This window comes from Leifsonia sp. NPDC102414 (assembly GCF_044765685.1).
Classification (GTDB): Bacteria; Actinomycetota; Actinomycetes; order Actinomycetales; family Microbacteriaceae; genus Leifsonia.
In genome coordinates, this window is record NZ_JBIWKN010000003.1 from 460,828 (window position 1) to 563,885 (window position 103,058).

101 protein-coding genes, 1 tRNA gene and 2 pseudogenes (1 of these 104 running past the window's edge) are annotated in these 103,058 nt (G+C 68.7%); 72 read left to right on the plus strand and 32 right to left on the minus strand.

Annotation, left to right across the window (positions count from 1 at the left end; translation table 11 throughout):
- A protein-coding gene (locus ACIRCZ_RS14850) for an HAD family phosphatase (protein ID WP_055890998.1) crosses the window boundary here: on the minus strand, window positions 1–5 show its 5' end (the start). 613 nt of this gene lie to the left of the window's left edge; 5 of the gene's 618 nt are visible here — the first part of the coding sequence; its start codon is at window positions 3–5; the stop codon falls past the left edge of the window.
- 39 nt (window positions 6–44) lie between these two features.
- Here ACIRCZ_RS14850 and ACIRCZ_RS14855 point away from each other — a divergent pair, with 39 nt between their 5' ends.
- Window positions 45–950, plus strand: coding sequence for an NAD(P)H-hydrate dehydratase (locus ACIRCZ_RS14855; RefSeq protein WP_402854416.1), 906 nt, complete (start codon window positions 45–47; stop codon window positions 948–950).
- A 4-nt stretch (window positions 951–954) separates the two neighbouring features.
- On the opposite strand, the gene ACIRCZ_RS14860 is transcribed toward ACIRCZ_RS14855, so the two are convergent.
- A complete protein-coding gene (locus ACIRCZ_RS14860) occupies window positions 955–1,653 on the minus strand; it encodes a YceI family protein (RefSeq protein WP_402854570.1) in 699 nt (232 codons plus the stop codon).
- A gap of 130 nt (window positions 1,654–1,783) precedes the next feature.
- Between ACIRCZ_RS14860 and ACIRCZ_RS14865 the strand changes: the two genes are divergently transcribed.
- Genes ACIRCZ_RS14865 through ACIRCZ_RS14880 form a run of 4 tightly spaced genes read left to right on the plus strand, consistent with a single transcriptional unit; the run spans window position 1,784 to window position 5,038 of the window.
- Window positions 1,784–3,112, plus strand: coding sequence for a hypothetical protein (locus tag ACIRCZ_RS14865; protein ID WP_402854418.1), 1,329 nt, complete (start codon window positions 1,784–1,786; stop codon window positions 3,110–3,112).
- A 39-nt stretch (window positions 3,113–3,151) separates the two neighbouring features.
- Entirely contained in the window at window positions 3,152–3,460 is a 309-nt protein-coding gene (locus ACIRCZ_RS14870) for an MTH1187 family thiamine-binding protein (protein WP_402854420.1), read from the plus strand.
- A 4-nt stretch (window positions 3,461–3,464) separates the two neighbouring features.
- Entirely contained in the window at window positions 3,465–3,710 is a 246-nt protein-coding gene (locus tag ACIRCZ_RS14875) for a hypothetical protein (RefSeq protein ID WP_402854422.1), read from the plus strand.
- 38 nt (window positions 3,711–3,748) lie between these two features.
- Window positions 3,749–5,038 carry an MFS transporter gene (locus ACIRCZ_RS14880; RefSeq protein ID WP_402854424.1) on the plus strand — a complete coding sequence of 430 codons (1,290 nt, stop codon included), beginning with the start codon at window positions 3,749–3,751 and terminating at the stop codon, window positions 5,036–5,038.
- A 255-nt stretch (window positions 5,039–5,293) separates the two neighbouring features.
- On the opposite strand, the gene ACIRCZ_RS14885 is transcribed toward ACIRCZ_RS14880, so the two are convergent.
- Genes ACIRCZ_RS14885 through ACIRCZ_RS14910 form a run of 6 tightly spaced genes read right to left on the minus strand, consistent with a single transcriptional unit; the run spans window position 5,294 to window position 11,114 of the window.
- Window positions 5,294–5,947: a response regulator transcription factor gene (locus ACIRCZ_RS14885; protein WP_085369978.1), complete on the minus strand. Its 654-nt coding sequence runs from the start codon at window positions 5,945–5,947 to the stop codon at window positions 5,294–5,296.
- A gap of 43 nt (window positions 5,948–5,990) precedes the next feature.
- The gene (locus ACIRCZ_RS14890) at window positions 5,991–7,196 is read right to left on the minus strand and encodes a hypothetical protein (protein WP_055891013.1); all 1,206 of its coding nucleotides are present in this window, start codon (window positions 7,194–7,196) and stop codon (window positions 5,991–5,993) included.
- Window positions 7,193–8,359, minus strand: coding sequence for a sensor histidine kinase (locus tag ACIRCZ_RS14895; protein ID WP_402854427.1), 1,167 nt, complete (start codon window positions 8,357–8,359; stop codon window positions 7,193–7,195). The genes ACIRCZ_RS14890 and ACIRCZ_RS14895 overlap by 4 nt, the downstream gene beginning before the upstream one ends.
- Window positions 8,360–8,374: 15 nt before the next feature.
- Window positions 8,375–9,580 carry a homoserine O-acetyltransferase gene (locus ACIRCZ_RS14900; RefSeq protein ID WP_402854429.1) on the minus strand — a complete coding sequence of 402 codons (1,206 nt, stop codon included), beginning with the start codon at window positions 9,578–9,580 and terminating at the stop codon, window positions 8,375–8,377.
- A 48-nt stretch (window positions 9,581–9,628) separates the two neighbouring features.
- Window positions 9,629–10,333 carry a potassium channel family protein gene (locus ACIRCZ_RS14905; RefSeq protein WP_055891022.1) on the minus strand — a complete coding sequence of 235 codons (705 nt, stop codon included), beginning with the start codon at window positions 10,331–10,333 and terminating at the stop codon, window positions 9,629–9,631.
- Window position 10,334: 1 nt separating this feature from the next.
- Window positions 10,335–11,114: an SDR family oxidoreductase gene (locus ACIRCZ_RS14910; protein WP_402854432.1), complete on the minus strand. Its 780-nt coding sequence runs from the start codon at window positions 11,112–11,114 to the stop codon at window positions 10,335–10,337.
- Between the two features lie 123 nt (window positions 11,115–11,237).
- On the opposite strand from ACIRCZ_RS14910, the gene ACIRCZ_RS14915 reads away from it, so the two are divergent.
- A complete protein-coding gene (locus ACIRCZ_RS14915; RefSeq protein ID WP_055891026.1) occupies window positions 11,238–12,560 on the plus strand; it encodes a bifunctional o-acetylhomoserine/o-acetylserine sulfhydrylase in 1,323 nt (440 codons plus the stop codon).
- Window positions 12,561–12,648: 88 nt separating this feature from the next.
- On the opposite strand, the gene ACIRCZ_RS14920 is transcribed toward ACIRCZ_RS14915, so the two are convergent.
- Both ACIRCZ_RS14920 and ACIRCZ_RS14925 read right to left on the minus strand, forming a co-directional pair.
- A complete protein-coding gene (locus ACIRCZ_RS14920; RefSeq protein ID WP_402854434.1) occupies window positions 12,649–13,440 on the minus strand; it encodes an aminoglycoside adenylyltransferase domain-containing protein in 792 nt (263 codons plus the stop codon).
- A 1-nt stretch (window position 13,441) separates the two neighbouring features.
- Complete coding sequence (locus ACIRCZ_RS14925; protein WP_402854436.1) at window positions 13,442–14,923, minus strand: MFS transporter; 1,482 nt, start codon at window positions 14,921–14,923, stop codon at window positions 13,442–13,444.
- Between the two features lie 114 nt (window positions 14,924–15,037).
- On the opposite strand from ACIRCZ_RS14925, the gene ACIRCZ_RS14930 reads away from it, so the two are divergent.
- The 5 genes from ACIRCZ_RS14930 to ACIRCZ_RS14950 all read left to right on the plus strand — a co-directional run bounded on the left by ACIRCZ_RS14930 (window position 15,038) and on the right by ACIRCZ_RS14950 (window position 18,668).
- The gene (locus ACIRCZ_RS14930) at window positions 15,038–15,556 is read left to right on the plus strand and encodes a phosphoribosyltransferase (RefSeq protein WP_055891645.1); all 519 of its coding nucleotides are present in this window, start codon (window positions 15,038–15,040) and stop codon (window positions 15,554–15,556) included.
- 23 nt (window positions 15,557–15,579) lie between these two features.
- Window positions 15,580–16,272, plus strand: coding sequence for a uracil-DNA glycosylase (locus tag ACIRCZ_RS14935; protein WP_402854439.1), 693 nt, complete (start codon window positions 15,580–15,582; stop codon window positions 16,270–16,272).
- A 34-nt stretch (window positions 16,273–16,306) separates the two neighbouring features.
- Window positions 16,307–16,885, plus strand: a complete 579-nt coding sequence (locus tag ACIRCZ_RS14940; RefSeq protein WP_055891039.1) for a GNAT family N-acetyltransferase — start codon at window positions 16,307–16,309, stop codon at window positions 16,883–16,885.
- Between the two features lie 90 nt (window positions 16,886–16,975).
- A complete protein-coding gene (locus ACIRCZ_RS14945) occupies window positions 16,976–18,055 on the plus strand; it encodes a hypothetical protein (RefSeq protein WP_055891043.1) in 1,080 nt (359 codons plus the stop codon).
- 64 nt (window positions 18,056–18,119) lie between these two features.
- Complete coding sequence (locus ACIRCZ_RS14950; protein ID WP_055891647.1) at window positions 18,120–18,668, plus strand: DUF2781 domain-containing protein; 549 nt, start codon at window positions 18,120–18,122, stop codon at window positions 18,666–18,668.
- Here the strand turns inward: ACIRCZ_RS14950 and ACIRCZ_RS14955 are convergent.
- Complete coding sequence (locus ACIRCZ_RS14955; RefSeq protein ID WP_055891045.1) at window positions 18,652–18,990, minus strand: multidrug efflux SMR transporter; 339 nt, start codon at window positions 18,988–18,990, stop codon at window positions 18,652–18,654. The genes ACIRCZ_RS14950 and ACIRCZ_RS14955 overlap by 17 nt on opposite strands.
- A gap of 64 nt (window positions 18,991–19,054) precedes the next feature.
- On the opposite strand from ACIRCZ_RS14955, the pseudogene ACIRCZ_RS14960 reads away from it, so the two are divergent.
- Window positions 19,055–19,360: pseudogene (locus ACIRCZ_RS14960) on the plus strand (VOC family protein); the annotation flags it as partial.
- Window positions 19,361–19,531: 171 nt separating this feature from the next.
- Here the strand turns inward: ACIRCZ_RS14960 and ACIRCZ_RS14965 are convergent.
- From ACIRCZ_RS14965 to ACIRCZ_RS14975, 3 genes are read right to left on the minus strand one after another with little or no spacing between them, the layout of a single operon-like run.
- Window positions 19,532–20,308, minus strand: a complete 777-nt coding sequence (locus ACIRCZ_RS14965; RefSeq protein ID WP_402854443.1) for a hypothetical protein — start codon at window positions 20,306–20,308, stop codon at window positions 19,532–19,534.
- Window positions 20,305–21,222: an ABC transporter ATP-binding protein gene (locus ACIRCZ_RS14970; RefSeq protein ID WP_055891054.1), complete on the minus strand. Its 918-nt coding sequence runs from the start codon at window positions 21,220–21,222 to the stop codon at window positions 20,305–20,307. Before ACIRCZ_RS14970 ends, ACIRCZ_RS14965 begins: the two co-directional genes overlap by 4 nt.
- Window positions 21,219–21,581 (minus strand): GntR family transcriptional regulator, encoded by a 363-nt coding sequence (locus ACIRCZ_RS14975; RefSeq protein ID WP_055891057.1) that lies wholly within the window; start codon window positions 21,579–21,581, stop codon window positions 21,219–21,221. Before ACIRCZ_RS14975 ends, ACIRCZ_RS14970 begins: the two co-directional genes overlap by 4 nt.
- Before the next feature lie 117 nt (window positions 21,582–21,698).
- Here ACIRCZ_RS14975 and ACIRCZ_RS14980 point away from each other — a divergent pair, with 117 nt between their 5' ends.
- Both ACIRCZ_RS14980 and ACIRCZ_RS14985 read left to right on the plus strand, forming a co-directional pair.
- Window positions 21,699–23,126: an amidase gene (locus ACIRCZ_RS14980; RefSeq protein WP_402854446.1), complete on the plus strand. Its 1,428-nt coding sequence runs from the start codon at window positions 21,699–21,701 to the stop codon at window positions 23,124–23,126.
- A 10-nt stretch (window positions 23,127–23,136) separates the two neighbouring features.
- Window positions 23,137–24,525: a pyridoxal phosphate-dependent decarboxylase family protein gene (locus tag ACIRCZ_RS14985; RefSeq protein WP_402854448.1), complete on the plus strand. Its 1,389-nt coding sequence runs from the start codon at window positions 23,137–23,139 to the stop codon at window positions 24,523–24,525.
- A 60-nt stretch (window positions 24,526–24,585) separates the two neighbouring features.
- Here the strand turns inward: ACIRCZ_RS14985 and ACIRCZ_RS14990 are convergent, their stop codons facing one another.
- Window positions 24,586–24,948 (minus strand): DUF1844 domain-containing protein, encoded by a 363-nt coding sequence (locus tag ACIRCZ_RS14990; RefSeq protein ID WP_055891069.1) that lies wholly within the window; start codon window positions 24,946–24,948, stop codon window positions 24,586–24,588.
- A 268-nt stretch (window positions 24,949–25,216) separates the two neighbouring features.
- On the opposite strand from ACIRCZ_RS14990, the gene infC reads away from it, so the two are divergent.
- The 4 genes from infC (at window position 25,217) to ACIRCZ_RS15010 (ending at window position 27,460) form a co-directional block, all read left to right on the plus strand.
- Complete coding sequence (infC, locus tag ACIRCZ_RS14995; protein WP_085369999.1) at window positions 25,217–25,873, plus strand: translation initiation factor IF-3; 657 nt, start codon at window positions 25,217–25,219, stop codon at window positions 25,871–25,873.
- Entirely contained in the window at window positions 25,873–26,067 is a 195-nt protein-coding gene (rpmI, locus tag ACIRCZ_RS15000; protein ID WP_055891076.1) for a 50S ribosomal protein L35, read from the plus strand. The genes infC and rpmI overlap by 1 nt, the downstream gene beginning before the upstream one ends.
- Window positions 26,068–26,101: 34 nt before the next feature.
- Entirely contained in the window at window positions 26,102–26,488 is a 387-nt protein-coding gene (rplT, locus tag ACIRCZ_RS15005) for a 50S ribosomal protein L20 (protein ID WP_055891081.1), read from the plus strand.
- Window positions 26,489–26,644: 156 nt separating this feature from the next.
- A complete protein-coding gene (locus tag ACIRCZ_RS15010; RefSeq protein WP_055891085.1) occupies window positions 26,645–27,460 on the plus strand; it encodes an RNA methyltransferase in 816 nt (271 codons plus the stop codon).
- 74 nt (window positions 27,461–27,534) lie between these two features.
- On the opposite strand, the gene ACIRCZ_RS15015 is transcribed toward ACIRCZ_RS15010, so the two are convergent.
- Entirely contained in the window at window positions 27,535–29,043 is a 1,509-nt protein-coding gene (locus ACIRCZ_RS15015) for an MFS transporter (protein WP_235500353.1), read from the minus strand.
- Between the two features lie 72 nt (window positions 29,044–29,115).
- On the opposite strand from ACIRCZ_RS15015, the gene ACIRCZ_RS15020 reads away from it, so the two are divergent.
- The 14 genes from ACIRCZ_RS15020 (at window position 29,116) to ACIRCZ_RS15085 (ending at window position 44,578) form a co-directional block, all read left to right on the plus strand.
- Entirely contained in the window at window positions 29,116–29,793 is a 678-nt protein-coding gene (locus ACIRCZ_RS15020; RefSeq protein ID WP_402854452.1) for a TetR/AcrR family transcriptional regulator, read from the plus strand.
- A 370-nt stretch (window positions 29,794–30,163) separates the two neighbouring features.
- Complete coding sequence (locus ACIRCZ_RS15025) at window positions 30,164–30,541, plus strand: hypothetical protein (RefSeq protein ID WP_402854454.1); 378 nt, start codon at window positions 30,164–30,166, stop codon at window positions 30,539–30,541.
- A complete protein-coding gene (locus ACIRCZ_RS15030; protein ID WP_402854456.1) occupies window positions 30,538–31,770 on the plus strand; it encodes a hypothetical protein in 1,233 nt (410 codons plus the stop codon). Before ACIRCZ_RS15025 ends, ACIRCZ_RS15030 begins: the two co-directional genes overlap by 4 nt.
- A gap of 57 nt (window positions 31,771–31,827) precedes the next feature.
- Window positions 31,828–32,868: a phenylalanine--tRNA ligase subunit alpha gene (pheS, locus tag ACIRCZ_RS15035; protein ID WP_055891102.1), complete on the plus strand. Its 1,041-nt coding sequence runs from the start codon at window positions 31,828–31,830 to the stop codon at window positions 32,866–32,868.
- Window positions 32,868–35,411 (plus strand): phenylalanine--tRNA ligase subunit beta, encoded by a 2,544-nt coding sequence (gene pheT, locus ACIRCZ_RS15040; RefSeq protein ID WP_402854458.1) that lies wholly within the window; start codon window positions 32,868–32,870, stop codon window positions 35,409–35,411. The genes pheS and pheT overlap by 1 nt, the downstream gene beginning before the upstream one ends.
- A gap of 330 nt (window positions 35,412–35,741) precedes the next feature.
- On the plus strand, window positions 35,742–36,800 hold the full coding sequence (gene argC / locus ACIRCZ_RS15045) for an N-acetyl-gamma-glutamyl-phosphate reductase (RefSeq protein ID WP_402854460.1): 1,059 nt from the start codon (window positions 35,742–35,744) through the stop codon (window positions 36,798–36,800).
- The gene (gene argJ / locus ACIRCZ_RS15050) at window positions 36,797–37,966 is read left to right on the plus strand and encodes a bifunctional glutamate N-acetyltransferase/amino-acid acetyltransferase ArgJ (RefSeq protein WP_402854462.1); all 1,170 of its coding nucleotides are present in this window, start codon (window positions 36,797–36,799) and stop codon (window positions 37,964–37,966) included. The genes argC and argJ overlap by 4 nt, the downstream gene beginning before the upstream one ends.
- Before the next feature lies 1 nt (window position 37,967).
- Window positions 37,968–38,918, plus strand: a complete 951-nt coding sequence (gene argB / locus ACIRCZ_RS15055; RefSeq protein ID WP_402854464.1) for an acetylglutamate kinase — start codon at window positions 37,968–37,970, stop codon at window positions 38,916–38,918.
- Entirely contained in the window at window positions 38,915–40,129 is a 1,215-nt protein-coding gene (locus tag ACIRCZ_RS15060) for an acetylornithine transaminase (protein ID WP_402854466.1), read from the plus strand. The genes argB and ACIRCZ_RS15060 overlap by 4 nt, the downstream gene beginning before the upstream one ends.
- Window positions 40,126–41,055, plus strand: coding sequence for an ornithine carbamoyltransferase (gene argF, locus ACIRCZ_RS15065; RefSeq protein ID WP_055891123.1), 930 nt, complete (start codon window positions 40,126–40,128; stop codon window positions 41,053–41,055). Before ACIRCZ_RS15060 ends, argF begins: the two co-directional genes overlap by 4 nt.
- 46 nt (window positions 41,056–41,101) lie before the next feature.
- Window positions 41,102–42,298, plus strand: coding sequence for an argininosuccinate synthase (locus ACIRCZ_RS15070; RefSeq protein WP_402854469.1), 1,197 nt, complete (start codon window positions 41,102–41,104; stop codon window positions 42,296–42,298).
- 8 nt (window positions 42,299–42,306) lie between these two features.
- On the plus strand, window positions 42,307–43,773 hold the full coding sequence (gene argH / locus ACIRCZ_RS15075; RefSeq protein WP_402854471.1) for an argininosuccinate lyase: 1,467 nt from the start codon (window positions 42,307–42,309) through the stop codon (window positions 43,771–43,773).
- Entirely contained in the window at window positions 43,773–43,904 is a 132-nt protein-coding gene (locus tag ACIRCZ_RS15080; RefSeq protein WP_268765781.1) for a hypothetical protein, read from the plus strand. The genes argH and ACIRCZ_RS15080 overlap by 1 nt, the downstream gene beginning before the upstream one ends.
- Before the next feature lie 14 nt (window positions 43,905–43,918).
- Window positions 43,919–44,578, plus strand: a complete 660-nt coding sequence (locus ACIRCZ_RS15085) for a DNA-3-methyladenine glycosylase (protein ID WP_402854473.1) — start codon at window positions 43,919–43,921, stop codon at window positions 44,576–44,578.
- 30 nt (window positions 44,579–44,608) lie between these two features.
- Here the strand turns inward: ACIRCZ_RS15085 and ACIRCZ_RS15090 are convergent, their stop codons facing one another.
- Together ACIRCZ_RS15090 and ACIRCZ_RS15095 are read right to left on the minus strand one after the other, a co-directional pair.
- Window positions 44,609–45,205, minus strand: coding sequence for a hypothetical protein (locus tag ACIRCZ_RS15090; RefSeq protein WP_402854475.1), 597 nt, complete (start codon window positions 45,203–45,205; stop codon window positions 44,609–44,611).
- Window positions 45,202–45,837: a DNA-binding protein gene (locus tag ACIRCZ_RS15095; protein WP_402854477.1), complete on the minus strand. Its 636-nt coding sequence runs from the start codon at window positions 45,835–45,837 to the stop codon at window positions 45,202–45,204. The genes ACIRCZ_RS15090 and ACIRCZ_RS15095 overlap by 4 nt, the downstream gene beginning before the upstream one ends.
- Window positions 45,838–45,975: 138 nt before the next feature.
- Here ACIRCZ_RS15095 and tyrS point away from each other — a divergent pair, with 138 nt between their 5' ends.
- Window positions 45,976–47,277: a tyrosine--tRNA ligase gene (gene tyrS, locus ACIRCZ_RS15100; RefSeq protein WP_402854479.1), complete on the plus strand. Its 1,302-nt coding sequence runs from the start codon at window positions 45,976–45,978 to the stop codon at window positions 47,275–47,277.
- Here tyrS and ACIRCZ_RS15105 read toward each other — a convergent pair whose 3' ends face one another.
- On the minus strand, window positions 47,278–48,534 hold the full coding sequence (locus ACIRCZ_RS15105; RefSeq protein WP_402854481.1) for an acyl-CoA dehydrogenase family protein: 1,257 nt from the start codon (window positions 48,532–48,534) through the stop codon (window positions 47,278–47,280).
- 148 nt (window positions 48,535–48,682) lie between these two features.
- Between ACIRCZ_RS15105 and ACIRCZ_RS15110 the strand changes: the two genes are divergently transcribed.
- The 18 genes from ACIRCZ_RS15110 to der all read left to right on the plus strand — a co-directional run bounded on the left by ACIRCZ_RS15110 (window position 48,683) and on the right by der (window position 67,596).
- Window positions 48,683–50,347: an ABC transporter substrate-binding protein gene (locus ACIRCZ_RS15110; protein WP_402854483.1), complete on the plus strand. Its 1,665-nt coding sequence runs from the start codon at window positions 48,683–48,685 to the stop codon at window positions 50,345–50,347.
- 2 nt (window positions 50,348–50,349) lie between these two features.
- Window positions 50,350–51,363 carry an ABC transporter permease gene (locus ACIRCZ_RS15115; RefSeq protein ID WP_402854485.1) on the plus strand — a complete coding sequence of 338 codons (1,014 nt, stop codon included), beginning with the start codon at window positions 50,350–50,352 and terminating at the stop codon, window positions 51,361–51,363.
- Window positions 51,360–52,277 (plus strand): ABC transporter permease, encoded by a 918-nt coding sequence (locus ACIRCZ_RS15120; RefSeq protein WP_402854487.1) that lies wholly within the window; start codon window positions 51,360–51,362, stop codon window positions 52,275–52,277. Before ACIRCZ_RS15115 ends, ACIRCZ_RS15120 begins: the two co-directional genes overlap by 4 nt.
- Window positions 52,270–53,928, plus strand: a complete 1,659-nt coding sequence (locus tag ACIRCZ_RS15125; RefSeq protein WP_055891149.1) for an ABC transporter ATP-binding protein — start codon at window positions 52,270–52,272, stop codon at window positions 53,926–53,928. Before ACIRCZ_RS15120 ends, ACIRCZ_RS15125 begins: the two co-directional genes overlap by 8 nt.
- Window positions 53,929–53,932: 4 nt before the next feature.
- Window positions 53,933–54,082, plus strand: coding sequence for a hypothetical protein (locus ACIRCZ_RS15130; RefSeq protein ID WP_402854489.1), 150 nt, complete (start codon window positions 53,933–53,935; stop codon window positions 54,080–54,082).
- Complete coding sequence (locus ACIRCZ_RS15135; RefSeq protein WP_402854491.1) at window positions 54,075–54,872, plus strand: TlyA family RNA methyltransferase; 798 nt, start codon at window positions 54,075–54,077, stop codon at window positions 54,870–54,872. Before ACIRCZ_RS15130 ends, ACIRCZ_RS15135 begins: the two co-directional genes overlap by 8 nt.
- A 133-nt stretch (window positions 54,873–55,005) precedes the next feature.
- Window positions 55,006–55,923, plus strand: coding sequence for an NAD kinase (locus ACIRCZ_RS15140; RefSeq protein ID WP_055891158.1), 918 nt, complete (start codon window positions 55,006–55,008; stop codon window positions 55,921–55,923).
- Window positions 55,916–57,640: a DNA repair protein RecN gene (recN, locus tag ACIRCZ_RS15145; RefSeq protein ID WP_055891161.1), complete on the plus strand. Its 1,725-nt coding sequence runs from the start codon at window positions 55,916–55,918 to the stop codon at window positions 57,638–57,640. The genes ACIRCZ_RS15140 and recN overlap by 8 nt, the downstream gene beginning before the upstream one ends.
- A 14-nt stretch (window positions 57,641–57,654) precedes the next feature.
- Entirely contained in the window at window positions 57,655–59,361 is a 1,707-nt protein-coding gene (locus ACIRCZ_RS15150; RefSeq protein ID WP_082581233.1) for a CTP synthase, read from the plus strand.
- A complete protein-coding gene (locus ACIRCZ_RS15155; protein ID WP_055891164.1) occupies window positions 59,361–60,020 on the plus strand; it encodes an NUDIX hydrolase in 660 nt (219 codons plus the stop codon). Before ACIRCZ_RS15150 ends, ACIRCZ_RS15155 begins: the two co-directional genes overlap by 1 nt.
- Window positions 60,017–60,922 carry a site-specific tyrosine recombinase XerD gene (gene xerD, locus ACIRCZ_RS15160; protein WP_055891167.1) on the plus strand — a complete coding sequence of 302 codons (906 nt, stop codon included), beginning with the start codon at window positions 60,017–60,019 and terminating at the stop codon, window positions 60,920–60,922. Before ACIRCZ_RS15155 ends, xerD begins: the two co-directional genes overlap by 4 nt.
- A gap of 203 nt (window positions 60,923–61,125) precedes the next feature.
- Window positions 61,126–61,986 (plus strand): ParA family protein, encoded by an 861-nt coding sequence (locus ACIRCZ_RS15165; protein ID WP_402854573.1) that lies wholly within the window; start codon window positions 61,126–61,128, stop codon window positions 61,984–61,986.
- Window positions 61,970–62,830 (plus strand): ScpA family protein, encoded by an 861-nt coding sequence (locus ACIRCZ_RS15170; protein WP_055891175.1) that lies wholly within the window; start codon window positions 61,970–61,972, stop codon window positions 62,828–62,830. Before ACIRCZ_RS15165 ends, ACIRCZ_RS15170 begins: the two co-directional genes overlap by 17 nt.
- A gap of 61 nt (window positions 62,831–62,891) precedes the next feature.
- Window positions 62,892–63,500: an SMC-Scp complex subunit ScpB gene (gene scpB, locus ACIRCZ_RS15175; protein WP_235500370.1), complete on the plus strand. Its 609-nt coding sequence runs from the start codon at window positions 62,892–62,894 to the stop codon at window positions 63,498–63,500.
- Window positions 63,490–64,284 (plus strand): pseudouridine synthase, encoded by a 795-nt coding sequence (locus ACIRCZ_RS15180; RefSeq protein WP_402854497.1) that lies wholly within the window; start codon window positions 63,490–63,492, stop codon window positions 64,282–64,284. The genes scpB and ACIRCZ_RS15180 overlap by 11 nt, the downstream gene beginning before the upstream one ends.
- On the plus strand, window positions 64,281–65,369 hold the full coding sequence (locus tag ACIRCZ_RS15185; protein ID WP_402854499.1) for a prephenate dehydrogenase: 1,089 nt from the start codon (window positions 64,281–64,283) through the stop codon (window positions 65,367–65,369). The genes ACIRCZ_RS15180 and ACIRCZ_RS15185 overlap by 4 nt, the downstream gene beginning before the upstream one ends.
- Window positions 65,366–66,082 (plus strand): (d)CMP kinase, encoded by a 717-nt coding sequence (gene cmk / locus ACIRCZ_RS15190; protein WP_055891192.1) that lies wholly within the window; start codon window positions 65,366–65,368, stop codon window positions 66,080–66,082. The genes ACIRCZ_RS15185 and cmk overlap by 4 nt, the downstream gene beginning before the upstream one ends.
- Before the next feature lie 5 nt (window positions 66,083–66,087).
- A complete protein-coding gene (gene der, locus ACIRCZ_RS15195) occupies window positions 66,088–67,596 on the plus strand; it encodes a ribosome biogenesis GTPase Der (protein WP_055891196.1) in 1,509 nt (502 codons plus the stop codon).
- Here the strand turns inward: der and ACIRCZ_RS15200 are convergent.
- On the minus strand, window positions 67,593–68,996 hold the full coding sequence (locus tag ACIRCZ_RS15200; protein WP_055891198.1) for a DUF2252 domain-containing protein: 1,404 nt from the start codon (window positions 68,994–68,996) through the stop codon (window positions 67,593–67,595). The genes der and ACIRCZ_RS15200 overlap by 4 nt on opposite strands.
- A gap of 164 nt (window positions 68,997–69,160) precedes the next feature.
- Here ACIRCZ_RS15200 and ACIRCZ_RS15205 point away from each other — a divergent pair, with 164 nt between their 5' ends.
- The 8 genes from ACIRCZ_RS15205 to ACIRCZ_RS15240 all read left to right on the plus strand — a co-directional run bounded on the left by ACIRCZ_RS15205 (window position 69,161) and on the right by ACIRCZ_RS15240 (window position 79,882).
- Window positions 69,161–71,467: a glycosyltransferase family 2 protein gene (locus tag ACIRCZ_RS15205; RefSeq protein WP_402854502.1), complete on the plus strand. Its 2,307-nt coding sequence runs from the start codon at window positions 69,161–69,163 to the stop codon at window positions 71,465–71,467.
- Window positions 71,467–73,098, plus strand: a complete 1,632-nt coding sequence (locus ACIRCZ_RS15210) for a chitinase (protein ID WP_402854504.1) — start codon at window positions 71,467–71,469, stop codon at window positions 73,096–73,098. Before ACIRCZ_RS15205 ends, ACIRCZ_RS15210 begins: the two co-directional genes overlap by 1 nt.
- 258 nt (window positions 73,099–73,356) lie before the next feature.
- The gene (locus ACIRCZ_RS15215; protein ID WP_402854506.1) at window positions 73,357–74,361 is read left to right on the plus strand and encodes a LacI family DNA-binding transcriptional regulator; all 1,005 of its coding nucleotides are present in this window, start codon (window positions 73,357–73,359) and stop codon (window positions 74,359–74,361) included.
- Between the two features lie 125 nt (window positions 74,362–74,486).
- Window positions 74,487–75,791, plus strand: a complete 1,305-nt coding sequence (locus ACIRCZ_RS15220) for an ABC transporter substrate-binding protein (protein WP_402854508.1) — start codon at window positions 74,487–74,489, stop codon at window positions 75,789–75,791.
- Between the two features lie 105 nt (window positions 75,792–75,896).
- Window positions 75,897–76,895, plus strand: coding sequence for a carbohydrate ABC transporter permease (locus tag ACIRCZ_RS15225; protein ID WP_402854510.1), 999 nt, complete (start codon window positions 75,897–75,899; stop codon window positions 76,893–76,895).
- Entirely contained in the window at window positions 76,888–77,727 is an 840-nt protein-coding gene (locus ACIRCZ_RS15230; RefSeq protein WP_055891215.1) for a carbohydrate ABC transporter permease, read from the plus strand. Before ACIRCZ_RS15225 ends, ACIRCZ_RS15230 begins: the two co-directional genes overlap by 8 nt.
- A gap of 81 nt (window positions 77,728–77,808) precedes the next feature.
- Window positions 77,809–79,737, plus strand: coding sequence for a cellulase family glycosylhydrolase (locus tag ACIRCZ_RS15235; RefSeq protein ID WP_402854512.1), 1,929 nt, complete (start codon window positions 77,809–77,811; stop codon window positions 79,735–79,737).
- 71 nt (window positions 79,738–79,808) lie between these two features.
- A tRNA-Pro gene (locus ACIRCZ_RS15240) sits at window positions 79,809–79,882 on the plus strand.
- A 399-nt stretch (window positions 79,883–80,281) separates the two neighbouring features.
- Here ACIRCZ_RS15240 and ACIRCZ_RS15245 read toward each other — a convergent pair.
- Window positions 80,282–80,449, minus strand: coding sequence for a hypothetical protein (locus ACIRCZ_RS15245; protein WP_200949549.1), 168 nt, complete (start codon window positions 80,447–80,449; stop codon window positions 80,282–80,284).
- Window positions 80,450–80,485: 36 nt separating this feature from the next.
- On the minus strand, window positions 80,486–81,055 hold the full coding sequence (locus ACIRCZ_RS15250; protein ID WP_402854515.1) for a dihydrofolate reductase family protein: 570 nt from the start codon (window positions 81,053–81,055) through the stop codon (window positions 80,486–80,488).
- A gap of 110 nt (window positions 81,056–81,165) precedes the next feature.
- On the opposite strand from ACIRCZ_RS15250, the gene ACIRCZ_RS15255 reads away from it, so the two are divergent.
- Both ACIRCZ_RS15255 and ACIRCZ_RS15260 read left to right on the plus strand, forming a co-directional pair.
- Complete coding sequence (locus ACIRCZ_RS15255; protein WP_402854517.1) at window positions 81,166–81,513, plus strand: nuclear transport factor 2 family protein; 348 nt, start codon at window positions 81,166–81,168, stop codon at window positions 81,511–81,513.
- Between the two features lie 88 nt (window positions 81,514–81,601).
- A complete protein-coding gene (locus ACIRCZ_RS15260) occupies window positions 81,602–81,832 on the plus strand; it encodes a hypothetical protein (protein ID WP_402854519.1) in 231 nt (76 codons plus the stop codon).
- 30 nt (window positions 81,833–81,862) lie between these two features.
- Here ACIRCZ_RS15260 and ACIRCZ_RS15265 read toward each other — a convergent pair whose 3' ends face one another.
- The 3 genes from ACIRCZ_RS15265 to ACIRCZ_RS15275 form a co-directional block, all read right to left on the minus strand.
- Window positions 81,863–82,906 (minus strand): diacylglycerol/lipid kinase family protein, encoded by a 1,044-nt coding sequence (locus ACIRCZ_RS15265; RefSeq protein ID WP_402854521.1) that lies wholly within the window; start codon window positions 82,904–82,906, stop codon window positions 81,863–81,865.
- A 66-nt stretch (window positions 82,907–82,972) separates the two neighbouring features.
- Window positions 82,973–84,118, minus strand: a complete 1,146-nt coding sequence (locus tag ACIRCZ_RS15270) for an ROK family protein (RefSeq protein ID WP_402854523.1) — start codon at window positions 84,116–84,118, stop codon at window positions 82,973–82,975.
- 54 nt (window positions 84,119–84,172) lie between these two features.
- Window positions 84,173–85,360 (minus strand): ROK family protein, encoded by a 1,188-nt coding sequence (locus ACIRCZ_RS15275; RefSeq protein ID WP_402854525.1) that lies wholly within the window; start codon window positions 85,358–85,360, stop codon window positions 84,173–84,175.
- Window positions 85,361–85,475: 115 nt separating this feature from the next.
- On the opposite strand from ACIRCZ_RS15275, the gene ACIRCZ_RS15280 reads away from it, so the two are divergent.
- From ACIRCZ_RS15280 to ACIRCZ_RS15310, 7 genes are all read left to right on the plus strand, one after another.
- On the plus strand, window positions 85,476–86,600 hold the full coding sequence (locus tag ACIRCZ_RS15280; protein WP_402854527.1) for a Gfo/Idh/MocA family protein: 1,125 nt from the start codon (window positions 85,476–85,478) through the stop codon (window positions 86,598–86,600).
- 138 nt (window positions 86,601–86,738) lie between these two features.
- Window positions 86,739–88,235 (plus strand): GMC oxidoreductase, encoded by a 1,497-nt coding sequence (locus ACIRCZ_RS15285; RefSeq protein ID WP_402854529.1) that lies wholly within the window; start codon window positions 86,739–86,741, stop codon window positions 88,233–88,235.
- A gap of 62 nt (window positions 88,236–88,297) precedes the next feature.
- A complete protein-coding gene (locus ACIRCZ_RS15290) occupies window positions 88,298–89,605 on the plus strand; it encodes an extracellular solute-binding protein (protein ID WP_402854531.1) in 1,308 nt (435 codons plus the stop codon).
- 5 nt (window positions 89,606–89,610) lie between these two features.
- Complete coding sequence (locus tag ACIRCZ_RS15295) at window positions 89,611–90,561, plus strand: carbohydrate ABC transporter permease (protein ID WP_055891271.1); 951 nt, start codon at window positions 89,611–89,613, stop codon at window positions 90,559–90,561.
- Entirely contained in the window at window positions 90,558–91,388 is an 831-nt protein-coding gene (locus ACIRCZ_RS15300) for a carbohydrate ABC transporter permease (protein ID WP_235500358.1), read from the plus strand. The genes ACIRCZ_RS15295 and ACIRCZ_RS15300 overlap by 4 nt, the downstream gene beginning before the upstream one ends.
- A 34-nt stretch (window positions 91,389–91,422) precedes the next feature.
- Entirely contained in the window at window positions 91,423–92,391 is a 969-nt protein-coding gene (locus tag ACIRCZ_RS15305; RefSeq protein ID WP_055891274.1) for a sugar phosphate isomerase/epimerase, read from the plus strand.
- The gene (locus ACIRCZ_RS15310) at window positions 92,388–93,659 is read left to right on the plus strand and encodes an MFS transporter (RefSeq protein ID WP_402854534.1); all 1,272 of its coding nucleotides are present in this window, start codon (window positions 92,388–92,390) and stop codon (window positions 93,657–93,659) included. The genes ACIRCZ_RS15305 and ACIRCZ_RS15310 overlap by 4 nt, the downstream gene beginning before the upstream one ends.
- A 12-nt stretch (window positions 93,660–93,671) precedes the next feature.
- On the opposite strand, the pseudogene ACIRCZ_RS15315 reads toward ACIRCZ_RS15310, so the two are convergent.
- A pseudogene (locus ACIRCZ_RS15315) lies at window positions 93,672–93,848 on the minus strand (YegP family protein); the annotation flags it as partial.
- 197 nt (window positions 93,849–94,045) lie between these two features.
- Here ACIRCZ_RS15315 and ACIRCZ_RS15320 point away from each other — a divergent pair.
- The gene (locus ACIRCZ_RS15320) at window positions 94,046–94,606 is read left to right on the plus strand and encodes a PadR family transcriptional regulator (RefSeq protein WP_402854536.1); all 561 of its coding nucleotides are present in this window, start codon (window positions 94,046–94,048) and stop codon (window positions 94,604–94,606) included.
- A gap of 5 nt (window positions 94,607–94,611) precedes the next feature.
- On the plus strand, window positions 94,612–96,336 hold the full coding sequence (locus tag ACIRCZ_RS15325) for an ABC1 kinase family protein (RefSeq protein ID WP_402854538.1): 1,725 nt from the start codon (window positions 94,612–94,614) through the stop codon (window positions 96,334–96,336).
- Between the two features lie 73 nt (window positions 96,337–96,409).
- Here the strand turns inward: ACIRCZ_RS15325 and ACIRCZ_RS15330 are convergent, their stop codons facing one another.
- The 4 genes from ACIRCZ_RS15330 to ACIRCZ_RS15345 all read right to left on the minus strand — a co-directional run bounded on the left by ACIRCZ_RS15330 (window position 96,410) and on the right by ACIRCZ_RS15345 (window position 99,310).
- On the minus strand, window positions 96,410–97,327 hold the full coding sequence (locus ACIRCZ_RS15330) for a LysM domain-containing protein (RefSeq protein ID WP_402854540.1): 918 nt from the start codon (window positions 97,325–97,327) through the stop codon (window positions 96,410–96,412).
- A gap of 80 nt (window positions 97,328–97,407) precedes the next feature.
- Window positions 97,408–98,385 carry a zinc-binding dehydrogenase gene (locus ACIRCZ_RS15335; protein ID WP_402854575.1) on the minus strand — a complete coding sequence of 326 codons (978 nt, stop codon included), beginning with the start codon at window positions 98,383–98,385 and terminating at the stop codon, window positions 97,408–97,410.
- 29 nt (window positions 98,386–98,414) lie between these two features.
- Window positions 98,415–98,837: an organic hydroperoxide resistance protein gene (locus ACIRCZ_RS15340; RefSeq protein WP_055891293.1), complete on the minus strand. Its 423-nt coding sequence runs from the start codon at window positions 98,835–98,837 to the stop codon at window positions 98,415–98,417.
- Window positions 98,838–98,857: 20 nt separating this feature from the next.
- Window positions 98,858–99,310: a MarR family winged helix-turn-helix transcriptional regulator gene (locus ACIRCZ_RS15345; RefSeq protein WP_402854543.1), complete on the minus strand. Its 453-nt coding sequence runs from the start codon at window positions 99,308–99,310 to the stop codon at window positions 98,858–98,860.
- A gap of 212 nt (window positions 99,311–99,522) precedes the next feature.
- Between ACIRCZ_RS15345 and ACIRCZ_RS15350 the strand changes: the two genes are divergently transcribed.
- Entirely contained in the window at window positions 99,523–99,987 is a 465-nt protein-coding gene (locus ACIRCZ_RS15350; protein WP_055891294.1) for a hypothetical protein, read from the plus strand.
- Window positions 99,988–100,016: 29 nt separating this feature from the next.
- Here ACIRCZ_RS15350 and ACIRCZ_RS15355 read toward each other — a convergent pair whose 3' ends face one another.
- Window positions 100,017–100,592, minus strand: a complete 576-nt coding sequence (locus tag ACIRCZ_RS15355; protein ID WP_055891296.1) for a mismatch-specific DNA-glycosylase — start codon at window positions 100,590–100,592, stop codon at window positions 100,017–100,019.
- Entirely contained in the window at window positions 100,589–100,969 is a 381-nt protein-coding gene (locus tag ACIRCZ_RS15360) for a DUF488 domain-containing protein (RefSeq protein WP_402854545.1), read from the minus strand. Before ACIRCZ_RS15360 ends, ACIRCZ_RS15355 begins: the two co-directional genes overlap by 4 nt.
- Before the next feature lie 204 nt (window positions 100,970–101,173).
- Between ACIRCZ_RS15360 and ACIRCZ_RS15365 the strand changes: the two genes are divergently transcribed.
- Window positions 101,174–102,601 carry an MFS transporter gene (locus ACIRCZ_RS15365; RefSeq protein ID WP_402854547.1) on the plus strand — a complete coding sequence of 476 codons (1,428 nt, stop codon included), beginning with the start codon at window positions 101,174–101,176 and terminating at the stop codon, window positions 102,599–102,601.
- The last annotated feature ends 457 nt before the right edge of the window (window positions 102,602–103,058 follow it).

The window sequence follows — 103,058 nt, forward strand, 5'->3', positions numbered from 1 at the left end:
CCCATGAAACCCACCTCTTTCCTCGCCTATGAACCTATCGTGGAGTGAGCGAGCGCTCGGTGACGGACGGAGGAACGGTGGACAACTGGCAGAGCTGGGGGGCTGTGGAGAGTGCGCGCTGGATCGCCGTGCCTGGCGTGGCGAGCGACAAGTACACGCGCGGCGTGCTCGGCGTGGTCACCGGCTCCGACCTCTACCCCGGCGCGGCCGTCCTCGGTGTCGAGGCCGCGGCCCGCACGGGGCTCGGGATGATCAGATACCTCGGCGCGAAGGGCGCGGCGGCGGAGGTCCTGCGCAGACGCCCTGAGGCGGTCACGGCGCCGGGCAGGGTGCAGGCGTGGCTGGTCGGCTCCGGCATGGACGCGTCCCAGCGACCGGCAGACGGCGCGCACCGTCTTCACGCGGCTCTTGCGGACGGGGTCCCCACGGTCGTCGACGCTGGAGCGCTCGACCTCGTCGGCCGCGCCACCGGCGCCGTCGTCATCACTCCGCACTACCGCGAGCTGGCCGGGGTGCTCGCAGGAGCGGCGGACGACGACCCGGATGCGGTGACTGCAGACGACATCGCCGCCGACCCTGGAGCTTGGGCGGCGCGGGCGAGCGAGACTCTCGGCGTGACCGTCCTGCTCAAGGGGCACACCACATACGTCGCAGCGCCTGGCGGGGCGCGCTATGCGGTCACGGCGGGGCCGGCCTGGCTCGCCACCGCGGGCAGCGGGGACGTGCTGGGCGGGGTGCTCGGTGCGCTCGTCGCCACGCACGCCGACGAGATCGCGGAAGCGCCGGCATCCACTGTCGCCGCGCTCGCTGCCACGGCGGCGTACCTGCACGGGAGGGCGGGCGAGCTGGCGTCCCGGGGAGGGCCGATCGTCGCGCTCGACATCGCCGAAGCGCTTCCGGATGCGGTCAGGGAACTGCTCACGAGCCGCACGGAGGCGGATCAGGGCTGAGCGATCAGCCCTTCTGCAGGTTCAGCAAGAACTCGACGGTTCCGGTCTTCTCCACCGTCACGAATCCGAGGCTCGGAGCCTCCACGCCGAAGTCGGCGAAGGCGATCGGGATGCTCCCCGTCAGCTTTCCGCCGTCGCCGTTCAACGCCACCTGCAGATCGGCCGTCACCGTCCTGGTGACCCCGTGCAGCGTGAGCGCTCCTGTCGCCTTCAGAGACTGGACAGCCCCGGCTGTCGGGGTCCCATCCGCCTTCACCGGCTCGGTGAGCGTGAAGGTGGCATCGGGGAACGTGCCGGTCTCGAGCGCCGTCGAGCGGAAGTAGCTGTCGCGCGCCGGTTCGTCGGTGGCGATGCTCGCCACGTCCACGGTCACTTTCGCGGCGGTCAGGGTGAGGCCGTCGACCGTCAGGTCTCCTGTCACCTTCTTCGTGCGGCCGGTGACCGTCACATCCACGCCGTTCAGGACCTCCTTGACGCGGTACCCGGCGAACGACGAATCGCCGACCGTCCACCTGCCGCTCAGGTCGGAGGTGTCGATGGTGGTCTCCGCCTCCGGATCGGCGGTGAGCGCGATGGTCGGAACGGCAGCAGGAGGGCCGGAGATCAGGTCGCGGTAGACGTACGGCCCAGCGACGGCCGCTGCCACGCCGAGCACGACGACTCCTGCGGCGACGCCGATCCACACTTTCGACGAGGTTTTCAACGGTGACATGTCATCGAGATTAGGGAGCGGGCATGTCCTCTTCCTGAGAGTGTCCGATGGTGTTCCTGGGCGATCGGCGGTGCACCCCGCCGTTCATCTTCGGGAGGTCGCCGCCCGCTACGATGACCGCATGGGGATCGAGGCAGCACAGGCTCCGGCTCCGGCGTCCCCCAGTTCGGTCCGCCGCGTCGCAGCCAACCCGTTGACCCTCTGGATCGCGTTCCTGGTCGTGCATCTCGTGCTCGGCTGGCTCGCCATGCACGGCGACGGGATGGGCCTCGGCGACGTGTACCTGGTCTACAAGCCGTGGGCGCAACTGGCGGCGCAGGGCACCTCCATCGTCGGCGTGCAGGCGGACTGGGTGTACCCGTTCGCCGCTCTCGTGCCGATCATGCTCCCTCTGCTCGCCGGAGCCGACAACTACGTCGGCGGCTGGCTCACGCTGGTGCTGCTGCTCGACGCCGCAGCGTTCGCCGTGCTGATCGGCGGCAGGGAGCGTCGCCGCATCGCCGCGGCGTGGTGGTGGCTCGCGTTCCTGCTGCTGCTCGGCCCGATCGCGGTCGGCAGGCTCGACGCCGTCTCCGTCTCGCTCGCCATCGTCGGGATGCTCTGGCTGATGCTGCACGAGCGCGCTGCGGTCGTCACGCTCACCATCGCCACCTGGATCAAGGTGTGGCCTGCCGCGCTCATCGTCGCGGCGGTCATCGCCCTGCGCAGCCGGTGGCGCATCCTGGTCACCGGAGTCGTGACCAGCCTGCTGATCGTGATCGTCCCGCTCATCTTCGGAGCGGGGATGCACGTGTTCAGCTTCATCACCGCGCAGACCGGCCGTGGGTTGCAGATCGAGGCGCCGGTCAGCACCATCTGGATGTGGCAGGCCGCGCTCCACGTGCCGGATGCGGTGGTGTACTACGACAGGGACATCCTCACCTTCCAGGTGACCGGCGCAGGGAGCGTCACGGCGGCCTCCCTGATGAACCCGCTGCTCGCCGTCTGCGCCGTCGTCGTCGCACTGATCGGCGTGCGGGCGGTGCGGAGGGGGACGCCGGTGACGCGCATCCTGCCGGAGTTGTCGCTCGCCCTGGTCAGCGCGTTCATCGCGTTCAACAAGGTCGGCTCCCCGCAATACGTGGCCTGGCTGGCGGTGCCTGTGGTGATCGGGCTGGTCTACCAGGGGCGCGGATTCCGCACCCCGGCCATCCTGGTCGGCTTCACGGCCGCGCTCACCCAGGTCATCTACCCGTACCTCTACGGCTGGCTTCTTGCGGTGGACACCGGGATGGTCGCGGTGCTGACAGTGCGCAACCTGCTGTACTTCGTGGTGCTCGGCTGGGCGATCGCGGCGCTCTGGCGCGGGAAGCGCGGCGCCGAAGCGGACGGAGACGTGCTGCCGGAGCACGCGTGGCCGTTCCGTGCTCCGAAGCAGGAGCCCTCCGGCAGCCCGGTGGCTAGGCTGTAGGTGCGGTCGGAGGTCAACGCAGCCGCGCGAGGAGGAAACATGCTGGTCGCGTTCTCTGTCGCACCGAGTGGGGGAGAAGGGGCTGACGCTTCCGTGCACGACGCCGTCGCCGCGGCGGTGCGGATCGTGCGGGAGTCCGGACTGCCGAACCACACGGATGCGATGTTCACCACCATCGAGGGCGAGTGGGATGAAGTCTTCGACGTCGTCGAGCGCGCGACGGAGGCGGTCGGCGCGTTCGGCACCAGGGTCTCCCTCGTGCTGAAAGCGGACATCCGGCCAGGGCACACGGGAGAGCTGACCGGCAAGGTCGAACGGCTCGAAGCCGCTCTGGACCTCGGGGTCTGACACCGTGACGGCGTCGGACTGGGTCCTGCCGATCTTCGTGGCGTTCGTACTGTATTGGCCGGTGTTCGCGGTCGTCGCCATCCTGATTCTCGGCCCGCTGCTCGGCTTCGTGATCGTGGGCGTGATCGGGGCGATCCGCGCCGGTGTGTCCGGGAAGGGCGACGGTGACGAGTCGGACGACGATGACCCGGACGACCTCTTCAGTGAACTCGTCCAGGCGAGCGCCACCGGTCGAAACGATTCGATATAGGCTTACTGGGTGAACCCCACCCCTCTCGGAACCCGCGCGTGAGCGCCGGCGAAACCGCTGCGACCGTCACCGCCCGTCTGACCCCTGCGCGCACCCGTCTCGCCCTGCTCGCGCTCGCCCTCGGCGGGTTCGGCATCGGCTCGACGGAGTTCGTCGCGATGGGCCTGCTGCCCAACATCGCGCACGACCTGCTGCCCGCCGTCTATGCCGCGTCGCCGTCCGAAGCGAACGCGCAAGCCGGCTGGGCGATCTCCGCGTACGCGCTCGGCGTCGTGGTCGGTGCGCCGACGATCGCGGCGTTCGCCGCCAGGCTCCCGCGCAAGCAGCTGCTGCTCTGGCTGCTCGTCGCGTTCACTCTCGGCACGGTCGCCTCCGCGCTCGCGCCGACGTTCCAGCTCGTGCTGCTCGCACGCTTCGTCAGCGCTCTGCCCCACGGGGCGTACTTCGGGATCGCATCGCTCGTCGCCGCATCCCTGATGGGTCCGGGCAAACGCGGTCAGGGCGTCGCGTTCGTGCTCTCCGGGCTGACCATCGCGAACGTCATCGGCGTGCCGCTCATCACCTGGCTGGGGCAGACGCACGGCTGGCGTGCCGCCTACCTCGTCGTCGCGGCGATCTTCGCGCTCACTTTCGCCGCCGTTGCTGCGCTTGTGCCATGGCAGCCCGGCAACCCCAAAGCCACGATGGCCAACGAGCTGAAGGCGTTCAGCCGGCTGCAGGTGTGGCTTGCCCTCCTGATCGGCGCGATCGGCTTCGGCGGGTTCTTCGCCGTGTACACATACGTCGCCCCGATGGTCACCACGATCACCGGGCTCAGTGAGTCCGCTGTGCCGCTGGTGCTCATCCTGATCGGCCTCGGCATGACGGTCGGCAACCTCGTCGGCGGACGGGTCGCCGACCGCGCCCTCAAGCCGGGGATGCTCGCCTTCTTCGTGATCCTGCTCCTCGGCCTCGGCGCGCTGTACTTCACCGCGTCGAACGTGGTCGGACTGCTGATCTCGCTGTTCGTGATCTCGGCCGCCTGCTGCGCGATGTCGCCGACCATCCAGACCAGGCTGATGGATGTGGCGCACGAGAGCCAGTCGATCGCCGCCGCCCTCAACCACTCGGCTCTCAACATCGCCAACGCGGCGGGCGCCTACCTCGGCGGCCTCACGATCGCGGCGGGGTTCGGCTACCTGTCGCCCGTCGTGGTCGGCGCGATCCTCTGTGTGGCCGGCATCGCACTGGCCCTCGTCTCGTTCTCGATCGACCGCTCCCGCGAACGCCGCGGCGTCGACACCGGCGTCGTGCACGCCCAGCGCCCAGCGCCCCTCCCGATCGACTGAGGCGCGCCCGCGCCCGCGCCCGGGAGAACGCGCGCGATATGACTGCGGTTGCTCCGTTCGGACGGAACAACCGCATCCAGTGGCCGGGTTCTCCGTTCGAACGGAGACCTGCGCGGCGGGTCGGCCGGACGTTCCGGCCTTGCGAGGGCGGGTCGTTGCGCAGGAGAACGCGCGCGACATGACTGCGGTTGCTCCGTTCGGACGGAGGAACCGCATCCAGTGGCCGATATCTCCGTCCGGACGGAGAAACGCTGGCTAGTCGTTCTGGAGCAGGATGCCGTCCTGGATGGCGCGCTTGCGGAGTGCCACCTTGGTGCCGACGTCGTAGCCGGCGACGCGATACTTCTCGCGGATGCGCTTGAGGTAGCTCTTCGCCGTCTCGTCCGAGATGCCGAGCTGGAAGGCGACCGCCTTCACCGGCTCGCCTGCGCCGTACAGCGCCATCACGCGGCGCTCCTGCGCGCTCAGCTTCGGCGCACCGCCGACCTCGCCCGAGTTGAGGGCCAGGTCGAGCTCCGCCGAGATGAACGACTCTCCCTTGCGGGCCGCGCGGATCGCCTCGACGATCATCTCGGCGTCCTCGCTCTTCACTAGGTAGCCGAGCGCACCGGCCGCAATGGCCTCGCGGACGACGGCCGGCTCGGAGTACGTGCTCATCAGCACCGTGCGGACACCCGTGGTCTTGAGAGTCGACAGCTTCAGCGACACCGGGATGTTGTCTTTCAGGTCCAGGTCGAGCAGGACGACGTCCACCGGGAACTCGGGATGCGTGAGCAGCTCGGGCCAGCTGGCCACCGCTGCGACCATCCGGATGTCGTCCGCGGCGTTGCGGATCCATTCGGTCAGGGCGCCGAGCAGCATCTTGTGATCGTCGACGATCGCGATTCTGATGGGAGGTGCCTCGGTCACGGGCTGCCTTTCTTCACGGTAGAGGGAGCCGACAGGGCTGGTGTCAGGCAAGATCTGCTGAGCTGTCGCTCACGCTGGTGATCTCGATGCGCAGTGTCGATCCCGCGAAGGTCTCGGCGTAGCGGCCCACTTTACGGATAGCTTGCCACGCTGCGGGGTCCACCCCGTTTCGCGGCACACCGGTGGTCGATATCACGATCGATATTCTGGCACCCGGATTGGGGTCGCCACGCTCTGGCGCGCTGGGACGCGCCAGGTCGAGCGTCAAACTGCGCGGCTGGGATGCGCCCTGGCGGACGGGATCGCTGATCAGAAGCCACACGGCGGTGAGCAACCCGTCGCGCTGGTCGCGGGTCAGCGCGGCGGCGAGCCCTTCGCTGTCGGTGAGCGTGACGGCGGGGCCGAGCAGCGCGGACTCCGTGACGGCGTGGTAGAGCCACGTCTCTTTGCGGCCCTGGATGAGGTGCAGGCGCAGCTCGGTGGCGATGCTCGCCGCCGCGGAAGCCGTCTCCTCGTCCAGCGGGAGGGAGGTGCGACCGCTCGCCACGCCGTCGAGGAGCCGTTCGGCGGCGAGGTCGAGGCGGGCGAGCTCTTCCGACGCGAGCATCCCGACCGCGTAGCCGGGGGAGGACACCGTGCTCTGCACCTGCACCAGGTCGAGCTCCAGCTGGATGAGGGTGCGCAGCGACCGCACGATCTGCACGCCGAGCAGCGGAGGGGCGACGCTCAGCGCGATGGTGACGAACGCCGGTCCGAGCGCCGCGAGGTCGTGCTGGCCGCGGAGCGCGAACGCGGCGGCGAGGACGACGCCGAGGGCGATGGATGCGATCACGATGTCCGACGGCGGGCGCGCGGCCACGCAGAGCAGCAGGGCGGAGCCGACGGCGACGGCCGCTGTGGGCTGCGCCCCTGTGTCGCCCGGCCCCCAGATGCCGACGATGTCGAGCAGCACGACCGCAGCCCAGATCCCGATGGCCGTGTAGAACATCCAGGAGGGGAGTTCGTCTGGCAGCCTGGGGCGCACGACGATGGCGGCGACCAGGGTGATCAGGAGCCCCGTCCACGCGATCAGGGTGAGCGGGAGCGCGGCGTATCTGCCGAGGTTCATCAGCATCACGGCGAACTGGAACGCGATGAGCGCGAACGCGGCGACGTTGAAGCCGATGTCGAGTCTGGCGCGGCCGAGCGCATCCCGTTCGCTGTCGCTTCCGATGCGGCGGGGCACGGTCTGTTCTGTCACGTGGCTCATTTCGGCACCTCGAGGACGACGGTGGTCCCGCTGCCAGGGGAGGAGAACAGGCGCGCGTTGCCTCCGACGTCGCGCAGCCTGGCCACGATCGACTCGGTGAAGCCGAGCCTGCCGTGCTCGATGGTGCTCACGTCGAAGCCCTTGCCGGCGTCGGTGACCATCGCGCGCACGGTCGTCTCGTCGTCGGTGATCGTGACGTGGGCCTCGTTGACGCCGGAGTGCCTGCGCACGTTCTCCAGGCACTCGCCGAGGGCGAGCAGGAACGCGTCGAGGATGTCGCTCGGCAGGAGCACCTGCCCTGAGCCGTGCCAGTTGACCTCCAGGCCCATCCTGCGGAAGCGCTGCTTGACCGATTCGAGCGTGTTGCCGAGGGTCGACTCCTCGACCGGCTTGAGCTTGTAATCGCCGGAGCGTGTCGGGTCAGGGGTGAAGCCGAGGCGCAGCTGCCGCAACAGCGCGGCGTCCTCGCCTGCCTGCTCGCGGAGGGCGCCGGCGCTGACGCCGACGCCGGAGTGAGCGAGCAGGGTGAGCGTGGCGAGCACCGTGTCGTGCAGCAGCCGCGCTCCCTGACGGCGCCGCGCCTCCGTCTCCGATGCCTGGCGTTCCACCCGGTATGCGCGACTCATCGTCGAGATGCGCGTCAGGGTGCGGGGGACGGTGCGCGAGAGCCACACGCCTGTCGCGGTGAGGGCGACCCAGCCTGCGACCGTGAACAGCAGAGGTTCGGCGAGCTGCGAACCGCTCAGGATGAGGGTGGCGGACTCCGCGGCGAGCGTGATGACGGACGCGCAGATCAGCAACCCGACGCGACCGCGCGACGTCACCGTGGGAATCGCGACGCTGGCCACGGATGCGCCCCCGACCATCCCGACCGCACTCAGCGCCGATGCGCCGAGCGGCGTGGCGGGAAGGAGGTTGAGCAGGATGATGGCAGCGCCGGCGACGACGATCACCGCCACCCACACAGTCGTGTGCGTCAGCGACGTGAGCTGGACCTGCGCGTACGCGAGGCAGGCGAGCAGCACGACCGCCGCCAGGTACAGCGGAAGCGGAAGCGTGCCGGGAATGCTCAGGCAGAGCAGGGTCGTCGCGGTCGCCGTGAGGCCGACGTTCCTCGCCGTGACGGTGAGGAGTCGATCACGCTCCTTCTGGATGCGCGACATTCTCCTCCGTTCGGCTCAGGCGGCGAAGAGCCTGCGCAGCTGCTCGCTCACGGCATCGTCCTCGATGAGGAAACCGTCATGCCCGAAATCCGACTCTATTACGACGGGCTCTGATCCGTCGATGGTCGTGGGGAGGCGCGCCGCGATCGTCTCCTGGCCCTCGAGGGGGAACAGCCGGTCGCTGTCGATGCCGACCACCAGGGTGCGCGCCGTGACACGCGCCAGGGCGGCGTCGAGACCTCCGCGCCCGCGTCCGACGTCGTGCGAGTTCATCGCCTGCACCAGCACGATGTAGCTGTTCGCGTCGAACCGCCTCGTGAACTTGTTGCCGTGGAAGTCGAGGTACGACTCGACGGCGAACCGCCCGTTGTCGCCGAGCGGGCTGATCTCGCTCTGCCAGGTGCGCTCGAACCTCTCGTTGAGCTCCGAGGGACTGCGGTAGTTGATGAGCGCCATCCGCCGGGCGAGTGCGAGCCCCTGGTGCGGGCCGTTCCCGTCTCCTGCGTCGTAGTAGAGGCCGCCGCGGAACAGCGGGTCGGTGCGCACGGCCTCGATCTGCACGGAGTTGAGGGCGATCTGGTCGGCCGTCGAATACGGCGGGGCGGCGATGACCGCGAGCCTGGCCACACGCTCCGGGTAGCTGACCGCCCACTCGAGCGCCTGCATCCCTCCCATCGAGCCGCCGACGACGCCTGCCCAGCGCTCGATGCCGAGCACGTCGGCGAAGGCGGCCTGCGCGTTCACCTGATCCCGGATGCTCGTGAACGGGAACCGGGGGCCCCACTCCGTGCCGTCCGGGGCGATGGATGCCGGCCCCGTCGTTCCCTGGCAGCCTCCGAGCATGTTCGGCACGACCACGAAGAACCGGTCGGTGTCGATCGCCTTGCCAGGGCCGATGATCCCCTGCCACCAGCCTGCGGTCGGGTGTCCTGGCCCCGCGGTGCCGACGGCGTGGCTGTCGCCGGTGAGCGCGTGCAGCACCAGGACGGCGTTGTCGTGCTCAGCGGAGAGCGTTCCCCACGTCTCGTACGCCACCCGCACGTACGGGATGCGTTCCCCGCTCTCGAAGTCGAAGGCGCCGATCCCCGCGAAGGACCGCGACCCAGCGGGGTCGGACTCCTTCCAGGCCCCGCTCGCCGGAGGCTTGCCGAGGAGCGACCTCGCTTGGGCGTCCGTGATGAAACTCGACGGGGCCGTGTCGGCGGATGTCTGCCACTCCATGTCTCCATACTGTCTGACCGCGCGGGAGAGGGTGGCTGTGTTACGCGCTCAGCGGTCGCCTTCCCGGTCATCGTGCTCGTCGCGGTCCTCGCGGTCGTGGCCGTGGTCGTCGTGCGGCCGGAGGCGCTGGGTCTGCTCGGTGATGTAGGAGACGATCGTCGCGCTCGCGGTACCGACGATCGCGATGCCGCCCATCATCAGGATGACCGCCAGGATGCGGCCAGGCACGGTCACCGGGACGTAGTCGCCGTAGCCGACGGTCGCCATCGTGACGCAGGCCCACCAGACCGAGTCCCCGAAGCTCAGGATCGTGGCCCCAGGTGCATACCGCTCCTGCTGATAGACCGCGAGCGAGATGACGTACACGAACATCACCACGGTCGACGCGGCGACGATCAGCACCCTCCTGCGCACGTGCGCAGGAGACCGGCCGCGCAGCAACGGGATGCGATGCAGCTCCCGCAGCAGCCGGAACGGCCGCGCGACGGGGAACAGCACAGACGCCAGGTCGATCAGGTTCTTCCTGACGAACAGCCACTTCTTCGCGCTCAGGCTCAACCGCACGACGTAGTCGACGAAGAACGCCGCCCACACCGCGAACAGCACAGCGGTGAGCAGCGCACCGAACCACGCCGGACGCGACGGCTGCAGGATCGACCACGAGTACGCGATCAGGAACAGCACACTGGCGACGAGCAGCGGCCACGCCGTCTTGTCCTCCCAAGCGGTGCGCCTGCTGTCGTCGCCGGTCATGTCAGTCGCCGCTCACCCGCAGCTCGCCCTTGTGGAACCGGTACGGCGCCGCCTGCGCGACCGGCTTGATCACGATCAGATCGAGGTCGACGTGTCTCGGACGCTCCAGCGCATCCACGATCGTCGCCGCGACGTCCTCCGCCGTCAGCGGCTCAGGGACGTCCTGGTAGACCGCATCCCGCTTCTCTTTGTCTCCGCCGAACCTGACCAGCGAGAACTCCTCGGTCGCGACCATGCCTGGCGCGACCTCGATCACCCGGATGGGCTCGCCGTTCAGTTCCAGCCGCAGCACCTCGGTGAGGGCGTGCTCGGCGAACTTGGCCGCGTTGTATCCGCCTCCGCCGACGTATGCGGTGTGCCCGGCGATCGAGGTGATGTTCAGGATGTCTGCGTGGCCGGACTCCGCAGCGCCCGACCGCAGCAGGGGCAGCAGCGCGCCGATGACCCGCTTGGTCGCGATCACGTTGATCTCGTACATCCACACCCAGTCGTCGATGCTCGACTTCTCCACGGAGTCGAGCCCGAGCGCGCCGCCGGCGTTGTTGACGAGAGCGTGGATGGGGCCGGTCGCCTCCAGGTGCGCGCGCAGCGCATCCACGTCCTCCTGCTTGGTGAGGTCGGCGGCGAAGACGTCCGCCCCGGTCTCCTCGGCGAGGCCGGCCAGCCGGTCGGCGCGGCGCGCCACCCCGACCACTTCCCAGCCGTTCGACCGGAACAACCGCACAGCGGCCGCCCCGATCCCCGAACTCGCACCCGTCACGACGACCCGTCTCACGCTCATGCGCCTATTCTTCACGGATTACGGCATGTTGCGCGCGCGTTGCCCGCGTTGCCCGGCGCGTCTAGCCTGCTTGTAACGGCGGTGGGGAACCGCTCGACACGCATCCACCCGAAGGAGTGAGCCATGACCGACGCCGCCGACTGGCAGTTCGAGACCAAGCAGATCCACACCGGAGCCGCACCAGACCCGGTGACCAACGCCCGCGCGACGCCGATCTACCAGACCACCTCGTACGTGTTCAACAACGCTGAGCACGCCAAGAACCTGTTCGCGCTCGCCGAATTCGGCAACATCTACACGCGCATCCAGAACCCGACGCAGGCCGTCGTCGAGGAGCGCGTCGCAGCGCTCGAAGGCGGAACGGGCGCCCTGCTCGTCGCCTCCGGCCAGGCAGCGGAGACCTTCGCCGTCCTGAACATCGCCCAGGCAGGCGACCACATCGTCTCCTCCAGCTCGATCTACGGCGGAACGTACAACCTCTTCAAGTACACGCTCGCCAAGCTCGGCATCGAGACCACGTTCGTCGAGAACCAGGACGACGCGGACGAGTGGCGCCGCGCTGTCCGCCCGAACACCAAGCTCTTCTTCGCCGAGACCATCGGAAACCCGAAGATCAACATACTGGACATCGCGCTCGTCGCCGACGTCGCCCACGAGGCCGGTGTGCCGCTGATCGTCGACAACACGATCGCGACTCCGTACCTCATCCGTCCGTTCGAGTTCGGCGCGGACATCGTCGTGCACTCGGCCACCAAGTTCCTCGGCGGTCACGGCACGGTGATCGGCGGCGTGGTCGTCGACGGCGGAAAGTTCGAGTGGTCGAAGAACGTCGAGAAGTTCCCCGGCCTCACCGAGCCTGACCCGTCGTACCACGGCGCCAGCTACACGGCGGCGGTCGGCGACGGTCTCGCGTACATCATCAAGGCGCGCGTGCAGCTCCTCCGCGACCTCGGCTCCGCCATCGCCCCCGCGAGCGCCTGGCAGCTCATCCAGGGCATCGAGACGCTGTCGCTCCGCGTCGAGCGTCACGTGCAGAACGCGCAGGAGATCGCAGAGTTCCTGGAGAACCACCCGGACGTCGCCAGCGTCAACTACTCCGGCCTGCCCACCAGCCCCTGGTACGCAGCGGCCAACAAGTACGCCCCCAAGGGCGTCGGCGCCGTCCTGTCCTTCGAGCTCAAGGGAGGGGTGGATGCCGGCCGCGCCCTCGTCGACAACCTCGCCCTGTTCAGCCACCTCGCCAACATCGGCGACGTGCGCAGCCTGGTCATCCACCCGGCGTCGACCACGCACTCGCAGCTCACTCCCGAGCAGCAGCTCACCGCCGGCGTAACGCCCGGCCTGGTGCGCCTCTCGGTCGGCCTCGAGAACATCGACGACCTGAAGGCGGACCTGACGGCCGGTCTGACCGCCGCCCGCTCTGTCGTGGAGGCAGCGCGCGCTTAAGCACGGCGTTCGTCACGGAAACGAGTGGTCCAGGATCATCCCGGGCCACTCGTTTCCGCGTGGTGCCCAGGAGGGCTGTTCGTGAGGCTCAGGAGCGCGCGACCGCGACGCAGGCGCGCAGCAGCTCGACCGCCTGGAGCGCGTCGGCGACGACGAAGCGCTGGCGGTCGCCTGCGCGGTCGAGTACCGCCCTGCGCAGCAGGTCGGCGTGCTCCGGCCAGCGGTCTGCGGCGAACGCGGCGGCCTCCGACTTGGAGATGATCGCGCCCGTCTCCACCGTGGCGACCAGGCGCGCCGGACCGAGCGCCACCCAGCGCACGGTCTCCGAACGCACAGGGGCGTCCTGCGCGCGGCCCGCCAGTTCGGCGACCACCCGCTCGCCGAACGGCTCCCAGTAGTCGACGAGATTGGCGCGAGAGAACGCGACAGCCCCTGCCGCCGCATCCGGATGCCGGTCGGCGACAGGGGACCAGATCACGTCGCCGCCGTCAGGGACGCCCTGAACGCCGGACTCGAGCTCGCGCCAGGTGACCCAGGAGAGCTGCGCGCCGGGCTGCGCGGACACGAGAACCCCTTCGATCACCTGCGGGGCGGTCTGCAGCGCATCAGGTCCCACGGCGATCTCGGTCTCGGTGAGGTAGACGCCGTCGATGTGCGGCTGGGATGCGGCGTGCAGTTCGGCGAGCAAGTCCAGTTCGGCCAGCGGGTCGCGGGTGACGACGAACACCACGTCGATGTCGCTCACCCCGTCGTGCCAGTCGTCGGTGACGGCCGACCCTGTGACGATCGCGCGGCTCACCAGCCCTGGCGCGATCCGCGCCTGTTCGAGGAGGAAGCCGGTGAGGGCGTCCGAGACGGCAGGGGGGAGGTGTGCATCCATGTCAGACCACCGGGGACTCCGCGGCGATCGTCTCTGGCGCTGCCTCCGCGTTCGTGTCGGCGAAGGCGAGCTTGGGGACGAAGAAGAGCAGCACGGCCGCGACGATGGCGCCGACTCCGCAGATCGTCCACACGAGCATGTATCCGAACAGGCTGGCGGCCGTCGCGGTGACGGTCGCGGCGCCGGTGAGCAGCACGACCCCGAAGACGGCGGACGCGAACGAGCCTCCGATGGTCTTCGTGGTGTTGGTGAGCGCGGTGGCGATGCCGGTCTGCCCGCGCGGAGCAGCGGCAGCGGCCGCGGCGGGCAGCGCCCCGACGAGCGCGCCGGAGCCGATGCCGGCGATCGCCATGTTGGTGAAAACCTGCCAGGTCTCGAAGTGGAACGGCAGGAACAGCAGGTAGCCGATGCCCACCAGGAATGCAGCGACGATGAGCGTGACCCGCGGGCTCAGCCACGAGGAGACGATCGGGAACAGCACGGCGCCGACGATCATCGAGATGAGGTACGCGCCGATCAGGATGCTGCGCTGCCCGGCAGAGAGCCCCAACCCGTAGCCGTTGACAGGGTCGGTGCCGGCGAACGTGCTGAGCGGAGCCTGCGCGCCGAGGAGGCTGATGCCGATGAGCCCCGCCGTGAGCTGCACCGGCCACATGTTCGGGCGGCGCAGCACGCGCAGGTCGATGGCGGGGTCGTCCTGCTTGAGCTCCCAGCGGCCGAACGGGATGAAGGTGAGCACGCCGACCACGATCAGCGCCCAGACCCACCAGGTGCCGACGCCGTTGATGCGCAGGAAGGTGAGGCCGGACGTGATGAGCAGGAGGCCGAGCGTCAGGATGGTGAAGCCCACCGCATCCAGCCGGCGTCCAGGGATGGGCTCCGACTCCGGCACGCCGAACAGGATGGCGAAGAAAACCAGCGTGACGGCGATCGCCGGGACGATGAGGGTGAGCGTGACGTTGCTGCCGAGCGCTTCGAACAGCAGCCCTGCGCCGATCGCGCCGACGATCGCGCCGGCCTCCAGCGCGACGACGAGCAGGCCGGCGGCCTTGCGGGTCTGCGACGCCGCTGTGCCCGTCCGGCGACCACGGTCGAAGATGAGTGCCACCTCGAGAGGGAGCCAGACGACGTAGAAGCCCTGCAGAGCGAAGGCGATGAGGAACGTGGTGAAGTTGCTGGAGAAGGCGAGGGCCCACGTCGCCAGCGCGGTCAGCACCGTGGCGATCAACAGGATGCGCTTGTGCCCGAACATGTCGCCGAGCTTCGCGAGCACGGGAACCACCAGCGCAGACAGCAGCAACTGCGCGGCCTCGAACCAGTTGTAGTCGGCGTCGTGGATGCCCAGATGCTTGACGATGTCGGAGATCAGAGGGACGTAGTACCCCTGCAGAATCCCGCTCGTCACCTCGACGAACGCCAGCCACCCGATCAGCCCGGCCGTCACGCCGAGCGCGACCCTGGACCGTGTCCTCCCTGACTCCATTTCTGGATGCTAACAGCCGGTCGGCGAGTTGGATGCAACAGGCTCGAAACCGCGGAGCGCGCGTGCCGTCACCGCCGTATCGCGGGGAGGTGGGCTGGCCGGTACGGTAGGAGGATGGCAGGTGAACTCGACGACTCAGGATCAGCCGTTCTCCAGGAGACGGAGCGAGAGGTTCTCGGCTGGCTCGAGTTCGGCGAAGCCGCCAGGCATCTCGCCGGGGAGGTCGTGGAGTCCGGCTTCGAGCCCGATCTGGTGGTCGCCATCGCGCGCGGCGGCCTGCTGCTCGCCGGAGCGATGTCGTACGCGCTCGGCATCAAGTCCTGCGGCGCCCTCAACGTGGAGTTCTACACCGGGGTCGACGAGCGCCTGCCAGAGCCCGTCGTGCTCCCTCCGATGCTCGACCAGAGCGCGCTGAACGCCAAGCGCGTCCTGCTCGTCGACGATGTGTCCGACTCCGGGCGCACCCTGGCGATGGTCGTGGACCTGATCGCCGCATCCGGCGCCGATGTGCGCACCGTCTGCCTGTACTCGAAGCCGCGCACCGCGCTGGAGCCCGACTTCGTCTGGCGCCGCACAGACAGGTGGATCACGTTCCCGTGGTCCGCACTGCCTCCCGTGACGGCCGGCGCCTGAACACCGCCGCATCAGGGAGCGACGTGCCGAAGTCTCTCGCCGAGCTGGCCGCCGACGGGTCGATGGACCCCGGCTGGGCCGCCGCGCTGGAACCCGTCGCCGACCGCATCGCCGCGATGGGCGAGTTCCTGCGCGCGGAGGTCGCCGCACGCCGGCCATACCTTCCAGCAGGCGAGAACGTGCTGCGCGCCTTCCGTGCTCCGCTGGCGGAGGTGCGGGTGCTGATCGTCGGACAGGACCCGTATCCGACCCCGGGACACCCGATCGGGCTGTCGTTCGCCGTCGAACGACACGTGCGTCCCGTGCCGCGCAGCCTGCAGAACATCTACCGCGAACTCCGCGACGACCTCGGCGTCACACCGCCACCGCACGGCGACCTGAGCGCGTGGTCGCGGCACGGTGTCATGCTGCTCAACCGCGTGCTCACCGTGCGCCCCGGCGAGCCGGCGTCGCACCGCGGCAAGGGGTGGGAGGCGGTCACCGACCACGCCATCCGGTGCCTGGTGAAGCGCGGCACGCCGTTCGTGTCGATCCTCTGGGGCAGGGATGCGTCCACCCTGAAACCCCTGCTCGGCGGCAATCCGTCGATCGAGTCCGCGCATCCGAGCCCGCTGTCAGCATCCCGTGGCTTCTTCGGGTCGAAGCCGTTCTCCCTGGCCAACGAGGAGCTGCGGCAGCGCGGCCTGCAGCCGGTGGACTGGTCCCTGGAACCGTAACCTCCACGAAACGGCGGGCGCGTAGGCTTGTGCCGTGCTTGAAGAGGAATACCAGCCGCGCAGGGAGCTGCCCCGGCACCTGAGGAAGACGGAGCCGGCAGAGGCGCCGTTCGAGTACTCGATCCGGGATGCGGTCCCCGCCGACCTGCCCTGGGTGCGCGAGATCTACAACCACTACGTCGCCAACAGCACCGTCACGTTCGACGAGGACGCGATGACGTTGCGCGAGTGGAAGAGCAAGTTCGCCTACCTGCACAAGCTGAACATGCCGTTCATCGTCGCCGTGTCGCCGAGCGGGCAGATCCTCGGCTACGCGCTCGTCTCGCCGTGGAAGCAGAAGCGCGCATACCGCTTCACGGTGGAGAACTCGATCTATCTGGGCGCCGCATCCACCGGCAAGGGTCTCGGCCCCGTGTTGATGCAGGCCCTGATCGACAAGTCCAAGGAGGCGGGCCTCAAGGAGATGATCGCGGTCATCGCCGACAAGGGCGCTGAGGCGTCGATCAAGATGCACGAGAACTTCGGCTTCACCGAGATCGGTCGGATGGGCAGGGTCGGCTACAAGTTCGACCGCTGGCTCGGCACCGTGCTGATGCAGCGGTCGCTCAAGTAACGGTTTCGCATCCCCAGGATAGCCGTGCAGGGTCGCGCTGTATTCTGAGCGCACACGCGTCGCCGCGCTGACATACTCCGGGGGGAATATATGAAGAAGACGTCTGCATCCGTGGCGGTTCTCGCCGCTGTCGCGGTGGTGCTGGCACTGGCGGGATGCGCGGGGGCCGCTCCGGCCGAACCGCCGACCACGTCCGCGTCGCCGACGCCCGCACCGACCGCCACACAGGCTGCCGCGCCGACCGTTCGCGTGGCGACGACCTGCGACGCGCTCGCATCGCAAGCGCAGATCGACCAAGCGGGTGGAACGCATCTGCCGGCGTCGACGGCCGCGGTGACGCCCAACCCGCCCGGCTACGGCAACCAGCGGATGGGGGTGCTCACCTGCGTGTGGGCGACGTCCGATCCCAACACGGGTGCGGGTCCTGCGGTGCAGATCTCGGTCGTCCCTGACGCGACCAGAGCCGGGTTCGAGGCGTACCGCACGGGCGAGGCCGTGGCTTCCAGCGATACGCCGTCCTCCGTGGGGCCGGACGCGTACACGTACTGCGCAGGAGAGCCAGTGGTCCTCTGCGGCTTCCACGCCCTGCTGCCCCACTACGGCATCGTCGGAACGGTCTTCGGCGGTGGGAGCACCCTCGGGGATGGCGCGCGCTCCGCCATCGACGCGATGCTCGCGCAGACGTACGGGGTGGTCTCCGGGCTGGCGGCGCCCGCTACGGTCTGGCAGCCGCCTGCGCCGGCGCTCCAGGGGGCATCGGACTGCGACGCGATCGTGACGTCGGAGCAGTTGACGGCGGCGACCGGTGTCGGCCCGGCTCACGCGGCGAAGTCGGACGACGGAGAGTATTCGACCTCCCTGTTCAATGTCGCCCACCAGGTCGGAGCCTTCTGGTGCGGCTGGGTGGAAGACGACGGAGGGACGAGCTTCACCATCGGCGTGCTGCCCGGCGGTGCGACGTACCTGGAGCATCTGCGCGGCAGCGACGCGGAAGAGCAGCCCGGCGTCGGCGACGCAGCGTTCTGGGCGCCGGACGGCGACCTGAACGTCGTCGCCGACTCCGGCTGGTTGCAGGTGCGCGCTGTGCCGGGGGAGGGCAAGACGGCCCCGACGCACGACCAGCTCGCTGCGCTCGCGAAGCAGATCATCGCCAACCTCGGCACGACGTGACACGCGGGAGGCGCGATCCGTCGCCTCGCGCCGCTCGCCGCGACGGGTGACTAAGGTGGCGTTCGTGACCACCGTGACTCCGGACAACGGCCGCGTCGCCTCCGCCGCCCCCGCGACGCCCGCGAACCTGCCGCTGCGCAAACGCCCTGTCGACATCTTCTTCATCGTGATGTTCTCGCTGTTCATCGTGACGTGCATCATCAGCGACGCCATCCCGACGCTCGGCATCCCGCAGACGTCGACGACCACGAACCTGTTCGCGCAGTGGAACTACACGTACTCGTCGCAGTACGACCCGCTCTACCAGAACCCGCCGATCTGGCTGCGTTTCATCACGGGCACCTCGGCGTTCATCTACCTGCCGTTCTACGTGCTGCTCGTGATCTGCCTGTCGAAGGGCTACAACTGGATCCAGCTATATGCGGTGATCTACGCCACGATGATCATCAGCCTCACGGGCATCCCGATCTTCGGCGTCGAGTTCTTCGGCGACGCCGCCCAGCGCACCCCGCAGCCGATCATGTTCCTGCTCTACAACGGCCCGTATGTGCTGGTGCCGTTGCTGCTGCTGATCCGGATGCGCAAGCCGCTGCCGTTCACGCGGCGGTTCTAGCCCCGCCGAGCTCGAGCAGTCCGACGCCGCCGATCACGAGCACGATGCCGGCGATCTGCACCCAGGTGAGGGACTCTTTGAAGAACACCCACGAGATGATCACGATCGCCACCACGCCGACCGCCGACCAGATCGCGTAAGCGATGCCGAGGGGTACGCCGCGACCGAGCGAGAGGGACAGGGCGGCGAACGAGGCGACGTAGCCGACCACCACGATCAGGTACGCCCACCATTTGGGGTTGTCTCCCGAGGTGAATTTGAGGAACGTGGTCGCGATCACCTCGGTGGCGATGGCGATGCCGAGGAAGAGGTAGCCGAGCACTGCTGTTGCTCCTGTCAGACGGCCGGATGCCGGTCAGTACACAAACTAGCGGGAGGACCACACGATGGACCAGGACGACCAGCAGCCCCAGCACCCCGACGAGCACCAGAGGCAGAAGCCACGAGTCCGCCAGCTCAGGATCGTGGTCGAGGCCGACGACTACGACGAAGCGCTCGCGTTCTTCCGCGACGTGCTCGGCCTCGACGAGCAGGAGTCGTACTCCGGCGACGGGGGAGCGGAGGTGGCCATCCTGGATGCGGGCCGCGCCACCCTGGAGATCGCGAACCCCGCCCAGAAGGCGATGATCGACGACGTCGAGGTGGGCAGGCAGGTGGCTCCGCACATCCGGTTGGCGTTCGAGGTGGACGACAGCGCCGCGGTCACCGCCGAGCTGGTGGATGCGGGCGCCGCCCACCCGCACGCCGTGGAACTCGCTCAACGCACGACTCGCGGCCCCTGCCGGGCTGCAGCTCACCGTGTTCCAGGAACTCGGCGACCGCGCCTGACAGGGGCCGCGATGGGGTCGACAGCGGAGCGAGCGTCAGCTCTTCGGCGTGGCCCTGCTGATCACGAAGTATCCGCTGACCGCCGCGAGTGCCGTCGGGACCAGCAGCCACGCCACCACTCCGACAGGGCCCATCGTTGCGAACCATTCGCCCACCGCTAGCCAGCTCGACGTGAACGTGATCAGGGCGACGGCTCCGACGATGATCAGCACGAGCACCGCTCCTGCGACGAGCACGCCGTTCATCCGCCAGCGCATGTACAGCGTGCCGCTGACCGAGCCGACGAAGAAGAAGAACAGCATCGCCACGAACACGATGAACAGGCGGGCGAAGAACCCGCCTCCACCGAAGTAGATCGACGTGAAAAGGTGGCCGCCGAGGCCCCAGCCGCCCGTCGCCTCCTCCAGCGCGGAGAGGATCGTGAAGCCGATGGCGTACCCGGCCGCCAGCATCACGAAGGTCAGGGCGGAGCCGAGGTAGAAGTCGCGCCTGGTCACGCTGTAGCCGAGCGCGAACGGGAACGTCATCGAGATCACCTGGATGCCGACCACCAGCATGTAGACGAAGATGTAGAACCCACCGCCGCTCCACTGGGTGCCCTCGAAGGCGTGGGCGCGGTCGGCGGGCGCCGTCGCGGCCCAGATGATCCACCAGATCAGATAGTTCACCAGCCAGATGAAGCCCATGATCATCATCGGCACCCAGATGGTGGTCCACTTGTTGACCAGGTTCAGTCTCACCACCCGCCAGATGCGGTGGGCGGACGCTGGCGTTGTGCGGAGGTTCACGGCCTCCGGCGTGATGGCGGTCATGCGCTCTGCTCGAATTCTGTCGCTCGGACGTTGGTCTTGCGGACGATGAGTTGCTGGAGGGAGACCGGGCTGAGTTCGAGCCCGGCCGCGACGGCCTGCGCTCTGTCGCCCTGCGACAGACCCGAGACCGTGACGGAGGCGAGACCGCCGACGCCGTCGCGGTGGATGACGTCACGGCCGGCGACGAACTGCTCGACCGCTCCGCGCTGCCCGACCACGGTGGTCGCTGAACCGCGCATCTCCTCCGCGTCCTCGTCGATCAGGATGCGTCCCTGGTCGATCACGATGACGTGTTCGAGCAGGTTGGCGACCTCGTCGATGAGGTGGGTGGAGAGGATGATCGTGCGCGGGTGCTCCGCGTAGTCCTCGAGGAGGCGGTCGTAGAAGATCTGCCTGGCGACCGCATCCAACCCGAGGTACGGCTCGTCGAAGAAGGTCAGCGGCGCGCGGGAGGCGAGGCCGACGATCACGCCGACGGCCGAGAGCTGTCCGCGGGAGAGCTTCTTGATGCGCCGGTCGACCGGGAGGCGGAAGTCGGCGATCAGCTGCTCGGCGAACTCCGCATCCCAGTTCTCGAAGAACCAGGGTGCGCTGCGGAAGACGTGCTTCGGCTGGAAGTCGTCCGGGTAGCGCTGGCTCTCCTTGATGAAGCAGAGGTTCTGCAGCACGCGGGCGTTCTCCACCGGGCTCTCCCCGAACACCTGGACGTCACCTGCGGTGGCGAAGACCTGGCCGGTGAGGAGCTGCATGATCGTGGTCTTGCCCGCGCCGTTGCGGCCGAGGAGGCCGTAGATCTTGTTCGGTTTGACGGTGAAGCTGATGTCGTCGATCGCGGTGAACGATCCGAAGCGCTTGGTGAGGCCGTCGACGTGGACGGCAGGCGCGATCGAGGTGGGTGTCGCTGTGGCGGTCATGCGCTCACTCCTTCCGTGGTGATCATTTCGGTGAGTTGCTGGGGGCCGATCCCGAGCTTCGCCGCTTCGGCGAGCAGGGGGCGGAGGTATTCGTCGCGGAACGCGTCGCGCCGCTTGGCCATGAGGCGCTCGCGGGCGCCGTCGGCAACGAACATGCCGATTCCTCTCTTCTTGTAGAGAATCCCGTCGTCCACCAGGATGTTGACGCCCTTTCCTGCTGTGGCGGGGTTGATGCGGTAGAAGGCCGCGAACTCGTTCGTCGACGGCACCTGGGTCTCTGGGGGATACACGCCGTCGATGATGTCGTTCTCGATCTGTTCGGCGATTTGAACGAAGATCGGCTTTCCCTCTTCGATCATCGGTACCTCCGGCTCTCTAACCTCATGGGTTAGTTACTGATGTAACTAACCAACCAGGTTGACGACGATCTGTCAAGACATTTCTCGGCGGGGGATCGGCGGGGATAGCCTCGGAGCATGGCCGAACTCCACGAGCTCACCGCTCTCGCCCTCTGGCAGGAACTGCAGGCGGGCAGGGTCTCACCCAGGGAACTCGCCTCCCACTACCTCGACCGGATCGACAGGCTCAACCCGCAGCTCGGCGCCTTCGTCACGGTCACCAGGGAGAACGCGCTGGCGCGCGCCGACAGGCTCGCCTCCGAGGTGCCGAAGACCGCACCGCTCTGGGGCCTGCCGTCCGGCGACAAAGACCTGTGGATGCGCGCCGGAGTCCGCACGGGGTTCGGCTCGCGGCTGATGGCCGATTTCGTCCCTGACACCTCGGACGAGATCGTCGAGACCCTGGACGCGGCGGGCGCCGTCAGCCTCGGCAAGACGAACGCCCCCGAATTCGGCCTCCCCGCATACACCGAGTCGCTCGCGGCCCCTCCCGCCAGGAACCCGTGGGACCCGTCGCTCGGCTCCGGCGGTTCCAGCGGAGGGGCGGCCGTCGCCGTCGCCAGCGGGATGCTCCCGTTCGCGCCGGGCTCCGACGGCGGCGGTTCGGTGCGCATCCCCGCCGCCGCGTGCGGCCTGGTCGGCCTGAAGCCGACCCGTGGGCTCGTCCCAGCAGGCAGCGGCATCGACTCGCTCGCCGGCCTGGTGGTCGACGGGCCGCTCGCACGCACCACGGCCGATGCCGCCCTCCTCCTCGACGGCATGATCGCCAAGCGCGACGGCCGCATCGACCACCACTACACGCTGCGCGCCCCGTACGACGACGACGGCCCCTTCCTCGGCGCAGCCGTGCGCGGGGAGGGCCGCTTCCAGCTCGGCGTCATGACGACCTCGGCCTGGGACGACGCATACGAGATCGTCATCGCCCAGGAGGCCAGGGCGGCGCTCGACGCAGCAGTGGACGCGTTCACCGCGATGGGCCACGGAATAGAGGAGACCGCGCTCGTCTCCGACCCGACGTACGCGCCGGCGTTCCGCACGATCTGGCAGGCGGGCGCAGCGCGCATCCCGGCGGAGGGCGAAGCGGAGAACCTGCTCGAACCGCTCACGAAGTGGCTGCTCGGCAAGGGGAGGGCGATCAGCGCCAGGGAGCTGAGTGAAGCGCTCTCGGCACTCACCGCGTACGAGCGCTCTCTCATCCGGCAGCTCTCGTCGTTCGACGCCGTGCTCACCCCGGCGATGGCCATGACCCCGCGCCCCGTCGGCTGGTACGACCAGGAGGACGGCGAGCGGAACTTCGAGCAGCAGGTGCAGTACACCCCGTTCACATCGATGCTGAACGTCTCCGGGCTCCCGGCGATCGTGCTGCCCATCCTGCAGACCGACGACGGCCTGCCGATGGGCGTGCAGCTCATCGGCCGTCCAGGCGGGGAACGCACCCTGCTGTCTCTCGCCGCGCAGCTCGAACGGAAGGTGCGCTGGCAGCTCCGCTACCCGCCGGTCTGGTGACCGGCGTACGATGACCGGCGTGAGCGTGGACGACTCGTTCGGTCCGGCACTCGGCGAAGCGTCGCGGCTCGCCGAGCGGTGGCTCGACGGCGTCCGCGACGGCAGCATCCCCGCCACGGCGACCATCGACCAGGTCAAGGACGCGCTGGGCAGGAGCATCCCGGAGCGCGGAGACGACGCGACGACGGTGCTTCGCCGGATGGGCGACGCCATCGAGCCCGGTCTGCTCAGGATGCACTCGCCGCGTTTCCACGGCTGGGTGATCGGGGGTGCGCATCCCGTCGCGCTTGCCGCCGACTGGCTGGTGTCCGCCTGGGATCAGAACGCCACGCTGCGAACGGTCACGCCGGGAGTGGTCGCGGCGGAGGAGCTGGCGGGGGAGTGGATCGTCGAGCTGCTCGGTCTCCCGCCCGCCGCGGAGGCCGGATTCGTGACAGGCGCGACGATGGCGAACTTCGTCGGGATCGTCACGGCCCGCGACCACGTGCTGCGCGAGGCGGGATGGGACGTCGCCTCGGACGGCCTCTCCGGTGGTCCGCGCGTGCGGTTCGTCGCCGGTGCGGAACGGCATGGCTCGCTCGACGAGGCCGGCCGGTTCGCCGGGCTCGGCGCTGCGCAGCTCGTGGACGCCGACGACGAGGGCAGGATGCGGGTGGATGCGCTGCGCGAGACGCTCGCGGCAGGCGACGGGCCGACCATCGTCTGCCTGCAGGCCGGCAACGTCCACTCCGGTGCGTTCGACCCCATCGCCGATGCCGTGGCGGTCGCACACGCCGCCGGCGCCTGGGTGCACATCGACGGGGCGTTCGGGCTGTGGGCCGCAGCGTCGCCGCGGCTGCGTCACCTGACGGAGGGGATGGCGGCGGCCGACTCCTGGGCGACGGACGCGCACAAGACACTCAACGTGCCGTACGACTGCGGCATCGCGATCGTCGCGCATCCCGAGCTGCTGCACGCGTCGTTCGCGCAGCACGCCGCGTACCTGACGGCGACGGAGGTGGGCTCCGATCCGAACGACAGGGTGCCGGAGCTGTCCAGGCGCGCCCGCGGGGTGCCGGCGTACGCGGCGCTCGCCCAGCTCGGGCGGCACGGGGTGGCCGAACTCGTGGAGCGGTTGGCGGACGCGGCCGACGAGCTCCGGGCGCGGCTCTCCGAGCTGCCGGAGGTGCGCATCCTGAACGACGTGGTGTTCACGCAGGTCTGCGCGACGTTCGGCAGCGACGAGCGCACGCGCGCCGTGACCGGCGAGCTGGCGCGCGACGGCGTCGCCTTCGGCTCTCCGTCGCACTGGCACGGGCGCGACGTGCTGCGCTTCTCGGTGAGCAACTGGCTCACCGACCGCGCGGAGGCCCGGCGCACCGCTGCCGCTGTTGCCGACGCCCTCACGCGCATCCCGTAGCGCGGCGGCCGGATGCCTGCGGGGGGATGCCGGCGGAGATGCCTGTGGGTGGTGCCGGAGCTAGTTGACCGGCCCTGTGTACTTCTCGCCTGGACCCTTGCCGAGCTCATCGGGGATGGGGGACGCCTCGCGGAAGGCGAGCTGCAGGGAGCGCAGGCCGTCGCGGAGGCTGCGGGCGTGCTGGTCGCCGAGGTGCGCCGCGCTCGCGGTGACCAGGCCGGCGAGGGCGTCGATGAGCTTGCGGGCCTCGTCGAGGTCGGTCTGCGCATCCGGGTCGTCGGCGAGGCCGCACTTGACCGCGGCGGCGCTCATCAGGTGCACCGCGGTGGTCGTGATGACCTCGACGGCGGGGACTTCGGAGATGTCGCGGGTGGCCGCGCTGACGTCGTCGGAGTCGTCGAAGACGTGGGATGTGTCGCTCACTGCTTTCCTCTGTTAGAATCGTTCGGGCTCCGGGACTTCTGTCTCGGTACGAAAGTGGAGATTCCTCCCACCCGCGCTTGACCGCTTCACTAGGTTACCGGGTTGTTGCACTCCGCCAACGCGCGCAAGCGCGGGGGTAGACAGGGTGCTGTACCAGGCCTGCGAGAAATCGCAGGAATGCGTTGGTGCGTGGAAAATCCTCTTTCGCCGGTGTCGTCACCCGACGAGATCGCGGCCGCGAAGTATCGCTTGATCAGAGGAGAAAAGCATCAGCGATCCCCGTACCAATGACCGTATCCGCGTCCCGGAAGTTCGACTTGTCGGCCCCAGCGGAGAGCAGGTCGGCGTCGTCAAAATCGAGGTCGCCCTCCGTCTCGCGCAGGAAGCAGACCTGGATCTGGTTGAGGTTGCTCCCAACTCCAAGCCGCCTGTCGCGAAGATCATGGACTACGGCAAGTTCAAGTACGAGGCTGCGCAGAAGGCGAAGGAAGCCCGGCGCAACCAGGCGAACACCATCCTCAAAGAGGTGCGGTTCCGCCTCAAGATCGACAAGCACGACTACGAGACGAAGCGCAAGCGCGCCGAAGGCTTCCTGAAGGCCGGCGACAAGGTGAAGGCGATGATCCTGTTCCGGGGTCGCGAGCAGTCGCGACCCGACCAGGGCGTCCGTCTCCTCCAGCGTTTCGCAGAAGATGTCGCCGAGTTCGGCTCGGTGGAATCCAACCCGACCATCGACGGTCGAAACATGGTCATGGTCATCGGCCCTCTGAAGAACAAGTCAGAGGCCAAGGCCGAGGCCAACGCACAACGTGCCGCCACGAAAGCGCGGGCCCAGGGCCGCGACACCGAGGCGGTTGCTGACGCAGACGACTCTGCTCAGTCCGAAGAGAGTTCGCCCGCCGAGGCGACGAACGAGGAGAAATAATGCCCAAGCAGAAGACCCACTCCGGGGCCAAGAAGCGCTTCAAGATCACCGGCAGCGGCAAGGTCATGAAGCAGCAGGCCGGTATGCGCCACAACCTGGAGGTCAAGTCCAGCGACCGCAAGCGTCGCCTCAACCAGGAGCAGGTCGTTCCCGAGGTGGATGCCAAGGTCATCCGCCGCATGCTCGGCAAGTAACCCCACCCGACTTTTTTAAGGAAGTAAAGAAGACATGGCAAGAGTAAAAAGGGCGGTCAACGCTCACAAGAAGCGTCGGGTCATCCTCGAGCGTGCCGAGGGCTACCGCGGACAGCGTTCGCGCCTCTACCGCAAGGCCAAGGAGCAGGTCACTCACTCGCTGGTCTACAGCTACCGTGACCGCCGTGCGCGCAAGGGCGACTTCCGTCGTCTGTGGATCCAGCGCATCAACGCCGCGAGCCGCGCCAACGGCCTCACCTACAACCGTCTGATCCAGGGTCTGGGTCTCGCGGGCGTCGAGGTCGACCGTCGCATCCTCGCCGAGCTGGCGGTCAACGAGCCCGCCACCTTCGCGGCTCTGGTGCAGACCGCCAAGAAGGCCCTCCCCGCCGACACCTCGGCGCCGAAGGCTGCTGCGTAACCCGCACTCACCACCGTCAGAACCCGGTCGACCTCGCGTCGGCCGGGTTCTTGCGTTTCCGCGCCGTCGAGTCCGGAGTTGTTCACACCAGGCAGCGGCGTGTCGCCTGAACAACTTCAGGCTCGATGATGCGGGGACGGGCCCTAAGCTGGGGACATGCTTGACAACCCGCGCTCACCGCGCGTTCGGGCCGTTGCCAAACTCGCGAAGCGCGCCGCCAGGGCCGAGACAGGGCTGTTCCTCCTCGAAGGACCACAGGCGGTGGCAGAAGCGCTGTCGTTCCGCCCCGAGCTCGTGGTCGAGCTCTACGCGACGCCGACGGCGCTCGAACGATACAGCGACATCGCCCAGACAGCCGTCGACGCCGGTGTCGACGTAGAGTTCGTCACCGAGCAGGTGCTGGATGCGATGGCCGACACGGTCACGCCGCAGGGCTTCGTCTCCGTGTGCCGTCAGTTCCCCACCTCGGTGAAGGACATCTTCGCCGACCGGCCTCGGCTGGTCGCGATCCTCGAAGAGGTGCGCGACCCTGGCAACGCGGGAACGATCATCCGCGCCGCCGACTCCGCGGGTGCCGATGCCGTCGTGCTGACCGGTCGCACGGTCGACCTCTACAACCCGAAGGTGGTCCGCTCGACCACCGGCTCGCTCTTCCACGTCCCCGTCGCGGTCGGCGCCAGTCTCGACGACGTCGTGCAGCGCGCCCACGGCGCCGGTCTGCAGGTGCTCGCGGCCGACATCAAGGGAGAGGACCTGCTCGCAGCGCGCACGGACGGGCAGCTCGCCCAGCCCACCGTGTGGGTGTTCGGAAACGAGGCGCGCGGTCTGGCGGACGACCTGCTGCATTTGGTCGACCGCGTCGTGACGGTGCCGATCTACGGCCGCGCAGAGTCGATGAACCTGGCCACCGCAGCGAGCGTGTGCCTCTACGAGTCCGCGTTCGCTCAGCGTTCGGCCGACATCCTGGACTGAGCCGTCTGGATCGAGCCGACTGGGCTGAGCCGTCTCGGCCCAGCCGGCCTGGCCGATCGCCGCGCGAGCGGCCGTCAGTGCGCGATGACCGGCTCGTTCGGCTCCTGCGCATCCGCGGAGACGGGGGCGCCTCCGGGGTTCCCGAGCGACGCTCCGTTCCCGCGGCGGCGGTAGAGCAGGCCGGAGAGGATCGCTCCGAAGACGAAGAACCCTGCTCCCCACCAGTACGCGGTGGCGTAGCTGTGCACGGCGGCCTCTGCTGCGACGGACGCGGTCGGCGGCAGGTGCGACGCCACGTAGTTCGTGGCCGCCGTCGCGGCGAGCGTGTTGAGCAGTGCAGTGCCGATCGAGCCGCCGACCTGCTGGCTGGTGTTCACCATCGCCGACGCGACACCGGCGAAGTGCCTGTCGACGCCGAGGGTCGCGGTCTGGATGGCCGCAGGCATGATCGAGCCCATGCCGGTGCCGAGGATCATCAGAGCGGGCAGCACGTCGGACGCGTAGTTCGCCGTGACGCCGAGGTGGGTGAGGTAGACCATCCCGACCGCGGCGATGGTCATGCCGATCGGCACCATCACCTTCGGCCCGAACCTGGGCACGAAGATGTTGGTCGAGAGCTGAGCGGCGATCACCAGCATCACGATCATCGGCAGGAAGCCGAGCCCGGTCTGGATCGGGGTGAACCTGAGCGTGGTCTGCAGGTAGTAGGTGACGAACAGGAAGATGCCGAACATCCCGGCGCCGGCGATCAGGATCGACGAGTACGACGCCCCTCGGTTGCGGTCGAGCACGATCGACAGCGGCAGCAGGGGATGCGCGGCCCTGCGCTGCCAGAGCACGAACGCGATCAGCAGCACGGCCGAGGTGGCGAGCAGGCCCCAGCTCTGCGGGGAGTCCCAGCCGTCCGTCTCCGCGTTGGAGAATCCGTAGACGAGGCTGAACAGCGCGCCGGAGACCAGGATCGTGCCTGGCACGTCGAGCTTCGGCCGCGGGCCGGAGCGGGCGACGCTGCTGACGAAGATGCTGGCGCCGATGACGGCGACGATCGCGATGACGACGTTGATGTAGAGGTTCCAGCGCCAGTCGAGCTGTTCGGTGAGGAATCCGCCGAGGAGCAGGCCGACCGCGCCGCCGGCTCCCGCGATGGCGCCGAAGATGCCGAACGCGCGCGCACGCTCCTTGGGGATCGTGAACGTCGTGGTGAGCACGGCGAGGGCGGTCGGGGCGAGGAGTGCGCCGAACGCGCCCTGCAGCGCCCTGGCTCCCACGAGCATCCCGAAGGTGCCTGCCGCGCCGCCGAGAGCCGACGCCCCTGCGAAGCCGATGAGGCCGATGATGAAGGCGCGTTTGCGGCCGATGAGGTCGGAGAGCCTGCCGCCGAACAGCAGGAGGCTGCCGAAGGCGAGGGAGTATGCGGTGACGATCCACTGGCGGTCGGCGTTGCTGAAGCCGAGGTCGGCCTGTGCCGACGGGAGGGCGATGTTCACGACCGTGGAGTCGAGGACGACCATGAGCTGCGCGAGGGCGACGGTGACGAGCGTCCACCAGCGGCGGGTCGAAACGGGAGGGGGATTCTGCGACATGGAGGTCAGCATATACGAAACTAACGAGTTCCGGATCTCCCGAGTTCTAAAATTAACCTTACAATGGTCTGGATGCACAGCCACAACACGAAGGGAGCCGCAATGACGCAGCTCGACACCGTTGACGAAACGCGGACGGCGCCCGCGAAGCTGGGCCGCAAACGCGACCACACCCGCGACCCGGAGATCATGGCGGCCGCCCTCGATGTCCTGGCGGAGACCGGATACGAGCGGATGACCATGGACATGGTCGCCGCACGGGCCAAGGCGGGGAAGGCGACCGTCTACCGCAGGTGGGGGTCGAAGGCCGAGCTGGTCATCGAGGCCGTCGCCTGCATGAAGAAGGTCGACATCGACCCGGAGACCCTGCCGGACACCGGCACGCTGCGCGGCGACATGGTCGCGATGATCAAACCGCACAGCCTCGAAGACGCGGAGAAGAAGCTGCGCGTGATGGCCGGGCTGATCTCGATGCTCGCACAGGACCCCGACCTCGCGGAGGCGGTGAACGCCGCGATCGTCGAGCCCCGCGCATCCGTCAACAGGTTCTTCATGCGCAGGGCGATCGAGCGGGGCGAGATCGCGGCGGACTGCGACGTCGAAACGCTCTCGCTCGTGACGCCGTCGATGGCGTCGTACCGCACGCTCATCCTGCACAAGCCGGTGGACAGGGAGTTCCTCATCTCGCTGATCGACGGAGTGCTGCTGCCTGCGGTCGGGCTGGCCGAGCAGCAGGGGAGCGCTCGCTAGGCGTCGTGCTCGGCTAGCCGGGTCGAGGGCGGTCGGTTCCGGACGGGGACGTGGGGCCCACGGTGCTTTTGGGTCACGCCGGTTCCGTGAAGAGCACACTCGCGTGTCCCCAGAACCCGGCCGCGGCCGCGGGGGATCTCTTGCGGGCGATACCTGCTCGTCGGCCCGAACTGATCCGTGACAGGAGCAGCTTCACGCTTCCGGGGTCGGGATTCCGTATCTGACAGTGTCACGTTTGATATAATGGTATGTCTATGGTGACAGGGACAGTTCGTCATGCCGTGGGTTCGGGTTCGGGTTCGGGTTCGGGTTCGTCGTTCGTCGGCGGGCGTGGCGGGAGCGGAGAGATGTGCGCGTAGTTGGACGAGTGGTGAGTGCTGCCCTGCTGGGCGTCGCGCTGATTGCAGGTCTGTCGGCCTGTTCGTTGATTGGAGATCGCCTAATGCCACCAGATCCTCCCGTTCGGGACCAGCAGCGCGCGTCCGCGCTCTATTTCCGTGACCAGTGGCAACCGAACGTCGAAGAGGTCCGGTTCACCCGGGACGGTGGCCGGCCGGGGCTCGGTGCGTCGTGGAGAGCGAACGCGATCGCAACAATCGAGGGCCGTGAGTACTACGTGATCATCAGCCCAGACCTCGGACCATCGTTCGTAGGCGGCACCGGTACGCCTCCTGAAGCGCCGACGCCTGCTCCGCATCTTCCTTTGACGGTTGTCTATAGCGATGGAACGTCGGAGGTGATCGAGTGACGACGGCCGAGCAGTACAGGGACCTGGCAAACAAGGCGTACGACGTGGACCGTTTGATCCAAGACCCTCCGCTGGCCGTCGGTGAAGAGTTCGGCGTCGGCAGCGGCGACCACACGCAGAAGTACCGAGTGATCGATACCGAGGATCATGCGGCGAATGGTTTTCAGGCGATGGCAGTTGTTCCCGTGGTGGGTGGAGTGCCGGACATGTCGCAGATTGTGGTGTCGTTTGCGGGCACGAATCCGGATCATCGAGCTGATGTTTTGGCGGATGTCGAGACGATTGTCGGGGGTGCGCAGGGTCCTATGTCGCAGGTGCTTGACGCGCAGTTCTTCGCCGATCGGGTGAGTGATTCGTATCCGGGATCGTCGGTGTCGACGGTGGGGCATTCGCTGGGTGGGTTCCTGGCGTTGCTGGTGGCGGCGGAGCGCGACTGGGGCGCGATGACGTTCAACGGGCCGGACCCATGGGAGTTCCTGTCTCCCACGGCGAAGAAGCGGTTGGAGGCCGACCAGAAAGCGGGCCGGTTGCGGGTGCGCAACTACGTGAACGAGTGGGATCTCATCGGCAACCTCTACGGCAACCGGACCGGCGCGGCCGTTTTCGTGTCCGACACGCGGGGCCGGTCGACGTTGAAGTATCACGACATCGGCGAGGATGGCGCGTTCAAGTTCAACCCGGATGGTTCGATCAAGCGTGCTGGGGCGACAGGCAAACAGTTCGAACACATTCTCGCGAACGTCGTCGATACGCTCCTTCCCGGCGCGTCGACAGTGGTGTCTCCCGCCCTGCTGATGCTGGCCGGGATCGCCCGCAGCCCGGTGGCGATGAGATCGTTGGCGAAGAACACGTCCGGGGCTCTCGTGGCGGTCAACACGCTTGCCGCTCTCGGCCTCGCGGCGAGTATCGGCGGCATGGTGAGCGCGCTGACCCAGATCACGCAGGCCAACGGTCGCATCATTCCCCGGATGGAGGCGGAATTGCTCGCGGCGAAGAACGCCGCCGCCCTCCTACCCACGATCACCGCGTACGACATCGAACGCTGCATCGACAAGCACCGCCTGCACGTCCACCAGAACGTCGACGTGGACGCCGTGAGCGAGGTCGACGAACGGGTCGACCGCCACATCGTGCGGGTCGCACAACTCAGCCACGGCATCACCCAAGCTGTGCGCCACACCATGGAACAGGATGCGCACTGGGCGATGACCTTCGGATTCGACCGGTAGACGAAGCGTCTCATCCCGGGGAACCACGGCTAGCGAGGCCCACTAAACTTGTGTCTCGTGTCTGAAACCTCCGAAATCTCCGAAGCCTCCGTCGAGGCGGCGGTCGCGTCGGCTCTCGCGGCGATCGACGCCGCGGCCGATTCGGCGGCTCTCAAGGTCGTGCGCGCAGAGCACACGGCCGAAGGATCGCCGCTCGCCCGCCTGAACGCCGCCATCCGCTCCGTCCCGAACGACCAGAAGGCCTCGGCCGGAAAGCTGGTCGGGCAGGCGAGAGGCACGGTCAACCAGGCATTCGCGGCCAAGGAGGCCGAGATCGAGCGCGCGGAGAACGAGGCCCGTCTGGCCGATGAGGCGCTCGACGTCACCGCTCTCCCGTCGCGCTGGACGCCGGGAGCCCGCCACCCGCTGTCGCTGCTGCAGGAGCGCATCGCCGACGTGTTCGTCGGCATGGGCTGGGAGCTCGCGGAGGGCCCTGAGCTCGAGAGCGAGTGGTACAACTTCGACGCGCTCAACTTCGACGAGGACCACCCTGCGCGCGCCATGCAGGACACCTTCTTCGTCGAGCCGACGAACGCGCACCTCGTGATGCGCACGCACACCTCTCCCGTGCAGCTGCGCGCGCTTCTCGGAAACGACCTTCCGGTGTACCGCATCGCGCCAGGCCGCGTGTTCCGCACCGACGAGTTCGACGCGACGCACCTGCCCGTCTTCCACCAGACCGAGGGCATCGCCGTCGACAAGGGACTGACGATGGCGCACCTGCGCGGCACGCTCGACCACTTCGTCAAGACGCTGTTCGGCGACGAGGCGAAGGTGCGCCTGCGCCCCAACTACTTCCCGTTCACCGAGCCGAGCGCCGAGCTCGACCTCTGGCACCCCACCTTCAAGGGCGGAGCGCGCTGGATCGAGTGGGGCGGCTGCGGCATGGTCAACCCCAACGTGCTGCGCTCCGCGGGGATCGACCCTGAGGTGTACTCGGGCTTCGCGTTCGGGATGGGCGTCGAGCGGGCGCTGATGTTCCGCAACGACGTCAAAGACATGCGTGACATGGCCGAGGGCGATGTCCGGTTCTCTCAGCAGTTCGGAATGGTGGTCTGATGCGCGTCCCCCTGAGTTGGCTCGGCGAGTACGTCGACCTCGAGCCGGGAACAACGCCGGAAGAGGTCCACGCGGCCCTCGTCTCCGTCGGTCTCGAAGAGGAAGAGATCCATTCGTTCGAGATCTCCGGCCCCGTCGTGGTCGGCGAGGTGCTCGACTTCATCGAGGAGCCGCAGACCAACGGCAAGACCATCCGTTGGTGCCAGGTGCGGGTCGCGCCAGACGGTGAGAAGGCGGCGGACGGCGGGGACGCCGTGCACGGCATCGTCTGCGGCGCCCGCAACTTCTTCCCCGGCGACAAAGTGGTGGTGACCCTGCCTGGCTCCGTCCTGCCAGGCCCGTTCCCGATCGCCGCTCGCAAGACCTACGGCCACGTCTCGGACGGCATGATCGCCTCCGCCCGCGAGCTCGGGCTCGGCGACGAGCACGACGGCATCCTGCGCCTGGTCACGCTCGGGCTCGACCCGGAGGTCGGCGCCGACGCGATCTCCCTGCTCGGTCTCGACGACACCGCCGTCGAGGTCAACGTGACGCCCGACCGTGGATACGCGTTCTCGATCCGCGGCATCGCGCGCGAGTACTCGCACGCCACAGGAGCAGCGTTCCGCGACCCCGCCGACGCGGCCGGCGTCCTGCCCACCGGCGCGCACGCGCACGGGTTCAGCGTCGCCATCGACGACCGCGCCCCGATCCGCGGCCGCTCCGGCGCGACGGTGTTCGTGACCCGCGTCGTCCGCGACGTCGACGGCTCGCGCCCGACGCCGGCGTGGATGATCGCCAGGCTCAAGCTCGCCGGCATCCGCTCCATCTCGCTCGTCGTCGACATCACCAACTACGTGATGCTCGAACTCGGCCAGCCCATCCACGGCTACGACCTCGACAAGCTGCGCGGCGGCATCGTCGTGCGCAGGGCGCACGCCGGCGAGACCCTGGTGACGCTGGACGACCAGACGCGCACGCTGGACGAGGAAGACCTCGTGATCACCGACGACTCAGGGCCGATCGGCCTCGCGGGCGTGATGGGCGGCGCATCCACTGAGATCGGAGCGGACACGACCAACGTGCTGGTCGAGGCCGCCAACTTCGACCCGGTGTCGATCGCCCGCACCGCGCGCAGGCACAAGCTGCCGAGCGAGGCGTCCAAGCGCTTCGAGCGCGGCGTCGACCCGCGCGTCGCCGTCGCGGCGGCGGGCCGCGTCGTGCAGCTCCTCGAACAGCTGGCCGGGGGCCATGCCGACGAGCTCGGCTCTGTGCTCGACGCCGCGGAGGCGCCCGAGGCCATCCGCCTGCCAGGCACGTACATCGCCTCGCTCGTCGGCGTCGCGTTCACCGACGACGAGGTGCGCGGAGCGCTCGCCGAGATCGGCGGAGCCGTGTCGGAGGACGGAGCCGACCTGCTCGTGGTCCCTCCGACCTGGCGCCCCGACCTGCGCGACAAGTCCGACCTCGCGGAGGAGGTGGCGCGCATCGTCGGCTACGACCGCATCCCGTCGGTGCTGCCCGTCGCGCCTCCCGGCCGTGGGCTGACCCGCGAGCAGAAGCTGCGTCGCGCCGTGGTGCAGACGCTGGCCGACAACGGGGCGACGGAGATCCTCGCGTTCCCGTTCGTCAGCGAGAAGGCGAACGACCTGTTCGGTTCGCCCGTCGCCGGCGGCGTTCCGGCGGTCAAGCTGGCGAATGCCCTGGATGCGACGGCCCCGTACCTGCGCACCGCTCTGCTCCCCGGCCTGGTCGACGTTGCGAAGCGCAACCTCGCCCGCGGCCTGGTCGACCTGAGCATCTACGAGCTCGGCACGGTCTTCCGTCCGTCCGGCGACGCCATCGGCAGCGAGACGCTCCCGCTCGGGGCGGCACTTCCGTCCGATGAGGTCCTCGCAGGGCTCAACGCCGGCATCCCCGCCCAGCCGAGGCACCTCGCGGGTCTCGTGCTCGGCCACGCCGTGCTCAAGCAGCCCGGTCAGGATGCCATCGCGGCCGGTATCGCGGACGCACTCACCATGGTCGCGCAGACGGCAGCAGCGCTCGGCCTGGAGGTCGAGCCCGTGCAGAGCACGCACCAGGCGATGCACCCCGGTCGCACGGCTCAGCTCGTCGCCAGGGGCGCGGACGGCGTCGGCGTGCCTGTCGGCTACGCGGGCGAACTGCTTCCCTCCCTGGCGGAAGAACTCGACCTGCCGCGCGTGGTGGCCGTGTTCGAGCTCGACCTGGATGCGCTGATCGCTGTCGCTCCCGCCGACATCGTCGCAGGCACGATCGCCGGATTCCCGGCCGCCACCCAGGACCTCTCGCTCGTCGTTCAGCAGGAGATCCCGGCCGGCGACGTGAAGCGAGCTGTGCAGGACGGCGCTGGGCCGCTGCTGGAGCACATCCGGCTGGTCGACGACTACCGCGGCCAGGGCATCCCGACCGGAAGCAAGAGCCTGACCTTCGCGCTGCGCTTCCGCGCCGAGGACCGCACGCTCACCGCAGCGGAGGCCACAGAGGCCAAGCTGGCCGGTGCCGCACGTGCGGGCGAGCTGTTCGGAGCCCACATCCGCGAGTGAAAAGCGGCGCGCTCCTCGTGCGAAAAGCGCGGTCCCACTCGTTGGGGCCGCGCTTTTTGCACGAATCGTGCGCCAGAGCGCCTGCCGGCGGGGACGGCGAGGAGGAAGGGCGTGCGGGCGATTGGTGGGGCGCGGGCGCGGGACGATAGTGTTGCCCCATGCTTTCAGTTCGGTGCAGTGAGGACACGCGCTCGGCTTCTGCCGCCCGCGCCATGCGCCGACGCCTCCGCGACCGCCGAATCTAGGCGGCGCTGGCGCGACCCTTGTGCGAGGGGACCGTGGGTGCCGCCTTCATCGAGGCCCCTGTCGTCCACTCAATAAGGTAGAAGCATGACTTTCCAGGTAGCCGTAGCCGGAGCATCCGGTTATGCGGGCGGAGAGCTCCTGCGGATTCTCGCCGGTCACCCCGACTTCGAGATCCGCACCGTCACGGCGCATCAGAACGCCGGACAGCCGCTCATCGCCCACCAGCCCCATCTCCGTTCCCTCAGCCACCTCACGCTCGTCGAGTCGACCGCGGAGAACCTCTCCGGTCACGACGTGGTGTTCCTCGCCCTCCCGCACGGCAAGTCCGGCGAGATCGCGGCCCAGCTCCCCGCCGACACGCTCGTCGTCGACTGCGGCGCGGACCACCGGCTCGAGAGCCCAGAGTCGTGGGCGGCGTTCTACGGCGGCGAGTACTTCGGCTCGTGGGCGTACGGCGTTCCCGAACTGCCGCTCGGCACTGCGCAGGACGGGTTCGGCAAGCAGCGGGATGCGCTGGCCGGGGCCACCAGGATCGCCGCCCCCGGCTGCAACGCCAGCGCCGTCTCGCTCGCCCTCGCGCCCGGCATCGCTGCCGGGCTGATCGAGGAGGAAGACATCGTCGCCGTCCTCGCGGTCGGCCCGTCCGGCGCTGGCAAGAGCCTCAAGCCGATGTACCTGGCGAGCGAGATCCTCGGCTCGGCCAACCCGTACGCGGTCGGTGGAACGCACAGGCATATCCCGGAGATCCAGCAGAACCTGCGGAAGGCCGGGGCCGCGCATCCTACGGTGTCGTTCACGCCAGTGCTCGTGCCGATGTCGCGGGGCATCCTGGCCACGTCGACCGCGCGCCTCAAGCCGGGAGTAACGGCCGAGCAGGTGCAGCAGGCGTGGGAGGCGGCGTACGAGGGGGAGACCTTCGTGCAGGTGCTACCTGCGGGAACCGTTCCGCGCACCGCTGACGTGCTCGGCGCGAACACCGCGCTGATCGGCGTCGCAGTCGACCACGAGGCCGGTCGTGTCGTCACGGTCCTTGCTCTCGACAATCTCTACAAGGGGACGGCCGGAGCGGCCATCCAGTCGGCCAACATCGCCCTGGGTCTCGACGAGACCGCGGGCCTGACCGTGAACGGAGTGGCACCGTGAGCGTCACAGCAGCATCCGGATTCGCCGCAGCGGGAGTCGCCGCCGGCCTCAAGGCCAGCGGGAAGCGCGACGTCGCGCTCGTGCAGAACCTCGGCCCGCTCAACGCGGCGGCCACGGTGTTCACCACCAACAGGTGCCAGGCCAACCCTGTGATCTGGAGCAGGGAGGTCATCAAGGACGGCGTTGTCTCCGCGATCGTCCTCAACTCCGGTGGCGCCAACTGCTACACCGGCGCACAGGGGTTCCAGACCACGCACGCCACGGCCGAGGCCGTCGGCGAGCGTCTCGGCGTCTCGGCCGGAGACGTCCTCGTCTGCTCGACCGGCCTGATCGGCGACCAGCTCGACCTCGGCAAGCTCACGGCCGGGGTCGCAGAGGCCAGTGCAGCCCTCGCTGCCGATGCCGGCTCTGCAGACGCGGGGCTCGCCGCCGCTGAGGCCATCATGACCACCGACACCATCCCGAAGCAGGCGGAGCACCGCTCACCTGCAGGGTGGACGGTCGGCGGCATGGCGAAGGGAGCCGGGATGCTCGCGCCCGGCCTCGCCACGATGCTCGTCGTCATCACGACGGACGCCGTGCTCGACTCCGCCCAGTTGGATGCGGCGCTCAGGAAGGCGACCCGCGTCACCTTCGACAGGCTCGACTCCGACGGCTGCATGTCAACGAACGACACGGTCGCGCTGCTCGGCTCCGGCGCGAGCGGTGTCGTAGCGGACGAGAACGAGTTCGCGGCAGCGCTCACCGAGGTGTGCCGCAGCCTGGCAGAGCAGTTGCAGGCCGACGCCGAGGGCGCATCCCACGACATCGCCATCGAGGTGGTCAACGCGGCCAGCGAGGACGACGCCGTGACGGTCGGACGGGCCGTCTCCCGCAGCAACCTGTTCAAGGCCGCGATCTTCGGCAACGACCCCAACTGGGGCCGTGTGCTCGCTGCGGTGGGCACGACCGATGCCGAGTTCGACCCGTACGGCATCGACGTGGCGATCAACGGCATCCAGATCTGCACGGCGGGGGAGCCTGACCAGCCGCGCGAGCTCGTCGACCTCACGCCGCGCGCCGTGCACATCCTGATCGACCTGCACGCAGGCGACCAGGCGGCGACGATCCTGACCAACGACCTCACGCACGACTACGTGCACGAGAACAGCGCGTACGCGAGCTGACATGAGCGACGAGACGACAGCACCAGACGCCGCAGAGACGGACGCCGCAGAGACCGGCGCCGCAGAGACCGCAGAGCGGCGCGACGCCACCGCGAAAGCCGAGACCCTCATCGAGTCGCTTCCCTGGCTGAAGCGCTTCCACGATCAGATCATCGTCGTGAAGTTCGGCGGGAACGCGATGGTCAGCGAGGAGTTGCAGCACGCGTTCGCCGAGGACATGGTCTACCTGCGCTACGCGGGCATCCGCCCTGTCGTCGTGCACGGAGGAGGGCCGCAGATCTCCGCGATGCTCGACAGGCTCGGCATCGAGTCGGAGTTCCGCGGCGGCTACCGGGTGACGACGCCGGAGGCGATGGATGTGGTGCGAATGGTGCTCACCGGCCAGATCAACCGGGAGCTCGTCAGCAGCATCAACAAGCACGGGCCGCTCGCGGCTGGGATCTCCGGTGAGGACGCCGGGCTGTTCCAGGGGCGCAAGCGCGGCACGGTCGTCGACGGCGTCGAGGTCGACCTCGGACTCGTCGGCGACGTGATCGGCGTGAACCCCGAGGCGGTGCACGCCCAGCTCGACGCCGGGCGCATCCCTGTGGTGTCGTCGATCGCGCCGGACATCGACGATCCAGGGCACTCGCTCAACGTCAACGCGGATGCGGCTGCCGCAGCGCTCGCCGTCGCGCTCGGAGCCGCGAAGCTCGTCATCCTGACCGACGTCGCCGGCCTGTACAGCGACTGGCCGAACCGCGACTCGCTGCTGTCCAAGATCGACGCATCCGAGCTGCGTGCCCTGCTGCCGTCGCTCGAGTCCGGCATGATCCCGAAGATGTCCGCCTGCCTGGATGCCGTCGACGGGGGCGTCGCGAAGGCCGCGATCATCGACGGGCGCATCCCGCACTCGATCCTGCTCGAAGTCTTCACCCAATCGGGGATCGGAACGGAGGTGGTGCCATCGTGAGCACCAGCACGACCACGGACTGGACCGACCGGTTCGGCCACACCATGATGCGCACCCTCGCCACGCCCAAGCTGATGCTGGCGCGCGGGGACGGCTGCCGCGTCTGGGACGTCGACGGCAACGAGTACCTCGACTTCCTCGCGGGGATCGCCGTCAACTCGCTCGGCCACGCGCATCCCGTGCTGGTGGATGCGGTCAGCCGCCAGATCGCGACCCTCGCGCACGTCTCCAACTACTTCGCGACCCCGCCGCAGCTCGAGCTCGCCGAGCGGCTCACCAGGATCACCGGCGCGGGCGACGCCGGCCGCGTGTACTTCTGCAACTCGGGAGCAGAGGCGAACGAAGCGGCGTTCAAGCTGGCGCGGCTGAACAGGTCGGGCGGGCACCGCACCCGCGTGCTCGCGCTGAACAACGCGTTCCACGGCCGCACGATGGGGTCGCTCGCGCTCACCGGCAAGCCGCCGATGCGCGAGGCGTTCGAGCCGCTTCCTGCCGGAGTCGAGCACATCGACACGACGATCGAGGCGCTGGAAGCCGCGATCGACGACAGGGTGGCCGCGCTCTTCATCGAGCCGATCAAGGGCGAGGCAGGGGTCATCGACCTGCCTGCCGGGTTCTTGAAGCGTGCAAGGGAGCTGACGGAGCAGCACGGCGTGCTGCTCGTCATCGACGAGATCCAGACCGGGGTCGGCCGCACGGGACGCTGGTTCGCGTACGAGCACGCCGGCATCCTCCCGGACGCCGTCACGGTCGCCAAGGGCATCGCGGGTGGCGTGCCGATCGGCGCCCTGGTCACGTTCGGCTGGGCCTCCGAGCTGTTCTCGCAGGGTCAGCACGGCTCGACCTTCGGCGGAAACCCGCTCGCGACAGCGGCGGGCAACGCCGTGCTCGGCGAGATCGAGCGCGCCGACCTGGTCGGCAACGCCGAGCGCCGAGGCGAGGAGCTGCGCGCGATCATCCGCGCATACGACTCCCCGCTGATCGGCGAGGTGCGCGGCCAGGGGCTGTTGATCGGCATCGGCCTGACGGAGGGGGATGCGCACCGCCTGTCGGATGCGGCACTCGCCAACGGCCTGATCATCAACGCCCCCAACGAGTCCAGCATCCGGCTGGCCCCTCCGCTGATCGTCGGCGACGAGGAGGTCGCAGAGTTCCGCGAGCGATTCGGCCGAGCCCTCGCTTCCATCCACACCACAGGAAAGAAATCATGACCAGGCACTTTCTGCGCGACGACGACATCACCCCCGCCGAGCAGGCCGAGATCCTCGAGCTCGCGGCCCAGCTCAAGAAGGACCGCTTCTCCGCCAAGCCGCTGGCCGGCCCGCAGACGGTCGCGGTGATCTTCGACAAGTCGTCGACCCGCACCCGCGTCTCGTTCGCCGTCGGCATCGCCGATCTCGGCGGCAGCCCGCTGATCATCTCGACCGCGAACAGCCAGCTCGGCGGCAAGGAGACCCCGTCCGACACCGCCCGCGTTCTGGAGCGCATGGTGTCTGCCATCGTCTGGCGCACATACGCCCAGTCCGGACTGGAGGAGATGGCGAAGGGCACCACCGTCCCCGTCGTCAACGCGCTCTCCGACGAATTCCACCCGTGCCAGATCCTGGCCGACCTGCTCACCATCCAGGAGAAGCGCGGCTCGCTCGCCGGGCTCACGCTCACCTTCTTCGGCGACGGCGCCAGCAACATGGGTCAGTCGTACGTTCTCGCCGGGGTGACGGCAGGGATGCACGTGCGCATCGCATCCCCGGCCGACTACGCACCGTCGGAAGCGGTGATCGCGGACGCGAACGCCATCGCGGCGCAGACCGGCGGCTCCGTCACGCTGTTCACCGACCCGCACGAGGCGGCAGCCGGCACCGATGTGATGATCACCGACACCTGGGTGTCGATGGGCAAAGAGGACGAGAAGGCGGAGCGCATCGCCGTCTTCGGCGGCTACCGCGTGGACGCCGCCCTCATGGCGCTCGCCGAGCCGGACGCCCTGTTCATGCACTGTCTTCCCGCCGACCGTGGCTACGAGGTCACGGCCGACGTCATCGACGGCCCTCAGTCGGTCATCTGGGACGAGGCGGAGAACCGCCTGCACGCCCAGAAGGCTCTGCTGGTCTGGCTGCTCGCGAAGAACGCCGCCTAGCGGCACTCCCTAGAATCTTTTACGAACCACAAGCTGAAGGAGAATCATGGCGGAACGTGTTGTTCTCGCGTACTCGGGCGGTCTCGACACCTCGGTCGGCATCGGCTGGCTGAAGGACGCGACCGGTAAAGAGGTCGTGGCCCTGGCGGTCGACGTCGGACAGGGCGGAGAGGACATGGAGGCCATCCGTCAGCGCGCGCTCGACTGCGGTGCCGTCGAGTCCGTCGTCGTGGATGCGAAGGACGAGTTCGCCGACGACTACATCATGCCGGCGCTCAAGGCCAACGCGCTCTACCAGAAGCGCTATCCTCTGGTCTCGGCGCTCAGCCGCCCGGTGATCGCCAAGCACCTCGCGCAGACCGCCAAGGCGCTCGGCGCGGACAGTGTGGCCCACGGATGCACGGGCAAGGGCAACGACCAGGTGCGGTTCGAGGCTGCGGTCGCCGCTCTCGCCCCCGAGCTCACCTCGCTGGCCCCGGTCCGCGACTTCGCCCTCACCCGCGACAAGGCCATCGTCTACGCGGCGGAGCACAACCTCCCCATCGAGCAGTCGAAGAAGTCGCCGTACTCGATCGACCAGAACGTCTGGGGTCGCGCCGTGGAGACCGGCTTCCTCGAAGACCCGTGGAACGCCCCCATCGAAGACCTGTACACGTACACGCAGGACCCGGCCGTGACGCGCGAGCCCACCGAGGTCGTCATCTCGTTCCGCGAGGGCATCCCCGTGGCGATCGACGGCAAGCCGGTCACCCCGCTCGAGGCCGTTCAGCTGATGAACACGGTCGCCGGCGGCCAGGGCGTCGGCCGCATCGACATCGTCGAGGACCGCCTGGTCGGCATCAAGAGCCGTGAGGTCTACGAGTCGCCGGCCGGCATCGCGCTGATCGCGGCCCACGAGGAGCTCGAGAACATGACCGTCGAGCGCGACGTCGCCCGCTACAAGCGCACCGTCGAGGCCAAGTGGTCGGAGCTCGTCTACGACGGCCTCTGGTTCTCCGGCCTGAAGCGCGCACTCGACGTGTTCATCGACGAGACCCAGAAGTACGTGAACGGCGACATCCGCCTGAAGCTGCACGCGGGCTCCGCAGTGGTCACCGGCCGTCGCAGCGACACCAGCCTGTACGACTTCAACCTGGCGACCTACGACACCGGCGACACGTTCGACCAGTCGCTCGCCAAGGGCTTCATCGAGCTGTGGTCGCTGCCGAGCAAGATCTCGGCCCGTCGCGACCAGGCGCAGTAGGGAGTACGGTGTCTGATCAGAACGATCAGCCGGCCGCAGGCAACCGCGCCGGCGAGGCGGGCGCCCTCTGGGGCGGCCGGTTCGCCGGCGGGCCGTCGCCGGAGCTCGCCGCGCTGAGCAAGTCCACCCAGTTCGACTGGCAGCTCGCGGCGTACGACATCGCCGGGTCCCGAGCGCACGCCCGCGCCCTCGCGGCCGCAGGCTACCTCGCGCCGGACGAACTCGACGGAATGCTCGGGGCGCTCGACCTGCTCGACGCCGACGTCGCCTCCGGCGCGTTCGCGGCGCTCGAGACCGACGAGGACGTGCACTCCGCACTGGAGCGCGGCCTGATCGAGCGGGCGGGGACGGAGCTCGGCGGCAAGCTGCGTGCCGGTCGCAGTCGCAACGACCAGATCGCGACGCTTGTGCGGCTGTACCTGCGCGACCACGCCGGGGTCATCGCCGAGCGGCTGATCGCACTGATCGACGCCATCGCGGCTCAGGCGGACGCGCATCCGACAGCCATCCTGCCTGGACGGACGCACCTGCAGCACGCGCAGCCCGTGCTGCTGGCGCACCATCTGCTCGCGCACTGCTGGCCGCTGGTGCGCGACCTGGAGCGCCTGGCCGACTGGGACAAGCGCGCGAACGTCTCCCCGTACGGCTCGGGAGCCCTCGCCGGATCCACCCTGGGGCTCGACCCGCTGCTGGTCGCTCGCGACCTCGGATTCGCCGCCAGCTCGGAGAACTCGATCGACGGAACGGCGGCGCGGGACGTCGTCGCAGAGTTCGCGTTCGTCTGCGCCCAGATCGGCGTCGACCTGTCGCGGTTCGCGGAGGAGATCATCCTCTGGAACACGCGCGAGTTCGGCTTTGTCACGCTCGACGACTCGTACTCCACCGGCTCATCGATCATGCCGCAGAAGAAGAACCCGGACATCGCGGAGCTCACCCGCGGCAAGGCCGGGCGCCTGATCGGCAACCTGACAGGGCTGCTCACCACGCTGAAAGGCCTCCCGCTCGCGTACAACCGCGATCTGCAGGAGGACAAGGAGCCGGTCTTCGACTCCGTCACGACCCTCGAAGTCGTGCTGCCGGCGTTCACCGGCATGGTGGCGACGCTGCGCTTCCACACCGACAGGATGGCGGAGCTCGCGCCGCAGGGCTTCTCGCTCGCGACGGATGTCGCGGAGTGGCTGGTCAAGCGCCGCGTGCCGTTCCGCGACGCGCACGAGATCACGGGCAACCTGGTCAAGTTCGCGGAGGAGCGCGGCCTGGAGCTGAGCGACGTCGACGACGAGGGTCTCGCATCCGTGTCGCCGCTGCTGACCCCGGAGGTGCGTGAGGTGCTGACCATCGACGGTTCCGTCGCCAGCCGTGACAACGTCGGAGGGACGGCCCCTGTGCGCGTCGCCGAGCAGCTCGCGGCGCTCACCGAGCGGGTGCGGGTGCTGACCTCGGCGTTCGTGGCGGCCAGAAGGGACCTCGCCTGATGAGCGGTTCCCGGCCGGACAAGAAGTCGCCGAAGTATCCGTGGATCATCCCGGCGATCGTGGTGGTGGCGAGCCTGGTGATCGTGATCGGGCTGATCGTCACGGTCGTCGTCGGCGGCCGGATCTTCTAGCGGAGCGGTCGGCGATGACGGACGACGACCGGGACGGACCGGCGGCCGGGCTCTTCCTGCCCAGTCGCGAGTTCTTCCTGGCGTCGTCCATCGACGTCGCCCCGCGCCTGCTCGGCGGCATCCTCCGGCACGAGTCGCCGGAGGGCGCCGTCTCGCTCCGCATCACCGAGGTCGAGGCGTACATCGGCGACGGCCTCGACCCCGGCTCGCACGCCTTCCGAGGCCGCACCAAGCGCAACGCGGTCATGTACGGGGAACCAGGCCACCTCTACGCGTACTTCACCTACGGGATGCACGTCTGCGCCAACGTGGTCTGCTCGCCGTCAGGAGAGGCCTCCGCCGTGCTGCTGCGCGGTGCGGAGGTCGTCGAGGGCGAGGAGCTGGCGACGCTGCGCCGCTCCGGGCCGACCGGACGCGTCGTGCCGCGGCGCGACCTCGGCAGGGGACCGGCGCGCCTCGTCGTCGCCGCCGGCATCACCCTCGCCGACGACGGCGCCGACCTCTACGCCCCGCCGTTCTCGCTGCGGCTGCCGCGCATCCCGCTGCCGCACGAGACCGGCCGGCGTACCGGGGTCTCCGGCGCCGGCGGGGGAGCGGCGTTCCCGTGGCGGTACTGGCTGCCGGGGGAGAACTCGGTGTCGCCGTACAAGCGGCACCCGAAGTCGCACGACTAGGGCGGAGGCTCCGCGCCGTCGATCGTCCAGCTAGCCTGCGGCGATCCGGAACAGGGCGGCGCAGACGCACGCCCAGACGAGGCTGGTCAGCGTGCCGATGATGAACCGCTCGCGCGCTTCTGCCGCGTCCAGCTCGGTGAAGCGGCCGACGCCCTTGATGGCGACGAGCACGGCGATCGCCTCCGGGAACCCGGCGATGATCGCGCCGGTGGTCGCGAAGCGCTCCAGGAAGCCGATCGTCGTGCCGCCGCGCAGCACCTCGCGGGTGCCGTCGTGGCCGTCGACGCGGGCGTGCACGACGATGCCGCCGTTGGCTCCTGCGACGGTGGCTCTGGAGGCCAGGGCGAGCACCACCTGCGATGCCGGCCCTCCTCCCGCGACGCTCAAAGCGATGGCGACGATGCCGATGAGCACCTGGAACACCAGGGGTGCGTGCTGGCCGGGCAGGATCACCAGCACGACGGCGATGGCGAGCAGCCCGGACGCGACGTAGACCAGGGGGCGGCGAGGCGACCGGAGGGTGGCGACCATGCAGCACAGGGACGCGATGGAGAGCAGGAGGGCGAACGACCAGGCCACAATCGGCCCGATCACTCCGAACAGCGAGTGGATGGGGATGGTGGTCACGCTCTCTCCGTTCGCGGCTCTGCAACTGCGTGCCCGTCTCCGTCATCGGCACGCGCCACCAGCCTAGTCAGAGCAGGCACGGCGGCCAGCTCGACACGGAGGTTCGCCGCGCGGGCCCTGTCGTTGGCGGACTGCGGTGTGATGCCGAGGCGCGCCCCTGCCTCCGCCTGAGTGAGGCCGGTCACGATCAGGTCGTAGAGCTCCCAGCCCGCCTCGGACCGGCCGGCGCGGATGGTGAGGAGGAGGTTCAGCAGCGCTTCCGCATCGGCGGCGGCCTGCGCGGAGTCCAGAGCCTCCGCTGCGAAGCGGGTGGGGGCGCGCTTGGCCCTGGTGACGGCCTCCCTGGCGGCGATGAACGCATCCCCTGCTGCCTCGCGGGTCTCCTTCGGCAGCGGGGTGCGCACGGCTCCGATGCCGAGGCCGACGCTCCACGCGTCGTGCCTGGTGAGCTCGAGCGCGAGGTCGACGGCGGCGTCGGGGTGCGCGGTGAGCGCCTGGACCTCGTCGCCGGCATTGCGGTCGACGGGGAGGGCGAGGCGTTCGGAGTATCGGCGGTTGAGGTCGTCGACGGTGTCGGCGACGATGTCTGGCCGACTTCTGCTGTCGACCTGATCTGCGGTGATGACGTACACGCGAGCGCTCCCTTCATCAGGTCTGAGGACCTGATTCGGATCATATCAGGTCTACAGGCCTGATTCCAATGCGATCAGGGCTGTAGACCTGATCTGCGGAGGCGCGGCGCCGCGCGATCCCGCTGATAATCTGAGTGCGTGTCCGACTCCGAAACGCTCAACGCACAGGCCAACGATCCGTCCTTCGACGACGTCTGGGATGAGCTGGTGTGGCGCGGGCTCATCCAGGTCTCCACGGATGAAGCAGCGCTCAAACAGCTCCTCGCCGGAGAGCCTGTCACCTATTACTGCGGCTTCGACCCCACCGCGGCGAGCCTGCACCTCGGCAACCTGGTGCAGCTCCTCACCATGCGCAGGCTGCAGCTCGCCGGCCACAAGCCGCTCGGCCTCGTCGGCGGCTCCACCGGCCTGATCGGCGACCCTCGGCCGAGCGCCGAGCGCACCCTGAACACCAAGGAGACGGTCTCCACCTGGGTCGGCTACCTGCAGGGCCAGGTCTCGCGCTTCCTCAGCTCCGATGGCGACAACGCGGTGCGCCTCGTCAACAACCTGGACTGGACGGCTCCGCTGTCCGCCATCGACTTCCTCCGCGACATCGGCAAGCACTTCCGCGTCGGAACAATGCTCAAGAAGGACGCGGTCGCCGCGCGCCTCAACTCGGACGAGGGCATCAGCTACACCGAGTTCAGCTACCAGATCCTGCAGGGGATGGACTTCCTGGAGCTGTACCGCGCATACGGCTGCGTGCTGCAGACGGGCGGGAGCGACCAGTGGGGCAACCTCACCAGCGGAACCGACCTGGTGCGCCGCGTCGAGCACGTCTCCGTGCACGCCATCGGCACCCCGCTCATCACCAACAGCGACGGCACCAAGTTCGGCAAGAGCGAGGGCAACGCCATCTGGCTGGATGCGACGCTCACCAGCCCGTACGCCATGTACCAGTTCTGGGTGAACACCGACGACGCGGACGTGATCGACCGCCTCAAGGTGTTCACGTTCCTGACCAGGGCCGAGATCGAGCGTCTTGCACAGGCCGTCGCCGACGAGCCGTTCAAGCGCGAGGCGCAGCGCAGGCTCGCCTACGAGGTCACCAGCCTGGTGCACGGCGCGGAGGCGACGGATGCTGCGATCGCCGCCGCCCAGGCGCTGTTCGGCCAGGGCGAGCTCACGGCACTGGATGCGTCGACGCTCGAAGCCGCGCTGCGCGAACTGCCGAACACCACCACGGCTCCGACCGCGACCATCACCCAGTCGCTGGTCGACACCGGCCTCACGTCGAGCCTCGGCGAGGCGCGTCGTGCCATCGCACAGGGCGGCGTCTACGTGAACAACACCAAGGTGGACGACGGCGACGCCGCGGTGGGCGAGCTGGTGCTCCCCGGCGGCCTCATCGTGCTCCGCCGCGGCAAGAAGACGCTCGCAGGACTGTTCGTGGAGTAGTCAGGCGCCGGGGGCGGTGGCGGCCGATGCCGCTGCCGCCCCTGTCGGCGTGTGCTCACGGCCCCAGGTCGCGAAGGTGCCGTTCAGCTCGTACTCGCCGATGCTGCGTTCGCGCTGCCTCGCCGGGTTGTGCGACGCGAGCGTGCGCGCGTTGCGCCAGTGCCTGTCGAGTCCGTAGCCGAGGCCGACGGCGCTCGCCCCTCCCACCTCGAACAGCTCCGTGGTCGCGTCGAGGACGATCCTCGGCAGGATCTGCTGCACCCGGAAGACGCCGAGTGCCGCCTCCCGGTATGCCGCGCTCTTGTCCTCGCGCGTACGCAGCGTGTCGAGCTCGCGCGCGGCGGAGAGCACCAGTCTGCTCGCCGCATCCGCTGCGCTGCTGACCCGGCCGACGACCTGCTGCACGAGCGCATCGTGGCGGGGGAGCGCTTCGCCGGCGAAGCCGAAGATGCGTCGCCGGGGACGCACGAAGGCGACGGTGTCGCGGAGCGCCGCGGCAGCGATGCCCGCCTGCACGGCGAGCAGCGTGAGCTGGAAGACCGCGGCGACGTACTCGCCTGCGCCGTCGTCCTCGTCGCTCCAGGAGATCACATCGGCCGTCTCGATCGGCACGGACGTGAAGACCGTCGTGCCGCTGCCGGTGAGCGGCTGGCCGAAGCCGTCCCAATCGTCCACGGACGACACACCGGGATGCGACGCGTCGGCGACCACGTTCACCCTGTCGTCCCCGAGCCTCGCGGTGAGGAGGATCCAGTCGGAGTAGATGCTGCCGGTGGTGTAGTACTTGGTGCCGGACAGCCGCAGCCCGTCGGCGGTCGGCTCGACCACGGCAGCCACCTCCGCCGTGTCGCTGCGCTCCGACTGGGCATTCCCGACGAGGATCCCGGAGGCGGAGCGCGCCAGCCACGCATCCGCCCACGCTCGGTTGCCGTCGATGACGAGCCCGTCGACGAAGCCGATGTGACCGCGGAACACGTGGGCGAGGTTCGGGTCGATGGCCGCGAGGTGGATGAGGCGTTCGAACAGGTCCTCCAGCGAGCCGCCGAGGCCGCCGTGCTCGACCGGGACGCGCAGCGCGCCGAACCCGGCGCCGAGCAGTCTGCGCACCGGCTCGTGCAGCAGGACGCGGTCGCGCTCGCGCTCTCTGGTCGTGTCGGTGAGCTCGGAGGAGAGCTCGTCGATCGCCAGATCGAGCCCGTCGAATCGGCGGGAGAAGCGGACGCTGGGCGGGGCGGAGAGGGTCGTAGATGCAGCCATGGTCGGCGAGGTTACGCACGCTGCGCGCCGCCCGTCACCCTCCGTCGTCACGGAGCGTAAGGAACGTCACATTCCGCAATCTGGCTCGTTCGTGGCTCGTGCCCGCCGCGATAGTCGTCGCTCGAACCCCTCCCTGAAAGGACGACCGATGGCATCATCGCCCCTCGATACTCTCGGCGCACGAGCGCTGAGCCGACGCAACTTCCTGGCGGCCACCGCCATCGGAATCGCGAGCGCGACGATCCTCGCAGGCTGCGCAGCAGACGGAACGCCCGTCGCCGCCACCGGCACGCGCGGCGGGACGCTGACCTACCTCGACCCGGAGATCCCGACCTCTGCGCAGGTGCAGGAGTCCGGGACCTGGCAGACCAGGGACCTCATCCAGAACCTGGCCGACCGGCTGATCAACCGCAACCCGAAGACGTTCGAGCTGGAGCCGTGGATCGCGGAGAGCTGGACGACCTCACCGGACGGACGCGACTACACGTTCGTGATCCGGGAGGGCGTCACGTACTCGGACGGCACGCCGCTCGACGTCGCCAGCGTCAAGAAGAACCTGGAGTGGCAGGTGAACGGCGACAGCGCGAACGGCATCTCGGCGAACAGCCAGTTCCCGCGCGCCATCTCGGTCACCACCGATGTCGTCAAGCGCGAGGTGCACGTTCACCTGGACACCCCGTATGCGCCGTTCCTCAACGTGCTGACATCGTGGAGCTCCGGTCTCGTCGCCAACGCGACCATCGACGCATCCCACGACCAGCAGGTGAAGTACACCAAGCTCATCGGCAGCGGTCCGTTCCGGGTGTCGTCGGAGACCTACGGCAAGCAGTACGTGCTCGAACGCCGTGCCGACTACGCCTGGGCTCCGGCGAGCGCCAAGAACCAGGGCGAGTCGAAGCTCGACAAGATCGTCTGGATCCCGACCGAGGACGACGCGGTGCGGCTCGGCGCCGTGAAATCCGGTCAGGCCGGGATCCTGCGCTACGTCGAGCCGAAGGACGAGATCGCTCTCGCCAAGCAGAAGTTCACGATCGTCGCCAAGACGGGTGTCGGTCTGTCGAACCAGTGGTTCCTGCGCACGACGACCCCGCCGCTCGACGACATCCGCGTGCGGCAGGCGCTCTCGCACGCCATCGACCGCGAGCAGATCCTGAAGGACATCTACACCAGCAGCTGGACAGCCGCCACCAGTGTCCTTTCGCCGCACACCTTCGGCTACAAGGACGTCTCGGATGCGTTCGCCTACGACGCGAGCGCGGCGGAGAAGCTGCTCAGCGAAGCGGGCTGGACGGGCAAGGACTCGGCAGGCTACCGCACCAAGAACGGCACGAGGCTGCACCTCAAGACGTACATCGACGTGTACGACAACACCGGCAACGCCCTGTTCCAGGCCGTGCAGTCCCAGTTCAAGCAGCTCGGCATCGAGCTGGAGCTGAACAAGCTCGACTACTCGAGCTACTGGGCCAAGGCGTTCGCGGACAAGGAGGTCGGCTTCCTGCGGGTCGGCTGGCCGCATCCGGACCCCACCGTCGGGCTGGTCGAGTACTACAGCAAGGCAGGGTCGGACCTGCTCGGACTGAAGGGCTCGGACGCCACCCTGGAGAAGCTGCTCGCCGACCAGCTCACGGCCGTCGACGACGCCCAGCGATCGAGCCTCCTGCAGCAGACGCAGGACTACCTGGTCACGGAGAAGGCGTACGTGATCCCCATCCTGAACGACAGCCAGGTGTTCGTCGTCCGGCCGGGCATCACCGGGTTCGAGCTGTCGGACGGGGCGCTTCCGCTGTTCTCGAACGTGAGCGTGCCGAGCTGATCATGCCGTCGTTCGGATACGTTCTCCGACGGGTCGGGCAGTCCCTCGTCGTGATCTTCATCGTGTACGCGATCACGTTCATCGCGCTGTTCGTGCTGCCGGGTGATCCGATCGACAACAAGATCAACAATCCGGTGAGCCCGCTGCCGCAGTCGACCGCGGACGGCCTGCGGGCGTACTACAACACCGACAAGCCGGCGATCGTGCAGTTCTTCCTGTCGCTCACCCGGCTGGCGCGCGGCGACCTCGGGTTCTCGCTCACCAACGGCAAGTCGGTCGCCGACCTGATCGGGCAGGCGCTCGGCCAGACGCTGCCGCTCGCCGCCCTCGCTCTGCTGTTCACGGTTGTGCTGTCGCTCGCCATCGCGCTGGCGGCGACGTTCGCGCCGTGGAAGCCGGTGCGGGATGCGGCGCGCGCCGTCCCCGTGCTGTCCATCTCATCGCCGAGCTTCCTCGTCGGCTACGTGCTGATCGTCGTGTTCTCGTTCCAGCTCGGCTGGGTGTCGTCGATCACCGATCAGGGATTCGTCTCGCTCGTCCTCCCCGCGATCACGCTGGCGTTCGCGTCGAGCGGCGCGCTCAGCCAGGTGCTCATCCAGGGCCTGGGGGATGCGGCGAGCCAGCCGTTCGTGACCGTGCTGACCGCGAAGGGGGTGTCGCAGGGCGGGATCGTCCTCCGGCACGTCCTGAAGAACGGGGCCATCCCGTCGATCACGCTGCTCGCGCTGATCGTCGGAGACGTGCTCGCGGGCTCGGTGATCGTGGAGACGGTGTTCAATCGCACCGGCCTCGGCTACTTCACGTACACGAGCGTGCGCGATCAGGACACCCCCACCATCGAGGCGATCGTGCTCATCGTCTCGGCGGTGTACCTGTCGATCAACCTGATCACCGACCTCGTCTACCCTGCGCTCGACCCGCGGATCACGCAGGGCGGCGCCGGCGGTTCTGATCGAGCAGGCGGCCCCGGGGCGGAGCGTCGCAGGGCGCAGAAGAAGACGGAGGTGCCGGCATGACCGCGGAAGCGACGCTCACCCAGAAGCAGCGTGCTCGGAACAGGGACAGTCGGGGCCAGGGCGACGGGAGCGGACGGCGCGCGGCGATCGCGGCGAGTCTCGCCGGGCTCGCGCGCCGCCTCGGCTGGGTCGACTGGATCGCCGTCGCCCTTTTGCTCCTGCTGCTCGCCGCGCTGGTCGCGCCGGGACTGCTCGCCCACGACGACCCGCTCACGGGCGACCAGGCGAACGTGCTCGCCGCCCCGAGTGCGCAGCACTGGCTCGGTACGGACTACCTCGGCCGCGATCTGTGGTCGCGCATCGTGTTCGGCACGGGCAGGACCCTCCTCGGCTCGGCGGTCGCGGTGATCGTCGGGCTCGGCGTCGGCACGCTGCTCGGACTGATCGCGGCATCGGCCGGGGGATTCACGGACGCGGTGATCAGCCGCATCGTCGACGCGCTGCTGTCCATCCCCGGGCTGCTGCTCGCGATGGTGGTGGTGGTCTCGCTCGGCTTCGGCAGCCTGAACGCCGCCATCGCGGTCGGAGTCTCCTCCGTCGCCACCTTCACCAGGGTGATGCGGTCGCAGGTGCTGACAGTGAAGAACCTGCCGTTCGTCGAGGCGTCCGGCCACATCGGCGGCCGGCCGGGCTATGTGCTCTGGCGGCATGTGTTCCCCAACTCGTTCTCCGCCGTGCTCTCGCTCGCGGCGCTGCAGTTCGGCACGGCCATCCTGTGGATCTCCGCGCTCAGCTTCCTCGGCTACGGCGCCCCACCGCCCGAGCCGGAGTGGGGTCTGCTCGTCTCGGAGGGACGCCAGTACATCACCTCGTCCCCGTGGCTCGTGGTGTTCCCCAGCATCGCCATCGCACTGACCGTGTGGGCGATCAACCAGCTCAGCAACACCGCGAGGAACGGACGGAACCGTGACTGAACACGACGCAGCACCCCTGCTCCAGGTCACCGACCTGCGCATCGCATACCGGAGCGGCCGCGCGGAGACCGAGGTCGTCCACGGCGTCGGCTTCGACCTCGCCCGCGGCGAGACCCTGGCCCTCGTCGGCCAGTCCGGCTCTGGAAAGACCACCATCGCCCGCGCCGTCTCCGGCCTCCTGCCCGACGCGGGACGGGTCACAGCGGGGCGCGTCGTGCTGGACGGCACGGACGTCACCGCGTTCCGTCCGAAGGATTGGCGACCGCTGCGAGGCACCACGATCGGCTACGTGCCACAGGACCCGCTCAGCTCGCTCGACCCCCTGCAGCGCATCGGCGGCCAGCTCGCGGAGGCGATCAGGGTCGGTAGGCACGGCATCGCCCGCGCCGAGGTCAGGACGCGGGCGGTCGACCTGCTCGACCGCGTCGGCATCCCGAACCCGGAGGAACGTCTCTCGTCGTACCCGCACGAGCTGTCAGGCGGCCAGTTGCAGCGCGTCCTGATCGCCATCGCCATCGCGGCCGATCCCGCCTTCCTGATCGCGGACGAGCCGACCAGTGCGCTCGACGTCACGGTGCAGAAGCGCATCCTCGACCTCATCGACGAGCTCCGCGCCGAGCGCGGCCTCGGTGTGCTCTTCATCACGCACGACCTGGCGCTCGCCTCGGAGCGCAGCGACCACGTCGCCGTGCTGAACGGCGGCGACCTGCTGGAACACCGCAGGGTGGAGCACCTGCTGACCGGGGCGCAGCACGAGTACACCCAGCGGCTGTTCTCCGATGTGCCGGCCGCGACGCCGGGCAAGTACACGCACCTGCGGCTGGTCGGCAGGGACGAGCAGCCACCCGTCGTCAGCCTGCGCGAACTCGGCAAGGTGTTCCCTTCCCGTTCGGCGAAGGGCGACGGGGTCACGGCGCTCGACGGGGTGACGCTCGATGTCGCAGCAGGAGCCGTGCACGCGATCGTGGGGGAGTCCGGCTCCGGCAAGACGACGCTCGCGCGGATCGTCGCCGGGATCACGCCGTACACCTCCGGCACGGTCACGGTGCACGGCCACGAACGGCCCAGGGAGGCGTCCGCCTTCAACGAGCGGCCGGAGGACCTGCTCCTCGTCTACCAGAACGCGCTCGCCGCTGTGGACCCGCGGTTCACGGTCGAGCAGATCATCGCCGAACCGCTCAGGATCGGCGGGAAAGGGAACGGTGGCTCGTCCCGCGCGCGGCGCTCCAGGGTCATCGACGCCCTCGACTCCGTCGCGCTACCGCAGACCGTTCTCGGCCGCAGGGCGAGCGAGCTGTCCGGCGGCCAGCGGCAGCGCGTCGCCCTCGCCCGCAGCCTCGTGGTGGCCCCGCGCATCCTGGTGCTGGACGAACCGACATCGGCGCTTGACGTGACGGTGCAGTCGCAGATCATCGACCTGCTGTTCGACCTCAGGACGGCGCACGATCTCACCTACCTCTTCATCTCGCACGACCTCGGCCTGGTGGAGCAGATCGCCGACCACGTCTCCGTGCTCAGCCGCGGCGTACTGGTCGAGTCAGGGCCGGCCGGGGACCTGCTGGCGAACCCGCAGCACCCGTACACGCAGGAGCTGCTGGCGGCCGTGCCGGGGAGGGAGCTCTTCGAACGGAGCACAGTCGCGTACCGTTGACGGCATGGAAGCGACAGACAGGGGTGAGGACGGGCTCGTCTCCCGCCTCACCGTGATCGAGGAGCAGGCGCTCGACGCGCGGGCGGAAGCGTACGCGCAGGTGCAGGACGAACTGCGCGAACAGCTCGAGGGCGGCGACGTGCAGCGTGGCTGAATCCCGGCTGGACGTTGCACTCGCCGCCCGAGGTCTCGCCCGCTCGCGCACGCACGCGGCGACGGTCATCTCCGAAGGTCTGGTGACGGTGGACGGCGTTCCTGTGACGCGTGCATCGCACAAGGTGAGAGACGAGCAGGTCGTCGAGGTCGCCGGCGCCGACCACTACGTGAGCCGAGGCGCCCACAAGCTCGTCGGGGCACTTGATGCGTTCGGCATCGACGTCGCAGGACGGGTCGCGCTGGACGCCGGCGCATCCACGGGCGGGTTCAGCCAGGTGCTGCTGGAGCGCGGCGCCGCCAGGGTGATCGCCGTCGATGTCGGCCACGGCCAGCTCTCCCCGCTGATCGCGGGCGACGAGCGACTGACGTCGTTCGAGGGCGTCAACGTGCGCACGCTCACCGCGAGCAGCCTCGCCGGGTTGCTCGGCGAGGAACTGCGGCCGGACCTCGTGGTCGGCGACCTCTCGTTCATCTCTCTGACGCAGGTGCTCCCCGCTCTCGCAGAGACGGCGGCGGACGGCGCCGATTTCGTGCTGCTGGTCAAGCCGCAGTTCGAGGTGGGACGCACGGGCATCAAAGAGGGGATCGTACGCGACGCCGGACTCCGCTCCGACGCCGTGACCGGCGTGCTCTGGGCCGCGCACGACCTCGGACTCGGCACGAAGGGCTTCGTCGCTTCGCCGATCGCCGGCAGCCAGGGCAACCGCGAGTACCTGGTCTGGTTGAGCGCGTCCGGGACAAACCCGACCGAGTGGCTGGCCGAGGTGCAGTCGGCAACGACGCACTGACCGGCCGGCTCGATCGGCACGGCTCTCCACAGCCTGAGAGCTTTCCCCAACCTGTCGCGCGCTCACACAGACGTGCGGAAAACCGACAGAATGGGAAGACCGGATTCCACCACCAGAACGGAGCGTGACGCCAATGGATGCACCCGCCAGGTACATCCTCGTCGTCGCGCACACCGGTCGCCAAGATTCCCTCGAAGCAGGAGTGCAGGTCTGCACTCAGCTCATCGCGGCTGGTGTCGTGCCCGTGCTCAGCGAGGACGAACGGCGCGACGTGCTGGCCGCCAACCCGAGCTTCGACGACGTGGCCGTGCTCGGCGTCGACGTGCAGCCGAACGAGCTGGAGCTCGTCATCGTGCTGGGCGGCGACGGCACCATCCTGCGCGCGGCAGAGCTGATCAGGGGATGCTCCGCTCCGCTGCTCGGCATCAATCTCGGCCACGTCGGTTTCCTCGCCGAGAGCGAGCGGGACGACCTGGCCCTCGCCGTCGCCCGTGGACTGGCCAAGGACTACGAGGTCGAGGAGCGCATGACGCTCTCCGCGCGGGTCAAGCTCGGCAAGGAAGTCGTCTACGAGAGCTGGGCGCTCAACGAGGCGACGGTCGAGAAGGCGAGCCGCGAGCGGATGCTCGAAGTGGTGATCGAGGTGGACGGCCGTCCGATGTCGAGCTTCGGCTGCGACGGCGTCGTGATGTCGACGCCGACCGGATCGACGGCATACTCCTTCTCCGCAGGCGGTCCCGTGGTCTGGCCTGGCGTCGCCGCTCTGCTGCTCGTGCCGCTCAGCGCGCACGCCCTGTTCGCGCGCCCCCTGGTGGTCGACGCAGACTCGTCGCTCGCCGTCGAGCTGCTCGACCGAACCGGTGGCGCTGGCATCCTCTGGTGCGATGGCCGCCGCGCGTTCGACCTTCCGCCCGGCGCGCGCGTCGTGGTGCGCAGGTCGCCCATCCCTGTGCGCCTCGCCCGCCTGCATCCCGGTCCGTTCACCGACCGGCTCGTGCACAAGTTCAACCTTCCCGTCACCGGATGGAGGGGACCGGCCGACCGTGACTGAGAACCGTGGTGGGATCGAGGAGATCTCGATCAAAGACCTGGGAGTGATCGCCGACGCCTCCCTGCCGCTCGGCCCCGGATTCACGGCGATCACCGGTGAGACGGGCGCAGGCAAGACGATGGTCGTCTCCGCGCTCGGGCTGCTGCTCGGGGAGCGCGCCGACACCGGAGCCGTGCGGCTCGGCAGCGCGCAGGCCTGGGTGGAGGGCCGCTGGCGCATAGCGGAGTCGAGCGACGTGGTCGAGCGGGTGCGCGACGCAGGGGGAGACGTCGACCCCCTCGGCGGCGGAGGTGCTGAGCTGGTGCTCACGCGCTCCGTGTCGGCGGAGGGGCGATCGCGCGCGGTCGTCGGCGGACGCAGCGCCCCGGTGAGCGTGCTCACCGAGCTCGGCGGGCAACTCGTCGTGGTGCACGGTCAGTCCGATCAGATCCGGCTGCGGTCGGCCGTCGCCCAGCGGGAGGCCCTCGACCGGTTCGCCGGGCCGGACTTCGCCGCCGCCGTCGAGGCGTACGCGCAGGTCTTCCACCGCTGGCGCGACAACCGCTCGGAGCTCGACGAGCTGGTGGCCGACCAGGACAGGCGTGCCAGGGAAGCGGAGGATCTGCGCATCGCGATGGCGGAGATCGAGGCCGTCGCTCCTCAGCCCGGCGAGGACGACGAACTGGCCGAGCGCGCAGAACGTCTGTCGAACCTCGAAGAGCTGCGCCTGGCGGCGGCCAGCGCCAGGGAACTGCTCTCGGCCGAGGAGTCGGAGGGCGCGGACGCCCTCGGCCTCCTCGACAGCGCGAGGCGGCACTTGGAGCGCGTCTCCGAGCACGACCACGCGCTCGGCACGGTGGCTGAGGCCGTCGCGAACGCCAACTACCTGATCTCCGATGTCGCCGCCCAGCTCTCCACCTACCTCGCGACGCTCGACACGGACGGCGCACGCGAGCTCGAACTTGTGCAGGACAGGCGCGCAGAGCTCGCCACCCTCGTGCGCAAGTACGGCCCGACGCTCGACGATGTGATCGGCGCGCTCGACTCCGGCAGCTCCCGGCTGCTCGAACTCGACGGCGACTCCGACCGGATCGAGGAGCTGCGCGCGGAGGTCGAGGCGGACGCCGCGCTCGCCACCGAACTCGCAGAGGGGCTGAGCGCACAGCGGCGGTCGGCGGCCGAGCGGCTGAGCACGGCCGTCTCCGACGAGCTGACCGCCCTCGCGATGGCGGATGCGCGCGTCGTGGTCGAGGTCATCCAGCGCGAGGAGTTCACGGCGGCAGGACGCGACCAGGTGTCGATCCTGCTCCAGCCGCACTCCGGCGCAGAGCCACGGCCGCTCGGCAAGGGCGCGTCCGGGGGAGAGCTCTCCAGGGTGATGCTCGCGATCGAGGTCGTCATCGCGGGAACCGACCCCGTTCCCACCTTCATCTTCGACGAGATCGACGCGGGCGTCGGCGGCGCCGCCGCCATCGAGATCGGCCGCAGGCTCGCCAAACTCGCGGAGAGCTCGCAGGTGATCGTCGTGACGCACCTCGCGCAGGTCGCCGCGTTCGCGGGCAACCACCTCACGGTGGTGAAGGGCAGCGACGGCTCTGTGACCGCATCCAGTGTGCGGCAGCTGGGCGGAGACGAGCGGATCGCCGAGATGGCCAGGCTGCTCTCCGGCCTGCCGGACTCGGAGAGCGGGCTGGCGCACGCGCGAGAGTTGGTGGAGATGGCCGGGTCCGCAGGGTGATAGGATAAAAGCCCGTGGTGGATAAATCAGACGCGGGCATTTCGAACGGCATTACCAAGCACATTTTCGTGACGGGTGGTGTCGTTTCTTCGTTGGGCAAGGGTCTTACAGCGGCCAGCCTCGGCAACCTTCTCACTGCTCGCGGCCTCCGTGTCGTGATGCAGAAACTCGATCCGTACCTCAACGTCGACCCTGGAACGATGAACCCGTTCCAGCACGGCGAGGTCTTCGTCACGGATGACGGCGCTGAGACGGACCTCGACATCGGTCACTACGAGCGCTTCCTCGACATCAACCTCGGCCAGTCGGCCAACGTGACGACGGGGCAGATCTACTCGAACGTCATCGCCAAGGAGCGCAGGGGCGAGTACCTCGGTGACACGGTGCAGGTCATCCCGCACATCACCGACGAGATCAAGCGCAGGATGCGCCTGCAGGCCCAGCCTGGGCCGGACGGCGAGCCGGCGCCGGACGTCATCATCACCGAGATCGGCGGAACGGTCGGAGACATCGAGTCGCAGCCGTTCATCGAGTCGGCCAGGCAGGTGCGCCACGAGCTCGGCCGCAAGAACTGCTTCTTCGTCCACGTCTCGCTCGTGCCGTTCATGAACGCCTCCGGCGAGCAGAAGACCAAGCCGACCCAGCACTCCGTCGCCGCCCTGCGCTCCATCGGCATCCAGCCGGACGCGCTGGTGCTCCGCAGCGACCGCCCGGTCTCCGAGTCCAACAAGCGCAAGATCGCGCTGATGTGCGACGTGGACGAGTCCGCCGTGGTCAACGCGGTCGACGTTCCGAGCATCTACGACATCCCCACGATGCTGCACGACCAGGGCCTCGACGCATACATCATCGACCAGCTCGGCCTCGACAAGGCGGACGACGTCAACTGGGACGGCTGGAGCGAACTGCTCGACGCCGTGCACGACCCCAAGCACGAGGTCACGATCGGCCTGGTCGGCAAGTACATCGACCTTCCGGATGCGTACCTCTCGGTCACCGAGGCGCTGCGCGCCGGCGGTTTCGCGCACAACACCAAGGTGCACCTCAAATGGATCGCCTCGGACGAGTGCCAGACCCCGGAGGGCGCGGCAGCCCAGCTCGCCGACGTCGACGCGATCTGCGTGCCTGGCGGCTTCGGCGTCCGCGGCATCGAGGGCAAGCTCGGCGCGCTGCGGCTCGCCCGTGAGAACGGCATCCCCGCCCTCGGCCTGTGCCTCGGGCTCCAGTGCATGGTGATCGAGTACGCCCGCAACGAGGCCGGTCTCGCGGGAGCGTCGTCGTCGGAGTTCGACCCGGACACCGAGTTCCCGGTCATCGCCACGATGGCGGAGCAGGTGGAGATCATCGCGGGCGGCGACCTCGGCGGCACCATGCGACTCGGCCTCTACCCTGCGCTCCTCGCAGAGGGCTCGATCGTGTCAGAGCTCTACGGCGCCCCCGAGGCGTCCGAGCGCCACCGCCACCGCTACGAGGTGAACAACAACTACCGCGAGCAGATCGCGGACGCAGGGCTCTGGTTCTCCGGAACATCGCCGGACGGCCACCTGGTCGAGTACGTCGAGCTGCCTCGCGACGTGCACCCGTTCTATGTCGGCACCCAGGCGCACCCAGAGCTGCGGTCGCGCCCGAACCGCGCGCACCCGCTGTTCCGCGGGCTCGTCGGCGCCGCCCTCGACCGGCAGAAGGCCAGCATGCTGTTCGAAGTGGCCGCGGACGCCTGATGGCGGCCGAGGCGCAGTCTGCAGAGGTCCCGTCGACGGACGAGCTCACCGACGACCCGTTCTCTCCCGAGATCGTGTCGTCGGAGACGGTGTTCACCGGCCGCGTCTGGGACGTGCGCCACGAGACGTTCCGCTACAACGGCGATGTGATCGGCCGTGACTTCGTGGACCACACCGGCGCGGTCGCCGTGCTCGCGCTGGACGACGAGGACAGGGTGCTGCTGATCAAGCAGTACCGGCATCCCGTGCGGTATCGCGACTGGGAGATCCCGGCCGGACTGCTCGACGTACGCGGAGAGCGTCCCCTGGATGCGGCCAAGCGCGAGCTGGCGGAGGAAGCAGACGTCGAGGCCGACGAGTGGAACGTGCTGTCCGAGTTCTACACGAGCCCAGGAGGCAGCGACGAGGCGATCAGGATCTACCTCGCCCGCGGGCTGCGACCCACCGCAACGGCGTTCGACCGTTTCGACGAGGAGGCGGACATCGAGGTGCGCTGGGTGCCGCTCGACGACGCAGTGGATGCGGTGCTCGACCGGCGCATCCAGAACCCGTCGCTGACCATCGGCGTGCTGGCGGCGCAGCTCGGCAGGCAGAGCGGCTGGGCGAAGCTCGGCGCGGCGGACCTGCCGTGGCCGCGGCACCCGAAGCTCGGCGCATGACGGTCGAGACGGTCGCGGATTCGTACCTGCGGCACGTCTCGATCGAGCGCGGCCTGTCGGCGAACACGGTCGCAGCGTACCGCCGCGACCTCGGCGTGTACGCGGAGTGGCTGACCTCCCGCGACGTGACGGACCCCGCGGACATCACCACACCGATGATTTCCGAGTTCACCGTGCACCTCGGCTCGCGCGCCGAGTCGCCCCTGACCTCGTCGTCGCTCGCCAGGATGCTCTCCACGGTGCGCGGCTTCCACCGCTTCCTGCTCGACGAGGGGGTGGTCGAGGTGGATGTCGCACACGAGGTGAAGCCGCCGAAGCTCGCCAGCCGCCTGCCGAAGGCGATCAGTGTCGACCAGGTGTCCGCCCTGCTCGCGGCGACGGACGGCGACGACATCGCGGCGCTGCGCGACAAGGCGCTGCTCGAACTGCTCTACGCGACGGGCGCACGCGTCAGCGAGGCGGTGAACCTCAACGTGGACGACGTGATCGACGACGACATCGTGCGTCTCACCGGCAAGGGAAGCAAGCAGCGCATCGTCCCGCTCGGCAGCTACGCCAGGGCGGCCATCGACACCTACCTGGTGCGTGCGCGCCCTGCGCTCTCGCTGAAGGGCAGGGCGACCCCTGCACTGTTCCTCGGGATGCGCGGGGCCAGGCTGTCGCGCCAGAATGCATGGCTGATCATCCGGGCAGCGGCCGAGCGCGCCCAGCTCGGCGTCGAGGTCTCTCCGCACACGCTGCGGCACTCCTTCGCCACGCACCTGCTCGCGGGAGGCGCGGACGTGAGGGTCGTGCAGGAACTGCTCGGCCACTCGTCGGTGGCGACCACGCAGATCTACACGCTCGTCACTGCCGACACCCTGCGCGACGTGTACACCTCCGCGCATCCACGCGCCCGCTGACCGCACGAGTCGTGCGAAACGCGCGGTCCCGACGCGCTGCACCGCACGTTCTGCACGAACCGAGAGGCTGCTGACAGCGGCGGTGCGCCCCGCGAGATGGGGGTTGCGTCGGTAGGATGGGCAACTGACGTAAGTCAGCGACAAAAGGGACGAGGAACACGCAGGTGACGCGCAACGACGAGGTCAGAACCCAGCTTCCGGGCATGGATGACGCATCCCTCGCCGTGCCGCTCGGCCCGACGGGCCGCCCGCTGCGGTCGTTCCCCGTTCCCGCTCCGCTCAAGGGTCACGGGCCAGCGCGCATCATCGCGCTGTGCAACCAGAAGGGCGGCGTCGGCAAGACGACGACCAGCATCAACCTGGGCGCCACCCTCGCCGAGTACGGCCGCCGCGTGCTGGCCGTCGACTTCGACCCGCAGGGCGCGCTGTCCGCGGGGCTCGGAGCGCAGACGCACGACGTCACCACCATCTACGACCTGCTGCTGTCGCGTTCGAAGGACCCGGCGGAGGCGATCCAGAAGACCGGCGTTCCCGGGCTCGACATCATCCCGGCCAACATCGACCTGTCCGCAGCGGAGGTGCACCTCGTCAACGAGGTCGCCCGCGAGCAGATCCTGGCCAGCGTGCTGCGCAAGGTCAGCGGCGACTACGACGTGATCCTGATCGACTGCCAGCCGTCGCTCGGCATCCTCACGGTGAATGCGCTGACCGCGGCGCACGGCGTGCTCATCCCGCTTGAGTGCGAGTACTTCGCGCTGCGCGGCGTCGCCCTGCTGATCGAGACGATCGACAAGGTGCGCGAGCGCTTGAACCCGGCGATCGAGCTCGACGGCATCCTCGCCACCATGTACGACTCCCGCACGCTGCACTCCCGCGAGGTCCTGGAGCGGGTCGTCGACGCCTTCGGCGACCGGGTGCTCGAGACGGTCATCTCGCGCACGGTCAAGTTCCCGGACGCCTCCGTCGCCGCCACCCCGATCACGCAGTTCGCGCCGGAGCACTCCGCGGCGGAGGCGTACCGCCAGCTGGCGAGGGAACTGATCGCGCGTGGCGCCGTCGCCTAGCGCCACCGGGAGCGAGGACGCCGCAGACGGTCAGGTGGCTGAAGCCCAGGAGGCCGTCCAGCCCGCGACGTTCCGCGTCGCCCTCGGCGCGTTCGAGGGTCCGTTCGACCTGCTGCTGTCGCTGATCACCAAGCACGAGCTCGACATCACCGAGATCTCGCTGAGCCGGGTCACGGACGAGTTCATCGCCTACCTCCGCGCGCTCGACTCCGAGGACAGCCTCGACGAGGCGAGCGAGTTCCTGCTCGTCGCCGCCACCCTGCTCGACCTCAAGGTGGCCGGGCTCCTCCCGCAGGGAGAACTGGTGGATGCGGAGGACGTCGCGCTGCTCGAAGCCCGCGACCTGCTGTTCGCGCGGCTGCTGCAGTACCGCGCCTTCAAGGAGGCATCGTCGTGGTTCCAGGCGGGCATGGAGGCGGAGGCCACCAGGCACACGCGCACCGTGCGGCTGGAGGACAAGTACCGGCAGCGCACGCCGGAGCTGGTCTGGACCCTGACCGCAGACGACTTCGCAGCCATCGCCACCCTCGCGCTCACTCCGCGGGAGATCCCCGTCGTCGGGCTCGACCACCTGCACGCTCCGCTGGTGAGCATCAGGGAGCAGGCAGCCCTCGTGGTGGGGATGCTGCGCTCGGGGGAGACCGTGACGTTCCGGCAGCTCGTTGCGGGGGCAGACCTCAAGGGCGTCGTGATCGCGCGGTTCCTCGCCGTGCTGGAGCTGTACCGGCACGCGGCGATCGCGTTCGAGCAGCTCGAACCTCTCGGTGAGCTGACGCTCCGCTGGACGGCGGAGCACTGGTCGGAGGAGAATCTGTCGAATTTGGGAGCGGACTATGACGGTTGAGAATGACGTGGCTGCCCGGGAGGCATTGACGTCGCAGGAGGCTGTGACGTCGCAGGAGGCTATGACGGCGCAGGATGCTGCGGCACCCGAGGAAGCGCGCCCCGGCCTGCCGGACGGCGTCGCCGTCGAGCGCGCCCTCGAAGCCATCCTGATGGTCGCGGACGAACCGATGAGCGTCGTCTCCCTCGCCACGGCGGTCGGCGCTCCTGTGAAGCGCGTCCGCGCGGCAGTGGATGCGCTGGTCGCCGATTTCGACGGAGCGGACGGCGGCGTGCGCCGCGGCTTCGAGCTGCGCGAGGTGGGCGGCGGCTGGCGCATCTATGTGCGCCCGGAGTTCGACCCCGTCGTGGCCGACTATGTGCTGGCCCAGAACCCGACCAAACTGTCGCAGGCCGCGCTGGAGACCCTCGCCGTGATCGCGTACAAGCAGCCGATCAGCCGCGGCGCCATCGCATCCATCCGCGCTGTCAACGTCGACTCCGTGGTGCGCACCCTGCTCGGCCGTGGCCTCATCACGGAAATGTTCACGGACAGCGAGACCGGAGCCATCAACTACGGCACCACCGATCTCCTGCTCACTCAGCTCGGCATCAACTCGATCGACGAGCTGCCGAAGATCTCCCCGCTGCTGGCGGACGGAATGGATGGATTCGACGGCGATGTCCGCTAGAGACAGTAAGAACGCACACGCGCAGCAGGCGGACGGCAGCCCAGAGGGGGAGCGGCTGCAGAAGGTCATGGCAGCAGCAGGGGTCGCATCCCGACGGGTGTCGGAGGACCTGATCTCGGCGGGCAGGGTGACCGTGAACGGTGAGGTGGTCACCGAGCTCGGCCGCAGGATCGACCCGCTCACCGACCTGGTCGCCGTCGACGGCTCGGCCGTGCAGCTCGACACCTCGCGCCGCTACGTGATGCTGAACAAGCCGGTCGGCGTCGTCAGCTCCATGCGCGACGAGCAGGGCAGGCCGGACCTGTCCAGGTTCACCTCCGACTACCCCGAGCGCCTGTTCAACGTCGGGCGTCTGGATGCGGAGACCTCCGGACTGCTCATCCTCACCAACGACGGCGAGCTCGCCCACGTGCTCGCGCACCCCAGCTTCGGCGTCACCAAGACGTACATCGCCCGTGTGCGCGGGGTCGTCACCCCGCAGACCATCGCAACGCTCACCCGCGGGGTGGAGCTGGAGGACGGCCCGATCGCCGCCGACAAGGCCAGGCTGCTCGAGCGCAGCTCGTCGGCCAAGGACAGCCTCGTCGAGCTGACGCTGCACTCGGGCCGCAACCGGATCGTGCGCCGCATGATGGCCGAGGTGGGGCATCCGGTGATCGAGCTGGTCAGGCGCCAGTTCGGCCCGCTGCACCTCGGCACCCTCAGGGTGGGCCAGATGCGCGACCTGACTAAGGTGGAACTCGGCCAGCTCCTGACGATCTCCCGCCAGAAAGACACCAAGTGAACGACACAGCCTCCCGGCTCACCGCGCCCGTCCGCGTGGTCGGTGCAGGTCTCCTCGGCGCCTCCGTCGGCTTGGGCCTGCGCGCCAACGGCGTGGATGTGCTGCTCGCCGACGCGTCGCCCGCGCACCTCAGGCTCGCCGCGGACTACGGCGCAGGCAGGGCGGACGACGGCACGACATCTCCGGCGCTGATCGTGGTGGCCGTGCCGCCTGACCTCGTGGCGCAGGTGGTGCTGGCGGAGCTCGCCGCACATCCGGACGCCGTGGTCACCGACGTCGCGAGCGTGAAGGTCGCTCCGCTGTCCGAGCTCGAGGCGGCGGGCGCCGACCTGTCGCGGTATGTGGGATCGCATCCACTGGCCGGTCGGGAGCGTGGAGGGCCGAGCTCTGCCCGCGCCGATCTGTTCGTCGGCCGCCCGTGGGTGGTCTGCGCAGGGCAGGAGAACGATCGTGCGGCGGTCTCGCTGGTGGAGGCGCTGATCCTCGACCTCGGCGCGACGCCGGTCGAGATGGGCACCGCGGAGCACGACGCAGCGGTCGCGCTGGTGTCGCACACCCCGCAGATCGTCGCGAGCCTGATGGCCAAGCGTCTCGCGGGTTCGACGGACGCCGCGCTCGCGCTCGCCGGTCAGGGCCTGCGCGACGTGACCCGCATCGCCGGAAGCGAGCCTGAGCTGTGGGTGCAGATCCTCGGAGCGAACGCCCCGGCGATCGTCGAGATCCTGCACGCGTACCGCGACGACCTCGACAGGATGCTCGGAGCGCTCGGCGACGTCGACGCCTCCGGGGCGCGGCGCACCATCGCGGAGGAGATCGCGGGCGGCAACGTCGGCGTCTCCCGGCTGCCTGGCAAGCACGGGCAGGACAAGCGGTACGCGTCCATCGTCGTCATGGTCGACGACCGGCCGGGCGAACTGGCGCGGCTGCTCGCGGAGCTGGGCGAGATCGGCGTGAACCTCGAAGACCTGCGGCTGGAGCACTCGCCGGGCGCGCAGGTGGGCCTCGCCGAGATCGCGGTGCTCCCTGAGGTGCTGCAGCGCACGATCGACGACCTGACGGACAGAGGATGGAGGATCGCCGGATGACAGCGACCGAACAGCACGACCGGACCGGCAGGGGCGAGCAGCTTCCGACGGTCGTCGCGGTCGACGGCCCAGCGGGAAGCGGCAAGTCGAGCGTGAGCAAGGCGGCCGCCCGCGCCCTCGGCTTCGCCTACCTGGACACCGGCGCCGCATACCGCGCGCTGAGCTGGTTCGTGGTGGCGCGCACCATCGACCCGACCGACTCCGGCGCCGTCGTGGATGCGCTGCCCGACTTCGACTACCGCATCGGAACCGACCCTGACACCTACCACGTGTTCGTCGGAGACCACGACGTGACGGACGCCATCCGGGAGCCGGAGGTGACCGCCGTCGTCAGCGCCATCGCTCGCGTGCCGGAGGTGCGGACCTTCCTCACCGAGCTGTTCCGGAGCATCATGCGGCACACCGAGAAGCCGGGCATCGTGGTCGAGGGCAGGGACATCACGACGGTGGTCGCGCCCGATGCTCCCGTGCGCATCCTGCTCACTGCCAGCGAAGCGGCTAGAATAGCCAGGCGTTCCGCGGAACTCGTCGGCCACTCCGCCGCCCATGTCGGTGAGCAGCTGCACCGCCGCGACCTGGCTGACTCCCGGGTCGTCGACTTCATGAACGCCGCCGACGGTGTGACCACCGTCGATTCAACCGATCTCGACTTCGAGCAGACCGTCGCCGCGGTCATCGACGTCGTACAGACCGAAATCCGGAAAGGCGCCTGACGCGCATGTCTGACAAAGAACTTGAGGAGCCCCAGGGCGCCGACGACCTCGTCGAGCGACTGTCCGGGCTCGACGAGGAGCTGGCCGCGCAGCGCGCAGCCGCCCTCCGCAGCGGGCTGGACGACTACGAGCTGGACGAGGCCGACCTCGACATCCTCGAGACCGTCAGCGAAGACCCCGACGCGATCACCTACCTGCCTGCTCTGCCCGTGCTCGCCATCGTCGGGCGCCCCAACGTGGGCAAGTCGGCGCTGGTCAACCGCATCCTCGGCCGTCGAGAGGCCGTCGTCGAGGACACCCCCGGTGTGACCCGCGACCGCGTCTCGTACCAGGCGGAGTGGAACGGCCGCCGGTTCACCATCGTGGACACCGGAGGCTGGGAGCCGGACGCCAAGGGCATCGACGCATCCGTCGCCGCCCAGGCCGAGATCGCGATCGACCTCGCGGACGCCGTGCTGTTCGTGGTCGACGCCAACGTCGGAGCAACTGCGACAGACGAGCACGTCGTGCGGATGCTGCGCAAGACCAAGAAGCCCGTCTTCCTCGCCGCCAACAAGGTGGACGACCTGCGCCAGGAGCCGCACGCGACCGAACTGTGGTCGCTCGGCCTCGGCGAGCCCCGGCCCGTCTCCGCCCTGCACGGGCGCGGCGTCGCCGACCTGCTCGACGACATCCTGAAGAAGCTGCCGGAGGTCTCCGCTGTCGCCAAGCAGGAGGTCGGCGGTCCTCGGCGCGTCGCGATCGTCGGACGCCCGAACGTCGGCAAGTCGTCACTGCTCAACAAGGCGGCGGGCGAAGAGCGCGTCGTCGTCAACGAGCTCGCCGGCACCACCCGCGACCCGGTCGACGAGCAGGTCGAGATCGCCGGCAAGGTGTGGCGGTTCGTCGACACCGCCGGCATCCGCCGTCGCGTGCACCTGCAGCAGGGCGCAGACTTCTACGCGTCGCTGCGCACCTCCACCGCGCTGGAGAAGGCGGAGGTCGCCGTCGTCGTGCTCGACGTCTCGGAGCCGATCAGCGAGCAGGATGTGCGCATCATCGACCTCGTGCTCGAGTCCGGCCGCGCGCTGGTGCTCGCGTTCAACAAGTGGGACCTCCTCGACGACGACCGCCGCCGCTACCTGGAGCGCGAGATCGAGCAGGACCTGGCCCACGTGTCCTGGGCTCCGCGGGTGAACATCTCCGCGCGCACCGGACGCCACCTGGAGAAGCTGGTGCCGGCGCTGGAGCTCGCGCTCGAGTCGTGGGACACCCGCATCCCGACCGGCAAGTTCAACGCGTTCCTGGCCGAGCTCACGGCGGCGCACCCGCACCCCGTGCGTGGAGGAAAGCAGCCGCGCATCCTGTTCGGCACGCAGGCGGCGAGCCGCCCGCCGACGTTCGTGGTGTTCACGACCGGCTTCCTCGACCCCGGCTACCGCCGATACATCGTGCGCAGGCTGCGCGAGATCTACGGCTTCGAGGGAACGCCGATCACGCTCAACATGCGCGTCCGCGAGAAGCGCAAGCGCTAGAGCACATCGCTCACGGCGAAGCGGCCGGCCTCGGCCGCTTCGCCGAGCGCGTGGAAGTCGGCGAGCGACTGGTCGGCGTACGCCAGCGACCACTCCGTCACGGCGTGGGGGAGCGCGTCTCCGCTGCCGATGTATCCGGCGATGGATGCGGCAAGCGGGCTGCGCGAGTGCGCCCTGGCGAGGATCGTGGCGCAGGTGCGCACGTAGTCGGCGAACGGCTCGTCCGGCATCCCAGGGATGTCGAACGACACGTTCCTGTCGCGGAACTGCCGCACGTAGAAGCCGTAGCCCTCGAAGCTCACGTAGCCGAGGAACGGGTCGGACACCGCCTGCAGGATGCGCTGGTTGGCCGTGACCCGGTAGCCGTGGTGCTCGGCGAGCGTCGCGCGGTCGATGCCGGCGATGTCCTCGGACGGCACGCCGCCGAACTCGTGCATCACCGACTCCGTCGCCTCCTTCACCTGGAGCACGAGCGGCTCGCCGCGCGGACCCGTCAGCACCACGATGAAGCAGCGGGTGCCGACGCTGCCGACGCCGACGACGCGGCGGGCGATGTCCGTGACCGTGTGCTGGTCGAGGAGCAGCGCGATGTCGGGGGAGACCGTGCGGCTGTACCGTGCGAGCACCTCGCCGATGCTGGCCTCGATCTCCGCTGGAACGTGGGTGAGTCTCGGCGGGTTCTCGACGATGCGGCGCGAGCCGTCGTCCGCCAGCTCCGTGATGCGCGACACGACGTGCGCCGATGTGCGCTTCTCCGAGGCGGCGACGGTCTTCTTCACCAGGCGCTGCGTCGCCTTGCCGTACTGGCGGCCTCCGTGGATGACGGCCGCCTCGAAGAAGCGCTGGGTCACGTCGAGTCCGACGGAGACGCGCAGCCCATCGCGGTATGCCGCGGCAGAGAGCAGCGCGACTTCCTCGGCCGCGGTCTCCGATGCTCCTCGGGCTCTGGCGGCGATGACCACGCTCGTCACGAGGCGCTTGAGGTCCCACTCCCACGGCGCGACGGTCGCCTCGTCGAAGTCGTTCAGGTCGAAGACCATGCGCCGCTCCGGTGACGCGAAGATGCCGAAGTTGGCGATGTGCGCATCCCCGCAGGCCACCACGTTCGCGCCGGTCACCGCGCCGCCGGCCAGATCGGCCGCTTGCAGCGCCGCCGTGCCCCGGTAGAACGCGAACGGGTCCTGCAGCATCCTCGCCGTGCGCAACGGCACCAGGCTGGGCAGGCGGCTCGCGTTCTGCTTCTCGAGGATCGCGAGCGGGTCGCGCCGCGCATCCGGAACATAGTCGGCGTGCGCCGACCGGGGGATGCGCTTCCTGGCGCCCTTGCCGAACTCGTACTGCTCCCGGTCGCTGGCGACCGGCTCGTGGTCGTAACGCAGGCGACCCGCGACGCTGTCCATGGCGCAACCCTAGCGCTCGCCATGCCGTCGGGCCACCGATCGGTGACATGACCACAAAGGGGGGTTTGTACCCCGTCTTGTCCTCACTATTGTGGACAGTGAGAGCTACCCGACCGCGCGACCCGAAAGCGCGGGCTCTCTATCTCAAGGACGCATACCCGATCATGAGTTCTACAAGTTCATACACCCCTGCCCGAAAACGCCAACTCGGCGCTGAGAAGCGCACAGAGCCGCTTCCCACCGTCCACCCGAAGCCCTCCGACCGCAAGGTCACCTGGAGCCGCGTCGCCATCGTCGCGACCGTGCTCTTCTGGGCGATCTACGTCGTCACCACGATCATCCGCCAGTTCCTCGTGCTCGGCACGCAGGACTTCCGGTTCACGATGGAGGCGATCGGCTACCTGATCGTCGTCACCTTCCTGACGTTCTCCGCGCTGATGTACCTGGTCGCCCGTCAGGGCGCTCTGCAGCGGTTCCAGAAGCACGTGCGGGTTCCCCGCGCGGAGCTGGATCGCCACTTCGCGGAGAACCAGCCCTCCATCACCGTCCTCGTCCCGTCGTACGCCGAGGAGCCGGAGGTCGTGCGGATGACCCTGCTGTCCGCCGCCCTGCAGGAGTTCCCGTCGATGCGCGTCGTGCTGCTGCTCGACGACAACCCCAACCCGACCGACCAGGCCGTGGCGGAGCGGCTGAACGCCACCCGTGCCCTCGGCGCGGACATCGCCGCCCTGCTGGCGGAGCCGCGGACCCGCTTCGGCGACGCGCTGATGCACTACGAGCTGTCCGAGAACGGCGCGTTCGCGACGGAGTCGGACGCCACCGAGCTGGCGGCGCACTACACCTGGGCGGCCGAGTGGCTGTATCGCCAGGCGGATGCGCACGGCGTCGAAGACCACGTCGACTTGTTCTTCGCCGACCAGGTGCTCCGCGCCCTGGGCGACGAGCTCGTGCTCACCGCCCAGGCGATCGAGGCGGCCGTCGAGGAGGGCGCATCGCTCTCAACCGAGCGCGTCGCGCAGCTCTACCGTCGCCTGGCGTGGACGTTCGACGCCGAGCTCGACGTGTTCGAGCGCAAGCAGTGGGCGTCGCTGTCGCACGAAGCCAACAAGGCGATGAACCTGAACGCGTACATCGGCCTGATGGGCGGGACCTACCGCGTCGAGGAGACGCCGGACGGCCCCATCCTGAACCCGGTCAGCTCGCGTCGCCCTGGCGACATCGTCATCCCGGACAGCGACTTCCTGCTCACGCTCGACGCCGACTCGATCCTGCTCCGCGAGTACTGCCTCCGACTCACCTACCTGCTGCAGCAGCCGGACAACGCGCGCGTCGCTGTCACGCAGACGCCGTACTCGTCCTTCCGCGGCGCCGGCACCCGCATCGAGCGTCTCGCCGGCGCGACCACCGACATCCAGCACATCCTGCACCAGGGGATGAGCTTCTACGGCGCCACCTTCTGGGTGGGTGCGAACGCGGTCATCCGCAAGCGCGCCATCGAGGACATCGTGGAGACCGAATTCGTCGGCGGTTTCGAGGTGCGTCGCTACGTGCAGGACCGCACGGTCATCGAGGACACCGAGTCGAGCATCGACCTCGGCACCCACGGCTGGACGCTCGTCAACTACCCTGAGCGCCTCAGCTACTCCGCCACCCCGCCCGACTTCGGCTCGCTCATCGTGCAGCGCCGCCGCTGGGCGAACGGCGGACTCCTGATCCTGCCGAAGCTGTGGCGTCAGGTGCGCGAGCGCAAGCGTCGCGGCGAGGTCATCTCCCGCACGGAGCTCCTGCTGCGCGTGAACTACATGGCGTCGATCGCCTGGGCGAGCTTCGGCCTGATCTTCCTGCTGGCGTACCCGTACGACGGCCGCCTGCTCAGCCCCGTGGTGCTGCTCGCCGCCCTGCCGTACTTCATCGCGATGGCCAGCGACCTGCGCTACGCCGGATACAAGGCGACGGATGTGCTCCGCATCTACGGCTTCAACCTGATCCTGCTCCCGGTGAACCTGGCCGGTGTGCTCAAGTCGATCCAGCAGTCGCTGACCGGCAAGAAGATCCCGTTCGTCCGCACCCCGAAGGTGAAGAACCGCACGGCCTCTCCGCTGCTCTACGTCGTCACCCCGTTCCTCATCGTCGCGTTCTCCGCGTTCACGCTGTGGCGTGACGTCAACGCGCAGAACTGGGGCAACGCCGCGTTCGCGCTCTTCAATGCGACCCTCGCCATCTGGGCGATCGTCTCCTACATCGGCGTCGGCAACTCCATCGTCGACATCTGGCTCGGGCTCACCCGCCCGCTGTACGTCGAGAAGAACCGGAAGGCAGCAGCGAGCACGACGGCTCCCGCCGCCGACGTCATCGACTGGCGTTCTGTGCTCTACCACGGCCACAGCGGAGGCGACCTCCCGCACGTCGAGCGCGTCGCGCTCCCCGTCCGCGACGGCGATCTGACCGAGTCAGAGAAGCAGGCTGCCTGATGGGCAGGAAGCAGAGCTCGAAAGCTCAGGCCCCTGAGGCCCAGTCTCGTGACGCGCAGGCGCCAGCAGGCGGAAACGCAGACAGCGGCCGCCGCCTCTCGCCCCTCCGCGTGATCGGCGCAGCGCTCGTCGCCGCGGTGGTCGTCAGCGTCGGCGTCGTCGGCTTCCAGTGGTGGACGGCGAAGGCGGCCGTCGAGGCCCAGCCGTGGTTCGCGTCGTACGTCGACGTGACCGCCACCCCGCGGTTCGCGTTCGAGAACCTCGGCACCACGAAGAACAAGGACGCCGTCCTCTCGTTCATCGTGGCCGACTCCGCCTCGGCGTGCACGCCGTCGTGGGGCAACGCGTACACGCTCGACGAGGCCCGCGGCTCCCTCGACCTCGACCGCCGCATCGCCAGGCTGCAGCAGCAGGGCGGAACGGTCGCCGTGTCGTTCGGCGGCCAGCTGAACGACGAGCTCGCCGTGGCCTGCACCGACCCGGAGAAGCTGAAGGCCGCGTACGCGTCCGTCGTCGACCGGTACAAGATCGGCACGGTCGACCTCGATCTGGAGGGCGCAGGACTGGCGGACGCCGACGCGAGCGCGCGCCGCGCATCCACCATCGCCGCGCTGCAGAAGGAGCGCAGGGCGGAGGGCAAGAGCCTCGCCGTCTGGCTGACGCTTCCTGTGTCTCCGACCGGGCTCACCAGCCAGGGCACGGATGCGGTCGCCGCGATGCTGAAGGCCAAGGTCGACATCGCAGGCGTCAACGTCATGACGATGGACTTCGGCGACGCCAAGGCGGCCAAGCAGTCCATGTCCGACGCCGCTCAGGATGCGCTCACCGCCACCAAGCGCCAGCTCGGCATCCTCTACGACCGCGCCAAGCTGCACCAGTCCGACCCGAGCCTGTGGTCCAAGCTGGGCGCGACGCCGATGATCGGGCAGAACGACGTCGAGAAGGAGGTCTTCTCGCTTGCCGACGCCAAGGCGCTGAACGCGTGGGCGGTCTCCACCGGCATCGGCCGGATGTCGATGTGGTCGGCGAACCGCGACAAGACCTGCGGGTCGAACTACGTGGACACGTCGGTCGTCTCCGATGCCTGCAGCGGCGTGAAGCAGGGCAAGCAGACCTTCGCCGGTGTGCTCTCCGCCGGCTTCGCCGGCCACATCTCGCTCGGTGAGTCCGCCGTCACCACCCCGGAGCCGACGTCGACCGTCACCAAGGACGACCCCGCCAGCTCGCCGTACGCGATCTGGACCACCACCAACTCGTACCTCAAAGGCACGAAGGTGGTCTGGCACCACAACGTCTACGTGGCCAAATGGTGGACGAAGGGCGATGTCCCCGACGACCCCGTGCTGAACGCGTGGGAGACGCCGTGGGACCTGGTCGGCCCCGTGCTGCCGGGCGAGACGCCCATCCCGCAGCCGACGCTCCCCGCAGGCACGTACCCGGAGTGGACGGGCACCGCCCAGTTCGACAAGGGTGCCCGCGTGCTCTTCGACGGGGTGCCGTTCGAGGCCAAGTGGTGGACGCAGGGCGACAGCCCGGAGGCTGCCAGCGCCAACCCCGACGCGTCTCCATGGGCCCCGCTCACCCAGGACGAGATCAACACCATTCTGAGCGGCGGCACCGCAGCTCAGTGAGACTCGGCGGCGGGATGCAGATTCCCCCCTGAACGCATCCCGTCGCCGACCAGACCCGGACACCCGCTGCGGGGCGGAGGTTCTGGGCATCCAGTGGATGCGGCACACTGTCGGGTCGCATCCACTGGCACGCGTGCCGGCGAGTACCGGGCGGACTTTCGGGTAGCGAGCCCGTGAGTGCTCGTCGGCACGTTCGCATACCGCCAGTGAGTTTCGCATACCGCCTGTGAGTACTGTTGACTCGACAAGGAGGGTGACGTGACGCGTGTGACGATCGCCGGGCTCGCTGCCCAGCTGAAGCTGTCCAAGGCGTCCGTCTCGTACGCGCTGAACGGCCAGCCGGGCGTGAGCGACGAGACCCGTCGCCGGGTGCTCGACCTCGCGGCCGACCTCGGCTGGCACCCGAGCGCGAGCGCAAGAGCACTGTCCCGTTCCCGCACGGACGCGATCGGCATCGTGCTGCGGCGCGACCCGAGCCTGCTGGGCGCTGAGCCGTTCTACATGAGCCTGCTCGCCGGGGTGGAGAGCGTGCTGGCGGAGACCGACCAAGCGTTGATGCTCCGGATGGTCGGCACCGGCGTCGGCCAGGATCTCGACACCTATCGCCGCTGGAGCGCTCAGGGCAGGGTCGACGGTGTGATGCTGTTCGACATCAGCGTGAACGATCCGCGCCCTGCCCTCCTCGACCAGCTCGGCCTCGACTTCGTGGTGCACGGCAACCGGGCGCAGGTCGCCCCCGGCCGGGTGCTGCTCTACGACGCGCGCGGAGACTCCGCCCTGATCATCGGCGACCTCGCCAGGCTCGGTCACCGGAGGGTGCTGCACATCACGGGGCCGCTGGAGTTCGAGCACGAGGACGACAGGCGGGCGGCGATCGAGGGGGAGGCATTCGCCCGGGGCATCAGCACGGTGTTCGCGGCGTCGGACTACTCGTCGGAGGCGGGGGAGCGGATCGTCGTCGAGACCCTGGCCGCGGACACCGCCATCACCGCCGTCGTCACCTCGAACGACATGCTCGCGCTCGGCGCCGCCGCCGGCTTCGACAGGCTCGACCGCAGGGACGTCGCCCTGGTGAGCTGGGACGACTCCCTGGTCTGCCGCCTCGGTTCCCGGCCGATCACCGCGCTCGCCCGGTTCCCCGAGGAGCAGGGCAGGCGCAGCACCAGGATGCTGCTGGATGCGCTGGCCGGCGTGCCCTCCGAGGTCACCACCGCGAAGCCGAGCGAGCTCGTCGTGCGCTCCACCAGCATCCCGGCCCCGTAGGCACCGCCCCCGCCCGCTCCCGAACAGGGGAAGTATTTCTGGTCCACCCCCTTGACAACTGAACCGGTTCAGTTAGCGTAGAGGTCGTGGCGTGTGCGCCACGACCAAGAGACAAGGGAGTCACTATGAAGAAACGCGCCATTCTCGCGGGCGCCATCGCCGCCGCGGTCGCGCTCGTCGCAGCAGGCTGCAGCAGCTCCGGATCGGGAAGTTCGGCCAGTGGATCGACCATCACGTACTGGGCGAGCAACCAGGGGACCAGCCTCGACAACGACAAGCAGGTCCTCACTCCAGTCCTCGACGACTTCACCAAGAAGACAGGCATCAAGGTGAAGCTCGAAGTGATCGGCTGGAACGATCTCCAGACGCGCATCCAGACCGCCGTCACCAGCGGCCAGGGCCCGGATGTGCTCAACATCGGCAACACCTGGGCGGCGTCCCTGCAGGCGACCGGCGCGTTCCTGCCGTTCGACGACGCCAACATGAAGGCTATCGGCGGCTCTGACAAGTTCGTCAAGACCGCGCTCGAGACCGGCGGCGCACCGGGCAAGACGGTCACCAGCGTCCCGCTCTACGGCCTCGCATACGGGCTGTACTACAACAAGTCGATGTTCACCGCTGCGGGCGTCCAGCCGCCCACCAACTGGGAAGACCTCGTCACCGACGCCAAGAAGCTGACCACCGGCTCCACCTACGGCTTCTCCCTCGCGGCCGGCAGCTACACCGAGAACGCGCACTTCGCGTTCATCACGGCGGCGCAGAACGGCGCGGAGTTCTTCGACTCCAAGGGCAACCCCACCTTCACCTCCACCGGAGCAGTCGACGGCATCAAGCGCTACCTCGACCTGATGCAGACCGACAAGGTCGTCAACACCTCCAACGCCCAGTACGACAACGGCGTGCAGGCAGTGAACGACTTCGCGACGGGCAAGGTCGCGATGATCCTCAGCCAGAACAACGCCGACTCGTCGATCAACGCCAACGGCATGAAGACCGACGCATACGGTGTCGTTCCGTTCCCCGCTCCCGCTGGCGGTAAGGATGTGGCCAGCCACGTCGCCGGCATCAACCTCTCCATCATGAAGAACACCAAGAACAAGGATGCGGCCCTCCAGTTCGTCAAGTACATGACGAGCGAGAGCACCCAGACCACCCTGGGCAAGCCGTACGCCACGCTCCCGGTGCTCAACGGCGCGAAGGCCAACTTCACCGACAACGCTGAAGAGGCCGCCACCTTCCAGAAGATCTACAACACCATGTCCAAGCCGCTTCCTCTGGTTCCGGCGGAAGACCAGTTCGAGAACACAGTCGGCAAGGCCATGAACGACATGTTCGCGAAGATCGCCACAGGAGGCACGGTCTCCGACAGCGACATCAAGTCCGCGCTGCAATCGGCGCAGGACCAGGTCAAGCAGTCCATGGGCGGCTGACGCCGCCGGCGCCGGGTGCGGGATGCACGTTCTTCGCCGCGCATCCCGCACCCGGTGCACCCCCCAGCATCCACAGACCATCCTCCTGACCAGACAGAGGTCACCATGTCGACGACGACATCAGCAGACACTCCGCGCGGCACGGGCGTGCTCGGCACGGCGACGGCCGCCCCGGCGCCGGCGCCGGCGCGCAAACGCAAGAGGCAGAAAGGCTGGTGGATCCCGCTCGCCCTGCTCGCGCCCGCCATCATCTTCGAGATCCTCATCCACGTCATCCCGATGCTCACCGGCATCTGGATCAGCTTCGTGCAACTCACGAAGTTCTACATCGCCAACTGGTCGGAGGCGCCGTTCGTCGGCTTCAAGAACTACGCGGTCGCCCTCGACTTCAACGGTTCGGTCGGTGCGGCGCTGCTGCAGTCGTTCCTGATCACCTGCGGGTTCACCATCCTCGTGGTCGGCATCTCGTGGTCGCTCGGGATGTCCGCCGCCGTCGCCCTGCAGCGCAAGTTCTGGGGTCGCGGCTTCTTCCGCACCCTGTTCCTCGTGCCGTACGCGCTGCCGATGTACGCGGGCATCATCGCCTGGAAGTTCATGCTGCAGAAGGACACCGGCGCGGTGAACCACTTCCTGTTCGACAACCTGAACCTCCCAGGGGACAAACCGTTCTGGCTGATCGGCGGCAACGCGTTCTGGTCCATCGTCATCGTCGCCATCTGGCGGCTGTGGCCGTTCGCGTTCCTGATGCTGATGGCCGGTCTGCAGTCCATCCCCGAGGAGGTCTACGAGGCGTCGGCGGTCGACGGCGCGAAGCCGGCCAGGCAGTGGGGCGCGATCACGCTGCCGATGCTGCGCCCGGTCAACACGGTGCTGCTGCTGGTGATGTTCTTATGGACGTTCAACGACTTCAACACCCCGTTCGTGCTGTTCGGCAACGCCCAACCTGCGGCAGGCGACCTGATCTCGTTCCACATCTACAACGCGTCGTTCCTCACCTGGAACTTCGGCTCAGGGGCCGCGATGAGCGTCCTGCTCCTGATCTTCCTGCTGATCGTGACGGGTATCTACCTGCTCGTGCTGAACCGGAGGTCCCGTCGTGCGTGAGACCGTCTCTTCCAAAGCCTTCCGCTGGGTGGTGCTCGTCATCCTGACGATCTTCACCGCCGTCCCGATCTACGTGATGGTCACCTCGTCGATGAAGTCGCTGGCGGATGTGCAGGGCGCCTTCACCTGGTGGCCGACGCAGATCACCTTCCAGCCGTTCATCGACATGTGGTCGACGGTGCCGCTGGCGTCGTACTTCGTGAACAGCCTCATCGTCGCGGGCTCTGCGACCATCCTGAGTCTGGTCATCGCAGTGTTCGCCGCGTACGCCGTCTCGCGCTACCGGTTCAAGGGCCGCAGCGTGTTCACCACCACGGTGCTGTCCACGCAGATGTTCCCCGGCGTGCTGTTCCTGCTGCCGCTGTTCCTCATCTTCGTGAACATCAACCAGGCGGTGGGCATCCAGCTCGTCGGCACGCGGTTCGGCCTCGTGATCACCTACCTGACGTTCGCGCTGCCGTTCTCGATCTGGATGCTCGCCGGTTACTTCGACGGCATCCCGCGCGACCTCGACGAGGCGGCGATGGTCGACGGGAGCGGGCCGATGGGCGCGCTCTGGCACGTCGTGCTTCCCGCCGCGCGCCCCGGGCTGATCGCCGTCGCCATCTACTCGTTCATGACCAGTTGGGGCGAGGTGCTGTTCGCATCCGTGATGACGACGGACGAGAACAGAACGCTCGCCGTCGGCCTGCAGCTCTACTCCACCCAGACGAACGTGTACTGGAACCAGATCATGGCCGCTTCGCTCGTGGTGAGCATCCCGGTGGTCGTGGCGTTCCTGCTGCTGCAGCGCTCGTTCGTCGCCGGGCTGACGGCGGGTGCGGTGAAGTAGCAGCTTCCCCGCCGCCCGCACGCCCGTTCGGTCGCTCGACTGTTCGACTTCTTGCGACTTCGCGTCGTTTCGAAAGGAATCATGGAACGCCATTCCCCCCTGCTCGCCGTCGACGGCGCGCCCGCCATCTGGCTCGGGGCCAATTTCTGGTCCCGGTCGGGAGGTCCGCTGATGTGGACCAGCTACGACCAGGAGGTCGTCCGCTCCGAGCTCGCCGTCCTGGCGGAGCACGGCCTCAACATGACCAGGTCGTTCTTCTACTGGCCGGACTTCCACCCCACCCCTGACACGCTCGACGAGCAGTGCATCGCCAACTTCCACGACTTCCTCGACGCCCACCTGGACGCCGGCATGACGACAGTGCCGACGTTCCTCGTCGGGCACATGTCCGGCGAGAACTGGGACCCGGCCTGGCGGGACGGCCGCGACTTGTACAGCGACATCTGGTTCGTCGGACGCCAGGCCTGGTACGTCCGCGAGCTGACCGCCCGCTTCGCCGAGCATCCCGCCGTCGCCGGCTGGCTGCTCACCAACGAGGTCCCGATCTACGGAGGGGAGGCGCCGCGCCCGATCGTGGACGCGTGGGCGTCGCTGCTGGTGGATGCGGTGCGCGCCGGGGGAGGGACCCAGCCGGTCTCCGTCGGCGACGGGGCGTGGGGCATCGAGACGACGGGCCACGACAACGGCTTCTCCACCACCGACCTGGCCGCGTTCACCGACTTCGTCGGCCCGCACGTCTACCGGATGGAGTCCGACCAGACCCGTCAGCACCTCAAGGCCGCGTACATCGCAGAGCTCTGCCACATCGCAGGCCTGCCGGTGATCATGGAGGAGTTCGGCCTGACCAGCGACTTCGTGTCCCCATCCGGTGCCGCCTCGTACTACCGCCAGCTGCTCTACAACACGCTCCTGGCCGGGGCGACCGGCTGGATCGCCTGGAACAACACCGACTACGACGACCTGATCGCCCAGCGTCCGTACTCGCACCACCCGTTCGAGATGCACTTCGGGATCACGGACGCGACGGGAGCCCCCAAGCCCCCGCTGCTGGAGCTGGCCCGTTTCGCCGGGGACCTCGCATCCATCGACGTCGCAGCTGTCACGCGCTCCCCGGTGGATGCGGCGATCGTCGTGCCCTCGCACCTCGCCGCCGACTACCCGTTCACCCAGGAGCCGGAGCGGGCGCTCATCGTGGCGACGGGGGAGCAGGCGTACGTCGCCGCTCACGAGGCGCACGTGCCGGTGGCCGTGGTGCGCGAGGCTGAGGACGGCGGCATCCCCGCCGGCTACGGCCTCTACCTGCTGCCGTCGGTCAAGCAGCTCTGCGGCCCCACCTGGAAGCAGCTCATCGACCTCGCCTCTGACGGTGCCACCGTCTACGCCTCGTACTGCGTCGGCGACATCGGCGTGCAGCGTGGTCCATGGTGGGCATATACGGAGGAGATCTTCGGCGTGCAACGCGAGTCGGCATACGGCCTGGTGCCTCCGGTCTCCGACGACACGGTGACGGTGCGCTTCCTCACCTCCTTCGGCGGTCTGGCCGAGGGCACGGTCCTCTCGTTCGCCGCCGCGGGCAACGAGCACTCGCGCTCCTACCTCCCGGTGACCGCGACCACCGGCACGGTGATCGCCGTGGATGCGCACGACCGCCCCGTCATCGTCTCCCAGTCCCACGGCTCCGGACGCGCCGTGCTCTCCACCTACCCGCTCGAATACTTCGCATCCCAGCTCCCTTGCGTGAACCCCGAAGACACCTGGCGCCTCTACGACGCCCTCGCCGAGGTGGCCGACGTGGAACGAGACATCCGCCTCGACGACCCGCAGGTCTTCACCGACACGCTGGTCCACGCCGACGGCCGCCGCTTCGTCTTCTTCGTCTCCCAGCACCCCACAACGGTCACGGTCACGCCCCGCGCGGCAGGTGCCCTGCGGACCCTGAACGGAGACGACGTCAGCTCGGTGACCCTCGACCCGTACGGCGTGGAGGTGCGCGAGCTGGTCTTCGAGTAGGTGGCACTGGCACCCGCCCGGACACGCTAGTATGGACAAGTTGCTTTGGGGCTCCACCCTCAAAGCGACTTCGGGCTGTGGCGCAGCTTGGTAGCGCACTTGACTGGGGGTCAAGGGGTCGCAGGTTCAAATCCTGTCAGCCCGACGTAACGACAAAAAGTAGAGGGCCAGACGTTCGCGATGCGAACGTCTGGCCCTCTACTTTTTGTCGTTACTCGCTGCTGTCTATTGGGGTCCCCGCCGCGAGGGGCCCCGGGCGCCGATCCTCGCTCTGCGAGGCTCGGCGTTTGGGGGAGCGTGTGGGGCGCAGCCCGACGGGACGGTCCCTGAATTACGCGGAAGTCGCGTGTTCCGGGGCCTTCTTCTGGCCTCACGTGAGCGCACAACCAGAAGGCGAATCAACAGCGTTCGCCGGTGACGAATCAAGGCCACCTAGCGCCCGGTGGATTCCTCCGACGACGCGTGCTCCCCATTCCTGGCATGCTGCCCAGCAGGGCTTGCAGGAAGCGGGAATCGGCGGCGCGGAGAACGCCAGGGCCCGCCTCTACTTCGCCTTCCCCGAGTTCGCCGCCCGCCGCACGAACCCAATGATCAGCGTCGCGATCACCAGCACGATCCCGATGATGCCCAACCACAGCAGCCCCTTGATCGCGAACCCCACGATCGCCAGGATGACCCACAACACGACGAGAACGATCACCAAGATGAGCATGTGCCCACCGTACGCCTGCTTTGGCGCACCATCGACCTAGCTCGCGCGCCTCGTTTCGTACCTGCTCATCAGCACACCGCCTGGCAGCGTGCGCGTCTCCACCAGGTCGAGGTTCATCCAGCTGTCCAGCGCGGCGAAGAACGGCAGTCCGCCGCCCACCAGCACTGGATGCGTGACCACGGTGTACTCGTCGATCAGCCCTGCGCGCATGGCCGTGCCGGCGAGGGTCGCGCCGCCCACCCGCATCCGCCCGTCGTCCTCGGCTTTGAGGCGGGTGATCTCCGCGAGCGCGTCGCCGGTGAACAGGCGGGCGTTCCAGTCGACCGCCGACATCGTGGAGGAGAACACCACCTTCGGCGTGTCCCGCCAGTTGCGCGCGAAGGCGATTTCCGCTGGCGTTGCGTTGGGCTGCCGGTCGCCGGTCGGCCAGTACGAGCTCATGGATTCCCAGAGCTTGCGGCCGTAGAGGAACAGGTCGATCGCCTGCTCTTCCTCGAGCCACCATTCGAACAGTTCGTCGCTCGGCGCGCTCCACCCGATGTCGTCGCCCGGGGCGGCGATGTAGCCGTCCAGCGTCACGTTCATCCCGTAGACCAGTTTTCGCATTGCGTCATGCCCTCCGTCAGCCGATCCCGGAAGTTTAGAGCGCCCCTCCCGGCAGGGGGAAGCAACATGATGCAGGGAATGCGACGCGACCCGAGGGTGTAGACAGAAGCGTGACCACCTTCGAGGAACTCCTCCACCGCAACCTGCTCGGCGTCTTCAACGAGCGCGATGAGGCGCTGCGACGCCCCGTGCTCTCCGAGCTGTACGCTCCGGATGCACGCTTCGCCGACCACGACGGCGTGGCTGTTGGGCCGGACGCCATCAACGAGAAGATCCGCGAGCTGCACGCCAGGACGCCTGGCTTCGAGTTCGTGCCGGGACGGTTCTACGAAGTGCAGGATCTCGCCACCGTCGAGTGGTCGTACGGGCCGGCGGGAGCCGAACCCGTCGTGCACGGGACGGACGTCGCGCTGATCCGCGACGGGCGCATTTCCGCGCTCTACGTGTACCTCAGATAGGCCGCGACCCGTCAGCCGGGGAGCCGGCATGCGGCGCGGGGCGGACCGTTCGCCACCGCCGCCGCCAAAAGGGGCGTACCGTCAGCACATGGAACACTTGTATACGGCGCAGATGCGAATGCCGAGCGGTACGACCGTTGTCGCGGTGGCCGAGACCATCAACGGAGAGCCACAGCCCCGCGTCCGGTTCGAGACGAAGACGCTCGGCGCGACGACGAGCGGCTGGGCTGTTCCCCTCACGGAGCAGGCGAACTGGCCGTCGAGCTGCCAGTACCGGGCAATGACGCCCGCCGAGATCACCCTCGACAACGCCCTCTGACGACGCGCAGCGTGGCGCGCCCCGGTCGGATCACCGGGCGGCGCCCGCTGCCACAGCCCGTCCCTGACCTCGCCCCCTGCCGCGACGACGCGGCGTCCGCACCCGCATCCCCAGTGCCCCGGGCTCGACCGTCAGCGTCACAGACACGACGCTCCCGTTCGGGTCGCCGTCCAGCTGGATCTCCTGCTCCTCCTCGAAGCGCACGCGCATCTGCTTCGCCTGCGCATACCGGATCGCCCGCGCCTGGGGCGTGATGCGTCCGACGAACCTGCCGAAGCCCGTCCGGTGGAGCAGCCGGTTGAAGGTGAGCCGGTAGCCGATGTTCGTCCAGCCGCCTCCGCCGCGCGGCCGGAGCACCACGGCGTCGAGGAGGCCGTCGTCGACCGTCGCATCCGGGATCAGGAGAAGCCCTGCGGTGAGGCTGCCGGAGTTGCCGACGATGACCGTGTGGGCGCGCAGCGCGATCTCCGGGGCGTCGTCGAGCTGGTAGACCATGTCGAACTGTTTGTTGCCGAGGATGCTGCGCGCGATCGGGTCCGAGTACGCCAGCCAGCCGATGCGCTTCTTGAGGCGCTGGTTCGTGTGGGCGGCCATGTGCGCATCCAGGCCGATGCCGGCCATCACCAGGAACGCGCGACGCTCCTCCGAGCCGTCGGCCCTGACCAGCACAGCGTGTCCGAGGTCGACCAGCCTGGTCTCGCCGGCGAACGCGGTCTCCACGGCGGCGGTCAGGTTGTTGATCGGCAGGCGCAGCTCCCGCGCGAACAGGTTTCCGGTGCCCGCAGGCACCAGACCGATCGGGATGCGCGTCCCGGCGAGCACGTCCGCCGCCGCCCGCAGCGTCCCGTCTCCTCCGACGATCACGATCAGGTCCGGCTGCGTCGCTGCCGCGTCCTGCGCTGCCGCGCGGCCGTCGTCGTCCCCACTCGTCTCGAACCACTGGGATGCGGCCCATCCGCCCCGCGACTCCTGTGCGGCCACGCGCGCGCGCAGCACGGAGACATCCACCTTGGTGGGGTTGAGCACGAACGCTGCGCGACGTGCCGGAGTGTGGTGGTCCGGTTGTGCGCTCATCCGCCAAGGATATGTCGGCCGGCGGTCCCGATCAGACCGGCGACCCCGATCTGACCAACACGAGAGTTAGGCCGTCGCGGACGGCTCGTGCGGGAAGAGCCGGTCGAAGCCCATCACCAGCGCGCCGCGCACCGCCGCGTCCTCCGCATCACGGATGGACTCGATGCGAAGCCGGGAGGTGGTTGCGGGCAGGGCGCGCGAGTACAGCGTCTCCCGCAGCCCGGTCATCAGGTGGTCGCCCAGCCCGACCACTCGTCCGCCCATCACGAGCACGTCGGGGGCGATGGCCGTGACGAGGCCGATCATCGCCTCGCCGATGTCGCGGCCCGCCTGGCGCAGGGTCGCGATCGCGATCTGGTTGCCCGCGGCCACGAGCGGCTGGAGTTCGTCGAGGGACGCGACGTCGAGTCCGTCGTTGCGCACCTGGTTCAGGATCGCCGGAGCCGAGGCGACCTCGCCGACGCAGCCGTAGTTGCCGCAGTTGCACGGGATGCCGTCGCCGTGCGCGACAGGGATGTGCCCCAGCTCTCCCGCGAGACCGCGCAGGCCGCGGTGCAGCCGGCCGTCGATGATGAGCCCTGCGCCGATCCCCGTCGCCACCTTGACGAAGACGAGGGAGCGGCTCTGCGCATCCAGGGTGGGGAGCAGGCCGAGCGCCATGAGGTTGGCGTCGTTCTCCACGACCACGGGAATGCCCAGGGCGCGCTCGAACGAGGCTCCGTCGACGGTGAGGTCGGCGTACATCGGCATGCTCTTGTTGTCCTCGACGGGGCCGGTCACCCCGACCACCGCGATCCGGATCAGCTCGGCTGACACGCTCGCCTCGGCCACCAGTTCGTCGCGGAGCCGCGCCGCATCCGCAGGTCCGTCCGATCCTGCCGCGCCAAGCGAGTACCCGTCGATCACGCTGCGGGCGAGCACCGCTCCGCCGATGGTCGCGATGGTCGCGGTCACCTGGTCTTTGCCGAAACTCGCGACGAACACCAGGATGTTGTCCTCGTTGAGCCGGAAGAGTGCGCTCGGCCGGCCGCGGCCCGAGAGCTGGTCGCCCGACTCCACGATCCAGCCGCCGGCGAGGAGGTCGTCCAGGCGGCTGCTCACCGTGTTGCGCGCCCAGCCGAGGGTGCGGCCGAGGTCGGCGCGGGACTGCTCGGCGCCGGAGAGCGCACGGATGATGCTGAGGTGGTCGTGGCGCAGCTCGGCAGCAGTCATGTGACTAGACAATCACAGCTCGGCCACCGTCGAGGCCGCATCGCGTCCGCGCCGTCAGACTGCCAGCATTTCGTCGATCCGCCTGGGGGAGAGGAGTTCGTCGATCGCGAGGGAGCTCGCGCCGAGCACGGCTGCCTCGTCGCCCGCGCGGGACTGGCTGATCGTCAGATGCTCGCTCGCCAGCGGCAGGGCGCGGGCGTAGACCACCTCGCGGATGCCGGCGAGCAGATGCTCGCCTGCGCTGGCCAGTGAGCCTCCGACCGCGATCAGCGACGGGTTCATCAAGCTGACGCATCCCGCCAGCACCTCGCCGATGTCCCGTCCTGCCTGGCGCACGGCCTGCGCGGCAGGGATGGAGCCGCGCGTCGCCAGGCTGACGACGTCGTGTCCTGTCCGCACCTCCACACCGGATGCGCGCAGTGCGCTCGCGATGGCCGGTCCGGATGCGATCGCCTCCAGGCAGCCCGTGTTGCCGCAGCGGCACTCGATGTCGGAGGCGCGGGCGATCGAGATGTGGCCGATGTCTCCCGCGGTGCCCTGTGCTCCTCGTTGCAGCCGGCCTCCGGCGATCACTCCCGCCCCGATGCCCGTGCCGATCTTCACGAACAGCAGGTTCTCGCGGGCGCGCGGGTTGGCTGCGCGCTCGCCGAGGGCCATCAGATTGACGTCGTTGTCGACGAGGACGGGCACGTCGAACTCGCGGCCGACCCAGGCGGGGATGTCGAAGCCGTCCCAGCCTGGCATGATCGGCGGGTTGCTCGGCCGGCCTGCAGGGAACTCCACAGGACCAGGCACGCCGATCCCGATGCCGAGCAGGTCGGACTCCTGGCGTCCGAGCTCGGTCAGCATCGACCGGCAGACCGCGGCGAGCCAGCCGAGCACCTCGGCAGGGCCGGTGTCGATCGCGACGGGTTCGCTGCGCCGCGTGAGGATGTCTCCGGCGAGGTCGGTGAGGGCGATGGTTCCGTGGCTCGCACCGAGATCGGCTCCCAGGACGACGCCGGCGCGGGGGTTCAGGGCGATCTGCGATGGAGGGCGGCCTCCGCTGGAGACGGCGTCGCCGACCGTGGCGAGCAGGCCGAGATCGAGGAGGTCGCCGACACGCGAGACGATCGTGGAACGGGACAGTCCGGTGAGGACCGACAGCTGGGCGCGGGTGCGGGGGCGGCCGTCGCGGAAGAGCTGGAAGAGCTCTCCTGCTCGTCTCCCTGTCGCTTCGCGCACTTCTTCGCTGTCTTGCACGTCGGTAGTCAAGCATGAGCACTTTTGCGTTTACAAGAGCAAAAGAAAAGTTTTTTTGAACTAATTCTGCTTTTGAAGTAGCGAAACCAAACTGATTCATGTCAATATTCCGCACATGGCACTCACCGTCGAGATGAAAACGAGGACGCTCCGCACCGCATTCGTGGGCGGTGGCTTCATGGCGGCCGTCCACTCCAGGGCGGCACGCGCCGCTGGCGCGACGATCGCCGGTGTCGCATCCTCGACCGCAGAGGGCGCAGAGCGCGCAGCGACAGCGATCGGCGCCGACCGCTCATACGCGAGCGTCGACGACCTCCTCGCGGCAGACGTGGACGTCGTCCACATCTGCACCCCGAACAGTACGCACGCGGAGTTCGCGCTGGCCGCGCTCGCCGCTGGGAAGCACGTCGTCTGCGAGAAGCCGCTCGCCACCGGTCTCGGCCAGGCGCTCCTGCTGGCCGACAGGGCGGAGGCCGGCAGCCTCGTCGCCACCGTCCCGTTCGCCTACCGCTTCCACCCGATGGTCAGAGAGGCCAGGGCGCGGGTCGCCGCCGGTCGCCTCGGCCGCATCCTCACCATCCAGGGCCACTATCTGCAGGACTGGCTCTCCAGCAGCTCCGACAGCGACTGGCGGGTGGATGCGCGGCTGGGCGGACCGTCCAGAGCCTTCGCCGACATCGGCTCGCACCTGGTCGACCTCGTCGAGTTCGTCGCGGGGGAGCGCATCACGAGGCTCGAGGCCATGACGCGCACGGTCCACGCCGAACGCGAAGGGATCGCGAACGTCGCGACAGAGGACCTCGCCGCCCTCCTCGTCGAACTCGACGGCGGTGCGGTGGGAACCCTTCTCGTCTCGCAGGTCGCTCCCGGCCGCAAGAACAGTCTCGTCATCGAGCTCTCGGGCGACCTCGAATCCCTGCGATTCGACCAGGAGTCGCCGGAGACGGTATGGCTCGGCCGCACGGACAGGTCATCCGTCCTGCACAGGGATGCGTCCACCCTCTCTCCCGATGCTGCCCGTCTCTCGCTCGTGCCCTCCGGGCACCCGATGGGTTACCAGGACGCCTTCAACGCCTTCGTCTCCGACACGTACCGCTCCATCGCCGGGGAGTTCCCGGAGGGCCTTCCGACCTTCCGCGACGGAGCGCGTGCCGTCCGCCTCACCGAGGCCGTCCTGGCGTCTGCGGCCGGCGGCGGGTGGCAGGACGTCTCCGCCGAGGCGGTCGCCGTCCCCGCCTGAGCCCGCCCCGCGCCGCATCAGATCCCGCCGCGCGCCGCATCAGATCCCGCCCCACCATTCGGCCGCGTCCACGGCCGGCCCCGACCCGCATCCGATCCCCGCAAAGCAGAGACCGACCCCGAGGAAGACACAGAACAGATGACCACGCTCACCCACCCGCTGCCCGCCCGCTTCGACCTGATCGTCGTCGGCAGCGGCCCCAACGGAACCATCGTCGCGAACGAGGTGTACCGGCGCCGCACGGACGTGTCGATCCTCGTCGTCGAGACGGGCCCCGAGATCAGCGCCAACGCCGGCGAGCACCTGATCGAGTCGCCGGACAAGGAAGCGCGTCAGGCTTACGAGCGCCTGATGCGCCTGGCCAAGCAGATCGAGTACGTACAGGGCTCCGCGGCCGACCGGCAGCTCACCGAGACGCTCTGGTCCAAGGAGGAGGTGGGCATCGTCCCCGCCGCATACCTCGGCAACGACATGCGCGAGTTCCCCGGCGCCGCGATGGCCTGGAACATCGGCGGGATGGGCGTGCACTGGACGGCGGCCTGCCCGCGGCCGTTCGGCCCTGAGATCCCGCCGGCGGGCGACGGCGACTGGGACGCCGACCTGCGGACGGCGCAGCGCCTGCTCCGCGTCGACCAGACGGTGTTCGCCGCCAACCCGTTCGCGCATCCGGTGCTGGATGCACTGCGTTCCGCCCTCCCGGCAGCCTCCGCCGACCGGTCGGCCCAGCCGATGCCGATCGCGGGCGTGCCGGGGCCGACGGGCAAGGTGCGTCGCACGGGCCCGCGCGACATCTTCCCCGAGCTCTTCTCCGACGACGACCGTGCCCGCCTGGTGACCGGCGCGCTCTGCACGACGATCCTGCACCGCGACGGGGTGGCCACCGGCGTCGTCCTCCGCGATGTGCAGAGCGGCCAGGAGGTCGAGATCGCGGCAGGAGCCGTCGTGGTGGCTGCTGATGCGCTGCGCACCCCGCAGCTGCTCTGGGCCTCCGGCATCCGGCCGGACGCGCTCGGCGTGCGGCTCAACGAGCACGCGTCCATCGACGGCGGCGTCGTGGTCGACCCCGTGCGGATCGGGGCCACGGGGATGCGCATCCCGGAGCATCCACTGGACGAGCCGTTCATCGGCGCGTACTGGAGTCCGTCGAACGGCGCCGACCAGCCGACGCAGGGCCAGCTCATGGAGCAGAACAGCGCAGAGACCGGCCACACCATCGGGATGGGCTGGTACGTCTCCACGGAGATCCGGCCGGAGAACCGGCTCGAGTTCTCCGAGCACGCGACGGACGCTGTCGGCCTGCCGCGCATCACCGCGCGCTTCTCGTACTCCGATCGCGATCTGGAACGCATCGAGTTCGCCCGTGGCATCCAGCGGGCAGCAGCGAACGCCGTCGGCGACTTCGATCAGGAGGCCGCCGTCCTCCTGCCGGCGGGAGCCTCGCTGCACTACACCGGCACCGTGCGGATGGGCGCGGCCGACGACGGCACGAGCGTGTGCGACCTCCGCGGCGCCGTGTGGGGCTTCGACAACCTGTTCGTCGCCGGAAACGGCGTCATCCCCACCGCGCTCACCTGCAACGCAACCCTGACCAGCGCTTCCCTGTCGGTTCGCACCGCCAGAAGCGTCCTGGCGTGAGCATCAGTCACGCACCCGAGTAAAACCCCCTGCAGTCCATTCGAGAAAGGAACGTGAGAACAATGACCCGTTCTCCACGAAGGATCCATCGCTCGCTCATCACCGCAGCCGTCCCCCTCGTCGCGGCAGCACTGGTGCTGACCGGATGCGGGCGGGGCTCCGGCTCCGCCCCCGCAGCGTCGACGCTCCAGATCGACGACAAACCGGCGACGGGCACGATCAACATCTGGGCGGACGGCGCCGACGGCGCCGACCTGCCCAAACTGCTCGCGCCGTTCGAGAGGGACAACCCGAAGGTGAAGGTGTCCATCACCCAGATCCCTGAGGGCGACTTCTCCGCCAAGCTCACCGCGGCCATCGCGTCGGGAACGGTCCCCGACCTCGTCTACCTGTACTCGCAGGACCAGCCGACCCTGCTGGCCACCAACGGCTTCGCACCGGTGCCGGACGGCCTTGTCGACCCGTCGTCGTTCTTCCCCGCGATGCAGAAGGCGGCCGAGGTGGATGGGGTCGCATACGCCGTGCCGTGGTACACGTACGCGAACGTCTTCATGTACCGCAAGGATCTGGCGGAGAAGGCAGGAGCCAGCGCGCCGCAGAACTGGGACGAACTGGTGACCTTCGCCAAGAAGCTCAAGGCGGACGGCGTCGCCAACCCGCTCGGCCTGTCCATCTCCTACGACGGATACTCCGCACAGGAACTCACCGCGTACGCCAAGCAGAACGGCGGCAGCCTGATCAGCTCCGACCTGAAGAAGTGGACGATCAACGACCCGAAGAACATCGAGGCACTGGAGTTCTGGGGCTCGCTGATCACAGACGGCTACGCCTCCGCGGACTCGCCGACCTTCCTCGACACCGTGCCGTTCCTCAGCTCCGGGAAGATCGCGGGCATCACCAACGGACCCTGGCTGCCGGGCTGGCTCGAAGACGCCAACGGGCCAACCTGGAACGACAGTCACCTCGCGGTGGTCGAACCGCCTGCCGGCCCGGACGGTTCCCGTGCGGCATCCATCGGCGGAGGAAGCCTCGCCGTCCTGAAGGACGCGAAGAACCCGACCGCCGCGTGGAAGCTGACACGCTGGATGGCGCAGCCGGACACGCAGGTTGCCTGGTACAAGATCTTCAAGAATCTGCCGGCCGTCGAGAAGGGCTGGGACGACGAGTCCATCGCGGGCAACGCCATGCTCAAGCCGGTCAGGGATGCGATCGCGCACGGTGTCTCCATCCCGACCGTCCCCGGCTGGGGTCAGGTGGGAAAGATCGTCGGCCAGCAGATGGAGCGCGTCGCCCGCGGCACGGCGACCGCCAAGCAGGCGCTCGACGACGCCCAGCAGCAGGCAGAGGCCATCGGCACGGGAGTCAAGTAGCAGCCATGACCTCCGTCATCAGCAAGACCAGAGGGGCGGCCTCGAGTCGCCCCTCTGTGGCCCGGCGCAGGGCGACAGCCCCCGGCGTCGCCAAACAGCGCGGCGTCGCCTGGTTGTTCGTCGCGCCGTTCCTCATCCTGTTCGTCGTCCTCACCGCGATCCCGGTGCTCGGCGCGCTCGGGATGAGCTTCACCGACATCACCGCCGCCGACATCAGGAACCCGTTCTCCGTCGACTTCGTCGGATTCTCCAACTTCGTCAATGTGCTCACGAACGCGACCTTCCTCCGCAGTGTGGCGAACACGGCGCTCTTCGTCGTCGTGTGCGTGCCGCTCAGCATGGGCATCGGGTTCGCGCTCGCGGTCATCCTGAACACCGGGATCGCGCGGCTGCGCACATTCTTCCGCGCGGCCATCTACTTGCCGGTCATCACGAACATCGTGGCCGCGGCCGTCATCTGGCAGTACGCGTTCACGATCAACGGTCCGGTCAACTCCGGGCTCGCCACGCTCGGGATCACCGGACCGAACTGGCTGGGCGACCCGTCCTGGGCGCCGCCGACGGTCATCATCCTGGGCGTCTGGCGCAACATCGGAACTTGCATGGTCCTGTTCCTCGCTGGGCTGCAGGCCGTGCCGGAAGAGGTGTACGAAGCCGCATCCATCGACGGCGCCGGGCACTGGAGGCGGCTCACGAACATGACCCTGCCGCTCCTTCGACCGACGACGCTGCTGGTCAGCGTGCTCATGACCGTCTCGTTCCTCAACATCTTCGACGAGCCGTACCTGCTCACCAAGGGCGGTCCGCTCGGCTCGACGGAGTCGATCGCGCTCTGGGTGTACGAGCAGTTCGGGTTCGGGAACGTGGCCGCTTCGATGGCCGGGTCGTTCATCCTGCTCATCCTCGTGGCGGTCGTCGCCGTCGTCCAGTTCAGATTGCTGAGGCCGAAACAGTGAGACAGCCATCCATCGCCCGCAGCGCGGGCATGTACCTCCTGCTCGTCGGCGTCGTGCTCCTGATGCTCCTGCCGTTCGCGTGGGTGCTCTTCGGGTCCTTCAAGACGCAGAACGAGTTCATCTCCGACCCGGGCGCCTGGCTCCCCGAGACCTTCGCGAACTTTTCGAACTACCTCGTCCTGTTCACGGAGAAGTCGTTCGGGCTCTACTTCGCCAACAGCGCCATCGTGTCCATCGTCGCCGTGCTCGGCAACGTGTTCTTCAGCTCGATGGCCGGGTATGCGCTCGCCAAGATCGACTTCAGTGGTCGCCGCTGGGTGTTCCTCGCCGTCGTGGGCTCCATGACCATCCCGTACGTGGCCGTCTTCGTGCCGCAGTTCCTGGTGATCGTGCAGTTCGGGCTGGTGAACACGCTGACCGGCATCGTCGTCCCGATCCTGGTGATGCCGCTGTCCATCTTCATCATGCGGCAGTTCGCGATGTCCGTGCCGGACGAGCTGCTGGAGGCGGCCAGAGTGGATGGGGCGGGGGAGTTCCGCATCTTCTTCCGCGTCTTCCTCCCTCTGGTCGGTCCCGCGATCGCCACGGTGAGCATCCTCACGTTCCTCAACTCGTGGAACTACTTCCTCTGGCCGCTCATCGTCGCCCAGTCGCAGGGCACGTACACGCTTCCCGTCGGCCTCGCCGTCGCCTCGCAGGCGTCGAACACCACAGCGTTCGGCATCCTGCTCGCCGGAGCGGTCGTTGTGCTGCTTCCGGTGCTCATCCTGTTCGTCTTCCTCCAGCGCTACTTCATCCAGGGCGTCGCGACAGCGGGCCTCAAGTAGTTCGACAACCAGTGGACCTCTAGAAAGGAATCCCATGACCATCAGCCGCGACCAGATCGCTCTCAACGCCATCCAGTGGATCAACGTGAAGGCCGATCCGTCCGACCCCACCAGCGAAGACCTGTGGCTCTACCGCGAGCCCAGCTTCCTGGCCGACTATCCGAACGTGCTCAAGCAGGTCAAGGATGCGGGCTTCGACGCAGTGATGATGGAGGTCCTGGACACCCAGACCCTTCAGAACTACGCGTCGATGATCGCGGACTCCGGGCTGAAGCTCGCGCCAGGCTACTGCCAGATCGCGCTGCCGGAGGAGCACGGTGTGACCCTCGAGCGCGGCAGCGCCGAGTGGGTCCGCTGGTTCGACAGCGTGCGCCGCAAGGCCGAGGAGTCCAACTACTTCGGCCTGAAGACGATCTTCCTGGCGCCGGAGGTGCACTGGCTCGACAGCAGCACCCGCACCCTGCGCGCCGCGGCGGTCGGTGCCGACTTCGACCAGAGCAGACTCGAGCGGGTGACGGAGTACCTGAACGACGCGGCAGAGGTGCTGCGGGAAGAGGGCATCCGTCCCGGACTGCACAACCACGTGGGCACCTGGGTGGAGACCAGGGAGGAGATCGACTATGTCCTCGGGCAGATCGACGCGTCCGTCCTCGGCGCATCCTTCGACATCGGGCACCTGGAGTGGGCGGGGATCGACGCGAAGGAGATGCTCGCGGCGTACGCCGATCGTCTGGTCGACCTCCACTTCAAAGACCTGGACCTGTCGGTCGCCGCGTCGAGCAGGCGGGAGCCCGCCTCGTACCGGGCGACCTCCGATCGTGGGCTCTTCCTCGAGCCGGGGCTCGGCGACATCGACCTCGACGGTGTGCTCCGCGCCCTGCCGGACGGCTTCGGCGGCTGGATCATCATCGAGGTCGACAAGGCGTCGATGGACCCCTGGGAGAGCGCGCTGGTCACCAGCCGCTGGCTCACCGAGCACGTTCAGGAGCACGCCACGGCATGAGTGAAGCGGATGCCGGCGGCCGCCCGACGACGTGGAACCGCCCGTTCGGCCGTCTCGCCCGCGAGGCAGGATGGACGTACTACGCGGTCGCCGTCGTCGGGCGGCTGCCATTCGCGATGGCGGTGGTCGGTGTCGTCGGCTTCCTCGTCATCAGCACGGGCTCGTACGAGCTCTCCGGCTGGTGCTCAGCGCTGATCGGCGTCGGAGCCGCCGTCGGTGGACCGCTCCTCGGCCGCGCCGTCGACCGGTGGGGACAGCGCAGGGTGCTCCTGCCGTACATCGCGGTCTACGTGCTCGCCCTGCTCTGTCTGATCTGGCTGGTGACCGTCGGCGCCCAGGAAGCTGCTGTGCTCGCGACCGCCGCGGTGATCGGGCTTGCATCGCCCCAGGTATCGCCGATGTCGCGCAGCAGATTGGCCGCGATGGCGGAGCAGACGCTGCCGCACAGCCAGGTCACCCCCGCGACGAGGACGATGCTGGGCGTCGAGTCCTTCATCGACGAGATCACCTTCGTCATCGGCCCTGCGGCCGTCGGGGTGGTGAGCCTGGCGTTCGGAACCGCGGTGCCGATCATCGCCGCAGCCGCCCTGACCGCGGTGGCCGGGGTGGCGTTCGCCTGCCACCCGACCGCGCGATTCGTGCGCGGAGCGGCGCGCCGGCCTGGCGAAGGGCACGCAGCGGCGAAGGGCGCTAGGTGGGCGTGGGCGCATCCACGCATCCTGGTGCTCGCACTGTCGCTCCTGGCCATCGGTGGGTTCTTCGGCTCTACGCTTATCGATGTCACGCGCTTCGCCGGCGCCAGCGGAGTCCCGCAGCTGGCGGGGCTGGTCTATGCGGGCACCGGCGTCGGCTCTGCGGTGTTCGCCCTGCTGGTCACGTTCCTGCCTGACCGGTTCTCGCTGGAGGCGCGGTCGATCGTGTTCGCCACGATCACCGCCTGCGCCGCCCTCGCCATCGCGTTCGTCTCATCGCTTCCAGCGATGGCGATCGTCCTGGCGGCCGCCGGCGCGGGAATCGGCCCGGCGCTCGTGACGACGTTCAGCGCCGCCGCAGCCCGGTCGAGCGCCGCGGACCGCACCACGGTGATGACGCTGCTCGGCGCCGGTCTCATCCTCGGGCAGTCGCTCGGTTCCGCCATTGCAGGCGCGCTCGTGCAGGCGAACATCCCGTCAGGAGCATCAAGCGTGGCGGCCGCGTCGGCGGTCCTCCTGCTGCTGCTCTCTCTCGGGAACTTCGCCCTGTTCCGCTCGCGACCGGCAGCCGCCTAGAGCCGGCTACTCCGTCAGGTCGTCCACGGTGGCGCCTGGCGCGTTGTTCTGAACGGACTCGATGCCGTTCTTCGCCGACGCCTTGGATGTGTAGCCTTCCGACGTGGCGATGATCTCGCCGTTGCCCGCCTTCAACCGGAAGCGGTATTCGCCGTTGCTGGACTGGTAGATCTCGAACTTCCCGGCCATCGTTCGTCTCCTTCGTCGCTGCAGCCTGGTTGCTGCCAGACGAGCACACACTATCGGCGAGGGCGATCCGCGTCGAGAGGTGCGTTCCTCTCGCTGGGAGAGCATCGCTGCCCGGGTGATCGACGCCCATCTGCTCTACCGCCGCGGGGCGTAACGATATATCGTTAACTATCGTTGCGATCCTCACGGAGGTCATCATGAACACGTCATTCCCCGGAACATCCGGCCCGTTCGGTGCAGGAGTCGGCGGCGCCACCGCAGAGAACATGTGGCAGGCGTTCGAGCAGCTCCGCTCCACCTTCGAGAAGCGCGTGAACACACGGATGGGTCGCGGCGACGTCCGCGCCGCCGTCCTCGCGCTGCTCGCCGAGAAGCCCATGCACGGCTACCAGATCATCCGCGAGATCGAGGAGCGCAGCGGCGGCTCCTGGAAGCCGAGCGCAGGGTCGGTGTATCCGACGTTGCAGCTCCTTGCCGACGAAGGGCTCATCGTCTCCGAGGAGTCCAACGGACGCAAGACGTACGCGCTCACCGACAGTGGCCGCGCAGAGGCGGAGGCTGCCGGCCCCGCCCCGTGGGAGTCCACGGGCGCAGGCAGCGACGGCCCGGGCGTCGGCGCCCTGCCGAAGGCCGCGTTCGAGCTCGCCCAGGCGGCGGCGCAGGTGCGCAGGACAGGCACGCCTGAGCAGGTCGACCAGGCGGCGACCGTGCTCGACGATGCACGTCGCAAGCTGTACGCGATCCTCGCGCAGGACTGACGCGGGTGTCGTCGGTTCGTCCCGATCGCGCAGGCACGCAGGGCGCGGGGTCGACGCGCGCCCGCTATCGCCGCATCCTGCGGTTCGCAGGCTGGAATCTGGCCGTCACCTGGTGGTATGAGCTGTTGCTTCCGCGCATCGGCCTGCAGAGCGTCGCCGAGCGCACCAGGTCGAAGCGGATGCGGCGCTTCGCCCAGCGTTTCCACGGGCTTGCGGTGGAGCTCGGCGGCCTGATGATCAAGGTCGGCCAGTTCATGTCGTCCAGGCTCGATGTGCTCCCCCCGGAGATCACCACCGAGCTGGAAGGGCTGCAGGACGAGGTCCCTCCGGTGCCGTTCGCCGCGATCCGCGCTCTCGCGGAGGCCGAGTTGGGCATCCCGCTCGGCAGGGCGTTCGCGCAGGTCGACGAGACGCCGGTGGCTGCCGCATCCCTCGGCCAGGCGCACCGGGCGCGGCTCGCGCCGACCGACGCGGCCGACACCGGGCTCGACGGCGTCGTCATCAAGGTGCAGCGACCGGGGATCGGAGCGATCGTCGATGTCGACCTGGCTGCGCTGCGCAGGGTCGGCGGCTGGCTGAGCAGGGTGCGGCTGGTGTCGGACAGAGTCGACATGCCCGCGCTGGTCGAGGAGTTCGCGCACACCAGCCTGGAGGAGATCGACTACCTGCACGAGGCGGAGAACGCCGAACGGTTCGCCGAGCAGTTCGCCGGTGATGCCAGGGTGGCCGTGCCGGAGGTGGTCTGGGAGCGCACGACCAGGCGCGTCCTCACGCTCGAAGACGTCACCGCGATCAAGATCACGGACACCGATTCCCTGGAGGCGGCAGGGATCGACCCTGCGCAGGTCGCGCCGGTCTTCGCCTCGGTCATGTTCGACCAGCTGTTCACGAACGGCTTCTTCCACGCCGACCCGCATCCCGGCAACATCTTCGTCACGCCCGTCGCACCAAGCGCATCCGGCGCAATCGCCGCCGAACATCCGTGGAAGCTCACCTTCATCGACTTCGGCATGATGGGCGAGGTCCCTGCCACCACCCGCAGCGGCCTCCGCAAACTCTTGATCGCGGCGGCCTCCCGCGACGGGCGCGGCCTGGTGGATGCGATGCGCGACGTCGGGGTGCTCCTCCCAACCGCCGAGACCACCGAACTCGAGAAGGCGATGACGCACCTGTTCGCCCGGTTCGGCGGCATGGGGTTCGCCGAGCTGAGGGAGGTGGACCCGCGCGAGTTCCGCGACTTCGCCGCGCAGTTCGGCGACGTGGTTCGCTCGCTGCCGTTCCAGCTCCCCGAGAACTTCCTGCTCATCATCCGGGCGATGTCCCTGACCTCCGGGGTGTGCAGCGCGCTCGACCCGCAGTTCAATCTCTGGGACTCCGTCGAGCCGTACGCGGCGCAGCTGCTCAGGGACGAGCGCGGCAATGTCGTTCAGGACATCGCGAAGCAGGCAGTCGAGATCGCCGGGATCGCGCTACGCCTGCCGAAACGTGTGGATGCGCTCCTCGACCGCGTCGAGGACGGCACGGTCGAGGTACGTTCCCCGCGCCTGGAGCAGCGGGTGGCGGCGCTCGACCGAACAGCACGACGACTCATCTCCGCCGTCCTGTTCGGCGCCCTGCTGATCGCGGGCGCTGTGCTTCGCGCGGGCGACGCGGTCTTCGGCACTGTCCTGATGGCCGTGTCCGTGCTGCCGCTGCTGCACGCGCTGTTCTCGGGCTGGCGCCGCCGCTGAGCGCGAGCCGCCGCCGCTGAACCCACCGCAGAGCCGCCGCCGAGCAGGCCGCCGCCCCTGAGCCGCCCGGCGCTCAGAGGCTGTCCGGGTCCAGGTTCAGCGACGTGGATGCGTACAGGAACTGATTGCCGCCATCCCCAGGGAGGTCGGGGTTCAGCCACAGAAGGTACTCCGTCGGAATCCCGAACCGCGCCGCCACATCCGTCGGGTTGTCGCCCTGCGCGATCGCGTAGCGTTTCGGTGCCCCGCTCGCCGTCGTCGCCGTGACCGAACCGTTCGCGCCTGGCCGTGCACCGCCGTCGACGGGGTGCACGTTCGACGGCCGCACCGGCACCGACCAGTGGATGCTCTCGACCGCAAGCACCTTGTCCGGCCCGAGCTCCACGGGTACGCCGTCGGCGGAGGGCGCAGAGGAGTACGTCACGAGGGTGCCGAGGTAGGAGGGCTGCCCGACGTCGCCGAGCAACGCGGTCGATGCGGTGGCGGCGTTCGTCGGGCCGCCGAGCGGGTGGTCGCCCACACCGTGGAAGGTGAGACCGTCGCCGACGCTCGGCGGGATCTCGAGCAGGGTCACCGACACCGGCACAGGCACCGTCGAGGTGAAGCCCGAGTACTCGGCCGTATACGTGTTGTTGCCGTTGGAGACCATCCGGTAATGGAAGTGGATGCTCCCCTTGGGCGAGGCCACGTCGCCCTCTGCGACGACCGTGCCCTGCGGAACCGGGGTCAGCGTCGCGGGTGGGACGGGCGCCGCGGACGGCGTGGCCGTGCCGATCGCGCCGGTGGCGGTGGTCGATGTCGGCGTCCTGGTTGCCTTCGGCGTCGCGTGCTTCGTGTGCGACGGCATCGCTGCCGGACTGCCGCCGAACAGCGCGCATCCGGTGAGGAGCGCAGGCACGACGAGCGCTGCGCCGGAAACGGCCAGCACCCGGCGCGCGAACCTCGATGTTCCGGCCGCGTCGGCGCGGCCCGTCTTCCCCCTGCGAAACATGCTTCTCCCCGTGTGGCTCCGTCGAGCCTAGCCGGGAGGCGGGCGGAAGCGACAGAGGGTCGCGACCGCCCGCTGGGATCTCATGGGCGCAGCAGCACCTTCCCGACACGTCCTGGCGAGTCGCTCGCCGCGACGGCCGCTCCGATCTCGTCGAGACCGAACGTGCCGGCGACCGGGAGCGTCAGGGTGCCGTCGCTCACGCGCGCGATCAGCTCGCCGAAGAGGGCTGCGCGGACGTCGGCGGCCATCTCCTTGCTGACGACGCTGCCCCAGAAGCCCTTCACTGTCGCCTGCTTGAAGATCACGTCTCCGGAGGCGAGCTCGAGCGTGGGCGACGCCATCGCGCCGAACACCACAAGTGTTCCGTTCACCGCCAGCGTCGACAGGACGTCTCCCGCGGAGGAGCCGCCGACCGAGTCGATGCCGACCGTGATGGGCGCGCCGCCGGTGATGGCGGCGAGTTCGTCGCGCCAGCCGTCGCCGTCCGTCGCGATGACCCGTTCGATCCCTTGCGCGCGCAACTCGTCCACGCCGGCAGCGCGGCGCACCAGTCCGACCACGTTGATCCCGCGAGCGGCGCCGAGTTGCGCGACCATCCGCCCGACGGCGCCGTTGGCCGCGTTCTGGATCAGCCAGTCGCCCTCGTTCAGGTCCAGGGAATGCAGCAGGCTCAGAGCGCTGAACGGCATGGACACGAGCTGAGCGGCTGCTTCGTCCGGCAGAGCGTCCGGCACGGGGATGAGCCCGGCCGCGTTCGCGACGAAGTACTCCGCCCACACGCCGAAGGTGCCGCCGGTGACGACACGCTGGCCGATTGCCAGCGTGTCGACGCCGTCGCCGAGCGCATCCACCACTCCGAGCGCTTCGGTGCCCGCCGGTGCAGGCAGCGATGGTTTGAAACCGTAGGTGCCGCGCACGGTCCACAGGTCGTGGTTGTGGATGGGGGAGAGCAGCGTCCGCACCCGCACCTGGCCTGCGCCTGGATCCGGGAGGGGACGCTCCTCGACCGCGAGCACGGCGGCGGGGTCGCCGAAGGCGGGGTGGATGAGTGCGCGCATCGTTCCTGCGCCCTTGTCAGCGGTCATGGTCAGTCCTCCGAGACGGTGATGGTGACATCGATGTTGCCGCGGGTCGCGTTCGAGTACGGGCACACCTGGTGTGCCGCATCCGCGAGGGCCTGCGCCTGCTCTGGCTCGATGCCGGGAAGGACGACCTCGAGGAGAACGGCGAGCTGGTATCCGCCTTCGCCATTCGGGCCGATCTGGACGCGGCCACCGACCGAGGAATCCTCCAGCTTCACCTTCTGGCTGCGGGCGACAGCCTGCAGCGCGGAGTGGAAGCAGGCGGCGTATCCGGCGGCGAACAGCTGCTCGGGATTCGTGCCCGCTCCGGAGCCGCCCATGTCTTTGGGGACGGCGAGGTCGAGGGCGAACGAGCCGTCGCTGGTGGCGACCCGCCCGTCTCGTCCTGCTCCTGTCGAGAGTGCTTCTGCGGTGTAGAGGACGTTCATTCTTGCCTTTCTCGTGCTTGTCAGTGCTGCTCGACCGGCCGCTGCGCGCTCACGGCGTGCATCGTCTCGGTGAGATGGTGGAGTGTTCCGATGAGGGCGGCGGCAGCCTGTTCGTCCGGCAGGCCCATGCCGGCGGCGATCCTGGCCGGGATGTGGGCGAGCTCGGTTCTCAGCTCGCGGCCGCGGTCGCCGATGGTGATGGTGACCACGCGTTCGTCCGGCTGACGCCGCTCGCGTGAAACGAGCCCGGCCTGTTCCATCCGGCGCAGCAGCGGGGACAGGGTCCCTGAGTCGAGCTGCAGGTGGTCGCCGAGGGAGGAGACCGTCTGGTCGCCCTCGATCCACAGCGTCACGAGCACGAGGTACTGCGGGTATGTGATGCCCCACGGCTCGAGCAGGGTGCGGTAGGCCTGGGTCGTCGCGCGGGTGGCTGCGTACAGCGAGAAGCACACCATCTCATCGGTCACGGGCATGTCACCATAGTTGCACGCAATCGAATTGTGCACAACCTATCGGGACTCCGGCGTGGTGTCCGGATCGCGCGTGGGACCCACCCGAGCTTCCTCGCCTCCGGGCGTGTCGCCCGAACTGGGGTACAAAGACGTGTCCTCCATTTGACCCACAGACGGTCCATTCTGGCTAGGCTCTGACCGAAACGCAGTCACGTCAACCCGAAGGACACGCTGTGAACCCGAACACCATTTCCTACAACCATGCCCACGACGAGGCGCGACGACAGCTCCGCCGTCACGAGCGCGATCTGCAGTGGGCGAAGGACCGCCGACGCCAGCAGGAGCGCGAGCTCGCTGAAGCACGGGCGCTGCTCGCCGCGAGCCCGGCGACCCTCGTCTGGGCGCCGCTGGCCATCGCCGCCTTCCTCATCGTCGGCGACGCCGTCATGGTCTGGGGCGTGCTGAATTCCAGCCTCCTCGGCACCAGCGGCTTCATCGTCGCGTGGGCGGGAGTCGTCGTCGGCGCGGTGGTGCTCATCCAGCTCGCCGTGTCGCTCACCAAGCTGAACGCCCGCCGTCGCGCCGCCCAGCAGCTGGTGCAGCTCAGGGACGCGCGACTCTCGCACACCCAGTTCCACATCGAGGAGAGCCTCGGCTCCTTCATCGACGGTCACCAGGTCGCGCGCGCCACTCGCTGAGCAGCGTCGACCCCTGTCGGCGAGCGAACCTAACGCTCGTCCACCTCGATCCCGGCGGCCACCGCAGCCTCACGGTATGCGGCGGCCAGCTGGGCGAGCGAGTAGTGCGCGTTGAGGCCGCTCGGACTCGGCACCACCCAGACAGTGGATGCGCCGAGCGACTGCTGCTGTCGCCCAGGCACTGCGCGCGGTTCCTCGAAAGCGGTGCGGTACGCGGTCACTCCGAGCAGCGCGATCACGCGCGGCCGGTGGGTCTCCGCGGTCCGCTCCAGTGCGGAGCGCCCCGCGATGAGCTGCGCGTCGGTCAGCTCCGATGCCTTCGCCGTCGCGTAGTTCACCAGCGTCGTCAGTCCCACCCGGCGGTGTGCCAGGTCGGCCAGGTCACGCGGATCGAATCCGGCCGACGAGTCGATGATGCGGTCGGTGATCCCCGCCAGGTGCAGCGCAGGCCAGAACCGGTTGCCTCGATTGGCGAAGCTCGCCCCGATGGCGGCGCTGCGCAGGCCGGGATTGATGCCGCAGAAGAGGAGCTCCACCCCGTCGCTGAGCACATCGGGCAGGGATGCGCCCGTGTACGACAGCAGCTCGGCCCTGGTGAAGCTCACGGTGCGACCTCCCGTCGCTCGCGGATCAACCGCGCGAGGACCGCTGCCTCGCTGATCTCCGGGTCCCTCGTCGCGGTGAGCAGGGTGAGCGTGCCGGACTCCGCGATCGACCGCAGTCGGTCGAGCGCCGCTGCCCGCTCCGGTTCGGCGAGCTCGGCCGTGTACTGCGTCTCGAACGCGCCGAAGCGATCCGGGATGTGCGCATACCAGGTTCGCAGCTCGGTCGACGGCGCGATCTCCTTGCACCACTCGTCGAGGTGCGCGCGTTCTTTGCTCACCCCGCGCGGCCAGATCCGATCGACCAGCACCCGGGTGCCGTCCGCTGCGTCCGGCTGCTCGTAGACGCGGCGCACCCGGACATCCGGTGTCGTTGCCATCGGCCGTTCCTCCCTCGTAGCGTCGCCGTTCCCTGTGAACAGCATCCTCGCATCCGGCGCTCGCGCACCCTCTGGTTCCCCTGGGCATCGGCTAGAATCGTCGGTGCCTGATTCATTGATCAGGGCGGTCGGTTCCCGTGCTCGGGGGCCGGTCCGAGGCTTGAAACCTCCGGCATCCCTTATACGATCCCCGGAGGTTTCTCCATGTCTGCACCCGTGCGCGCCCGCAATCGCTGGCTAGCTCTCGTCGTCCTGTCGCTGACCCAACTCGTCGTGGTCCTCGACGGCACCATCGTCAACATCGCTCTTCCCCAGGCTCAACGGGAACTCGGCCTCAGCGATCTGCAGCGTCAGTGGGTCGTCACCGCGTACGCCCTCGCGTTCGGTGCGCTCCTGCTCCTCGGCGGGCGAGTGGCGGACTACGGGGGGAGGCGACGCGCCTTCTTCGTCGGCATGATCGGCTTCGGCGCGGCTTCCCTCTACGGAGGGCTCGCGCAGAACGGCACGGAACTGATCATCGCCCGTGGACTGCAGGGGGTGTTCGCCGCTCTTCTTGCGCCGGCGGCTCTCGCCCTGCTCACGGTGACCTTCCCGAGCGGGAAGGAACGCAACACCGCCTTCGCCGTGTTCGGAACGATCGCGGGAGCAGGTGCTGCCGTCGGCATGGTGCTCGGCGGCGTGCTGACCGAGTTCGCCGACTGGCGCTGGTGTCTCCTGGTCAACCTGTTCTTCGTCGTGGCGGGAGTGGTCGGGGGAGTGCTGTTCCTCACCGAGAGCAAGGCGGAGGGACGCAACACTTACGACGTGTTGGGCGCGATCACCGTCACGCTGGGGCTCGGCTCCCTCGTCTACGGTTTCAGCCTGGCCGAGAACGGCTGGGCGCGCGCGGACACCATCCTGTTCATCGTCGCCGGCGTCGTCCTGCTCGCGCTCTTCGTCTGGATCGAGGCCAGATCCGGCCATCCCCTCCTGCCGCTGCGCGTCGTTCTCGATCGAGCGAGGGGCGGAGCGTTCCTCATCCAGGCCGTCGCGGGCAGCGTGATGATCGGCGCGACGCTCTATCTGACCTTCCATCTGCAGATCGTGCTGGGGATGGCACCGCTGGAAGCGGGCCTCGCGAGCCTGCCGCTTCCGCTGGCGATCATGGTGACGGCGCCGATCGCCACCAAGCTGCTCCCGGCGATCGGTCCTCGCCCACTGATGACGGGTGGCCCGATCATCGTGGCGGCCGGGCTGCTCCTGCTCAGCAGGATCACCTTCGACGGCGCATACGTCGTGCAGGTGCTTCCCGCGTTGCTGGTGATGGGCGTCGGGATGGCGTTCGTCTTCGTCCCCCTGCAGAACGTCGCGCTCTCCAGGGTCGAGCCGCACGACGCAGGCGCCGCGTCCGCCACGGCGAACTCGGCGATGCAGATCGGCGGGTCCATCGGCCTCTCGGTGTTCACGGCTGTCTACGTCGCCGCTGTCGGCGACGACGGGCGGTCGCTGCCGGCCCTCACCTCTGGATACTCGGCCGTGTTCATCGGCGCCGCGATCGGGATGGTCGTGGCGGCCATCATCGCCGCCACCCTGATCGGCGGCAAGACCAGGCACGCTCGCGGCACGCGCGAAGCGACGGCGTCGCTGCACTGACGCGGGTCGTCGCACTGGCGCATGGCGCCCAGCGGCCTGATCCGGCGTGAAAGCCGCCGGATCAGGCCGTTTTCCGTACGCGGATCGAGTGCCAGGTTCGCGACGCGCCCGGGATGCAACCTTGATTTGCGAGCATTCGCGGTAGTGCGTAAAGTACTTACTTGTCACCCCAAAGGTGCGGGAGAGCGGAACTGCTCCCCGGCCTCAAGCGGGACCACATCCCCGGTTTTCTTCTCGATTATCCGAGGGTGGTTATCCTCCACTTGCTGAGCTGATTGTCGTGCTCGGTCGTGTGATCGGCTGCCTTTCTCAGGCGACCAGGTTGCGATCGGCTGATTTGACAAGGAAGCTTCGGGTGGTAGGGTTGACAGGTTGCCCCATTTTGACCGTGTGATGCGGGATGGTGGGAGCGTCCGATCCTTGAGAACTCAACAGCGTGCACAATGTCAAATGCCAA

Excerpts from the sequence above, each read along its gene's own strand:
- ACIRCZ_RS15205 (WP_402854502.1), top strand. The coding sequence starts at position 69,161 with ATGAGTTCTACAAGTTCATACACCCCTGCCCGAAAACGCCAACTCGGC.
- ACIRCZ_RS14975 (WP_055891057.1), bottom strand. The coding sequence starts at position 21,581 with ATGATCGAAGAGGGAAAGCCGATCTTCGTTCAAATCGCCGAACAGATC.
- ACIRCZ_RS15285 (WP_402854529.1), top strand. The coding sequence starts at position 86,739 with ATGACCACGCTCACCCACCCGCTGCCCGCCCGCTTCGACCTGATCGTC.
- ACIRCZ_RS15130 (WP_402854489.1), top strand. The coding sequence starts at position 53,933 with ATGGAAGCGACAGACAGGGGTGAGGACGGGCTCGTCTCCCGCCTCACC.
- ACIRCZ_RS15245 (WP_200949549.1), bottom strand. The coding sequence starts at position 80,449 with ATGCTCATCTTGGTGATCGTTCTCGTCGTGTTGTGGGTCATCCTGGCG.
- ACIRCZ_RS15155 (WP_055891164.1), top strand. The coding sequence starts at position 59,361 with ATGGCGGCCGAGGCGCAGTCTGCAGAGGTCCCGTCGACGGACGAGCTC.
- ACIRCZ_RS15200 (WP_055891198.1), bottom strand. The coding sequence starts at position 68,996 with ATGGACAGCGTCGCGGGTCGCCTGCGTTACGACCACGAGCCGGTCGCC.
- ACIRCZ_RS14970 (WP_055891054.1), bottom strand. The coding sequence starts at position 21,222 with ATGACCGCCACAGCGACACCCACCTCGATCGCGCCTGCCGTCCACGTC.
- ACIRCZ_RS14920 (WP_402854434.1), bottom strand. The coding sequence starts at position 13,440 with ATGGATGCACACCTCCCCCCTGCCGTCTCGGACGCCCTCACCGGCTTC.
- ACIRCZ_RS14910 (WP_402854432.1), bottom strand. The coding sequence starts at position 11,114 with ATGAGCGTGAGACGGGTCGTCGTGACGGGTGCGAGTTCGGGGATCGGG.
- ACIRCZ_RS14865 (WP_402854418.1), top strand. The coding sequence starts at position 1,784 with ATGGGGATCGAGGCAGCACAGGCTCCGGCTCCGGCGTCCCCCAGTTCG.
- der (WP_055891196.1), top strand. The coding sequence starts at position 66,088 with ATGTCTGACAAAGAACTTGAGGAGCCCCAGGGCGCCGACGACCTCGTC.
- ACIRCZ_RS15305 (WP_055891274.1), top strand. The coding sequence starts at position 91,423 with ATGACCATCAGCCGCGACCAGATCGCTCTCAACGCCATCCAGTGGATC.
- ACIRCZ_RS15070 (WP_402854469.1), top strand. The coding sequence starts at position 41,102 with ATGGCGGAACGTGTTGTTCTCGCGTACTCGGGCGGTCTCGACACCTCG.
- ACIRCZ_RS15015 (WP_235500353.1), bottom strand. The coding sequence starts at position 29,043 with ATGTCGCAGAATCCCCCTCCCGTTTCGACCCGCCGCTGGTGGACGCTC.
- ACIRCZ_RS14930 (WP_055891645.1), top strand. The coding sequence starts at position 15,038 with ATGGCAGGTGAACTCGACGACTCAGGATCAGCCGTTCTCCAGGAGACG.
- ACIRCZ_RS15320 (WP_402854536.1), top strand. The coding sequence starts at position 94,046 with ATGAACACGTCATTCCCCGGAACATCCGGCCCGTTCGGTGCAGGAGTC.
- ACIRCZ_RS15290 (WP_402854531.1), top strand. The coding sequence starts at position 88,298 with ATGACCCGTTCTCCACGAAGGATCCATCGCTCGCTCATCACCGCAGCC.
- ACIRCZ_RS15080 (WP_268765781.1), top strand. The coding sequence starts at position 43,773 with ATGAGCGGTTCCCGGCCGGACAAGAAGTCGCCGAAGTATCCGTGGATC.
- ACIRCZ_RS14945 (WP_055891043.1), top strand. The coding sequence starts at position 16,976 with ATGAAGAAGACGTCTGCATCCGTGGCGGTTCTCGCCGCTGTCGCGGTG.
- ACIRCZ_RS15310 (WP_402854534.1), top strand. The coding sequence starts at position 92,388 with ATGAGTGAAGCGGATGCCGGCGGCCGCCCGACGACGTGGAACCGCCCG.
- xerD (WP_055891167.1), top strand. The coding sequence starts at position 60,017 with ATGACGGTCGAGACGGTCGCGGATTCGTACCTGCGGCACGTCTCGATC.
- ACIRCZ_RS15295 (WP_055891271.1), top strand. The coding sequence starts at position 89,611 with ATGACCTCCGTCATCAGCAAGACCAGAGGGGCGGCCTCGAGTCGCCCC.
- ACIRCZ_RS15180 (WP_402854497.1), top strand. The coding sequence starts at position 63,490 with ATGTCCGCTAGAGACAGTAAGAACGCACACGCGCAGCAGGCGGACGGC.
- ACIRCZ_RS14965 (WP_402854443.1), bottom strand. The coding sequence starts at position 20,308 with ATGACCGCCATCACGCCGGAGGCCGTGAACCTCCGCACAACGCCAGCG.
- ACIRCZ_RS15345 (WP_402854543.1), bottom strand. The coding sequence starts at position 99,310 with ATGCCCGTGACCGATGAGATGGTGTGCTTCTCGCTGTACGCAGCCACC.
- ACIRCZ_RS14870 (WP_402854420.1), top strand. The coding sequence starts at position 3,152 with ATGCTGGTCGCGTTCTCTGTCGCACCGAGTGGGGGAGAAGGGGCTGAC.
- ACIRCZ_RS15330 (WP_402854540.1), bottom strand. The coding sequence starts at position 97,327 with ATGTTTCGCAGGGGGAAGACGGGCCGCGCCGACGCGGCCGGAACATCG.
- ACIRCZ_RS14925 (WP_402854436.1), bottom strand. The coding sequence starts at position 14,923 with ATGGAGTCAGGGAGGACACGGTCCAGGGTCGCGCTCGGCGTGACGGCC.
- ACIRCZ_RS15165 (WP_402854573.1), top strand. The coding sequence starts at position 61,126 with ATGGATGACGCATCCCTCGCCGTGCCGCTCGGCCCGACGGGCCGCCCG.
- ACIRCZ_RS15250 (WP_402854515.1), bottom strand. The coding sequence starts at position 81,055 with ATGCGAAAACTGGTCTACGGGATGAACGTGACGCTGGACGGCTACATC.
- ACIRCZ_RS14890 (WP_055891013.1), bottom strand. The coding sequence starts at position 7,196 with ATGAGCCACGTGACAGAACAGACCGTGCCCCGCCGCATCGGAAGCGAC.
- rpmI (WP_055891076.1), top strand. The coding sequence starts at position 25,873 with ATGCCCAAGCAGAAGACCCACTCCGGGGCCAAGAAGCGCTTCAAGATC.
- ACIRCZ_RS15120 (WP_402854487.1), top strand. The coding sequence starts at position 51,360 with ATGACCGCGGAAGCGACGCTCACCCAGAAGCAGCGTGCTCGGAACAGG.
- ACIRCZ_RS15265 (WP_402854521.1), bottom strand. The coding sequence starts at position 82,906 with ATGAGCGCACAACCGGACCACCACACTCCGGCACGTCGCGCAGCGTTC.
- ACIRCZ_RS14905 (WP_055891022.1), bottom strand. The coding sequence starts at position 10,333 with ATGACCGGCGACGACAGCAGGCGCACCGCTTGGGAGGACAAGACGGCG.
- ACIRCZ_RS15105 (WP_402854481.1), bottom strand. The coding sequence starts at position 48,534 with ATGGCTGCATCTACGACCCTCTCCGCCCCGCCCAGCGTCCGCTTCTCC.
- ACIRCZ_RS15280 (WP_402854527.1), top strand. The coding sequence starts at position 85,476 with ATGGCACTCACCGTCGAGATGAAAACGAGGACGCTCCGCACCGCATTC.
- ACIRCZ_RS15010 (WP_055891085.1), top strand. The coding sequence starts at position 26,645 with ATGCTTGACAACCCGCGCTCACCGCGCGTTCGGGCCGTTGCCAAACTC.
- ACIRCZ_RS15360 (WP_402854545.1), bottom strand. The coding sequence starts at position 100,969 with ATGGCAACGACACCGGATGTCCGGGTGCGCCGCGTCTACGAGCAGCCG.
- ACIRCZ_RS15110 (WP_402854483.1), top strand. The coding sequence starts at position 48,683 with ATGGCATCATCGCCCCTCGATACTCTCGGCGCACGAGCGCTGAGCCGA.
- ACIRCZ_RS15365 (WP_402854547.1), top strand. The coding sequence starts at position 101,174 with ATGTCTGCACCCGTGCGCGCCCGCAATCGCTGGCTAGCTCTCGTCGTC.
- ACIRCZ_RS14980 (WP_402854446.1), top strand. The coding sequence starts at position 21,699 with ATGGCCGAACTCCACGAGCTCACCGCTCTCGCCCTCTGGCAGGAACTG.
- argB (WP_402854464.1), top strand. The coding sequence starts at position 37,968 with ATGAGCGACGAGACGACAGCACCAGACGCCGCAGAGACGGACGCCGCA.
- argC (WP_402854460.1), top strand. The coding sequence starts at position 35,742 with ATGACTTTCCAGGTAGCCGTAGCCGGAGCATCCGGTTATGCGGGCGGA.
- ACIRCZ_RS15335 (WP_402854575.1), bottom strand. The coding sequence starts at position 98,385 with ATGCGCGCACTCATCCACCCCGCCTTCGGCGACCCCGCCGCCGTGCTC.
- cmk (WP_055891192.1), top strand. The coding sequence starts at position 65,366 with ATGACAGCGACCGAACAGCACGACCGGACCGGCAGGGGCGAGCAGCTT.
- ACIRCZ_RS15235 (WP_402854512.1), top strand. The coding sequence starts at position 77,809 with ATGGAACGCCATTCCCCCCTGCTCGCCGTCGACGGCGCGCCCGCCATC.
- ACIRCZ_RS14895 (WP_402854427.1), bottom strand. The coding sequence starts at position 8,359 with ATGTCGCGCATCCAGAAGGAGCGTGATCGACTCCTCACCGTCACGGCG.
- ACIRCZ_RS14915 (WP_055891026.1), top strand. The coding sequence starts at position 11,238 with ATGACCGACGCCGCCGACTGGCAGTTCGAGACCAAGCAGATCCACACC.
- scpB (WP_235500370.1), top strand. The coding sequence starts at position 62,892 with ATGACGGCGCAGGATGCTGCGGCACCCGAGGAAGCGCGCCCCGGCCTG.
- ACIRCZ_RS15140 (WP_055891158.1), top strand. The coding sequence starts at position 55,006 with ATGGATGCACCCGCCAGGTACATCCTCGTCGTCGCGCACACCGGTCGC.
- ACIRCZ_RS14900 (WP_402854429.1), bottom strand. The coding sequence starts at position 9,580 with ATGGAGTGGCAGACATCCGCCGACACGGCCCCGTCGAGTTTCATCACG.
- argF (WP_055891123.1), top strand. The coding sequence starts at position 40,126 with ATGACCAGGCACTTTCTGCGCGACGACGACATCACCCCCGCCGAGCAG.
- ACIRCZ_RS15115 (WP_402854485.1), top strand. The coding sequence starts at position 50,350 with ATGCCGTCGTTCGGATACGTTCTCCGACGGGTCGGGCAGTCCCTCGTC.
- ACIRCZ_RS14985 (WP_402854448.1), top strand. The coding sequence starts at position 23,137 with ATGACCGGCGTGAGCGTGGACGACTCGTTCGGTCCGGCACTCGGCGAA.
- ACIRCZ_RS15210 (WP_402854504.1), top strand. The coding sequence starts at position 71,467 with ATGGGCAGGAAGCAGAGCTCGAAAGCTCAGGCCCCTGAGGCCCAGTCT.
- pheT (WP_402854458.1), top strand. The coding sequence starts at position 32,868 with ATGCGCGTCCCCCTGAGTTGGCTCGGCGAGTACGTCGACCTCGAGCCG.
- ACIRCZ_RS15085 (WP_402854473.1), top strand. The coding sequence starts at position 43,919 with ATGACGGACGACGACCGGGACGGACCGGCGGCCGGGCTCTTCCTGCCC.
- ACIRCZ_RS15270 (WP_402854523.1), bottom strand. The coding sequence starts at position 84,118 with ATGACTGCTGCCGAGCTGCGCCACGACCACCTCAGCATCATCCGTGCG.
- ACIRCZ_RS15220 (WP_402854508.1), top strand. The coding sequence starts at position 74,487 with ATGAAGAAACGCGCCATTCTCGCGGGCGCCATCGCCGCCGCGGTCGCG.
- ACIRCZ_RS15260 (WP_402854519.1), top strand. The coding sequence starts at position 81,602 with ATGGAACACTTGTATACGGCGCAGATGCGAATGCCGAGCGGTACGACC.
- ACIRCZ_RS15340 (WP_055891293.1), bottom strand. The coding sequence starts at position 98,837 with ATGAACGTCCTCTACACCGCAGAAGCACTCTCGACAGGAGCAGGACGA.
- ACIRCZ_RS15225 (WP_402854510.1), top strand. The coding sequence starts at position 75,897 with ATGTCGACGACGACATCAGCAGACACTCCGCGCGGCACGGGCGTGCTC.
- rplT (WP_055891081.1), top strand. The coding sequence starts at position 26,102 with ATGGCAAGAGTAAAAAGGGCGGTCAACGCTCACAAGAAGCGTCGGGTC.
- ACIRCZ_RS15020 (WP_402854452.1), top strand. The coding sequence starts at position 29,116 with ATGCACAGCCACAACACGAAGGGAGCCGCAATGACGCAGCTCGACACC.